Source organism: Bradyrhizobium tropiciagri (assembly GCF_001189845.1).
Classification (GTDB): domain Bacteria; phylum Pseudomonadota; class Alphaproteobacteria; order Rhizobiales; family Xanthobacteraceae; genus Bradyrhizobium; species Bradyrhizobium tropiciagri.
Window position 1 is genome coordinate 57672 of the sequence record NZ_LFLZ01000014.1, and the last position, 91538, is coordinate 149209.

The 91538-nt window shown below is 58.5% G+C and carries 61 protein-coding genes and 2 pseudogenes (1 of these 63 only partly in view); 28 read left to right on the forward strand and 35 right to left on the reverse strand.

Translation table 11 applies throughout. The features are described from left to right. From AKN84_RS14155 to nodD1, 7 genes and pseudogenes are all read right to left on the reverse strand, one after another. Nucleotides 1–56 carry the 5' end (the start) of an LLM class flavin-dependent oxidoreductase gene (locus AKN84_RS14155; protein WP_050421371.1) on the reverse strand. It extends 973 nt beyond the left edge of the window, so the window shows 56 of its 1029 coding nt (coding positions 1–56); the start codon lies at nt 54–56; the stop codon falls past the left edge of the window. Nucleotides 57–220: 164 nt separating this feature from the next. After that, nucleotides 221–478: pseudogene (locus AKN84_RS14160) on the reverse strand (transposase); the annotation flags it as partial. 883 nt (nt 479–1361) lie between these two features. Continuing rightward, entirely contained in the window at nt 1362–2369 is a 1008-nt protein-coding gene (locus AKN84_RS14165) for a branched-chain amino acid ABC transporter substrate-binding protein (protein ID WP_244485094.1), read from the reverse strand. A 444-nt stretch (nt 2370–2813) separates the two neighbouring features. Further along, on the reverse strand, nt 2814–3527 hold the full coding sequence (locus AKN84_RS14170; protein WP_193399655.1) for a MerR family transcriptional regulator: 714 nt from the start codon (nt 3525–3527) through the stop codon (nt 2814–2816). 121 nt (nt 3528–3648) lie between these two features. Further along, on the reverse strand, nt 3649–3858 hold the full coding sequence (locus AKN84_RS45265) for a hypothetical protein (RefSeq protein ID WP_128970782.1): 210 nt from the start codon (nt 3856–3858) through the stop codon (nt 3649–3651). Nucleotides 3859–4456: 598 nt separating this feature from the next. Continuing rightward, nucleotides 4457–5452 (reverse strand): LysR family transcriptional regulator, encoded by a 996-nt coding sequence (locus AKN84_RS14175; protein WP_050421315.1) that lies wholly within the window; start codon nt 5450–5452, stop codon nt 4457–4459. Between the two features lie 636 nt (nt 5453–6088). Beyond that, a complete protein-coding gene (gene nodD1, locus AKN84_RS14180) occupies nt 6089–7033 on the reverse strand; it encodes a transcriptional regulator NodD1 (protein WP_050421316.1) in 945 nt (314 codons plus the stop codon). A gap of 443 nt (nt 7034–7476) precedes the next feature. On the opposite strand from nodD1, the gene AKN84_RS45270 reads away from it, so the two are divergent. The 13 genes from AKN84_RS45270 to AKN84_RS14245 all read left to right on the forward strand — a co-directional run bounded on the left by AKN84_RS45270 (nt 7477) and on the right by AKN84_RS14245 (nt 23313). Beyond that, nucleotides 7477–7812: a hypothetical protein gene (locus tag AKN84_RS45270; protein ID WP_128970783.1), complete on the forward strand. Its 336-nt coding sequence runs from the start codon at nt 7477–7479 to the stop codon at nt 7810–7812. A 55-nt stretch (nt 7813–7867) separates the two neighbouring features. Continuing rightward, nucleotides 7868–8500 carry a NodA family N-acyltransferase gene (locus AKN84_RS14185; protein ID WP_050421317.1) on the forward strand — a complete coding sequence of 211 codons (633 nt, stop codon included), beginning with the start codon at nt 7868–7870 and terminating at the stop codon, nt 8498–8500. Continuing rightward, complete coding sequence (nodB, locus tag AKN84_RS14190; RefSeq protein WP_050421318.1) at nt 8497–9156, forward strand: chitooligosaccharide deacetylase NodB; 660 nt, start codon at nt 8497–8499, stop codon at nt 9154–9156. The genes AKN84_RS14185 and nodB overlap by 4 nt, the downstream gene beginning before the upstream one ends. A gap of 17 nt (nt 9157–9173) precedes the next feature. Next, nucleotides 9174–10550, forward strand: a complete 1377-nt coding sequence (gene nodC / locus AKN84_RS14195; RefSeq protein ID WP_128970784.1) for a chitooligosaccharide synthase NodC — start codon at nt 9174–9176, stop codon at nt 10548–10550. A 12-nt stretch (nt 10551–10562) separates the two neighbouring features. Further along, a complete protein-coding gene (gene nodS / locus AKN84_RS14200; protein ID WP_050421319.1) occupies nt 10563–11192 on the forward strand; it encodes a nodulation methyltransferase NodS in 630 nt (209 codons plus the stop codon). A 13-nt stretch (nt 11193–11205) separates the two neighbouring features. After that, nucleotides 11206–12915: a nodulation protein NodU gene (nodU, locus tag AKN84_RS14205; RefSeq protein ID WP_050421320.1), complete on the forward strand. Its 1710-nt coding sequence runs from the start codon at nt 11206–11208 to the stop codon at nt 12913–12915. Nucleotide 12916: 1 nt separating this feature from the next. After that, a complete protein-coding gene (gene nodI / locus AKN84_RS14210) occupies nt 12917–13837 on the forward strand; it encodes a nodulation factor ABC transporter ATP-binding protein NodI (RefSeq protein ID WP_128970785.1) in 921 nt (306 codons plus the stop codon). 3 nt (nt 13838–13840) lie between these two features. Continuing rightward, entirely contained in the window at nt 13841–14629 is a 789-nt protein-coding gene (locus AKN84_RS14215; RefSeq protein WP_050421373.1) for an ABC transporter permease, read from the forward strand. A gap of 311 nt (nt 14630–14940) precedes the next feature. Next, entirely contained in the window at nt 14941–16956 is a 2016-nt protein-coding gene (locus AKN84_RS14220; protein WP_050421374.1) for a carbamoyltransferase family protein, read from the forward strand. Nucleotides 16957–17138: 182 nt separating this feature from the next. Next, the gene (locus AKN84_RS14225) at nt 17139–18245 is read left to right on the forward strand and encodes a nodulation protein NodZ (protein WP_128970786.1); all 1107 of its coding nucleotides are present in this window, start codon (nt 17139–17141) and stop codon (nt 18243–18245) included. A gap of 1167 nt (nt 18246–19412) precedes the next feature. Beyond that, nucleotides 19413–20249, forward strand: a complete 837-nt coding sequence (locus tag AKN84_RS14235) for an SDR family NAD(P)-dependent oxidoreductase (protein ID WP_050421322.1) — start codon at nt 19413–19415, stop codon at nt 20247–20249. Between the two features lie 176 nt (nt 20250–20425). Then, nucleotides 20426–22252, forward strand: a complete 1827-nt coding sequence (gene nifA, locus AKN84_RS14240; protein ID WP_050421323.1) for a nif-specific transcriptional activator NifA — start codon at nt 20426–20428, stop codon at nt 22250–22252. A 218-nt stretch (nt 22253–22470) separates the two neighbouring features. Beyond that, nucleotides 22471–23313: an electron transfer flavoprotein subunit beta/FixA family protein gene (locus tag AKN84_RS14245; protein ID WP_050421324.1), complete on the forward strand. Its 843-nt coding sequence runs from the start codon at nt 22471–22473 to the stop codon at nt 23311–23313. Between the two features lie 94 nt (nt 23314–23407). On the opposite strand, the gene tcuC is transcribed toward AKN84_RS14245, so the two are convergent. Then, nucleotides 23408–24760: an MFS transporter gene (gene tcuC, locus AKN84_RS14250; RefSeq protein WP_050421376.1), complete on the reverse strand. Its 1353-nt coding sequence runs from the start codon at nt 24758–24760 to the stop codon at nt 23408–23410. Nucleotides 24761–25845: 1085 nt separating this feature from the next. Between tcuC and AKN84_RS48340 the strand changes: the two genes are divergently transcribed. The 5 genes from AKN84_RS48340 (at nt 25846) to AKN84_RS14280 (ending at nt 32835) form a co-directional block, all read left to right on the forward strand. Next, the gene (locus AKN84_RS48340) at nt 25846–27069 is read left to right on the forward strand and encodes a GFA family protein (protein WP_244485096.1); all 1224 of its coding nucleotides are present in this window, start codon (nt 25846–25848) and stop codon (nt 27067–27069) included. Between the two features lie 5 nt (nt 27070–27074). Beyond that, nucleotides 27075–27761, forward strand: a complete 687-nt coding sequence (locus tag AKN84_RS14265; RefSeq protein WP_050421326.1) for a 2OG-Fe(II) oxygenase — start codon at nt 27075–27077, stop codon at nt 27759–27761. A gap of 849 nt (nt 27762–28610) precedes the next feature. Next, complete coding sequence (locus AKN84_RS14270) at nt 28611–31211, forward strand: hypothetical protein (RefSeq protein ID WP_050421327.1); 2601 nt, start codon at nt 28611–28613, stop codon at nt 31209–31211. A 142-nt stretch (nt 31212–31353) separates the two neighbouring features. Further along, nucleotides 31354–31533, forward strand: coding sequence for a hypothetical protein (locus tag AKN84_RS14275; RefSeq protein WP_050421328.1), 180 nt, complete (start codon nt 31354–31356; stop codon nt 31531–31533). Nucleotides 31534–31896: 363 nt separating this feature from the next. Further along, nucleotides 31897–32835, forward strand: coding sequence for a hypothetical protein (locus tag AKN84_RS14280; protein ID WP_050421329.1), 939 nt, complete (start codon nt 31897–31899; stop codon nt 32833–32835). A gap of 21 nt (nt 32836–32856) precedes the next feature. On the opposite strand, the gene AKN84_RS47320 is transcribed toward AKN84_RS14280, so the two are convergent. The 9 genes from AKN84_RS47320 to AKN84_RS14320 form a co-directional block, all read right to left on the reverse strand. Beyond that, nucleotides 32857–34155, reverse strand: coding sequence for a preATP grasp domain-containing protein (locus AKN84_RS47320; protein ID WP_244485097.1), 1299 nt, complete (start codon nt 34153–34155; stop codon nt 32857–32859). 185 nt (nt 34156–34340) lie between these two features. Beyond that, nucleotides 34341–35876 (reverse strand): class I adenylate-forming enzyme family protein, encoded by a 1536-nt coding sequence (locus AKN84_RS14290; RefSeq protein ID WP_050421331.1) that lies wholly within the window; start codon nt 35874–35876, stop codon nt 34341–34343. 128 nt (nt 35877–36004) lie between these two features. Then, a complete protein-coding gene (locus AKN84_RS45285; protein WP_128970787.1) occupies nt 36005–36280 on the reverse strand; it encodes a hypothetical protein in 276 nt (91 codons plus the stop codon). 679 nt (nt 36281–36959) lie between these two features. After that, complete coding sequence (locus AKN84_RS14295) at nt 36960–38084, reverse strand: M20 family metallopeptidase (protein ID WP_050421332.1); 1125 nt, start codon at nt 38082–38084, stop codon at nt 36960–36962. 359 nt (nt 38085–38443) lie between these two features. After that, nucleotides 38444–38956 carry a flavin reductase family protein gene (locus AKN84_RS14300; protein WP_050421333.1) on the reverse strand — a complete coding sequence of 171 codons (513 nt, stop codon included), beginning with the start codon at nt 38954–38956 and terminating at the stop codon, nt 38444–38446. A 647-nt stretch (nt 38957–39603) separates the two neighbouring features. Then, nucleotides 39604–40617, reverse strand: coding sequence for an anthranilate phosphoribosyltransferase (gene trpD / locus AKN84_RS14305; RefSeq protein ID WP_050421334.1), 1014 nt, complete (start codon nt 40615–40617; stop codon nt 39604–39606). A gap of 561 nt (nt 40618–41178) precedes the next feature. Then, complete coding sequence (locus AKN84_RS14310) at nt 41179–42786, reverse strand: acyl-CoA carboxylase subunit beta (protein ID WP_050421335.1); 1608 nt, start codon at nt 42784–42786, stop codon at nt 41179–41181. Nucleotide 42787: 1 nt separating this feature from the next. Beyond that, nucleotides 42788–43291 carry an acyl-CoA carboxylase biotin carboxyl carrier protein subunit gene (locus AKN84_RS45295; protein ID WP_128970788.1) on the reverse strand — a complete coding sequence of 168 codons (504 nt, stop codon included), beginning with the start codon at nt 43289–43291 and terminating at the stop codon, nt 42788–42790. Nucleotide 43292: 1 nt separating this feature from the next. Further along, complete coding sequence (locus tag AKN84_RS14320; RefSeq protein ID WP_050421336.1) at nt 43293–44762, reverse strand: acetyl-CoA carboxylase biotin carboxylase subunit; 1470 nt, start codon at nt 44760–44762, stop codon at nt 43293–43295. A gap of 3435 nt (nt 44763–48197) precedes the next feature. Between AKN84_RS14320 and AKN84_RS50680 the strand changes: the two genes are divergently transcribed. After that, a complete protein-coding gene (locus AKN84_RS50680; protein WP_430649906.1) occupies nt 48198–48533 on the forward strand; it encodes a DUF7694 domain-containing protein in 336 nt (111 codons plus the stop codon). A gap of 527 nt (nt 48534–49060) precedes the next feature. On the opposite strand, the gene AKN84_RS14335 is transcribed toward AKN84_RS50680, so the two are convergent. From AKN84_RS14335 to AKN84_RS14350, 4 genes and pseudogenes are all read right to left on the reverse strand, one after another. Further along, on the reverse strand, nt 49061–49585 hold the full coding sequence (locus AKN84_RS14335; protein WP_488226062.1) for an SGNH/GDSL hydrolase family protein: 525 nt from the start codon (nt 49583–49585) through the stop codon (nt 49061–49063). Nucleotides 49586–50154: 569 nt separating this feature from the next. After that, nucleotides 50155–50700 (reverse strand): YopT-type cysteine protease domain-containing protein, encoded by a 546-nt coding sequence (locus AKN84_RS14340; RefSeq protein ID WP_244485098.1) that lies wholly within the window; start codon nt 50698–50700, stop codon nt 50155–50157. A gap of 443 nt (nt 50701–51143) precedes the next feature. Next, a pseudogene (locus tag AKN84_RS45315) lies at nt 51144–51353 on the reverse strand (IS21 family transposase); the annotation flags it as partial. Nucleotides 51354–52064: 711 nt separating this feature from the next. Further along, nucleotides 52065–52745, reverse strand: coding sequence for a hypothetical protein (locus tag AKN84_RS14350; RefSeq protein WP_128970790.1), 681 nt, complete (start codon nt 52743–52745; stop codon nt 52065–52067). Between the two features lie 1029 nt (nt 52746–53774). On the opposite strand from AKN84_RS14350, the gene AKN84_RS45325 reads away from it, so the two are divergent. Genes AKN84_RS45325 through AKN84_RS14385 form a run of 7 tightly spaced genes read left to right on the forward strand, consistent with a single transcriptional unit; the run spans nt 53775 to nt 61358 of the window. Continuing rightward, nucleotides 53775–55436 carry a class I tRNA ligase family protein gene (locus AKN84_RS45325; RefSeq protein WP_128970791.1) on the forward strand — a complete coding sequence of 554 codons (1662 nt, stop codon included), beginning with the start codon at nt 53775–53777 and terminating at the stop codon, nt 55434–55436. Continuing rightward, nucleotides 55433–56650, forward strand: coding sequence for an MFS transporter (locus tag AKN84_RS14360; protein WP_050421343.1), 1218 nt, complete (start codon nt 55433–55435; stop codon nt 56648–56650). The genes AKN84_RS45325 and AKN84_RS14360 overlap by 4 nt, the downstream gene beginning before the upstream one ends. Before the next feature lie 24 nt (nt 56651–56674). Next, a complete protein-coding gene (locus AKN84_RS14365) occupies nt 56675–57985 on the forward strand; it encodes a lysine N(6)-hydroxylase/L-ornithine N(5)-oxygenase family protein (RefSeq protein ID WP_050421380.1) in 1311 nt (436 codons plus the stop codon). 53 nt (nt 57986–58038) lie between these two features. Next, on the forward strand, nt 58039–58380 hold the full coding sequence (locus AKN84_RS45330; RefSeq protein ID WP_128970792.1) for a cupin domain-containing protein: 342 nt from the start codon (nt 58039–58041) through the stop codon (nt 58378–58380). Then, nucleotides 58377–59465, forward strand: a complete 1089-nt coding sequence (locus tag AKN84_RS14375) for an NAD(P)/FAD-dependent oxidoreductase (protein ID WP_050421345.1) — start codon at nt 58377–58379, stop codon at nt 59463–59465. Before AKN84_RS45330 ends, AKN84_RS14375 begins: the two co-directional genes overlap by 4 nt. A gap of 10 nt (nt 59466–59475) precedes the next feature. After that, complete coding sequence (alr, locus tag AKN84_RS14380) at nt 59476–60651, forward strand: alanine racemase (RefSeq protein ID WP_050421346.1); 1176 nt, start codon at nt 59476–59478, stop codon at nt 60649–60651. A gap of 26 nt (nt 60652–60677) precedes the next feature. Beyond that, complete coding sequence (locus AKN84_RS14385; RefSeq protein WP_244485100.1) at nt 60678–61358, forward strand: hypothetical protein; 681 nt, start codon at nt 60678–60680, stop codon at nt 61356–61358. Between the two features lie 466 nt (nt 61359–61824). Here AKN84_RS14385 and AKN84_RS45335 read toward each other — a convergent pair whose 3' ends face one another. The 3 genes from AKN84_RS45335 to groES form a co-directional block, all read right to left on the reverse strand. Next, on the reverse strand, nt 61825–63624 hold the full coding sequence (locus tag AKN84_RS45335) for an acyl-CoA dehydrogenase family protein (RefSeq protein WP_128970793.1): 1800 nt from the start codon (nt 63622–63624) through the stop codon (nt 61825–61827). A gap of 2518 nt (nt 63625–66142) precedes the next feature. Next, nucleotides 66143–67783, reverse strand: a complete 1641-nt coding sequence (gene groL, locus AKN84_RS14410; protein WP_050421351.1) for a chaperonin GroEL — start codon at nt 67781–67783, stop codon at nt 66143–66145. 81 nt (nt 67784–67864) lie between these two features. Continuing rightward, nucleotides 67865–68179: a co-chaperone GroES gene (gene groES / locus AKN84_RS14415; RefSeq protein WP_050421352.1), complete on the reverse strand. Its 315-nt coding sequence runs from the start codon at nt 68177–68179 to the stop codon at nt 67865–67867. A gap of 1062 nt (nt 68180–69241) precedes the next feature. Here groES and AKN84_RS14420 point away from each other — a divergent pair. Beyond that, nucleotides 69242–69889, forward strand: coding sequence for an FkbM family methyltransferase (locus AKN84_RS14420; protein WP_050421353.1), 648 nt, complete (start codon nt 69242–69244; stop codon nt 69887–69889). 669 nt (nt 69890–70558) lie between these two features. Here the strand turns inward: AKN84_RS14420 and AKN84_RS14425 are convergent. The 11 genes from AKN84_RS14425 to AKN84_RS14485 form a co-directional block, all read right to left on the reverse strand. Further along, a complete protein-coding gene (locus AKN84_RS14425) occupies nt 70559–71917 on the reverse strand; it encodes a condensation domain-containing protein (RefSeq protein ID WP_050421354.1) in 1359 nt (452 codons plus the stop codon). A gap of 18 nt (nt 71918–71935) precedes the next feature. Then, nucleotides 71936–73183 (reverse strand): MFS transporter, encoded by a 1248-nt coding sequence (locus tag AKN84_RS14430; RefSeq protein ID WP_283805518.1) that lies wholly within the window; start codon nt 73181–73183, stop codon nt 71936–71938. Next, on the reverse strand, nt 73180–74118 hold the full coding sequence (locus AKN84_RS14435) for a sulfotransferase family protein (RefSeq protein ID WP_050421356.1): 939 nt from the start codon (nt 74116–74118) through the stop codon (nt 73180–73182). The genes AKN84_RS14430 and AKN84_RS14435 overlap by 4 nt, the downstream gene beginning before the upstream one ends. Nucleotides 74119–74149: 31 nt before the next feature. Beyond that, entirely contained in the window at nt 74150–75457 is a 1308-nt protein-coding gene (locus AKN84_RS14440; RefSeq protein WP_128970795.1) for an aminotransferase class III-fold pyridoxal phosphate-dependent enzyme, read from the reverse strand. 21 nt (nt 75458–75478) lie between these two features. Further along, nucleotides 75479–76990: an FAD-dependent oxidoreductase gene (locus AKN84_RS14445; RefSeq protein ID WP_050421358.1), complete on the reverse strand. Its 1512-nt coding sequence runs from the start codon at nt 76988–76990 to the stop codon at nt 75479–75481. Nucleotides 76991–78218: 1228 nt separating this feature from the next. After that, nucleotides 78219–78614: a hypothetical protein gene (locus tag AKN84_RS48985; protein WP_162240876.1), complete on the reverse strand. Its 396-nt coding sequence runs from the start codon at nt 78612–78614 to the stop codon at nt 78219–78221. After that, nucleotides 78547–79233, reverse strand: a complete 687-nt coding sequence (locus AKN84_RS50365; protein WP_347337331.1) for a Crp/Fnr family transcriptional regulator — start codon at nt 79231–79233, stop codon at nt 78547–78549. The genes AKN84_RS48985 and AKN84_RS50365 overlap by 68 nt, the downstream gene beginning before the upstream one ends. Before the next feature lie 1416 nt (nt 79234–80649). Further along, the gene (locus tag AKN84_RS14470; protein WP_050421362.1) at nt 80650–80880 is read right to left on the reverse strand and encodes a hypothetical protein; all 231 of its coding nucleotides are present in this window, start codon (nt 80878–80880) and stop codon (nt 80650–80652) included. A gap of 52 nt (nt 80881–80932) precedes the next feature. Further along, nucleotides 80933–82051, reverse strand: coding sequence for a branched-chain amino acid ABC transporter substrate-binding protein (locus tag AKN84_RS14475; RefSeq protein WP_050421363.1), 1119 nt, complete (start codon nt 82049–82051; stop codon nt 80933–80935). Nucleotides 82052–83278: 1227 nt separating this feature from the next. Beyond that, complete coding sequence (locus AKN84_RS14480; protein ID WP_050421364.1) at nt 83279–84991, reverse strand: MFS transporter; 1713 nt, start codon at nt 84989–84991, stop codon at nt 83279–83281. 754 nt (nt 84992–85745) lie between these two features. Beyond that, entirely contained in the window at nt 85746–86912 is a 1167-nt protein-coding gene (locus AKN84_RS14485) for an acyl-CoA dehydrogenase family protein (protein ID WP_050421365.1), read from the reverse strand. Nucleotides 86913–89499: 2587 nt separating this feature from the next. Here AKN84_RS14485 and AKN84_RS14490 point away from each other — a divergent pair. Beyond that, nucleotides 89500–90651 carry an 8-amino-7-oxononanoate synthase gene (locus AKN84_RS14490; protein WP_050421366.1) on the forward strand — a complete coding sequence of 384 codons (1152 nt, stop codon included), beginning with the start codon at nt 89500–89502 and terminating at the stop codon, nt 90649–90651. Nucleotides 90652–91538: the final 887 nt, after the last annotated feature.

Below are 91538 nucleotides of genomic sequence, written 5' to 3' on the forward strand. Positions count from 1 at the left end.
TCGTCCAAGTGGTCAAAGATTGCGCATGTCAGTCTTGAGGGAAGGCCGCTTTTCACTCGATCATCTCCGATTCTGGAATGGGAGTCCTGGTTGCTTTGTGCCTTCGGCCTCAAAGACGTGGCGCGCATCACTTGGCTGATCTGGCTATTCTGCGGGAGCTAACGCTCTGGGCTTGCGCCATGCAGCGTGGGCGTGAGAACCTGCATATTGGTTGCGACTACTTTGATAGGAGTTCGCGAAGTGCATCCACGCCAAGCATGTGCTCGACCAGAAGCTTCTTTAGCTTCGCGTTTTCCTCTTCCAGCGCGTTCAACCGCTTGGCGGCCGAAACGTCCATGCCGCCGAACTTGGCCTTCCAGTCGTAGATCGTCGCTTCAGAGAGCTTGTGTCTGTGAGCTAGATCAGCCGGTTTCGCACCAGCCCCATGCTCGTTCAGTATCGCGATAATTTGCTCTTCTGTGAATCTCGGTCGTTTCATCTGTCCGTTCCGTTTTGCACAGCACTTGCACTCGAAGTGCAGACAATATGCAATGTGACATCATCTGGCGCCCTTACGAAGCTTGGCTCAAAACACGCAGTAAATATTCCGAGTATCCGCGATGTCAGTTGGCGCGTTCCATCCTTCATGCCAAATGGATCGGCGGCTGTGCCCGAAAGTAGAACAACGTCCAGGGATGGGCAGTCCGATAGGAGAGCTGATCGAAGTCATGTCGATGTCAATGTTGTAACTCTGCCCGATTGTCGAGGCGCCATGCCTGAATTGCCGGCTGCCGGAATCAATGTGAGGTTGTTATCGACAATTCGCTTCACAACGAGCGGTGTCGCATCAAACTGGCCGGTGGTGGGATCGCGTTCGCAACGACCTTAAGTCTGACGTAAGTCGCTTGGGAGCGGTCGAGGCGCTGGCAGAATTGACGGGGAACGCGCTGGCGAAACAGCGATTGGATAGCAATCGCGTTTCGCGCAATGTGAGGTAGCCGGAAGTTGCGAAGTACAGTTGCATTTGTCAGCATGCGCGGTCGGCGGAGAGATTGCCGTGGCGGTTTGGTTGTCATGGCTGTTGTCGCTTGAGCGGAACGGCCGGAACTGCGCGGCATTCCCGATCAGACTGTTGTGGATATCTGACAGTGAAGCGTCGCAAGAACTGGCCTTAATCGGAATGCTATTTGTCTACCATCGGACGTAGCTCCTCCTCTACGTCGACGTCTGGTAATTCTGCGAGCGCTGCAGCGAGGGCGATAAGCGCTCCGAAAGCCGCGAGCACAAGAGAGCTCGCGAGTATAACGGCAGCAAGGTCCTGATGTCGTTTCATCATCTGTGTCGTGGCTGGGTTGGCGGAGAACGGCTGTGGATCGCGTCGATCAGTTCTGGTCGAGCACTTCAACACGCCCGTCGAGCCAGCGGTAAACCACAAAGCCTGGGCCTGCATTGTCTCCCTTGGTATTGAACCTGACCGGACCAACGGCTGTTTCGATCGGTCGTGAACGGAGTTCGGTTGCGACCCGCGCAGCATTGAGGGAACCGGCCCGCTTCACCGCCTCTGCCCACGCCTGAACTGCGGCATAGGCGTAAAGTGTGTAGCCTTCGGACGACAACTCGGAAGCCTTGAGTTTGGCCACGGCGTCGGCCGCATTGGCATTCGTTGCTATGTCGGGCATGAACGTAAATAGCGTGCCGTTTCCCGCGCTGCTGGTGATGCCCCAGAATTCGGAGGTCATCAACGGGTCGTTGGCCATGACGGTAAGGCCGGCCTCTGCTTCTGATGCCTGACGGATGATCAGCCCAATCTCGGTGTGATAACCGCCGATATAGGCGAGGCGTACCCCGTCCTTCTTCAATCTAGAGATCAGCGCCGTATAATCCTTTTCACCGGCTATATAGCTCTGCCGAATGACGTGTTCGCCGAATCCCTGAAGCTGTGCCTCAACCGCGTCGGCGATACCGTTGCCGGCGGTGCTCTTGTCGTCGAGCACTGCGATCTTGTCGCTATGGTAATGTCGGTGAATGTATTCAGCCGCAACGGTGCCCTGCTGGTCGTCGCGGCCGCAGATCCGAAACACGGTCTGGATGTTGCGTTCCGTTAGCTGAGGATTTGTCGAACCAGGTGATAATTGGATGATACCTGCTTCGGCATAGACGTCGGAGGCTGGGATGGACGAAGACGAGCAAAAATGACCGACGACCAGACGCACCTGAGCCATTGCGAGCTTATTTGCAACGGCGACCGCTTGCTTCGGGTCGCAGGCGTCATCAGCGACACTCAGTATCACCTTGGTGTCGGGAAGCAGGCCCGAAGCGTTCAACGCCTCGACAGCCGCGGCGGCGCCGTTGCGCATCTGCGCGCCGAACGCCGCGCTGCTTCCGCTCATTGGGCCGGCCACGGCAATATGAACGTCCGAAGCCCGCGCAGTCGAGGCGAGGGCACAGAAAAGGAAGGCTGCACCTGCAGCTGGAGTGTAAAACCTATTCAACACTGCAGAACTCCTAGTGCTCACCTCGATCTAAAGCCCAACTGTCTGCGGCCAGCGCGGGCCCGCAGGTAAGGATCGCCAAGCGAAGCATGCGTCAGCTCGGGCAACGACCATGGCGGAGCTTACAATTTGACGTTACGTGCGATTCAAGTCTTCCTTGATCGGGAGCTTCGCTCAATGCATCAGAGAAAGCGGCGGATCGCCGAGACCCTCGCAGAAAATCTGACCGGTGATTGGTAAAGCTGCCGCCGTGCATCAAAGCCGGCGGATCACGCCGAACCGCCATGACGATCGAGCCGGCCAAGCGGACTGGTCAAGCCGTCCGAAGCCGCCTTAGTGATCTCAGTATGGCTGATCCTCCAGGCCGGAGAGGGCAAGATCGAGATATTGCATGAGGCAGGGATCCCAACCAGCCAAACTGCGTGGGGCGCTTAGGCGTGCGAGGACCTTCAGGATCGTCGAAACCCGAGAATCCGCTCCAGCGATTTCGCCGATCAGCAGGCGCGCGGCAATCGCGACGGCTTTCGCGCGCTCGCCGCAAGGGTGTTCGCCTCTATCCATACAATCGCGGAGGTCGTCCCGAATGCGTCGCCATCGCTCCTCGCGCTCTGCAGCCAACTTGCATGTGCATCGGGATGTTTGACTACGTGTCTCAACCCGCGACATGGCGTCCAAGGCGGCAGGTAGCTCATCCACGCTGACCTGAACGTCACTGTCGGTCGTCATGTTGCGCAATCGATCTCGCAGCAGCGTTGCTCGAGCAACTTGAAGCTCTATACGCTCCAAATGCTTGCGCAATAGGTCGGTCAGTGAAGTCGTTCCCTCCATAGCTTTACGGATCTCGTAAAGGGAGAAGCCGAGCTCACGTAGCGCCCGGATCTGATGAACCCGCTGGATGCTTTCGCGGTCGTACATCCGATGGCCGCCGTCCGTGCGCTCTGAAGCGGCTAACAGGCCGGTATGTTCATAATGATGCAGCGTGCGTACCGTCACTCCGGTCGCTTCCGCAAGTTCGCCAATGCGCCATCGACGCCGTCTTGGTGTAGCTTTGCTCATGTTGTTCAATTTCAAAGCCTACAACCTGACGTCACGTTGGATTCAAGCCATTTCAAAGCTCTAGCTGGATCGTTTTCCATTCCAGCGCAGGAGTGGTGACTATCCTTAGAACGGCGCGCGATCAACCCTGAGGGGAAATGGTGATCAACAGGTTCGTTAAGCATGCCAGCTGAGCGTCGCTGGCCGCTGTGCGCTCCAGGATGAGTTTGGCGATCGCCGTTCGATTTTCCGGAGTTCGCATTGATGGCGGCAGCGCGGAGACTGCCCTGTCAAAAAGATTTCCTAAGACAGAAAGCTCTTCGGGATCGAATACTCCACTGTATTGCTCCAACGTACGGCTCCTTGTTCGTCATTGCGTCGGCATAGCGCACCTCGTCAAGACGTTTGGCCGAGGTGCGGCCAAAAGAAGTCAGACCGGCGGCGCAGAGGGACGAAGATGCGATGCGCTCTCGGGTGATGCGACAGAGCAACACGCGCGTGCGATGCCTTGCTTCGACGGAGCGAGTCCAACATTCATATGCACAATCAATTGGCGCTGCGTTCGCTGTGGTGCTGGGTCTCCGACGAGTCCGGATCGTCCGCTCATTATTGCGAGCGCCACGACCGATTCGCCGCGTTGATGTGATTAGCCGCCGAGCCGATCCTGCCGTCTCGAGAGCGGCGCGGCCGCAAGCCGGGCTTGCAATGCGCCAGCATAGCTTTGGCGCGAGCACGTAGCGACCTCTCTGTCTCTCAAAGCCGGGCTAATGCTCGAGCGACCGCTTTACGTCGAGCCCGTCGCCGGTGCGAGAAGGACGGCCTCGGGCTTGTGAGGGTCGTCAACTATGAGGGGCTTTGACGAGAGACAATGAGTTCGAGCGAGACGATCCGAAATTGCACGCGTTGGGACACGGTCCGGGGGCCGGGTTCGCTCACCTTTGCTAACGTCCTTACGCTAACGGCGAGACCGATCGTGCGAAGGGGCCGGCATCATCCGCTTGTTCCGAAGCGCTAATGCTGAATGCCTCTTCACGCGCAGTTGCTATGCGAGCTGCTTCCTGCAGCAATATCTCTCTCAGCCAGATGCTTTCTGGACTGCTGTTATTAAGGACTGGCCATTGGACTGCCTCGGTGAAGGTGGGGAATGGCTGGGGAAGCGTGGCAATCCGAAGCGGCGCGGTTCTTTGAAAATGCTTTGCGAGCCTTAAGGGCATGGTCCCTATGCGGCCTGTGCCCACTAGCAGGGGTGGGATCATGCTGAAGCTCTGCACAAGAATATCGATGCGCCGATTGAGGCCGAGATCGAGTAACAAGGAATCCTCGACGAAGGTCTTGCGTGCGCCTCCGAGCTTGACCGCAACGTGGCCCATCGACATATACCGATCAAATGTCAACCGCCTCAGTAGGTGACTATTCGTGTGGCAGCCCACGCAAACGAGACTCTCCTCGAACAAGGCCGCTCTGGGGTGTGTATCGGACATGAATAGTTCCGGCAGGATGACAAAATCGACCTCGCCGCGCCGAAGTAGCTCATCGTGTTCATCGGTGAGCGTCACCAGCTCGAACCTGACATTGGGTGCTTCTCGCGCGACGCGCTCCACGACGTGGCGGAAGAATACGACGGTTATGAAATCTGACAGGCAGATCCTGAACCGCCGGGTCGATCGGGCAGGGTCGAAGGCCTCCCGCGCGATAATCGAGTGCTGAATGTGCATCAGCGCCTCACGAACCGGAGCGGCGAGTCCCTCCGCGCGTGGGGTCAGGACAAGTTCTCGTCCTCTCATTACAAACAACTCGTCACCAAAATAGGAGCGCAGGCGGGCGACAGCTGCACTCATAGCGGGCTGGCTAAGGCTGATCTTACGTGCCGCCGCAGTCAGGCTGCGCTCGGTCATTAGAGCATCGAGCGCGACGAGAAGATTGAGATCCAGTCCTTTGAAACGCATATCTTCTTGTCCGGCGCAAACGTGCTTGCGGTGTATAAACGACCGGCCGCGGCCACGTCTGGGGCGGTCTCACCGGCTGGTCCGAATCGGTTTCGTCCGACCTTGCGATCGCGAGAGGAAGGTCGCGGAATCATCGCAACAATGGACAGTTCGGCCGTTGGCGGACATCAGAGGCCGGAAACCGTTACAAGCCCGTAGCTAATAGGCTCGCCGCTCCCGCGCGCGTCGTAACAAGACCCGGTCTTAACTATTGGCACCAGTCCAAGTTGTTCCGCCAAAGCCGTGAGTTCGGCTGTGCGCCCGGTCGACCGCCGCTTAACGCAGCGCGAGCCAAGGCGCGCAGCCTACAACCTCACGCAGCGTGGGATTCAAGCGAATAATTGAACGGGCCGGACATTTGCACACCAATAAGGATTATGTACCGCAGTAACGCTGGGTGTCCGTCGACCTGTATCGCCGGTATCCCAACCTCAGCCGGAACATTATTACGCGCTCGACCTGCCAAGCCCTCGGAGCGCTTGGTCATCGAACGTCAGGCGTCTGCAACATCGCGCGTCGAGAAATGGAAAGCGTCGGCGGAGAATTAATGGCGTGCCGCAATACTCGAGACACGGCCGGAATCGCCTTATGCTGAACTTAACATCGCCTGCGAGTAGATGTCTCGAGATGCCCCGATGCGATGTTGGATGCCTCTTCCAACAATATTCGCCTCATCCAAACACTCGCTGCGTCGGTGTTGTGGAACGCAGGCCATTGCAATGCTTCGGTGAATGTGGGCAGAGGCAAGGGTGGTGCGACAATCCGCACGGGCATCCGCTTTTCGAAGTGCCTAGCGAGTCGCAAAGGCATCGTGCCGATACGGCGGGTGTCCAATATTATGGGTGGGATAAGGCTAAAGCCTTGCACTACCACCTCGATCCGTCTCTTTAGGCCGTGTTCAAGCAAAAACCATTCTTCCAGGTTGGGCCTCAGCGCCCGTCCGAATTTGGCCGTAACGTGACCCATCGAAAGGTATTTTTCGAATGTCAGTTGTCGTGACAGCTGCTTGTTCGTGCGGCATCCCACGCATACGAGAGTCTCGTCGAACAGCGTCGCCTTGGGATGAGCGCTCGACATAAACAACTCCGGCAGAATGAGAAAGTCGACCTCACCCCGGCGGAGCAACTCGTCGGGCTCATCCGAAAAGGGCAGCAATTCAAAGCGCACAGCCGGGGCTTCCTGTGCGATACGGTCCATAATTCGTCGAAAAAAGACGATTGTCATGAAATCGGAGAGAATGACCCTGAAGCGACGGCTGGACTGAGCAGGGTCGAACGAATCTCGCGAAATAATCGAAATTTGGATGTGCAAGAGGGCCTCGCGAACGGGACCCGCGAGCGTTTCCGCGCCCGGTGTCGGGACGAGCTCTCGACCGCGCATCGTGAAAAGTTCGTCGCCGAAGTAGGTGCGCAGCCGCGCGATTGCCGCGCTCATAGCGGGCTGGCTCAGGTTAATTTTACGCGCCGCGGCGGTGAGGTTGCGCTCGGTCATCAGAGCATCGAGCGCAACGAGCAGGTTTAGATCGAGTCCTTTGAATCGCATCTTTTGAGTCTATCCATCGTGTGGATGCATTCTATCGAAACAATCGATTTTACCAAACTGCGGGATGTTGGATAGCAAACATCAGTTTGGAAAATGGTCGGAACACCAGGATGGCTGTCGGTCGTGCGCGGACTCTGGACAACCCCTTGAACGCGAGCAGCTGCTGTCGGCTTCTTGGGCGGTTATTCAACGCGAAGGCGTACGAGTGGCGTCGGTCTTGACCAGCGCAACCCGCGTATCCGTTGCAACGCGAAGCGCTCGGTAAACCTTCGTATGTGTATTCCAACCCTTTCCATATCGGCGGTTTACCCGCGTACACTTGAGGGCCGGATCAGCATCGCCCTAGTGTCACGATACAGCGGCAGGCGCAGATTGCGGATGCCAAATAGATCTGGCGACAGTCCATTGGCTCGACTGTCAATCGCATTCGGGGCGTGTCGAAGATGCATGAGAACCAAGTTGATCTGGTGTCACTGGGACACTCCCTCAACGAGGTGGTCCGCATCGATGGTCAGGTCACTAGCGGCAAAGCGCCGATGGCCGTCATAGACGAGGCAGAAGGGCTCCATGGTGCAGATAACATCTGCACGATCAAATCGCCCCGTCCGTACGCCTTCGGCACAGCATTCGGTCGGAATGACAAGCCTCAATGGAGCGATCAGCTGATCGCACACAAAGGCGCCACCCCAAGCGATCTGCTCCGGCGCCGGGCGCGCAAAGGAGAACCGGCATCCAACAAAACGCGACGGCGCATTTCTCGATCGATCTGCGTCCGGTGAGTGAGTTTGTGTGACAGACCCCGCTCTTGAGATTATTCGCGTAGGAAATCCTGCCATGAACATTGTCGCATCTCGGGCCACGGAAGCTCCTTCCGCGCGTACTCAAGTTCATTGGAGCGTTCGCTGGGAAAACGAGCTGCGGCTTACCGAGCATGCCGAGCTCGCCGAATTTTTTCGCAAGAGTTACGGGCCGACCGGTGCTTTCAATGCGCAGCCATTTGAAGGCAACAGAAGTTGGGCCGGCGCTAGGCCTGAGGTCCGCGTGATTGGTCGCGACGCCCATGGCGTAGCTGCTCACGTCGGGCTACTGCGCCGCTTCATCAAGATTGGTGCAGTCGATCTACTCGTGGCAGAACTTGGGCTGTATGCCGTGCGGCCGGATCTCGAGGGACAGGGAATCAGCCACGCGCTGCGGGTGATGTATCCTATACTGCACGAACTTGGAGTCCCGTTCGGCTTCGGGACGGTCCGGCCGGCGCTTGAGAAGCATCTTACCCGACTCGTGCAAAGGCAGGGCCTCGCCACCCTCATGTCGGGCCTGCGCGTCCGCTCTACGCTTCCGGATGTCTATCCAAATTTGTCGCCGATCCGCATCGAAGAGGTGATCGTGGTGGTATTCCCGGTTCAAAGCGCGATCAGCGAGTGGCCCGCCGGCGCAATGATCGATCGGAACGGGCCCGAGCTGTGAAGGAGCTTGTCCCGGTGTCTGCCGTTCCTTGCGACTACGCTGATGTGAGCGGAAGCTTTCCTGTCTATTTGACCTTTGACGATGGGCCAAATCCATTCTGCACGCCAGAGGTTCTCGATGTGTTGACGCAACATCGGGTGCCAGCGACGTTCTTCGTGATCGGCACCTACGCAGCCGAGCAGCCCGAGCTCATTCGACGGATGATCGCGCAAGGCCACGAGGTGGCGAACCACACGATGACGCATCCGGATCTGTCCAGATGTGGGCCGGCCGAGGTGCGTGGTGAGGTGCTAATGGCTAGCGAGGCAATTCGTGCGGCATGTCCGCAAGCCGCGCCCAGGCACATGCGGGCGCCCTACGGTAAATGGACCGAAGAGGTGCTCGCTACGTCGGCGCAGGCTGGCCTTACGGCTGTGCACTGGTCGGTCGATCCGAGGGATTGGTCCCAGCCCGGGGTGGACAGAATTGTGACTTCGGTGCTCCGAGCCGTTCGACCGGGTTCGATTGTTCTCCTGCACGACGGATATCCTCCTGATGAGGACGGGTCGTGCGCTGATGCAACTCGGCGGGATCAGACGGTTAGAGCGCTCTCTTACATGGTTCCAGCACTACAACGCCGCGGCTTCGTGATCCGCCCGCTCCCTCAGCTTCACTGAACAACAATCGGCACCCTATGGACCTGCTCGCTACAACCAGCGCCGTCGCGGTTTCGTCTTACGCGCTGCTCTCGACCATCTACAAAAGCGCGCAGGCGCTGTATGCGCAGCGGGGGAATACCCCATCGTTCCGGAGCGATCTGGGACAATCTGCGTTGGCTCTGCCAAGTGTGGATATTATCGTGCCTTGCTTCAACGAGAAGCCGGACACGCTCGCCCAGTGTTTGGATTCGCTCGCCAAGCAAGACTACGAAGGAGAGCTGCGGGTCTATGTGGTCGACGATGGCTCGGCAAATCGCGACGTTGTGGGGCCTGTACATAAGATCTATGCCAACGATGCGCGCTTCAGCATCATCTTGCTTGCCAGGAATGTTGGCAAGCGCAAAGCGCAGATCGCCGCAATACGCGGCTCGTCCGGTGACTTGGTGCTTAACGTCGATTCGGACACGATACTGGCCGCTGACGTGGTCACCAAGCTTGCGGCGAAGATGCGGGACCCCGACATTGGTGCCGCGATGGGCCAGTTGGTAGCGAGCAATCGCAACGATACATGGCTGACCAGTCTGATCGACATGGAGTACTGGTTGGCGTGCAACGAAGAGCGCGCGGCGCAAGCTCGCTTCGGTGCGGTCATGTGCTGCTGCGGTCCATGTGCGATGTATCGTCGCTCTGCTCTTGCCCTGCTGCTTGATCAGTACGAAACGCAGTTCTTTCGCGGCAAGCCGAGTGATTTCGGCGAGGATCGGCATCTAACGATTCTCATGCTCAAGGCGGGTTTTCGAACTGAGTATGTCCCGGACGCGATCGCAGCAACAGTCGTCCCTGACACTCTCGGGCCATACCTGCGTCAGCAGCTGCGCTGGGCGCGCAGCACCTTTCGCGATACGTTTCTCGCATTGCGTCTGCTGCCGGAACTCGATGGCTACCTCACACTGGACGTTGTCGGGCAGAATCTTGGCCCACTGCTACTCGCCCTTTCAGCACTGGCTGCGCTTGCCGAGCTTGCAGTCGGCGGATCTGTACCCTGGTGGACGGGCCTGACCATCGCGGCGATGACGATGGTTCGGTGCAGTGTAGCTGCACTTCGGGCGGGGGAATTGCGATTTCTCGGCTTCTCGCTCCACACACCGATAAACATCTTTCTTTTACTGCCACTCAAAGCGTATGCCCTTTGTACATTGAGCAACAGCGATTGGCTGTCGCGCACGATCGTCAGCGAGCCGACTGAAGGAGATGAGCGGGCGGTCCTGCCGGCGCCGAACAGTGCAGCAGGTCCTGTGGCTACAGGGGGGGCTTCTGGCACAATTCCGAAGCCGGTGGTTCCTCACCGTCCATCGCGCTTGGCGGCGCCGCAGAGTATTTGCGGTCGGAAACGATCGAGCGGGTATAAGTAGGTCGATCGGCGCATGACTGTGTACAAGAACCATCAATTACTGGAACGCGAGCTCGCTGTGGATGATCCATGGCATCTCGACAGCAGTGCGTTCGAGCAGGAACGGTACGCGCAAATACTCCGGATGTCGTCTTGCAATGGGGGTGTCGAGCATGCCCTCGAGGTCGGATGCGCAGCCGGGGCATTCACGGAAATGCTTGCACCGCGTTGCCAACGCCTAACGGTGGTCGATGTCATGCCGCAGGCGATCGAACGGGCGCGCCTGCGGACCGGGCATCGGTCACATATAAATTGGATAACCTGCAATATTCAGCAGTTTTCGACCACAGAGAAGTTCGATCTGATCGTCGTCGCCGAGGTTCTCTACTATCTCAATGACGTTTCCGAGATGCACGCGGCGGTCCGCAACCTGGTGAGCATGCTTGCCCCAGACGGCGCTCTGGTGTTCGGGTCCGCGCGTGATGCCACCTGTCGACACTGGGGTCATGCCGCTGGTGCCGAGACGGTGATCTCTCTCTTCAAGGAGAGCTTGTTGGAGGTGGAGCGTCTGCACTGCCAAACCACATCGGTCAACGAAGACTGCTTGCTCGTCCTGTTCCGGAAGTCGGGGCAGTCGTTAAAACACTCAATTGTCGGTCATTAGATCAGGGGGTCGTATGCGCATCTGCGGCATCAAATTAACACATGACGGCGCAATTGCTCTCGTCGAGGACGGGCGGCTCGTCTTTTGCACCGAGCAGGAAAAGCGCGGTAACAACGCACGCTATCAATCCATCGACAACCTCGATGATGTCGTGCGTGTGTTGGCGGAGCATGGTCTTGATCCGCGAGACATTGATCAGTTCGTCATCGATGGCTGGGATGGAGAGATCGAGTCGCGGTTCCAGATCCTTAGTGGAGCGGTGCCGATCACGCTGAAAGGGGGGCCATATGTCGAGCGTCATGCTGAGGGCCTTCTTGATTCCGTCGAAGGCTTTGGCCTGATCCTCGGCGACAAGGTCTTTCCCTATAAAAGTTACCCGCACGTCACGGGCCACGTTGCGTCAGCCTATAGCACCAGCCCCTTTGCCAGTACCGGAAAACCCGCGTTCTGTCTGGTATGGGACGGCTCCATCTTTCCCCGCCTTTATTATGTCGAACCTCGCGGCGCGCGGCTCGTGGGATCCCTGTTTCCCATGATTGGTCAGGCCTATGCTGCCGCCGGCCTTCACTTCGGGCCTTACAGGCAGCCGAGCCGCACCAGTTGGGATTTGGGCATCGCCGGCAAGCTGATGGCGTACATCGCGCTTGGCTCTGTCGACGAAGGCGTTGTCGCAGTGTTTCAAGAACTCTACGAGAAGCGCTTTGCCGCGGACACGGAGCAGGCTCGTCGCTACCGCGCAGACATCCACAATCCGGAAGCATTACTTTCGGCCACGCACGAGTTTTTCGAGGCAAGCGCATTGCGCCTTACGGGCAAACGAGCGGAGGACATCCTTGCCTCGTTCCATACGTTCCTGGAACGTCTTCTGGTTCGGGAAATCGCGATGGTTCTGTTGCAGCACTCATCTCTTCCGGGCGCGCGAAATCTATGTGTGGCAGGAGGGTGCGGTCTCAACATCAAGTGGAATAGTGCGCTTCGCGCGACGGGCCTGTTCGATGAGGTGTGGGTACCGCCTTTCCCGAATGACAGCGGCTCGGCAATAGGTGCTGCTTGCGCGGCGATGGCGGCGCGAAATGGGTTTGGACCGTTGGAATGGTCGGTTTACAGCGGTCCCGCTCTGCAGGCCACCGAGGGGGTCTCGGAATGGGAGGCCGAGCCGTGCAGTCTGCGTGAGCTTGCCGCCATTCTCGCCGACAACAAGCCGGTAGTGTTCCTGTCCGGGCGCGCCGAGCTGGGTCCGCGCGCGTTGGGCGGCAGAAGTATTCTGGCGGCTCCGACGTCACCGGCTATGAAGGATCATCTCAACGACATTAAGTGTCGTGAGCACTTCCGACCGGTGGCGCCGATCTGCTTGGAGGATCGCGCGCCAGACATATTCAACCCAGGTACGCCGGACCCCTACATGCTGTTCGATCATCAGACCAGGGCGGAATGGTGCGACAAGATTCCCGCTGTCATCCATCTGGACGGTTCGGCGCGACTGCAGACAATCTCCCGCAGCTCTCCACACAAAGTCGCTGAGCTTCTCGTCGAATTCGAGCGCCTTACAGGGCTTCCGTTGCTCTGCAACACGAGCGCGAACTTGAACGGGCGTGGATTCTTTCCGGACGCCGCGGCGGCCTGTCAATGGGGGCGCGTTGAGCATGTGTGGTGTGACGGCCAGCTTTGGACTAAGCCGGTCATAAGGAAGCAACCGCCGGCCAAACGGCTCCAGTCGGCCTAAGATGAGCATGTCCACGGTAGCAATCGACCTTGCCGGCGTCAGAAAGTCATTTGGCGGCAGAACTATCGTCGATGAACTGTCGTTCTCGGTTGCCCGCGGAGAGTGCTTTGGTCTACTCGGGCCAAATGGAGCCGGCAAGAGCACGATCGCCCGTATGCTCCTCGGCATGATCTCGCCGGACGCAGGCAAGATAATGGTACTCAATGAACCTGTACCGGCGCGCGCTCGTGTCGCACGCATGCGGATCGGTGTCGTACCGCAGTTCGACAACCTTGAGCTTGAGTTTACCGTACGCGAGAATCTTCTGGTGTTTGGTCGCTATTTTGGCATGAGCGCCCGCAAGATCGAGGCCGTCGTACCGTCGCTGCTCGAGTTCGCGCGGCTCGAAACCAAGGCGAACGCACGGGTCTCAGAACTGTCGGGTGGCATGAAGCGGCGACTGACCTTGGCACGCGCGCTAATAAATGACCCGCATCTGCTCGTGATGGACGAGCCGACGACTGGTTTGGATCCGCACGCCCGCCACCTGATTTGGGAGCGTCTGCGAGTTCTACTGGCGCGGGGCAAGACGATTCTCTTGACCACTCACTTTATGGAAGAGGCCGAACGCCTCTGCGATCGGCTGTGTGTCCTCGAGGGTGGACGCAAGATCGCCGAAGGCAAGCCAGATGTGCTAATCGACGAGCATATTGGCTGCAACGTGGTCGAAATCTATGGAGGTGATCCACATCAGCTCCGCGAGCTGATCAGGCCCCATGCGCGGCACATCGAAGTGAGTGGAGAGACGCTCTTCTGTTATGCGCCATATCCGGAGCAGGTCCGCGTGCAACTGCGGGGACGAGCGGGACTTCGTGTTCTGCAGCGCTCCCCAAATCTCGAAGACGTGTTTTTGCGGTTGACCGGGCGCGAGATGGAGAAGTGAGTGATGGGTGAAAGTTATGCGGCGGTGATGCCCACTAACGCGTACAACTGGATCGCGGTATGGCGCCGGAACTTCCTAGCATGGAAGAAAGTGGCGCTTGCATCGATTCTCGGCAACCTCGCAGATCCCTTGACCAATCTGTTTGGCCTCGGCTTTGGCCTTGGGCTGATCGTGGGGCGCGTTGAGGGGACGTCGTACATCGCGTTCCTGGCGGCAGGCATGGTCGCGACCAGTGCCATGACGTCCGCGACCTTTGAAACCTTGTATGCAGCCTTTGCACGCATGGACGCCAAGCGTACCTGGGAAGCAATCCTCTCCACTGAGCTCACGCTTGGCGATATCGTTTTGGGTGAACTGGTGTGGGCGGCCAGTAAGTCCGTTCTGGCCGGAACAGCGATCGGGATCGTCGCTGTCACGCTGGGTTATGCATCATGGCTATCCATTCTATATACGATGCCAACAATCGCCCTTACTGGCCTTGTCTTCGCCAGCCTGGCCATGGTCGTCATATCTCTCGCGCCAAGTTACGATTACTTCGTGTTTTACCAGACACTTGTTCTTAGTCCTATGGTGTTCTTGTGTGGCGTGGTCTTTCCGACGAGCCAACTGCCCGGCTCATTTCAGCATTTCGTCGGCTTGTTACCTCTCGCACATTCGGTCGACCTTATTCGCCCAGCGATGCTTGAACGCGGTGTCGACAGTGCTGTCCTGCATGTTGCTGCGCTCTGCGTTTACACGGTCTTGCCCTTTTTTGCGTCGATAGCAGTATTTCGGCGCCGTCTGCTGCGTTGACGTGAGTTCAGCGAGAATGGAGAAATTCACAGTCAGATGCGTCGTGCGGTAGCTCGGGATGACCTGGTCTGTCGCAGCGGCCGGTGCAATGGACTTGAGAGGCCGCGATCGAGCAAGGTCTCTGGCCGTCTGTTCGGTCGATCGGTGCTGACGGCTGCACCGCTACATTCTGAGCGCCTGTCGCTAAGCGCCGAGACGGATTTGCAAAGTTGTATTGTGTTGTCTGGCCCGCGCACCCGACGGAGCGTGATCGCACAGATTGGATAGGTGGAACGCAGTTGTCGTTCCGCCATGATCAAATGGAGAGCTGGATGTTGTGCCTAGGAATAAGTGGTGGTCTTGACAGAATCTATGAAAGCTCGCCGGAGCTGCCGAGTACATTTCTTCACGATGGCGCTGCGGTTCTTGTGCAGGATGGCCGCGTGATTGCTGCCGTCGAAGAGGAGCGCCTCAACCGCGTCAAGCACTCCAACAAGTTGCCGAGCAACTCCATCCGATACTGCCTTTCTACCGCAGGAGTTGAGCTCGGCGAGATCGACCGTATCGCGTTCTACGCGACTGAAGCCTACTGCAATACAATGCTCGAGCGTCTTTCTGTTTCCAAGCCCGTTCCGTTGGACGCCAAACTGTTGATGCGCCAGCTGCTGGCACGGGAGTTCGACGCCGAGATCGATCCGTCGCGGCTTTCCTTCGTAAATCACCATGAAGCGCATGCCGTGAGCGCGTTTGCCATGTCGGGGTTCGAACAAAGTCTCATTTTTACGATCGACGGTAGTGGCGATTTTCTCTCCGGCTTATTGGCGGTGGGGTCTGGCATCGAAATTGCGCAACTTGCAAGCTTCCCGGAACGTAACTCCCTGGGGCTGTTCTATCTCGAGACGATCCGATATCTCGGCTACGGGTTGTTCGACGAGTACAAAGTGATGGGGCTTGCCCCGTATGGTGATCCCGCTCCCTATCGCGAACTCTTCGCGCAGTTCTACGAGTTGTTGGACAAGGGTGGCTATCGCGTTCACCTGGATCGGATCGCTCCGGCCCTGGTCCGCCACATCGAGGTTCGGCGAAAAGGAATGCCATTCACCCAACAACATCGAGATGTCAGCGCTTCGTTGCAGGAGGCGCTGGAGCGGATCGTGTTTCACATCCTGCGGCACCATCGTGAAGCGACAGGCATAGCACGCTTGTGCCTGGCTGGAGGGGTAGCCCATAATTGCACGCTGAACGGTAAGCTGCTTTATTCCGGGCTATTTGACGACATCTTTGTTCAACCCGCGGCGCACGACGCCGGTTGCGCGCTCGGCGCTGCATTGATCGTGTCAAATGAGCTGGGCAGGCCGGCGCCGCGCGAGCGACTGCCGGACGTTTATTGGGGGCCCGATCTCGGCAATGAGCAAGCCGTGGAGCGTGAGCTCAACGCATGGTCAGGCCACCTCGACATTCAACGAAGTGATGACATAGCATCCAGTGCGGCAGACTGGATGGCAAATGGCGCTGTAATCGGCTGGGTTCAGGGCCGCTCTGAGTTCGGCCCACGTGCGCTTGGTAACCGCAGCATTCTTGCGGACCCGCGGCCAGCCGATAACAAGAACCGAATTAACGAGATGGTCAAAAAGCGCGAGAGTTATCGTCCGTTTGCGCCGTCTGTACTGGTAGAGCATGCGAGCGAGTTCTTCGAGCTTCCAGGCGGCACGAGGGAGCTGCCGTTCATGAACTTTGTGGTTCGCGTGCGTGAAGCCCAGCGTAGCGTGCTCGGTGCGATCACGCACGTTGACGGGACCGCTCGGCTGCAAACGGTGTCGCGCGAGACAAACCCCGCTTATTGGGATTTAATCAACGAGTTCAAGAAGCGAACTGGAATACCGATTCTTCTAAACACGTCGTTTAACAACAATGCCGAGCCGATCGTTGATTCGGTGTCAGACGCGATCGTTACGTTCTTGACGACCGATTTGGACGGACTTGTGGTCGGGCCGTTCCTGGTCAAGAAGCGGACGGCAACATTGCAGGATTGGAGCGCACTGGGCGTTTCATTGCCACCCTATGCATCGCTTCATCGTGTCCGCTCTCACGTAGCGGTAGATCGTCAGGAGACGGTCTGCGAGATCCGCACGGGACATTCCGCCTACGATAGTATGCGCATCTCACATGAGCTTTTCGAGATGTTGATGCGGGTCGAGGGCGAGGCGTCGCTCGGCTGTCTGCTCGACGCAACCATGCTGGGCCAGGACAAGCGTGAAGATCTCGTGAAGGAATTGCGGCTCGTGTGGGAGCTGCGAGGCATTCGTCTGCATCCGCCGCGCGCGGCCTGCGACCGCAATAAAGTGTAAAGCAAAACATAGCCGTAACTCATGAGCATGGCCATGCCTATGCCTGCATGTGAGGAGGCCAGGCCGTCCGACGCACGGAGGGGGCATCGGCCATCCGGCTGAAATCGGCACGTCGCCGCAACACCGCTCAAGAAAAGACGGAAAGTGTTGCGAGATCTCGGCGCATCACGGATAGCACTGATATGAAGTTCTACCGACGCAGCTCGCCGGCACCGCAATTTCAGACCGCGACGTCGGACGAGATGATACATGAGACGTCTGCAATGGCGTCTTTTGTCCAACCAGGAGCCCGGGAAGAGGCCATGCAGAGCGGTTCGAAGAATGATAGGTTCGTAGTGTCCCGACGACGTACGGGATTCGGCGACTGCCTGTGGTCGCTGGCGGCTGCTTGGCGTTTTGCACAGCGGACCGGGCGGAACCTGGTCATCGATTGGCGGGGGTCTTGTTATCTCGACCAGCCGTTCATCAATGCCTTTCCAGTGTTCTTTGAACCGGTTCAGGACATTGCCGGCGTACGGGTGATTTGCGACGACCAGATCAATCAGCGCTCGTTTCCAGGACCATTCTTTCCGAGTTGGTGGAATAAGCCATCGATCGACTGCGTCTATCGGCCGGACGAGCAAATTTTCCGAGAGCGCGACGAACTCGATCAACTGTTTCAAAGCCAGCAAGACAGCGATGCGAACACTGTCGTTTGTGACGCCTGCCTGATGTGGCGCTGCGATCAAGAAGCAGAACGAGAAATCTTTCGGAGCATCAAACCACGCCCTGAGAGTCAGGCCCGGATTGATGCCATTTATCGCGAGCACTTTGAGCCATACAGTATGATCGGCATTCATGTTCGACACGGCAACGGCGAGGACATTATGGGGCATGCTCCGTATTGGACCGATCCGGAGCGCGCCCTGCGACAGGTCTGTAATGCGATTGAAAGGGCCAAGGCGTTGCCGCACACAAAGCCCGTGAGGGCGTTCCTGTGCACGGACAGCGCGCACGTCCTCGAGCAGGTTTCGGCGATATTTCCTGATGTTTTCACGATTCCCAAGCGCTTCAAGCCGCCTCAGGCCGGACCGTTGCACAGCGGGGCGCTCGGAGCCGAGGGCGGCTTTGCCGCCCTTACCGAAATGTATCTCCTCGCGCGGTGCGACACTGCAATCCGTTTTCCTCCGACAAGCGCTTTCACACGCTATGCACGCCTGTTTGTGCCACGCGTCATAGAGTTCGACCTAAACGATCCGGGCCGACTAATCTTGATTGAAGAATCCTCCCAAGAGGTCGTGACGGCATGAACGTCGTAGCTTGCCTCATTGATTTGATGGCCGCTCTTTGCATCAAAAAGTGCTATCACGTGTTTTCCGGGCGTAAAATCGTTGGCGAAGTGGCCGCTGGCAGCGAGGTTACCCTGGAGGACGCTAACCCTCGGGAGTGCGAAGCGCGACATCGATCAACAATTGCCCCGCCGCGCTAAAAAGGTGCGCGCCAATCTCCGTCTTCGCCTCGCGCGAACCTTGGGAATTTGGCTGGTCCTGACGTCGGACAAGGCTGCGCTCCCATATCACCGCGGCCGACGTTAGAGGGGATGGTATGCATTGATGCTTGCTCCTTGGGAGGTCGAGCAGCGCCATGCTCTGAAAAATGAGCCAACAGTGCCTCCTTTCCAGGACCTCGAAGGCGCGGGTGTGGCTTGAGACAGTCTGATGCCAGGAGCGTTCCGCCGTTGGCAGCTGAAGTGTAGGACGTAGAAGATGCTGGGCCCGCTGAGCGCGCATCTTCGTCTTCCGCGGTCGCCGGAGCGATCTTGTGAAGGTGGCACGCGTGGCGGGGAGTATACTTGTTCACCAAAAGGCTAGGGAGAAGGAAGAATCATCGGGTCATCGGTCGCGGGTGAACCGTAAACGATGTCTCCGGCGTAGCTGAACTATCTGCTGGCCAGGATCGATTGGCGCAACAGCCCTCAAGGCCGTCTGCCGCTCGCTCGCCCAACTGACGCAGGCGCGACCGGGGACGCCGTTCAGACAATCAGCGCACCGGCTCACGATGCGCGAAAGGAATTCGCGGCGATATGCGACTGCCAGTGCGTGTCAGGTCGGGCAGCTGTAGGGAAATCGGACGTGCCAGGATGATAACGTCAGTTTCGGATCGCTGAACGGCGCGGCTAACAGGCCCGACCGTACCGACCGATCGTTGCTCCGCGACAAATGCTGCCCAGCTGTCGGATTCGCGGTTGCGCAAGCAGGAAAGAGCGCGCGCTTCCAGGCCCGTATCCATCCAGGCGAGCGCGTGGTTCCGACATTTTTGTTGCTAACATGCCATTGTTGTCGCAAAGCGAATGCGCCGTTGCGAACCTGCCAAGCGTTCTGCGACACCAGGCCGCAAAGCCGGAGCGGCGTTGCCTCGGTTATGGTGGCCCAATTCCTGCTTGGAGTGCGCGAGCACGCAACAGGAGAGGGGGTGGCGTGGGTCTCGATTTGCCAAATGACGATCTGATCCCGAGCCCGCTGCTGGCGATGCACTCGACTTGTCCGTTTCATGCCGATAAAGCCGGCGTGCATCGAGGAGAAGGGAAGACGATGCTTCTAACCGGCGCATCGCGCGGAATTGGTCACGCTACTGCCAAGCTGTTTTCAGAAGCCGGCTGGCGTATCATTTCTTGCGCGCGCCAGCCGTTCGACGGCGAGCGCTGCCCGTGGGAATCAGGGAACGAGGATCATGTCCAGATCGACCTCAGCGACCATCGAATGCTGCCGCGCGCGGTGAGCGAGGTGAAGAAACGGTTGAGCGGCGGAGTGTTGCACGCCCTGGTGAATAATGCCGGGATTTCGCCGAAAACACCTAATGGGGACCGGCTAACGTCTTTGACGACGTCCATCGAGACTTGGATGAGGGTCTTCCATCTCAATCTCGTGGCTCCGATCCTGCTGGCGCAGGGTTTGTTTGACGAGCTGAGAGCTGGGTCAGGATCGATCGTCAATGTGACTTCGATCGCCGGATCGAAGGTGCATCCGTTTGCTGGAAGTGCCTATGCGACGTCGAAGGCGGCGCTTGCAAGTCTCACACGCGAAATGGCACATGATTACGCGCCGCACGGCATTCGTGTGAATGCGATCGCTCCCGGCGAAATCGCGACGGACATGTTGTCGCCCGAAACCGAAGCGCGTCTTGTGCCCACTATCCCGCTGCGCAGAGTGGGAACGCCCGATGAGGTGGCCAAGGTCATCTTCTTCCTGTGCTCAGATGCTGCGAGCTACGTCACGGGAGCCGAGCTGCCGATCAACGGTGGGCAACATCTGTGATCGGCCTCGCCTTGCGAGGCAGCTGACTTGAGCTGCAGCAGTGGAACGTGCGTTCTACGCTGACGTCGGGCATCCATTCCGCAAAAGAAACGCACTGAAAGTTTATCGTCGTGCCACGAAAAGCTGTTACGCTTCTACGGCGTCTCGTCAACACTTGGCCCTAGATCGAGAATGACATGCCTAACGAAGCTCGCAAACCGGAACAAGTCGCCAGGGAGGATGATCAAAACAACGGAGACCGCCTCATGCTGCATATCGCTTCCGCACGCGAAAGACCTGCCTCAGAAGTGGAGCCGCAACGCGAGTTCTCCGTCGAGCCATTGCGCGAGAGCGCACTGACCGGCATCTTCGAAATATCGAAGATACTGACCGCTCCTTGCCGGCTTGAAGTCACCTTGGCCCACGTTCTCGAGCTTCTGCAATCGTTTGTGCAGATGCGACACGGCATCGTCTCACTGTTCGACGATGACGGGATGCCAGACATCACCGTGGGCGACGGCTGGAGCGAAGGCAGCGACGAACGGTACCGGATGCGCTTGCCCCGGAAGGCGATCAACCAAATCGTCGCGGAGGACCGGCCTCTTGTCGCCGAGGATGTGGCAGCCGAGCCGGCATTCAGCGCTGCCGACCTCGAGGTGCTGGGCGCCTCGGATAATACACCCGTCTCGTTCATCGGAGTGCCAATTCGCATCGACTCCAAGGTCGTTGGTACGCTGACAGTCGACCGTATCCGCGACGAAAGGTCGAGTCTCCGGCTCGATTACGACACACGGCTGCTTGCCATGATCGCCAATTTGGTGGGACAGACAGTGAAGCTGCACCGCTTGTTCGCCTGCGACCGCGAACGGCTGATGGTGGAGAAGGACCGGCTACAAAAGCAATTGTTTGAGCTTAGGCAACCTGCACGGGATCGTAAGAAGGTCCACGTTCATGGCATCATTGGCGACAGCCCGGCGCTCCGTGGGCTTCTCGAGAAGATCGCGATCGTAGCCAAATCGAACAGCACGGTTCTACTGCGCGGTGAATCCGGGACCGGAAAGGAACTGGTAGCCAAAGCCATTCACGAGTCGTCATCTCGAGCCAAGCGGCCCTTCGTCAAACTGAATTGCGCGGCGCTGCCTGAGACGGTCCTGGAGTCCGAATTGTTTGGCCATGAAAAAGGTGCCTTCACCGGCGCGTTCAGCTCGCGCAAGGGGCGCTTCGAGCTTGCTGACAAAGGGACACTATTTCTAGACGAGATCGGCGAGATTTCGGCGCCGTTCCAGGCGAAATTGCTGCGAGTTCTGCAAGAGCAGGAGTTCGAGCGCGTCGGCAGCAACCAGACCATCAAGGTCGATGTTCGTGTCATAGCAGCGACCAACAGGAACCTGGAAGAGGCCGTAGCAAAGAGCGAATTTCGCGCAGACCTTTACTATCGGATCAGCGTCGTTCCTTTGCTCCTGCCGCCGCTGCGTGAGCGGCGCAGCGATATTCCGCTGCTGGCCAGCGAGTTTCTCAGGAACTTCAATAACGAGAACGGGCGTACGCTGACCTTGGATGCGAGCGCGATTGATGTGCTGATGAATTGCGGCTTTCCCGGGAATGTCCGAGAGCTCGAAAACTGCATTCAGCGCACGGCGACGCTGTCCGCCGGGCCAGCGATCGTGAGAAATGATTTCGCTTGTTGCCACGGTCAATGTCTTTCCGCCATGCTGTGGAAAAGTACATCGGAGGAGATGATCATGCCGGCGGTCCCGAGCGCGCCGGTACTGGCTAAGTCGATCACTCCGCTACCTGAAGCGACCGCGCCGGCTCCGCCAGGCGGCAGCGAGTTGGCCTCGCTGGCTGCTCCTCCCGGCACAGTCCTCGTAAGTGGCGCGAAGATCGCCGATCGCGAGCGAGTCATTGCAGCCATGGAAAAATCTGGATGGGTGCAGGCAAAAGCAGCGCGCTTGCTGGGGCTAACGCCGCGTCAGATTGGTTACGCGTTGAGGAAATACGGAATCGAGATCAAGCGGTTTTGAGCGCAAGGATCTTGGCGTCACTTACCTAACGTTTCCGGCGGCGGCACGGCGCTGTCGCGGCTTCGACGCATGTCGGTATTCGTCCCTCACAAAACCGGGCCAGGTCGCTCGATCGGCTCCGTCCAGGCCTTTGTAATGGCGAGCACAGTCCAAGGAGAGTCGTTGTGGTACGAGACTTGCTGTTCTCTTCGCGGTGTCGTAACTTCTGGAGCAACTCCGTGCACAATGTCGTCTGCATCAAACAGGTTCCCGACTCTGCACAGATTCGCGTGCACCCCGTTACCAATACGATCATGCGTCAGGGTGTGCCGACCATCATCAACCCATATGACCTCTTTGCGCTTGAGGCCGCGCTGGAACTGCGCGATCGGTTTGGCGGCGAAATAACCGTGCTTACAATGGGCCCGCCGTCGGCGGAAGACTCTTTGAGGAAGGCGCTGACCTATGGCGCCGATCGCGCCGTACTGCTCACCGATCGATGCTTTGCGGGCTCCGACACCCTTGCCACGACGTATGCACTGGCAACAGCCATCCGAAAGATCGGCAAGGAATATGGCCCGGTAAACCTCATCTTCACGGGCAAGCAGACCATCGACGGCGATACCGCGCAGGTTGGGCCCGGCATCGCAAAGCGCCTGGGCGTGCTGCAGCTTACCTACGTCGCCAAGGTCAGATCCCTGGATCTCGCCGCACACACAATCGAAGCGGAACGACGTTCCGAAGGTGGTATCCAGGTCCTGCACACGAGGCTGCCCTGTCTCGTCACCATGCTGGAGGCGACAAACCAGATTCGGCGCGGCGCGATGGCGGATGCCTTACGTGCCGCACGGGCGCCGATCGTGAAATGGAGCGCGCACGACGCAGGCGTTGAGGACATCTCCAAATGCGGTCTCAAGGGCTCACCGACCGTCGTCAAGCGAGTGTTCGCCCCCTCTGCACGCGCCGAGAAGGCGGCCTTGGTTGAGGCCACGGAGCAACCCGCGCAGGCGCTGATAGACGCTATTTTCAAGTATCAACCCAAGCTCGAAGCCGATCTTGCGGTATCAGCCCGTGATGCTTGATCTGGATAGAAGGTCAGTCAGACCAAAACACAAGTCCAGCTTCGAGATGGCGGTGACGACGAGGCGAAACCTGTCTGCATCCGGGAGCACCATGCTAGGGCGATGCCGTTTGCACGCCCAAGGTGTTATCATTTGGTTCAGGGTGTGAACGGTCCGCGGTTCTCGACGGTTTGGCGGTGCCCCGATAGATGGTCAGTGCCGCGATGATGCCGAGCGTGGCTGAAAACATCAGCCAATACGCCGGTGAAGCCTTGTCGTTGGTCCGCTCAATGAGCCAGGTCGAGGCCAACGGCGTAAAGGTCCCAAACAAGGCGGCCGCGAGTGCGAAGGCCAGGGAAAAGCAAGTTGTGCGCACATGCGCGGGCACGATCTCAACGAGCGCGCCCAACATAGTTCCGCTGTAGGTGCCAAAATAGAACGAGAACATCATCGCGACCGCCAACATCTTGCCGAAGGTGGGAGCGCTTACCAGCCAGTTCAAAGCCGGATACGCGCTCATCAATGCAAGGCCGGCAATGGCGAGCAGAACTGGCTTTCGGCCGATACGGTCGGAGACGGCGCCGCCAATTGGATTCCAGATGAAATTGGTCATGGCGACCAGGAGCGTCACCAGGAGAGCATCCTGAGCGGACAGCTTCAAGACTGTCTTGCCGAAAGTGGGCGTGTAAACGGTGACGAAATAGAAGGTCGTTGTGCTCAGGATCGCCATCATCATTCCGAGAACGACTATGCGCCAGCCGACCAGCGCCGAGGCAAAGATCTCGCGGGCTTTCGGATGCTTCTTCATCGCCAGAAATTCCGGCGTTTCCTCCAGTGTTCGACGAAGAAGGAAAATAAGCGGGATGATAAGGCAGCCGAGAAAAAACGGAATGCGCCACCCCCAGGAGGCGACGGTTTCGGCCGGCATCGACTCGTTCAGCAGGTAGCCCACGCTCGCCGCGACAAAGATCGCGACCTGCTGGCTAGAGGATTGAAAGGATGTATAGAAGCCGCGATTGCCTGGGGTTGCGATCTCCGCCAGGTAGACTGAAACGCCGCCGACCTCGACGCCGGCGGAAAAACCCTGCAGCAGCCGTCCAGCCAAAACGATAATCGGGGCTGCAATGCCAATGGTCGCGTAACTGGGACAGAAAGCGATAATGACAGTGCCGATCGCCATGATCGATAGTGTGATGATCAGGCCTTTTCGACGGCCGATCTGATCGATATAGGCGCCGAGGACGATTGCGCCTACTGGACGCATTAAGGCACCCAACCAGAACACGCCGAAAGTGTTGACCAACGAGGCTGTTTCACTTTCGGATGGGAAGAAGGCTCGTCCGATAGCGCTGGCGTAAAAGCCAAACAGGAAAAAGTCGAATTGCTCCAGGAAATTGCCGCTGGTTGCACGCAGGATCGCATTGACGCGCGATTTAACCGTCCCGTGCTGAATAAGTGTCTGTGACAAGCGAGTTTCCTTCCCGTCAAAAATGGCCGGTTCGGAAAACCTCACGCCAGCCCAATTGCATCAGGCCGTGACTTCGTCATTGGTGACATTACCGGCCGAGCGGAAGGCGCCTGATCTTTCCGGCGTATTTTCGGCGATAATTAGATTAGTGCACATATTTCAGCGCCAGTTCGCGGAGCACCAGCAGATCTCAACGCCAATTGCCGCAAGCGCACTTCACCTCAAACTAGAATTGACGAATACCTGAGGCGATTCGTTTGCCGGCTCACGGCAGCTATGATGCTTGTTCGGGGGATTCTGGCGGTCAAGGACGTATGCCCCTCGTGGCCAGAGGCTGGCACTTATTCGCCGCTCGATTTCCGACAGCCATGCAAACCGTGTCAGACTCAGGACACCTGTCCTGACGAGCCGGCATGAACGTTTTACCAAACTATTCCGAAACTTATGGCGCGAGACCAGGGTTGGCACGGCGATTGCTAGAAACGTGCAAGACCACAGGAGCGGACGAGTGCAGGCGGAACGGGTAAGAGCAGCGGCGGTGTTTTCTCAGACGCTCGTGGGGGCGAGCTGCCGACATCTCGCGCAGATCGCGGCGGAAGCTCCTAAGAGCGCGGTAGACACGCCTCCTTCTAGAAGCGCTGTCCCAAGCGCGTAGCCAGTCAAAAATGAGCAATGAGCAGAAACCGCGGGATTTCCATGCATCTTGCGACCGACGTCAAGCGAGGCTCGATCGCGCAAACAGAGCCCCCTCCTGTGACGCAAAATCCCGATGCTTTTGGGCGGGCCAATAACTCACCATGAATCGGCGCGTGATGCCTGGAGGCGCCAACCATGCGCGGGATTGGACTGATCTGGATCGTAATCCGACAGAATTATCGCCGCTTCAATCAAAGGGCGTGCTCCATGTGTGAACAGGATTGGGCTCGAGACGCCCGGCTAAGGGGGCCGCGAGGATGCAAAGAGTAGAGTTCGCCTCGGAGGCGACGGCGATCATGAGCGCCATCGCGCCAACTAGCTCGTCTGTCTCGACTGGCCAATAGCTGGTCCCGACGAGAATTCGCTTCTTCAGGGCTCGTTCTCCCCTCATGGCTATCGTCCAAATGACGTCTTCTCAAGCTTCTCGATTTTCGCCGGATCAGCCTCCGCAGAGTTTTTGCGCGCATTTGACTGAGCGTGCGCGAGCTCTGTTTGGCGCGCATCCCTTTGCTGAGGAGCTGTCCGAAGAGCAGGTTGCTAGCCTGCTGCCTGAATACCTGGCGATGTCACAGGCGTTTCCCTACCTGCAGGCAGGGTCGCAAAAAGATCTCATATTCGATGCAATGCATCATAATCGGGATCTTCCCAGGGATATTGAACTGACCAGCGTCGTCGCAAATTTCATTTGTTGGGATGAGACGGGCGGCTACGGCCGAGTTCTCCAGGGTGGCAAAGCGGCGCTACCCGATATTCTGCTCACCGACAATTTTCACTCAAACCTATTTAGAAGGGATGCATCGCGACTGCTCGGCAGAGCAATACGCCCCAACTATAGCGCCACGACGAACCGGTACCTGCATTCTCTCTATGATGGGTTGTCAGCGAAAGACCCCGTGGTGCGTTGCGCCTACATGGTCGCCTTTGAGTTGCATGCTGCGGAGATGATCCAGGCGCTGTGGACCACCACGGTCAAAACCTTTGATGCGAGCCCCGACGATCTTGAGTACTTCCGGAGCCACGTCGGTGGAAAAGATCCAGCCGAGCAGTATCACGGAGAAATGACATGCCGCCTCATTGGCGAACTTGTTCCGGCTGATCGCAACGGTTTCTTTTTGGACGAGTTCGATCGAGCCTATCGACTGAACTTACAGTGGTGTCACGATCTGCATCGGATTGTCTCACTTGAGAAAAACGACCGATCTGAAATCGAACACCGCGGCCATTGTCATTGTGGTTCTGTCAAATTCCGCGTCCGGGCGCCGCGGCAGCTCTCTGCAGTTCGATGCAATTGCTCGATCTGCCGGATGTCTGGATTTATGCACTTGCTGGTACCTGGCGACAGGCTCACGATTGAATGCGGCGAAGAGTTCCTCACCACTTACCAGTTCAACAAGAACATCGCCCGGCACACGTTTTGTCGGGTTTGCGGCGTCAAGCCATTCTATCGGCCGCGGTCGAACCCCTCCGGGTTCAGCGTCAATGTTCGATGCCTGGATAAAAGAACGATCGAGGGCATCAAAATAGACGAGTTCGATGGCGAACATTGGGAACAAGCATTCGGCTCGATGCAACCAGGACCCAGGCTCTGCATCGAAGAACCAACCCCGGAGTGAACTCAATGGCGCGTTCAGCACATGACAAAAAGGGCCTACTTTCAGAAGAGGCTCTGACGAAATTCCGCGTAGAGCTCTTGGTGAAGGGTACGATCGTGATCGGCTCCCAGACGTTATTTACACAGGATGAACTGGCGAGGATCAATCAGCTGCAGGCTGAGATTCCCGAAGAAGAGGTGCGGTTGGGAGATGCCGGCGACTCGCACAACGTCTTTGTCAAACGCGTGAGGGTGGACCCGCCCGGCCGCAGTCCCAGCAATGTGGATGGCGCAGCGCCGAGGCAAATCATCGATCTGCTTGAAAGGAAAGATCGCGGATTCGCATTAAAAACGATCCTGGGAGCATCGTCAGATTATGTGATTCGCAGATGCCAGTTGCATCGTATGCCTCCCGGTTCGTTTGTTGGCATCCATTTGGATGCCGAGAGCGATCCAGACTTTGAGTACTCCGTAATTGTGCAGCTCGCGCAAGATTTTGAGGGTGGCGAATTCGTCGTATATCCGAGCCCGTACGAGCAGCAGGTATTTCGACCACCATTTGGTGCGGTGCTTGTCACAACATGTAGGCTGCGGCATGAGGTGAAGCCTGTATCCGCCGGGGAGCGCCGGTCGCTGGTCTACTTCTGTTCGAAGCGCAGCGGCACAAACCGACGCGTCATCGAAAGCTCTACCAGTGGCCATGAAGCAAGTTAGCTCGAGTACCTGCGAGTAAGTTGAGTGGCGCGGAGGTCTCACGCTGAGTTCGGCAGATCGCACCCATCTTGCAGAAGATCTGTCCTGCGAAGCGGTTTGTCGCTGCGGAACGCGCTGTCAAATCGGATCCGCCGAAGACCGTCGGCGAGAGCCATTCGGAAAGGAATGACGTGGTGACCCGCCCGCAGCGAGCTCGCGCGCACAAAGGGGGCGTCGGTCGTTCCAGATTCCACCGGAACGAGGTGACGAAGACGTTGGTCAAAGTAGGAACCGGGCGCTTCGAGCAGTGAACACGTTTTTGCTGGGTCTATCTGTTTTGGAGGGCCAGCGCGGAGATGCGTTCGTTGGGCGCCGATCGTCAGCTGATCCGCCCGCTGCAATGAGCGTGGCGATAGATGGTGGAATTCAGCGACCGAAATTGCTCTGGCTTAAGGGAGTCGGCGCAAACACCCGCGCGGACAGGCTGCTCCTCGCCCAGGCTGCCAAAATGCTGAGCGGAGCCATGGAAGAAGCCACGATCGCACAACTTGCTTCATAAGAATACTGGGGCAACATCGCGGCACGACCTCGTCACTGTTTTCGAACTGCGGGTGTTCCGGCACGTGCTCGACCGTGTTGTCGCGCCGCTCGTAGAAAGCTGCGGGCTCGTCAGGTTCTCGACAGCTATCCGGCCTAGCAAAACAGGCGGATGCTGGGACCATTTGGGACGGTGTGTGCGAAACCAGAGTTTAGTGCAAGGGGCAGGCGAAGAAAAGCGGTTAGCTGATGCTCTAATCGCACTCGCTCGATTGCCCGATTGTCCATGCGGCAGCCGAGACCCAGATATTTCACCGTCGAAAGTGACAGCGAATGAACTTTCCCTCTCCTGGTCGCGCGCTTCAGCAGTCGGGCAGCGTGGGCGCGCAAGACAACTCGTCGGTCTCCCCCTCGGCGGACGCGGCGGCGTTCGAACAACAGCTGGGAGAGATCGCCGATGCGGGTAGTGGCGTGCCGGAGCAGACCTCCGCCCGGCTGGTCGGCGCATGGCGAAGCGAGGGGCTGCCCCTTACGGATACCGATGAGCACGAATATTCGACGCTATCGCATGGCGGAAGCTCTCGGGCGATGCTGGTGCCCTCCGTGCAGCAGCCGAGTCAGGCAGTGTGGGCTTTTGCAGGCCGTAGCAGCGAGCCCCTTTATTTTGAAGATGTGCCTCTCGTCGAGGGACTAAGAGCGGCACTCATCAAGCGCGGATTCAAGGAGCGTACGGCGAAGGGGCACGTCGATTCTCTTCTCAGATTTGGACGCTGGCTCGTTCAACACAGCAAGCAGGGAATTGCCGAGCGTCTTCACGACAGTACGCTGAACAGCGATGCAGCGGCTTTCAAAGAGAGTGGCGAGCGGGGTATCCTCACTGCGCTCGCCCATCTGCGGACCTCTCAGGTGGCGGGCGGAGTGGAGTTGATCCCGTCGCGGGCTAGCCCCTTTGCTCAGGACGCCGAGCTCATCAAGGAGTACAAGTCGACTGTCATTAACGAGCGTAAGAAGGAAGCAGCGACGGCATACAGGTATGGAACTGCCCTAGGCAGATTCAGTAAGTACCTGCGTAACAATGCCAAGTCCGCCATCGCTGCCCGGCTTCACGACAATTCGCTGGATGAAGACCTCATGCGCTATGAGGCCACCCCTGGTTATCACCCGAAGGTTCGAGCTGCACTGACCGACTTGCGAAAGACACTGGCTGGCGATGACGCGGTCGAGCTTGATGGCGGTATTCGTCCCGACTCGGAAGCCGCGGCCGTAACGGGTGAAATGTGGCCGGCAGACGCCGTTGCGCCCGACAGCGTGTGGCAGCGAACGGTCGGCTGGCCAGAGATGCTGCCTGCGCAAGGTCACGAGCAGGATGCGCCCTCGAGCGTCATGGATCAACCGAGCCCCTCGGGCTATCTTGCGCCGCGAGCAGGCCAGGTCGGGCGCAGCGCCGATCTCCTTTATTCCGAGGATATTCCCCTCATTCTCGGGCTTAGGGAGGCGCTCCTCAGGGGCGGGGCCGCCGAGAGCACAGCCAGGAGCAATGTCGATTATCTTTTAGGCTTCGACCGCTGGCTCTTTGGCAACGACAGGCCGGCAATGGCGGAACGGCTTGACCGCGAGATGCTGGATGAAGAGATCGAGGAATTCATAGCAAAGGGCGGTGCCACGAACGTGCGTACGGCACTGGCTCATTTGCGGACCTCTCAAGCAGCGGGCGGAGTTGCGCCGGTCGCAGGCCAACCTGACCTAAAGGCCTATCCGGACGACGCGGCACGCATCAAGCAGTACAAGGAAGACGCGGCGGCCGCCGGCACATCAAAGATTGCCAGGACCTATGCAAGCGTTATGACCGATTTCAGTCACTACCTGCGCGAAAACAACAGGCAGAGCATTGCCGCTCGCCTCGACGAGGATGGGCTGGATAAGGATCAGTCGCTCATCGAAGATATGGATCTCTATCGGCAATCCGGTGGCTCCAGGGCGATCCGTGCCGCGCTAAAGCATTTGCGGACCGGTGCGAGAAAACCCGCATCTCTGCATGCTGAGGATGCAACGCTCATTTCCGGCCTCGAGAACGCACTCATTAAGGCGAACTTCGAGAAGATCACCGCCCAGACCAATGTGCGGATTCTCCGAAGATTCAGCCGATGGCTTGTTGCAAACGAAAAGCTGGCCATTGCTGCCAGGCTTTACGATAAGTCGCTGGATAAGGATGCAGCAGCTTTTGACAAGAGCGGCAAACGGCGCGCTCTCACGGCACTGGCACATCTGCGGGCCTCACAGTCGGCAGACGGAATTGCACCCAATGCAAGTCGCGCCAAAACAGTCGCGAACCTCTTCCATCCCGAAGACGCGCAGCTTGTTTCGGCGCTTGAGAAGGCACTCGTCGCAGCCAGATACGAAGAGGCAAGCGCCCAGGCGATCGCCCGTCATATTCGCAAATTGAGCCAGTGGCTGTTAGCAAATAACAAACCGGCGATTGCCGCCCGGACCGGAGAGGAGTCGCTTGATAAAGATGCCGCGTCATTTAAGGCGAATGGGGGCGAGCAGCAGATCACGGTGTCACTGGCTCATCTGCGGGCCTCTCAGTCGGCTGCCGGGATTGCGCCAAGGAAGCCCCGTGCTGAGCTCAGCCCTTATCCCGAAGATGCGGACCTGATCAAAGACTACAAAGCCGCAGAATCCCGGCCGACTGCCAGAAACTATGCACCTTTCCTTATCGGTTTCAGTAATTACTTGCGCCAAAACCACAAGCAGAGCATTGCCGCCCGACTATCCGACGAGTCGCTGGATGAGGATGTCGAGACCTACAAGAGGTCCGGCGGTCATGCAAAGACCAGTGCCGCACTGGCACATCTGGCCAAATCGGCCGCAGGTGTTCACGCCGTGGACCTCAGGCGCACGGCTGATAAGCTGCGCCGGACAATGCACCACTAGGAGCCGCCAATTCGCCTGTGGAGTTGCCACGGAAGAGTACGACCATCTCTCGGCGGTACCGCCTGCAGCCAGCACCCTCTCGCCGCTCGCGCGGATTCCGTACCCTCACGAGGCTCCAGATCCCGGTGAGCACGTAGACCCCTTGAGCGAGAACTACGAGAATGCGATTGCCGCAGACGGGCTGATCAATGCACCTGATTGGGGCGATTTCCTCTCCACCGAGCACGTTTTTGGCGATGATGAGCACGAGGCGGCGGGCGCTAGACCGGCGAAGAGGCAAAGGATCGACAATGCTCCGCAAAACGGCGCGTTCGAGCGGTAGTCGAGCCAGATCAGCGTTTCAATAGCCGAAGCGTTGGCGCAGCCTCCAGCCAATCAGCCGGATGCTTCTGTTTCACAGGAACAGAGTGGACAAGGCTACGGGACGCCGCCGCAAGCTGCCTCGGGGGACGTTGTGGACGCCGCTTCGCAGCAAGGACCGCCGCAGGGACCTGTCAGCTGGCCATTGCTTCTGCCGACGGCTTACGATCAGGATCAGCTCTGGGGGGCGTTGGAAGACCTTCCGGCGTGGTCCGGGTTAGCCAGCCCCGAGCGCGCGCCGGAGGCAGAGCAAGTAGCACGGACGGCAACGGCTGGATCCACCTCGAGCTAGTCGCTGCCGACGTCGCCCGACTTTGATTGGAGCATGCTGCCGGCAACGCCATCCTCTGTCGAGACGCGTTCGTCTGATGTCGAGCGGGGTGTCGAGGCCCTGATTGATTTGCTGTCTCAAGAATTGCGTGATGAAGGCCAGCTTGCGCCATCACGCACGCCAACTGATGCCGGGACCGAAGGCGTGACTCCCACAACCTCGGTGGATGGGCACAGCGGACAGCGGCTTGGCCTGACCGAATGGTTGCAGGACGAACATATCGCCGCCGATTACGCCCCGGTTGAAGAGGAGTTGTATTGGAACAATCCAGATCTTGCTCGCCAGACCGGATTCGCACAGCCGGCGCAAGCCCAGCTATTGCGCCTGGTTCCGAGTAAGAGCGACCGCCTGCAGATCCTGCTGCAGATCTTCAATGAGGATGATACAGATGTCGCCAACTTCTTGTTCGTTCCGGTGAATGATGCTGGAGTTGGGGGCGGCGGATCGCATTGGTCGCTGCTGCTGGTTGTTTGGCGCGTGCCGACAGCAGCGATTGCCTATCACTATGACTCGCCGGGCTTTGCAACAGTGCCGTTGCAGAATAGCTCGCAGCACGTCTCGGCTCCCGCTTTCAAGCGGGACGGATGGCCCAGCAGCAGAACGGCTATGAATGCCGAGTCTTCGTGGTGGACGCGACGCGAGCGCCGGTCGGACGATTGGCGCAAGGAGAGCGGCCGGACCGTGAGCCGCTGCACCTCGATCGCCTCATCGCCGATCGACCGGCACTTCGGGATCGCCTCAGGACTGATCGCGGCTCGCGCTGACGGACTCCATCGGACCGCCGGTTTTCGCTCGGATCAGTCTCCGGTTGAACAGCGCAGCCGGCAACGGATATCCGCATCATGCGAGACGGACGCGGATTTCGGGGCACCTCCCAGATACCGTTCTCCAGCACGCTACCGGAAGCAGGGGCAAGTTCGAGTGCCAGGATAGATGTGGCTACTGTGATTCCAATCAAACCAGTATGAGGAGCCGTTGTTTCAGATCGCCGGCGGCGGCCCGGTCGTACGCAATCACGAGGCACTCCACCGTGCCAGCGTCCTCGTCAACGGCAAGCGGGATCACGCCCTGCTTGCGTGTGCCATCGAATAGAAAACCCTCCTTGGCGAAACGTTCATGTGCAGTCCGGAGCGAACTCGATCGAACGTTCCTCACGGATGAAATAACGTAGGAGCCGGAGTAGTCGAAGCCCAGGAGCCGGACGGCAATGCTGTGCAACACCGAGCCGCCACCCCAGCGGCCGTTCGCTTCATTGAATAGCAGCCGTCCGTCGTTCGCGAAAATTGCGTCAATATTAATTGGTCCGCGATATCCTAGATTGCGGACAAGGGATACGAATCGGTAGGCATGCGCCTGCGCAGTCAACCATTGCTCATTCCCCAGATCGCTTGGAAGCTCAAGTCCTGTCCAGATCAGAGCCCGTTCAGATCGATCGGTGCTCCGGCGTAGTCGAATATTCCCACTGTTGATGAAAGTGATGGAGCCATCACGCTCGATTTCATACTCGAGATAGAACAGAGTTCGCGCCAAGTGGTACGATTCGACCACCAGCGTCTTGCATGACGCAGTTGTCATCTCAGACCAAAGTACGTCCGGATCGAACGACGGCCAGGCAATCTGTCGGGTCTCTCTCGCCCCGGGTAGCGGACCGTCTTCATTGCTGCTCAGAATGACATTTCCGACCCCGCCGGCCCCATTGTCCAGCTTCACAATCACCCTGCCGGTTTCGTGCCGGAGCGAGTTGACCGCTCGGAACAGTTCGTTCGAATTCGTCGTTATGGAACCATTGGGCAACGGAAGTGCGACACTTGTCGCCAGTTGACGGAAGTGGCTCTTGCGGTTCAATAGATCAGGCCCACGCTGTAGAGCGAATTCGTCGCCAGTCTGCTGTATACCCAGCACGGACGCCAGCCGCGCCACGCCTTCGCTGGAGTAGCAGGGATACATGCTCCAGGATGATTTCTGACGAATATGCCTGTTGATTTGCTCAACCATGCTGTTGGACAGCAGTGCGTAATCGTTGAGAATCGGCGCTTCGCGGCCGCCTCCAGGTACAAGCAATGAAAGACTGGAGGCGTCGAAATTAAGCGTCGCGCCAACGTAGGAGAGCAGATCCGTCGGGATAGATAGGGGGGACACTATCAGATCGCCCTCCTGAGCAAACCACGCCGAACGGTAAACCGAGTTGCCGGCAAGCGAAAGTTGAGCTGCTACCAGATCGGAGCCCGACATTTGCGCCGTGCCGGCATTCATGATTATGATCCGCGGCATCAGTGACCTTTGCGCATTGGGATGTGATCAGAGCGAGAGACGGTCAACAGTGGCGAAGTCGCTGCAGCACAGCCTGTAGATGCCCAGGCGGAAAAGCTCATTTTGCGCCGTCACGATGTCACCTGCGGGGTCGCTGAGAAGTACAGCTAGCGTGCAATCCGCTGAACTCAATTGCCATTTGCTTTGTAACTTGATCTCGCGTCAGCCTTCTTCAGCATGAAATGCTGGGCCTTGCCCAACGCAGTTTTCGGTAGCTCTGGCGTGAAAATGATCTCGTGCGGTACCTTGAAACGGGCGAGCTGCGACCGGACATGCGCGATCAGCGCTTCTGCTTCGATCCGGGCGCCCGGTCGCCTGATTACATAAGCGACCGGTACTTCTTCCCAACGAGGATGCGGTCGACCGATGACGGCGCAATCTGCAACATCCGGATGACCAACAAGCACACGTTCAACTTCGGCCGGATAGATGTTCTCTCCACCGGAAATGATCAGGTTCTTCTTGCGGTCATGCACCCAAAAATACCCGTCGGCGTCGCGACTACCAATGTCGCCGGTGCGATACCAGCCACCGTCCAGAGCCTTGCGGGTTGTCTCTTGATCCTCCCAGTATCCGCAGAAGACGTTGGGCCCGCGTACTGCGATCTCGCCTGCGCCACCGGCCGGCAGCGTGTGCCCAGCATCATCTATGATCGCAGCTTCGCAACACAGACCTGCGAGGCCGCTCGATCCCTCGGGCACGAGACCCCCGCCGAGCTTAGTATACACAGCGATCGGGCAGGTCTCCGTCGAACCGTAAACCTGCAGGACCGGCACGCCGCGCGCGACAAAGAGCTCGACAAGATCGTGGGGCACCATAGTAGATCCGGTACAGATTGCCCTGAGCGCGGAGAGGTCGGTGCTATCCCATCGGGCATTCTCGGTCAGGGCTCGCATCATGGCTGGCACCAAAACTGCCAGAGTGGGTCGATCGCGCTCGAACGCATCGAGAGTGGTCTCCGGTGTAAAGCGGCTGTGAATAGTAACCGTCGCGCCGTGATGCAAACTGGGCGTCGTCTGGATGTTTAGTCCACCGACGTGGAACAGTGGCAGGACAGTCAAGGCGTGATCGGCCGAGGTGAGGTCATGCATGTGCTGACTCATGACGCCGTTCCAGAGCAGCGCTTCCTGACGCAGTACGGCACCTTTCGGTCGTCCTGTCGTGCCCGAAGTGTAGACGATCAAAAGCGGGCAAGACAGCTCCGCACCCGGATTGCGTCCGTCACCACAGTCTGCGTCCAGAAGATCGTCCAGTTTGTTTCCGCCGATAGGTACGAAGTCTAGCCCGACAACAGAAACAGAAGGCAGTTGCGTCGCGACAATAGGCAAGACTGCGTCGAAGGACCGCTCAACTAGCAACACGTTTGCTCCTGAGTCGGACAGAATGAACAGCTGCTCGACGGGCGCGAGGCGCCAATTTAAAGGTACGAGAATTGCGCCGAGCCGCGCGCACGCATACAGCAGCACGAGATAGTCTGGTCGGTTCAGGCTAAGGATCGCGATCCGGTCTCCTCGCTCTACCCCGAACTGGCTCTTGAGGGCGCAAGCCGCCCGCCCTATCAGGCGATTGAGGCTCGCGTAGCTTAGAGTCTGCTCCTCGAAACGGATGGCGGCTTTATCAGGAGCATACGCTGCGTTGCGTTCAACTAATGTGCAGAGGTCCAACTAAATCTCCATATGATCCAGCTCCGCGCAACGGTTCGGACAGGCCTCGCAATGCGCTTGCGAGGCCCACCACATGGTTCGGTGCCCGTTGCACAAGCGACAATCACACCCTTCGGCAGGACAAGCAGCTATTGATTGTTGTCACTGTTGCAATCAACGGATATTGCCGGGCGAATCGCAGGCGACTGATTACTCATTCTGTTCGGCTCGGCGGCGGTCGTGTGCATCTGCCGGTAGTGGTAGGCGCACCATGACGACTGTTTCTTGCCCGGTCTTTGACAGACGGGCTCGCCGCACATATAGGCAGCTCTGGTATCTCCATCCTTAAAGCCGACGACAGCCCGGCATTGGCCTTCAATATGGTCGATCAACAAGACCTTGTTGACGCCGTCAGGCTCTTTCAACTTGCTGCTCCAGGATACCGGGCAATCTCTTCGGTGCCGTTCCGGTCACGCCGAGTGACACTTGCAGCTGGGGCCCTTTGAAAGCCTCTGGAGGCTCACGGCCTGTCGCACATCTGCGCGACGAGAATGCGCCGGCAGGCCGGCATGAGCGGAGCGAAGAGCCGGTTCGACGGACTGCTTCTGGGGTCGTGCGGCAACCACAGTGTAGCGGTTCTGAAACGCCCAACCATTTGCAACTAGCCGCGAGCCGTAAGGCTGCGGTCAAGACGCGCTGCGTCACTGTTTCGACCGAAAGGCCGTCAGGGATGAAGATCATGACCAACCAGTGCGGGGTTGTTCTGACCAGCTCAGACATTCGTCAATCCTTCCAGTCGCGCGGCGGCGGATGAAGATGCGTGCCAACCGTGAGATCGTACAACTTAACGTTACGTCCGATTCAAGCCCTTTCTGACAACCTCGCATGAACATGCCAAAGGTATGTCGGGACGGACCTCCGGGACGGGTAGAGAGCTTCTAGCGCGCGATCTGCGTCAGAAAGTTGCGCTCCCATAAGAATGGTTCTGCGGCTGGCAGGGCCCTTGTCGAAAAGGCTTCCCACGTCCAGCGATCGAGTGCTCGCTACCAGGAGCCGATTGCGCGACACCTTCCGCTTAAGTTCGCTCGCCTACCGATGCGTGGATTATCGCAGTGTCTGATAGAGGCGATACAGCAGCCGCGCGCGAGGTTCGATCGATGAAATATAGAGTTGCTCATGATGCGTGTGCGCGCCCTTGCCGTCTACGCCGAGGCCATCGAGGGTTGCGGTATGCGGCGCGGTGAAATTGGCGTCGGAGCCGCCGCCGCTAAACGCGTCGAGCAACTCGAAGCCAATCTCAGCGGCTAGTTGCCTGGCGTGTTCGTAGAGCGTGGCGCCGGCCTTGCTCTTCTCATAGGGAGGACGGTTCAAGCCGCCCGATACTTTCAGGCGAACGCCATCGGTGCGCGAGGTGATTCGGAGAATTCTCGGCACCAACTCGTCTGCATGTGCCATAGTCGGCACGCGCAGGTCGACTTCCGCATGGGCCTGTTCGGCAATTACGTTCGGCTTGGTGCCGCCGCGGACGACGCCAACGTTGACGGTGATGCCGCGCGAAAGATCGTTCATCGCCTCGAGCGTCTGGATCACATTGGCTAGCTCCCGGATCGCGCTACGGCCGTCTTCGGGGCGTTCGCCGGCGTGCGCCGGCGCGCCCTTGATGAACACATCGAAGCGGCCAACACCCTTCCGCCCGGTGACGATCTTGCCGCCGTCGCGCGCTGGTTCGGTAACCAGCACATATATTGCCTTGCGGCCCTCGGCCTCGATCAGCGCCCGCGAGGTCGGACTGCCGATCTCCTCATCCGACACGTAGAGGTGGGTGATGCCGAGCGGCGGGCGCGCGTCGTCGGCGCAGATCTGCCGAAATGCATGATAGGCTAGATAGGCGCCGCCCTTCATGTCGTAGGTACCCGGGCCGAACGCGCTGTCACCGTTGATCTTGAACGGTAGTCGTCTTATGAATCCCATCGGATGAACCGTGTCGAGATGGCTCAACACCAGAATGCCCGGCACGCCCTGTCCCCAGGACGAGCGCGTGATCAGGTGATCGCCGCAACCTTCACGTCCCGCAATGCGCTCGATGGTAGCCGGCAGGTCGCGATAGCCGGCCGCGACGACGTCAGCCAGCTTGTTGAGCTGATCCGGCCGTTCCGTCGGGGACTCGATCTCGACCCAGCGACGGATGCCATCGAGGATCGCGGAAGTTTCAAACGGGTAACTGGACATAGTTGTCGGATGCCCCTCGAATCTCGACTTTCATCACTCGCGCAAGCCCATGGTACGATCCGCTTGCTCGCTTCAGGATCGAGCATGAAGATTGTGACGCAGTATGCCTCTAAACCATGATCCTGCCGCGACACTGATGCTACGCGCCTACCGAGGAGAACTGAGCTACCAAAGCTGGTAGTTTACGTCGGGGCTATGCCGGTCCAGCGTGCGGTCGGATGGTTTAATCAGTCGTGAGGTACGCGCGCTTTTCAACGCGAGGTGAGCCTGTAAGAACCAAAATCGTCCACGAGTTGCCCGGATGATTGTTCGATAAGGATCGCTCCAGTACCAGTTGTCCGGTCAACGCGTATTCCATTCTAACGGCATTCTGCGCAGAACTTGGCAACGGGCAAGGTTCGAAGCGCGCCCTGGAAGTTGATCAATGGATTGCCATGGCCAGCCCGAGCTGCGACAATTCGTCCGATAAAGATCCTATGTGTGCCAATGATCTTGTGGTCATACAAAACGCATTCGAGCGCGCAAAGTGCGTTGGACAATAGCGGCACGTCGACCACGCCCTGAGTCCAGGAAGCCGTGCCGAAGCGATGAACACCTTTTACTCCCTCCTGACCGCCAAAACGCAGGGCCAGGTCCTCCTGGTCAATGTGGAGAAGATTGATTGCAAAACTGCCGCTAGCGAGGATCGCGTCATGCGCTTCAGATTGGGCGTTGATGCCAACGAGTAAGCACGGCGGTTCCATGCAGATGGACGTCACAGAACTCACCGTCAGTCCACGTCGTCCGCCGGCCGTTCCGGTCGTCACGATGGCGACACCGCTTGCCAGATATCGCATAGCCTGACGGAAATCTGCCGGCTGGATAGACGGCATGTTCCCAACCACGGGGGATGACCAGTGCGTCATGATCTGCCTTTAAAGTTATACCCCACTCTGATGCTCCGTTAAGCTTGGGCAGGCTCGGATTCATCTCGCGGCCGCAATTGGGCGCGCAGGCTCGGAAAACCGCGTGTCTAGAGGGCAACGATGCCGAACATGACATTGATGTCCTCCGCGCGCCGACCAGAGTGCCCCCCAAGGTTAGCGCTCAATGTACGCGTAAGAGAACACGCTTTTTTGCATCTAGAAGGTGCACATCGAGCGTCGCGTGCAGCGAACCCCGCAGTTCGGGCGGGATCGAGCAATCCGTGTCGATCAATTCACGAAACTTTCGAATGATGTGTTCTATCATTGCGATGGATCCGAGTGCCTCCAACTTCTGTGATGACATCATCTGACTATCTCCTTTGGAACGCAGCGCATGCCGCGGGTCTGTATCTCGGCAATAGGGGCTGGAGCAGACTCTCGCCGATGAACAGGGATGGCTCTCGTACCGCGTCCTTAACGCGGATTGCTTTGAACAGCGCGCGCAGGCGGCACATGCTCATCGAAATTTCGAAGGAATAGGCGCACAGTCGCAGCTGCTATTGCATAGCCGCTTTGTCAGAATCGGCTCCGTCGGGACCATGTTCCAACCCCTGTTACGTGTTGGACACTGCAATCAAGCGTTTCAGTCGATCGGCTGCGGCGCCACCGTCAAGCGCGAGTTGTGCGAGTGCGATACCCTCCTGCAGCGTCTCGACGCGGCCGGCCACGATCAATGCCGCCGCCGCATTGAAAAGTGCAGCGTCGCGAAATCGACCTGGAACGCCGTCGAGCACGTTTTGCAAGGCGACGGCATTGGCCTTGATGTCGCCGCTCTCGAGCGTCTCCTTGTCGCAGCGGGCAAGGCCGGCTTGTTCCGGTGTTACTTCGAAGGTGCGCACCGTGCCGGCCTCAAGCGCGGCAACAAAGGTTGGCCCCGTGAGGGTAACCTCGCCAAGCCCGTTAGAGCCATGAACCACCCAAACCGATTCGGAGCCGAGGTTCTTTAACACGTAAGCCAGAGGCTGAACCCATTCGCGAGCGAATATTCCGACGATCTGCCGCTTGACCCTGGCCGGATTGGACAGTGGCGCGATGAGGTTAAGGATGGTGTGGGTCCCAAGTGCGGTGCGGATCTGGCCAACGCGCTGCATCGCCGGATAATGGGCTGACGCGAATGAGAAACCGATTCCGGCTTCGTGCACACAGCGCGCAACGGCCTCAGGCTTGAGGTCGACGTTGACACCGAGATGCGCCAATAGGTCGGCAGTGTTTGCACCTGAATATCTATCGCTGTTGGCGTGCCTGGCAACAGGAACGTCGGTTCCGGCCACGATAAAAGAGGCGCACGTCATCACGTTGGACGAGCGCGTGGCGGTATCGCTCGTACTAGCGATACCGATGGGATCGCATGCCACCTCGACCCGCGGCATTCGCTCGCGTACCGCGGAGACCGCACCGGTGACTTCTTCGATCGTCTCGCCCCTGACTCGCAAACCCATCAACAAGCCGCCGATCTGCGACGGAGTCGCATGACCCGACATCAGGCCGTCGAATGCTGACGCAGCTTCGTCACGAGTCAGAGTGGCGCCGGTGGCAACTTTACCGATAATTGATTTCAGCGCTTCCATCGACTTTACACGTTCATTTGTCCGAATCTGAAACGTCCCGCTTCAACGGAGGCTTTTGTTGAAGAGACGTGGCACCGGCTGTCTTGATGAAGCTGTCCAGCCCATCGTCGGCACGGCCGAACGTCACCGTTTGAGTGATCTGTTGGGTTGCGCACCGCCATTTCGGCAAGGCTACAACCTGACGCTACGTGAGGGTCAAGCTCTCCATGTCTTGATGCCGTCAAGAGATCGCCGACCGATGAGGGCAGTGCAGTTGCCGCGCCAGCAAAGATGGTGAGGTCTACTGCCGCGCATGTACCTTAGCGGCGGCTTCTTGATCACGATGAGGCAGCCGAAGTGCCCGGAAACTCGGAAAATCTTGCGGCTTGTCGGCACCGCTGTCCTGTCGGTTGAAGTCGCCTCTCACGTGCTTTGGGCGGAGCAGCGCTGATCTGCCTCTGCAAACCATCGCGCCAGACCGCAAATCAAGGTGCACTAGGCGAAACCGGAAGCCATCATACCGCAACGGAGAGCTCCCGGTCGGCTTACGTCAGGGTCTAAGTGGTCGGGCTCGGTCCTGCCTTACAGTCGGAACACGCCGTACTGCGGCGCGTCGATCGGTGCGTTGAGTGAAGCACTCAACGCGATTGCAAGGGCGGTCCTGGTATCGACAGGATCAAGAATGCCATCGTCCCAGAGTTCGGACGTTGCATAGTAGGCGCTTGATCGCTCGCGATATTCTTCAAGAACCGGTTCGCGAATGCCTGCCAGTTCCTGCCCAGAGAGCCGCCCTCCGGTGCGGGCCAATTGTCTCGCCTTGACGTGGGTGAGAACGCCGGCGGCCTGCTCGGCGCCCATCGCGGAAATCTGAGAGTTCGGCCAGCTGAACACAAACCGAGGATCAAACGCTCGTCCCGACATGGCGTAAGTGCCTGCGCCATGAGAGCTGTTGCAAATGATCGTAAACTTCGGGACAGACGCGCCGGACACAGTCATGATCAGCTTTGCGCCGTCCTTGGTGATCCCACGGCGCTCATATTCGCGGCCAACCATAAAGCCTGTGACGTTCTGCAGGAAGAGCAGGGGCGTTCGGTTCTTGTCGCATATTTGAATGAAATGAGCACCCTTTAGCGCGCTGTCGCCGAACAAAACGCCGTTATTGGCAACGATCCCGACTTGATATCCATAGAGCCGGGCAAAGCCGCACACGAGTGATGTCGCATAACGCGGCTGGTACTCATCAAATCGACTGCCATCGACCAGACGAGCGATGATCTCCCGCATGTCGAACTGCGCTCGCGCGTCCTTTGGAATGATGCCGTAGAGTTCGGATGCATCATAGGCGGGCGGCTCGGGCGCTACGCGATCGATGCAGGTTTTCGCCGGTTGGTGGAAGCGCGCGACAACGTTGCGCGCAATCGCGATTGCGTGAAGCTCGGAAGTTGCGAAATAGTCACTGGTGCCCGACACGCTCGTATGCATGAGGGCACCGCCGAGCTCTTGGGCGGAGACTTGTTCGCCAGTGGCAGCCTTCACGACCGGAGGGCCGCCAAGAAAAATTGCTCCCGTGCCTTCGACCACAATGTTGTATTCGCTAAGCGCCGGGACATAGGCCCCTGCCGCGGTGCAGTGGCCCATGACGATGGCGACCTGCGGTACTCCCACCTTCGAGAGTATCGACTGATTGCGCAGAATTCGACCCGCATGGTATCGATCAGCAAAGAACTCCGCCTGCAAAGGCAGAAAACCGCCGGCGCAGTCGCATAGATGAACCACCGGCAGACGGTTTTCGATGGCTATGTCTAAGGCCCGCACGATCTTCTTGACCGAGAGTGGATACCATGCGCCGCTCTTCACGCTGGAATCGTCAGCGTGAACAATCACTTCTCGACCCGCAACGATGCCGATGCCGACCACCTGCGCGGCACCCGGAACCTCTCCGTTGTAGGCCTTGTTGGCGGCCAGCGTGGAAAGCTCCAGGAAAGGAGTTTCCGGATCCAGCAAGGCTGCGATGCGGTTGCGAACAAACAACTTGTTCTGCCGACGCAGGCGCTCGAAGTCTTTCTCAGGTCTGTCGAACCGGGCCAAGCGTTGGCGCTCCTTCAATTCGGCAGCCAGTTGTCTGTTGTGGAGGTCGTTGCGACGAAACTCCTGCGAATCCACATCCGCCGCAGAACCGATCCGCTGCATTTCAGAACCCTTCTTTAGACAGCGTTACGAGTACGGCGTCGTGCTCGAAGCTCTCGTTCTCCTTGACGTGAATCCGCTCGACGATGCCGTCCTGGGGTGATCGTATGATCGTTTCCAGCTTCATGCTTTCAATCATCATTAGCGCAGTCCCCGCCGAGACTGAGTCACCAGGCGAAACTGTAATCGCGACAACCATCCCAGGCATTGGCGCTCGGGCTACGAGCGGACAAGTCCCGTTATTCCCAGCAGCGTGGGTCCGTAGCGGATCGATGTAGCGCAAAGTACGTGTCCTGCCGCGGATATGGAGGTGAATGAGCTCCCCGTCGATCACGAACCTGACGGGTTCGCTCTGCCCGGCAATGGTCAGGATACCGCTGCTGTCGCTGCGCTGGGTGAATGCGACGGGGGCAATCACCTCGTCTCGCAAATGAAGGCGGTAGCCATGCCGGCTGGCCGAAAGCCACAATGTATGATCTACGCCGTCAACCTCGAACGAGTGATACACTTCAGTTTCTCCAATTGCCGAGCGCTGAATGAAGCTCTGGCACGGCATCTGCCGAGTCGCGGACCGGCCTCGTCAGGAGAGCGGCGGATGCGAGGAACGCAGACATTCCGGCAGCAAAATTGCCCGCTGCGAGATGCGGGTTTTGTTCAAGGTATCCGACATGGAAGTGACCGCCGAGAAATGCCTCGTCGGAAACGATCCGGGCGAGCAAGTTCGCATTGGTCTCGCACCCCAGTAAAACCAATTCGCGAACTGCACGATGGGCTTTCAGAGCAGATTCCATGCGGCTTGGTGAATGCACAATGATCTTGGCGAGCATCGGATCGAACGCCGGCGTGATGTGCTGGCCTTGCATGATGCCGCTGTCGATCCGTACGTCATTGGGATACTCGAGAAGAAGCACTTTTCCGGTGGTCGGAGCGTATCCGCGTTCAGGAGCCTCCGCGTACAGCCGGAGCTCGATTGCATGGCCGTTCGAAACGATATCGGACTGGGAGAATGCAAGTTCGCGGCCCGCTGCCGCATAGATCTGTTCCGCCACCAGATCGACGCCAGTAATCATCTCGGTGACCGGATGCTCGACCTGAAGTCGTGTATTCATTTCAAGGAAGTAGAAATCGTCTCCGCTGAAGAGGAATTCGACCGTTCCTGCATTCCGGTAGTTCGCTGCACGAGCGATGCGAACCGCTGTATCGCAAATTCGAGCCCGCAATTCTTGGGATAGCGCAGGCGAGGGCGTTTCCTCGATAATCTTCTGGAACCGGCGCTGCACGGAACACTCGCGCTCGAACAGATGCACGAGGTTTCCTAAGCAATCACCGAGCACCTGTACTTCGATGTGTCGCGGGTATTCGAGATGTCGTTCGGCATAGAGTCGGGCATCTCCAAAGTAGCGGCTCGCTTCACTGCGCGCCTGCTCGATGGCTGCCTCCAAGGTATTAAGGTCGCGTACAATCCGCATGCCCTTACCGCCGCCACCAGCCGATGGCTTCACGAGCAGAGGAGCTCCCATGGCCTGCGCTCTGGAGGCAAATGTCGCCGGATCATCTTCTTCGATGACGCAGGGGGCGACCGGAAAACCATTGGACTGAACGAAATTGCGTGCGCGGATCTTGTCCCCCATCAGTTCGATAGTGTCAGGAAGAGGACCGATGAACGCAATGCCGGCGTCTGTCACGGCTCTGGCGAACTCCGCATTTTCGGAAAGCAGCCCATAACCGGGATGCAGCGCGCCGGCGCGCGCCTGGTCGGCGGCCGCGATGATCTGCCTAGTATCGAGATAACTTGCGATCGGCGTGCTGCCGCTGATCTGAATGGCCAGGTCGGCCATGGAGACGGCGGGTGTTCTCGCGTCTATTTCGTGGTAGGCAATTGCAGAACGGAGTCCAAGTTTACGTAACGTTTTGACGATGCGGGCGGCTATCTCGCCCCTGTTGGCGATCAGCACGGTATCGAAGGGCAATTGTGGCATTTGCCTATCCAAATAAGCATGAAGGGACCAAACCGTCTTGAGTGGCCGGGCTTGTTGCCTCCAGCCGACGTCGCGTGAACGTCCTGCGTGCTAGGTGGGCTATCTCGGAATGTGATGCGGGCGAACAGACCACCCGACCCTTTACTTCGAGATGCCGCCGTTCTTGCCCGTATCTCGCGAGGAGATCACGTAACGGCATTGCTGGCTGAGGCTGGCGTGCTTGGATCTGAGGCAAGCAAGGATAGCGACGTGGCTCGGTATGTGATTGCTGCAAAGGCGGAACACGTCCTCCATACACGCCTGTCTCTCCTCGGGAGTCGGAGCTTGATCTCGCGCGTTGACCTGCCACGGGATTACAGCAGTCACTACGGCAGCTAGAGCGATGGCGCGGCAGGATTTGAGGAGCGAAGCCAAACCGGCCCCTTGGTCTTGAGTCATGTCATTCCTTAAGGTTGGTAGGTCTGCGATGTCTTGAGCGAAGCGCAAAATGGTCTGTCCGTCGGCCAATAGACGTGTAGCGCCAGGTGCAATGCCTGCGAGTTCCGTTTCGCCGACTCTGTTATGCCTGGATGTCCTGAAGTATTCGGCGTGGCACGTTGAGGTGTTTGAGCACAGCCTACCTCACGGCCAATAGTTGCTGCCACGGTCGGCGCGATACGAGATCGAACAAGACCTGCGGCCTGGTGCCGGCCTTATCGAGGCAGAGAGATGAGCAAAAGCCAGGTGCGCTCAAGTCATAGCTGATGACGCAATTGATCTTGCGTAACGAACCATGATGAGACGCCTCCAGGTCATCTTTAGTGTAGTCGGCCTGCGCTCCACATTAATGTGGAGACGGCGATCGGGATGAGAGCGCCTTCTGTAGAAATATCGAAGGGCTCGATCTCTTCCGCTGCTGGCCGAGGTAGCCTCGGATAACGTGTGAACAGGTACGTATCTGCAGAAGCGTATGATCCCAAGCGACTCTCGCCAGCTGAGTTTAGATGTTTGACACATTCGCTATTCTCATTGCCTGCAGGAAGCGTCTGGATTGTCGGAGGCGGTCCCGACCTGTCCAGGATCGTACAATCTGACGCTGCGTGCGATTCAAGTCCCTTCTTGGATCAAATCGACCGAGTATCCTCTTACGGTGGCAAATGGCGCTTTGGTGGCCGCCAGCCCTTAGGTGATTATACGGAGCGCCGGTGTCGCATTTCCTTGATGTCCAAATTGCATGCTCACGGCATGAATCCGAAAAGTAAACTCTACCAGCCCGACCACTGGCGAAGCCGCGCGGAAGCAACGCGAAAAAAGGCGGAAGGACTCGCTTATGGTAAACCCAGAGACAGGCTTCTTAACGTTGCGATGGAGTACGATAAGCTGGCTCGGCGTGCCCAAGAGTGGCAGACGCGCAGAAGTGAGGACGAAACATGGTCAGAGCGAGAGCTGTAGGGCTCTGCCGGGCCTCGATAAGCCGCGCCTCAGCTGGATGGCCGCAGCGCCGATCGCGGAGCAAATGTCACCCGGCAATCGGCGCATCCAAGCAAGTAGCGCTGGATTTGGCGTTTTGGTCCACGATAGGCCTTGCGGCTTCGAGGCACATTGAGTGGCCTCGAAGCTGGTTCGGCATGGTATGCTGGAGGCGTCTTGCTGCCTCTGTTGCGAATTCATATCTTGCTAGCCGCGCCGGGGCACAAAGCTGACCTGTGAAAGAAGTGTCCGCTTCCCACTGACGGCGGCATATTCCTGCCCTGAATCGGACCGCCGAGGTCGGGAGGTGCGCGCGCGTACCATCCGACGTAGCTTTACTTGTGATTTGTCAGCTCCGCGAGCTTCTTTGGCTCATAAGAAGGCCGCTGCGACGATCCAGAAAATGCTGGCCCAGAGCAGCGCACCGAGGAGGAGCGCGGCCAGCGGCCATAGATTCCATCGCCGTTGCGCCTGCAAACAACGGCAATCGGCACCGCAATGCCTGACAGTCGGGTCCTTTGGTGCGCGCCAGTGAGTCATTGACCACGTGCCGCACTGGTCCGCGGGGAACGGCTGGTTTCCGGATGCGTCGTATCGTTCATAAGTTCGTAGTCCTCCTTCATGGCTCGGGTTGTCAGCTTCTTGTTTGCAGCGCGACCTGCATCCAGGTGATGGCGTTCTCATGCAATGGGCGGTTAGAGAAGGTGCTACCAAAGCTAAGGGGCGCTGGGCAGCGCATCGCCCAGGACTAAACAAATAGCCAGATGAGTGACGCCTGGCCTGGACTCAACTGCAGCAATCAGCATGCCACGAGCGGACAGGTGCCGGCGCAGCCTTGATGCGAAGGAAGCCACACGAGCTCGCTGCCCTTGGTCGGAGTTGCGACCTTGATGTCCGGAAGGCGACATCGGCATCGAAAGAAGGCAAGAGCTCGCTAGCGACATTCGACAAAATAGGGGGTGGGAGTTGCATTGTAGGGACGCGGCAAAGGGGCATCCGGCGGCAGCGCGATTGCAGTCCCTCAAGATAGACTAATCAGCTTCTCTGACCATTAGCTTACGAGATCTCATCAACCCATGGATGTTATCGGTATGGGAACACGGTATACTTAACCGTCGCGGCGTGACGCGAGCCCGTTTCGATTTTGCTCCCGCACGTATCAATTGCGGTCACATAGATGACGCATTGGCACTGTTTCAGAGCCGGCGAGCAGAAAACAGCGAATGATCGCAGGACAGTTGGTGAGGCAGCAATATCGCCCTTGCGAAGCATTGAACGAGGATAGGCGAAATATGCTGTGGAATTGCGAGTGATAATGGAATGTAGATGTCAGGCCATTTCGGCGTGCATACCAAGCATTTGTCGATTCGCCGGCGATGAGGTGGTGGCCCTCGACGCCTCAGTAAGATCAAGCGCATCTCCGCGAAACCTCGACGCGGCGCACGCAACGAAACATTGTGCGTCAACCGCGAAAGCCCAAAGCCACATCGTATGCTGATGCGCGCGTTGTTCGGCGGTGTACGATGCAGTCAATGAGCAAGGCGCTCCGCATGGGCCTCGTGCGGTGATCGAGATGTCGGCTCCCATAGCCGCCGAGCTTCCCAGAGTGGCAATTCTCAACCTATGCGCCGGGTCATTATCGAGTGGATCTTGCACGGTTTGAATTCGGGCAAAAAAGGTCCTGCAAGGACTGGCAAGCGTCCTGGGCAGGGCGTCAGCGTCCAAAAAGACAGGAGAACAAGTGATGGACATCTGCGGCTTTCTCAGCAGGTGGTTCGCTGAAGAATGGTACTGGAGCGCCGTCCCAAAGAGGACGGAACATGCGCCAAGTTGTGAGTTGCAAAACAACAACGTCATCTACATCGACTTCAAGGCGGTCCACGAGGCAAAGGAGGGAACGTGCGGACGCAAGTAATAGAGAGGCTGGAGGCCGGTCGCGTACAATATGGCCAGTTTGCCAGCCTTCCAGGATCAGGTCCTTGCGGCATGTTCGTTGTACAGGGACCTTGCGGCTGTGAACTGACGATCAGCGGATTAATTCGTCCTGCCTGGGAGCATGTCGCTGTCTCAACGCCGCGACGTTGTCCGAATTGGGAAGAGATGTGCTTCGTCAAAGACCTGTTCTGGGATGAAGAGGAATGCGTGATGCAGCTGCATCCCCCACATTCGCAATATGTAAATAACAGTCGGTATTGCCTGCATCTGTGGAGGCCAACTCATCGGGACATCCCAATGCCCCCACCGGGCTTTGTAGGCGTCGTTGGGCTCGGCCCATCGGAGGCGGCAATGTGGTTTGCCCGCATGAGTGCGACCGCATTATGAGATAGCCTAAAGTTGTCTGCGTGACCGATCAAAAGCAGTGGTTCGGCGCTGTTGTCAGCCCACACCGCAACAGAGTGTGTCGGCTGTATGCCGACACACTAAGACCGGGCCGATGACGGTTTAAGAGTAGGGCGGTAGGCGTTCGACCAATTTTGCTACCGGTAGTTGTGATCGGGCCGTGACCGAAGACGAGGGAGACGCGGCCTTCCTCTCGGGAAACACGATTCTCGTCATCAACATCTGGAAGGTCATCAACGGCAAATCCGTCTTCGGCTGCTAGCGGACGCTCTTCACGCAGTCGAGCCACGGACCTGCTTCGCGCAGTCCGAGGCCCAGGAGCAGCTTCACCTGCCGGGACGCGTTCACGGTCAGCAGCCGGTCGGCGATAGAGCCCACGATCTGATGCCTCGTGGCGTTCCGCGCGAACGCCCCTTGCGGGAGCAGAAGGGCGACCAGGAGGGACAATGTTGCTGCAAGTCTCGATCAGATGCGGCGGTCCACGTTCGTTGGTCAGAATTGGTGAAACGTCAGGCCGGGCGGGCTGCGGCATTGACGATCGTGTCGGCGAGTGCTTCGGCCATTCGGCGCGCGCTCCAGTCGCTGTTATGCAGCCGGTCGCCGTCCCGCGGATCGACGATGCGATCGAAGGAGACGTGCTCCACGAGGTGCCAACGCCGCATTATGTCGTAGCGCCGGAATACGTTGACCGGGTAGCCCGCGGCTTCGGCGGCGGATTTGATCAGATCAACCATTCGCTCGCCGACTTCCTTCGTATCGGCCGGTGTAAGTAGCGCGGGCACGTATTGGGGATCCATCAGGATTACGTCCGCGCCGAGCTGCGAGAGCATCGCGAGGCCGTCGGAAATCGCTTCGGCAACTACGCCGAGGTCATATCCCTTCCACGCAGCATTCGTGCCGACCTGCCAGATGACGCCGATCGGCCGCTCGCCGATGACGTCCCTCTGCAACCGCTTCGCTTCATCGGGTGCCTCTTCGCCGCCGACGCCGCGATTGAGGACGTCGAAGACGTGGCCTTGGTACCTCTGGCGCAGGGCGCTCTCGAGACGTTGCGGGTAACGATGTCACCTTCGCCGGCGGTCGTGGACCAACCTATGGCCACGATCTTGATCGCGGCGGTGCCGGCCAAGCGCTCCGACAGAGCTAACATCCGGGGCTGGAAAGCCGTGGGTTTTACGGGAATGGCAGTCGTGGAGGGCGCTTCGGCCATGCGAGGACCTCGGAAATGTCACTCAGTCTGGAGGGCAAGTACGACAATAGGATTACGGATGCGAAATAGTTGTGAAGCGCTTCGAATGCTACCAGTGCTAGGGAGGCAAATCCAGTCCGTCATCGAGCCAAAATGCGGCCTCCCAAGACGCTCGTGGGAAATTCGCCGCTCGATCCGAAATGTCCGAAGCGTACCAAGCGAGCCGACGCTGACGCCTACCACGTCGACCCGCTCGTTACGTATTCGGCGCCCCCGCTTTCGATGCCAGCACACTCGCCAGCCAGTACGCAGCCGGCTATCCGCCGCAGATTTGGTCCCCGACACCGCGACCGCCGGCCGACGTATCCGTGCCTTCACAGAAGGCGCCAATCACCACCGGCATGAAGGCCCAACTCACTGCATCCTTTGCGTCGTGATTGTCGATAAATGCTGCCCGTTGGGGTTCCTGTAACGATTGGCGAGGCTTTGTAACAATGAAGCCATCTGGTCCGGATCTGATCGAACAGTAAATTCTCCATAGTTGGGGTCGAAAACCGTGGTCCTTCCATTCAAGGCCGACGTCGCGATCGTGTGTGCGCCGCCTTCGGCGAAATACAAGCTGAGCAAATGGTTCGATCCATCTTCGTTGATTTCGTTCACCATGCGCTTGATATTCGAAGACTTGCCGAATGCGAATCTCTTCTCTTCTCCAGCCGGTTCCAAGCCTGCGTCCTCCAAAATGGTATTTTGTGCCTGAAGGTCCGCCTGAGAAGATCCTGCTCCCCTGCTGCGCAACTGATCCTTGAGATTTTGATATTGCTGCTGCCGTTCAGCCGCTGAGGCGTGCGTTTGCGACCCGGGTGTGAGCGCACTCATTCGGGTTGATGGGCTGTTGTTAAGATTGCGGAACCACTCCGCAGTCAGCCCAACACAGATGCCGTCCACATTCGCATCACGCAAGTCGGCCGTTCTGTATTCAAACAAGGATGTGGCCGAACTCTCTGGAGAGGATGTACTGGGGTCGGAGGCGCTAGAAGTGTGAACGTTTGCATCCGAGGTATGTGGCTTGCTGCAGCAGGCCCCCCTCTTGTCAGGCAACTCCCCCGGTTGCGAGCTCCACCGAGGCGCGAGACCTGCAAGTGTTTCCGTAAAGCTGCCGCCATCCACCGACTGAGTCGGTTCGTCAGCTTGTCTAGTGTATGTGGATGAGCCACTGATTCGATCATACATGACGATTTACCTTTCTGTGCTGCGCTAGCCTGTTCGCATCAATTCGGGCTGCTTAGGCCCTGCTGCGAGGATACCCGGACAAGCTGATGGCGAGCTGACGGGCAGCTATTGTCCAGCTTAGAAAGCGTTCCTTTGTCGGACTTCTGACAATGTCTGATTCTGCGCGGCGTAGGGCTGAGGGCCTCCCGCGCGTCGGCAGCCGGATTCCGGAACGACATTGACAGGCCATCGCTACGATGCCCTCGCAGCACGCCGCCGAGCGCCCACTGGGCTTTCTGCAAGCCCTCGGCCAGAGCGACGAAGCTTTCGCCGCCGCGCACGACATGGGCATGCTCGAAGCTGGAGAACGCCAGCCGGAAGTGACAGAGCCGATGATCGAGCGGCCTCATACACGCATGCTGCACCGGGTAATGGCGGAAGAACACTTTCCCGCGCCTGCGGGCCGTGATCGAGGCCTTGGCGGCCTGCCAAGCATAGTTGCTCGGCTTTTGACAAGCGCTACAGAAGTTGGTCGATGTCGATGCTGCTTCCGATGATCCAGTTGCGGTCCCGAGCATTCGCGGGAAGTGGCGGATGCCGAAAGTTGCCAGCGGCTTAGAGTTTGGATCGCACACCAGGCATACGGCGCGACGTGCAGTTTGCCCTCGCGCCTCAGCCGCAAGACACTCCCATTACAACGGCCGAATAAATCAGAGCGGCGCCGAGCCGAAGCGGCAAGCGCATTCACATTTCGTTCAATGCTGGTTCACCGCCTGCAGTCTGCAGTCTCGATAGATGCCATCTTTGTGCGAATACTGCTTGGTCACAACCACCATGAATCATTGTTCGGTGGTTGGCAAATTGGTCATCTCCCGGAATCGAGGCCATTGTCCACGGTGAACAGAGTCACATAATCGGCTTCTTCAGCCAACTGGATCATGCAGCGATCATAATGCCCGGCTGGCCACGCAAAGTAAAGCACCGCTCGCCCGAGCCGTTCCGACAAAATCCGACGTGACTCCAACAGCTCCCAGCGAACATCATCGGGGCCCCCGGCCGGTGCTGCGCCCGTTCATCCAATCGAGGTAGCGTACTCCCGGGCTGCCAAAGATGCGTCATGCTGTGCGAGTAGACATCGTAGCGTGGATCACGCGCGATCGCTTCGATCTCGCTGTGCTCGGGAACAGCGCGTCAAGATAGATCGTGATCATCGGCGCGGTCGCACAGACCACACAGCCGAGCAAGATCACCGCGCCGTCAATGATGCTGTCCCTGTGAGTTGTCCGTTGCCTGACCCGCTGCGCAATTCCCATTGCCCAATCTCCGATGTGATCGGTGTGACCCGGCGAAGTGCGCTTGTCAGTTTGCCTGGAATAGGAGGGCATTCGTGCGGCTTCGAAATAGGCGGACGCCAGCAGATGGAGCCGCCGCGTCTCTTCCCTGCTGACAGCAGAGGTGCGAGTCGGATTGCTCAGCCATCGGGCTGCGTCGGCGGCTTCTCGCGCCAAAAGCGCCATCAGGAGTTCGTTCGCGCGGTCGCCGAGCAGGCGGAGGGCGTCCATGGCGCGATTGTATCGCGTCCACGGCATGCCATCGTAGCCCGAGCTCCGGAGCATCGAAATGGGACGCTCCAACCTCGATCTCTCGCGCGGCACCGGTCGGGTGACCCGGTCCGAGCCGAGAATGATCGCAATCAGAGAACGGACCGGCTCTTTCCTTGCCCTGCCTTGGGCATCCTGGTGCTCGAAGTCTGCCGGAAGCGTGATGTGGTCGGCCCCAAGACCAGGCGACAGCACTTGGCATCGCGATGAGCGTGGATCCTTCACGAACTCACCGTCGGAACTCCGACTGGCCCGCATCGAGCCGCGCGGCGTGCCATTGTCTCGAGGGCCAATCGCACAAGGGGCCGGATGCGCGAATTCGAGTGAGCCTCAACGCCACCATTAGCTGATTCTACGCGCGGGGGTTGCGTGTGAATCACTGGGCACTTCGCAGTAACTTCGACCAGCCGGAGGTCAGTCGGCGATCTCGGTCGCAGCGGTAGGCAGTGATTCGTTCTGCAACTCGGGAGTAAGCGCGTCAGCACAGCCGGCCGAGAACCGCGTCGTCGACTTCATCCTGACGCGCGGAAACGACCTGCTCCGAAGCGCAATCGGCTGGTCGGTAAGGTCCGTGTTTCGAAGCAAGCTATCGGATCTCGTCCAATGAGAGCGCATGCATCCCCTTCGCGCGGGCCTATTCGATCGCTGCGCGCTCGTCCGCTTGGGCGGCATCATCTCAAACCTTGCAATGGCCGGAATGGTGGCCCGGCGTAGATCGTGAGCTCGCAGCTGCCCAGGCCGGGTCGGTTGCCCATCCCACAGGTCGCCGTTGCTCGTGAGGGAGTAATGGGAAAGAGCCTGTGGCGGACTCTTGCCGGCCCTGCCGAGCCGCCTGTCAGGTTCGTGACCAAATGTTGGTAGTCGACCTAAATGCAGGCCGCGGCATGGCCAAAATCAAAGATCTTGAATTGGCGCGCCGCTTGCTTCTTCACGGCGTCATCTCGATCGCTCCAGGGGCGATCCGTGAGATTGACTAAGTAGAGGTGGAGAGGGTGGCCATGTTGCGAGCTGAGGTAAACCGACACGTGAAGCGTCCAGCTAGGAGCAGGTCTAGAGGTATTCAAATAGCGTGTGACACGCTTTGAACGCCCTGGCTCGAAATCCGCAACCCGATGGGATCCATAACCTGTCAAGCCGCGCGCGTATTCCCGTTGTCGTGGCGAATTATCTGGATGTCTATTCGGGTACTTTCAGGATCTGTTCCTGGATGTCACTTGTGCAGATATGAGAAAAAGCCCAATCATCACGCCGCTAAGCGTAGCGAATACGAATCCCGCCGACGTATATATCTCGCCCGTCAACTTGACAGCTAATGGCAGGGCACACCTTGGCCACGCTGCCGGGCCATTTCTCAGAATGGACGTCGTACAAAGGCACCTGAAGAGGGCAGGGCATCATGTTCGCTCCGGTCTGACGACCGACGGTTTCGAGAACCATGTTCTAGTCCGAGCAGCGCGCGAGAACATCGACCCGTCGGCCTTGGCTCATGGCTTCCATGTCGGGATTGCTCATGATCTCGCCTCATTAGGGATCGTTTTCGATCATTTCGATGATCCAGCCCATGGCAAAAATCTTCAGCGGTTCTCCAATGTCAGCAACGCGCTCATGGATGCGTTATCTGCAGCAGGATCGCTGGAGTTTCGCGCAGCGCGGCTACCCGTCGACGATGCGGGCTCTGCTCTGACGCCAACGGAAGAGCGTTTCTGCATTGGAGGCTGGTTTGGCGCAACCTGCCCCGTATGCGAAGCATCCGCAGGGAGCTTCTTCTGCGAACAGTGTGGACATCATTTCGAGCCAGATGAAGCACGAAATCCGGTGTCGAGGCGAGGACGGATTGTAGAATGGACAGATAACATTTCTGCCTTTCTCTCAATTGCACGAAAAGACCAACTCGTCCGAGCGTGGGACGATGCGTCTATCGAACCTAGCTTTGTGGAGATAGGGAAGCGGTATATCGCACGCAAAGGGCAGCAAATGCGGTTGACCGTTCCCGGCCTGCATGGATTGTCCTGGAATTCGCAGCAGTTCAACACACGTCAGATCCTGTTTAGCTACTCCTCGTTGCTCTATGCTCATTCCCTCTATTGCGGGCATAAAGATGCGGAGACATCCGGCACGCCAAGTGCCTTCGCGCGCAATTCCAATACTTTCCTGGTCGGCGCGACTGGCATCGACAATACAATTCCGATGCTCGTGGGAGTTACCGGATGCGCATTGGGCCAGGAGTCATTTCGTCAATTTGACCGAATTTTCTTTAATCATTTCCTTCGGTTGAACGGATCGAAGTTCTCCACTAGCCGCGGCCACGTGATTTGGGCGGGTGAAATCGCTCAGGTGCCGGATATATCTATCGATATTCTCAGAGTATGCCTGTCGGAAATCTGCCCCGAAGAAGCGGAAACCGATCTGATCCCAAAACAATTGATTGGCCGCTACAATGCAATTCTCGACAAGAGCGCTGGGGTCATCAACCGTTGTACGGACATCATCAGCGCGATGCCGGCCATCGCCGCGTGTCACGTAGATGATGCAATGATGATCACGCTGGACCGGCTGTACGACCAGCAGTGCTCCGCTCTCTCGCTAGATCACCTGCGCGTATCGCACGCGTCCAGATCGGTGACCGAATGGCTCGATTGTCTTGATTCCAATCCGAACCATCAGATCGCTTACACATGGCTGATGGGCTTCAGCGTACTGGGTTGGCCGCTGATGCCGAGGATAACAGAAGCTCTGTGGCACTGGCTCGGCCATGAAGGACATCCCCTCGCAGCCCGCGCGGCGAGACCCTCATCCGAACGAAGCGGAAGCGTACCAAGAATCGATCGGCGCAGCTTGACGGCCGCAGACATAGATCGGTGCCTTCCGGGAAAAGTTGCACAATGAGCGCCGCAGCGAACATTATCGCCGCCGAGAAATTGCCCGATGAAATGCCGCTCGAGGTCTCGATTCCATTCATGCTTGGTAGCATCAACGTGGCCGCGTCGTATGGGTCGAGCTTCTTTCTCGTGGATGCTCTGCGGTCGGCTCCACAGAGCGCATCCATAGCAGGAACAGTTATTTCGACCGGTACGGTCGCGACAATACTATGTTCGCTTGTAGCTGGCCGGATCGCCGATCTATTTGGGGTGATGCGAACGATCACCCTTGCTGCCGCGGTGATGGCAATTGCAATGATCTGCTTTGCAGCGGCGCCGGCTTTTATGTTCCTCGCTTATCTCGGCGGGCTCTCGCTCGGCATTGGATGGTCAATCTTCTATATGCTGGCGCCGCTTCAAATCCTGGAACGCGTGCGGCCAGCGGCTCGTGTCAAATATCTCACCTTGCTTTCCGGATCCCAGATGCTGGGGATCGGACTTGCTGTTCCCCTGGCGCGCACGGTCGTGGAGATTTGCGGATCATATATCGCAGCGTACTCTCTATTCGCGGCTGCATGTCTCGTTGGCGCCATGCTGCTGGAGTTGGCCGGCAGGGCACTGGCGCAGGCTCCTCAGATCAAAATGGCGGCTGTTCGACTCACGTTTGAGGGCGTGCGAGAGGCCTTCAAGTCGAATACGCGTTATCCGATCGTCATGATCGGCATCGGCGCATGCGTGTTTTCCGGTCTGTCCACGTTCCAGACGCTTTACGCTTCATCGCGGGGGCAATCCGCCGATACATTCTTTATAGTCTTCACGTTGACGGCTGTTTTCTTGCGCTTCGCGGCGGCGCCGGTCATCGGAAAGGTCCGGCTTGAGTGGGTCGCGGCGTTCCTCGTCGGGTGCACCATGGCGGGACTATTCTTGCTTTTAATCAATGCAAGGAGTGCGGAGATCTACATCCTCGGTACAGCGATGTTCGCCCTTGGATACGGACTTAGCTATTCGACTTTGAACGGTATGGTTGTCTTCATCGCAGGTACAGACGGGACATCTTTGGCGGTTGCGTCTCAGGTCTTCACGCTTTCCTACTTCGTTGGTCTATTCGGATTTCCATATATCGCCGGGCAGATCGTGAGCGCCCACAGCTTCGATGATCTGCTGATCAGCATGATGATGCTTGTCGCTAGCAATGGCATCGTTCTCGCAGTTCAAGTGTTTTCAACCAGCCGGGAGCGTTAAATGGCTCGTCTTGCGGATAGTGTGATGTCGAAGCAGGGCGGCGGCCATCAGGTAACGGCAATCGGAGCAGGCCCGGCGAATCTGAGCCTGGCAGCGCTCGCGGCCCCGATTCCGGAAATTTCCTTACACATCCTGGAAAGATCGGAGGCGCTAAATTGGCATCCAGGGTTGCTTCTAGATGGGGCTCTTATGCAAACCAGCCCCTTAAAGGACCTGGTAACACCAGCAGATCCGACCAGTGCATATAGCTTTCTCGCCTACCTGCACGAGAAAAGACGGCTTTATCAAGCCATTGTTCGAGGAATCGCTTCGGTTGGCCGGAGCGAATTTGAAGATTATTTGAAATGGGCAGCAGAAAAGCTAGCGAACGTTCAATTCGGCGAACAGGTTATTGCAGTCGAATTACGCGGTGATGCGTTCAGTATCGCTACCAATCGCCGAAATTATCAGACCCGTACGACAGTGGTCGGCGTAGGCCGGGTGCCCTCTGTTCCTGACTGGAGCAGAAATGCACCGGAGAATCAGGTGTTTCACGCGAGTACTTTTCTCCTGCGACGCCGCGAGTTCCCCAACAAGCGTGTTGTTGTGGTAGGTGGGGGGCAAAGCGGAGCAGAAATATTTCTTCATCTGCTAACCGGTGCATGCGGCGCGCTGGGAGCCTTGGCCTGGGTCACGCGCCGCGCAAGCATATTTGCCCTCGAAGATAGTCCCTTCGTCAATGAGTGGTTCTTTCCACAGTTTGGCGCATGGTTCCTTGAGCAAAGCGACGCCGCCAGAAAGCAAACCCTTGAACGGCAGGTTTTGGCGAGTGATGGCGTCAACCCAGCGACACTACGCGCGATCTACAACGCACTTTACGATCGCGAGGTTGGTAGAGGTTCGTATCCCGCTCAGGTCGAAATACGCGTCGACACCATGGCTGAGGAGCTGCGTGCCACATCTCCATTTCGCCTGGGGGTGCGTCAGCAGGCCACCGGCGTTCGCGCAGAACATGTCGCCGACATTATCGTGCTGGCCACGGGCTACCGTACCGAGATCCCTCCCTTTCTGGAGCCGGTCGCAAACCGGCTTTCGATTGTGAGTGCGCCTGGCGGCTCTCGGGAGATCGTGGTCGGCAAGGAGTTCCGGGCCCGGCTTGATGGCCCCGAAAGCTGCCGCTTATACGTCCAGAATGGCGCACGATTTCAACATGGCATCGCCGACACAAATCTGAGTTTGGTTCCTTGGCGCGCCTCAATGGTGCTCAATTCGATCATTGGTCGGGTAGCTTACGATTGCGGGCCTGCAACAGGAGCTCTCAAGTGGCATGGTGCGGTGCCTGAGAGCGCCCGCTGAGGATCGGCAATGGGCAGCATGTCGCGATCGAGCTGCATGATTGGAGATACACCGTGAAGAATGCTCAGCTGATGACTTTAGGGGACGTAACGGTCTATAGCCCCGGCGTTCTGGTACAGGACGTCAAAGGGATAAATGATCCGGAGATCACCGTTCCGGTTGAATTCATCGAATTCCGCCTCGATCCACTCGCGGTGTCGACGCCTCATTCTCATCCTTCCTCCGAGATCTGGCGGATCACGAGCGGGCGCGGTCAGGTAGTGACCGACGATGGTGAGTTGGCCGTGAAGGCCGGCGATCTGGTGTTTCTGCGACCAAATCAGACCCATCATTTGCGGAATAGTGGCAGCGAAGTGCTGAGCGCCTTCTCCATCTCCTGGAAACAAACTCAATGACTGACAAGATCTATGACCTCGCAGTCGTCGGGGCTGGCATTATGGGCCTCAGTGCTGCCTTCATCGCAGCGAGCGATGGCCCGGGAAAAAGAATAATCATCGCCGAACGAGATATCGTTGGATCTGGTACTAGCGGGTTTGCGCCTGGGATCCAGATCAACATCTGTCGTAACCAGAAGGAAAGGAGCCTCATCGACTGTGGTTCGAAATTCTGGCGCGGGATCTATCCCGACGGACAATGGCCCAAGGGACGAGACTGTGATGTGTTTTGGTTGACGCGCAATCCCAGCGAACTCGCGAAACAGAGCAGCGCGGGCCACCTGGCCCCATCAACATCCTTCGGTCTGGCCGTGAGGCTATTATCGCTGCAGCAGTTCGTGGTTCCCGGCGATGTGTCCGTCGTGTTAGATCGGGGTTCGTACTGTCAAGTCGATTCCATTGTTCAGGATCTGACTCAAAGGCTCAAGATCAAGGGAGTTTCGATAAGCGAGCGTACATCGATTACAAGAATACGGAAGGGGCCGCGCAATATTCTTCTCCAGACCTCTGATAACAGCGAACTCGCGACGAAGCGGGCCATTCTTGCGATCGGGCCCTGGTTACCAGGGTCACCGTTGCGCCGGCATCTAACAGACGAATCGGGATTGCGCGTTAAGAAGGTAGTCGCGCTCCATTTGGCCGCACGGCCCACGCCGAACTGTCCAATGATCGGGCTATTCGATGACTACGCGTTCCTCATTCCCATGATCGAGCAAGGATACTGGCTGTTTAGCTTTACCTCGCAGGAATGGGATGTGAAGCCGGTCTCCGATGAACTGCGGCTCAGTTCGGATGATCTCGCGCGTGCCACCGCAATTCTGGCCAAGTGGTTTTCCTCCGAAGTGCCAGCGGTGACGTCAGCACGTGTGTTTTGCGACTGTTATTCGGCGGATGGCGTCCCGTTTTCCCGTTCTGCGAAAGATATCGCAGGTTTGCATGTGATTGGCGGTGGTTCAGGTAATGGGTTTCGCTTTGGGCCAGCATGTGCGCAAGAGGCGGTACGATCCCTATATTCTGCGGATAGACACGCCATTACGGCGACATGAGGGAAGGCATATGCCGGATGTGATTGGTCTCAATTCCAATCTCTCTGATAATCCGTCAGATGCCGGCTATGCCAACACATCGAGATCGACCATGGTTGTTGATCTCGGCGCGATAGAATCTAACTACCGGAAGTTTCGGATGCTGGCGCCCCAAAGCGCTTGCGGCGCAGTTCTCAAGGCAGACGCCTACGGCCTTGGCGCGCTGCGCATAGCGCCGTTTCTTGCGCGGCTTGGCTGCGGGCATTTCTTCGTGGCCGATGTGGAAGAAGGCGCGGCCTTGCGCAAGGTACTGCCACTATCTGCGAAGATCTACCTGCTTCACGGAGCTATGCCTGGTTTGGAGGCGGCTATTGAGCACCATGATTTGCTGCCGATCCTGAACAGCAGGGAACAGCTGGACGCATGGCTTCGGCATTGCCGCCTTCGCAACCGGCTGTTACCCGCAGGTATCCATGTCGACACGGGCTTGTCTCGACTGGGGTTTCCCATAGATGAACTGCAAAAAGCCGCCGAGAATGAAAAGGTGCTGTCGGATCTGCCTGTCGTGCTGTTCATGAGCCAACTCGCTTGCGCGGAGTGGCGCAACGAAATCAGTCGGCAACAATTGTATCAGTTCCGTAAACTCACCTATCTGTTTCCCAAAGCCATCCTTTCGCTGTCGAACTCCGCGGGACTATTTGCGGGATGTGAATTTCATTTCGACCTGATACGGTCGGGCGGAGGAATTCTCGGCCTTTCCATATCCGGTGATCCCGACTTCAGGCCATCGCAAGTCGTCCGCCTGCGAACACGAATCATTCAATGTCGCAGGGTAAAGGTCGGGGAAGCGATCGGATACCACAGGTCGTACCCAGTGAAGAGACGGATGCGTGTCGCGACCGCCTCTATTGGTTATGCAGATGGGTTCCCGCGTAGCCTCGGCAATCGAGGTCATGTCTTCATATGTGGTGCTCGCGCGCCAATCGTCGGCTTCGTTTCGATGGATCTCATCAGCATCGATGTGACGGATCTGCCCGAGAGTTCGACCGCGCCGGGTACAATGGTTGACCTGATCTGCCCCGAGCAGACGGTCGCAGATGTGGCTTTGGCCGCGAATATGCTGAGCGATGAACTGACCACAGCGATCGGACGCCGATGTCGCAGACTTTATGTTTCGGGCAAGCGGAATGAGATGAGGCGCCAGTGAACTCCTCTGCATTTCGATATCGCCAAGTGAATCGAGCGATCTATCTGGGCGACGAAGGCATACGTCTCATGCGTCCGGGCTACTTCACCGCTCGGGTGCGTCAGTTCCATGAACGTGAGAGAGCCTTCTGTCTTGAGCTCCTGCGTTCGACCACATACCGGTTAATTATTGAGGTCGGTTGCAGTTGCTACCGCCTTATCGGCGTCAAGAATGATGACAGTGATTACCTTGGTATCGATATCAATCCACCTCGTGGACGAAGATTGAAGGAGGACAACGGGGCTGTCGTCCGCTGCGAGGCCAACAAATTCTTTAAAAGAAGGCGTCTGGTCAGTGAGATCATGCGGCGATATGACGGAAGAGTGCTTTGCATTCTGCCGTTCAATTTTCTTGGCACCATGGATCGTCCAATGGAATTTCTCACGCTAATGTGCCAGACGCCCTTTGATCTCGCGTTGTCGCTCTTTTCAACCAGCGAGACAGCGACCGCGGCGCGACTAGAATATTATGATCTTTGCGGGATAAACGTTCAGGCTGTCGTGCGGACAGATGACTACGTCCGATTAGATTGCTCTAACGGCTTCCAGGCTTTTGCTTTCGATCCATCTGTTCTGACGAGCCGAATATCGGCATTTGGATTCCGCTTGAATGAGGCAAAGTACTTTGACGTCTGTAACTTCCTTCATTTCAGTAACGAGCGGGTGTGAAGGTTATTCGCGTTCGCCTTACGAGACATGCAGAAGGGACAGCAGGGGAGCGACGCTTGCTTCGTCGTAGACATCAACAGAAAAGATGGAATGCAAGTCGATTTTGAGCATCGATACAGTGAAGTAGGGATTGTTACGCGGGTACGAGCCTTAGCAAGCGTATGCCGTTCAACGTCGTCTCAAATGCGGACGCCGAGAGCAAGCAACGGTCCAGAGCGAAAATGCTGCAGGAGCCATCCGATCGTTTTCAACGGAAAGTCCCCCGCCGCGCGATCGTGGATCCTTCGTCCGGCGGGGCGGTGATGGAGCATCTCAAGGCTGACGCGATGCGCCATCATGAACCGGCAGCTTTGCGTGGTCAGCGGCTTGTTGTCCCTGACAAGGGCAGGTCATGGTCGAGGTGAGACTCGGCGCATCCGCAATGCCTGCGTGGCAGATCGCCTTCGCTCCACCTCGTAGCTGGACGTTAGACATATTGTACCAATTTAAGGTAATCGTCTGTGAGAACAGGGGAACGGATGGAGCAGGCCGCGTCTTGAAGAAAATTGGCCAGCGTCTGACTGGCGCGACTGCGGCGCTCGACACTTAGCCGTGTCGGCGCGCGAGCACGCACAGCAGCTAGTTCGGTGCTGACCAAATCGGCCGCTGCTGTGGCGCAGTCCGCTGCAGTGAAAGTACCAGCAGTCATGACAGCTTGTGCTAATCCCAATGTGGTGAGCCAACCTGCATAGATTAGCACGGCACCGTCTGTCTCATCGAGGCCGCGGAGCTCCTCAACGGCGTCCGCATGGACTGACGCCGCACGCAGAGAGGCAAAAAGAGCGGCTATTTCGTCGCGTGTGGCTCGGGAAAGAAGACAGCGGCCAAGATGGGATAAGAGCGTCTCCGTCGGACCTTCGAAGATCCGGAGAATACGAGCGTCACGATAGATTTTAGCTAAGGGCGTTCCTTCGTCGTACCCTCGGCCACCCAACAGTTGGACACATTGATCGGCGACCAGACCGCACCATTCGGACGACAATACCTTCGTTGCCGACGCAAGGTGGATATTGGGAGAGCCCTGCGCTGAGACGAGTTGGCAGGATGCCGCAAGCATCGCCTTCACGACTTCGCGGCGAAGTACCATCTGCCCAAACAGCTGCTCGATATAGCTGTTCTCGATCATGCGCAGTTTACCTAGGCGACGATAATTTGCATATGAAGCCGCGACCTGGATCGCGCGCTCAAGGGCGCCAAGGCCCATCGCAGCCACACCTATTCGGCCGCGGTTCATACTGGATGCCGCTGCGCCCCAACCGTCTTGGTCGCGAGAAAGCACGTAAGCACGTGGCACCTCGACATCCTGGAACTCGAGAGTATTCTGTATAATTCCACGCAAACCGAGGGTGCGATGCTCGTGCGTGACTTTAAGGCCGGGAGCCTGCCTATCAACCAGTACACCAACGAGGCGACCTTTGGCATCATGACCGGAAGCTCGCGCAAAACAAACGATCCACCGGGCCCAGTCAGCGAGGCCAATCCAAATTTTACGGCCGCAGATGCGAACCTTATCTTCATGCATGAAAGCCGAAGCTTCTATGTGCCTCGGGGCAGAACCTGCTCCAGGCTCCGTCAAAGCGAAAGCGCAAAGATCGCCGCGTGTTGCACCCCGTATGACCTGCTCTTGGTTGGGGAGATGCGGTGCCGCTTCGATACAGGGCAAGGCCAGGAAGTTATGGATGACGAGGGTAGAGGCAGCGGAGACATCGAAAGATGCAGCGGCAGAGATGAGCTCGATGGCCTTTTGCAAGGAAAGAGCCAATCCGCCGCGATCTGCCGGTATGGTGAGCCCGAACAGTCCATGCCTTGCCAGCATGCTATGGAGGGTCGGAGGGAATGCTCGACGATCATCCGCGTCTGCGAAATTCAACTGACTGAGGTCATCGATCAGACTGGAGTATAAGCTGAAAGCACGAACTCCAGCTGAACGTTCCGGCGCCTCCTCGAAAAGGGCGCAAACTTGAGGGGACATAGCCATGCGACCAGAATGAATGGCCTTGCGCTTTATGCCAATTATCCCTGCGGCTGGCCCGAATACACATTGGTATAGCTCGCTCGCCTGCGCTCCAATTTGGGCGGGGACGCTCGTCAACGGGACGCCCGCGTAATTGCCGACCGGGGCGCGTCCGCCGATTCTGAGGACCCCTGCGCTCCGCATTAGAAGGTGACGCATGACGTTATCGTTTTTCCGGATGAGTGAACGATGTGCAGCGGGCTCGTGGCACATGTCTCTCAGTAGAGTCTGCGAACCGGAAGAGCGTTGATCAAACTGACTATGCTGGCTACGGAAAATCACTGGCCCGGCTGTTTTCCACTCTCAGCGCACTCCCACGTGGCGACCTGGACCATCCCGCCGACTGGCGCCGGCGATTCTCGCGCCGAGCTTTACGAAGTCCGGCCCGATCGATATCGCGGAACGATTATGAACAAAGAGGCAGCGCCGAGCTCGCGATACAGGCGGTTCCCAGCGTTCAGAAGCGAGTCAACCGGCGCTCTGGTGGAATAAAATATTGGCGCCTATCCAGTTCAGGCAAGGGGGCTACGTTTCCTACGATCACTTCTCACTTGGGAAAGGTGGCCGAGATTCACGTATGCTAATTACCCAGTTTGACCCGCTCTTCATTATCAAGCCGCCCGTCTCTTATCCCCGAGTCAGGCAAAAATGGCGGCCCCAGTACCGGCCCTTGGCCCCCCCCCAGAGGTGCTGGGGCCGTTTCCAGCCGTCGTCAAAAGGTTGGTCGGCAAGCTGCTTGAAGACCCCGAAGCCTTCCTCTCGCTCACGACTTGCAGGTTTACTGCCGCAGCATGGTGAGCAATTTGAAGACCGACGTGGAAATTGAACTCCCTCGATGTCCGTGCACGGGATTCTCTCGGCGACGTGGTTAGTTGACGCTCGCCGCTGCGTCGCCGTGAGACGACGGGTCAAGCGTGACCCATTCGCGGAGCCAAGCGGGCTCATGTGACTTTCTCGTGACTGTGTCGTCAAAGTCACCAAACTGCTTGAGCGTCGGCCTATGTTCGTCGGGAGCGAGGATTTCCATGTACGATATCTACGTGAACGAACGGAACGACCTTCTCGTCGTTCCTCGGGGCGATTCCATTCCGCTCCATTCCAACAAGAAGTGGCGGAAGAAACGCACCGTGCGGTCGGTCAGCGAGCAAATTCGCGAAGACATCCGGACGCACGGCTACCATCGGCGAAATGTTACCGCCAAGCCGCGTGTTCGGCGAGGTTGCGATTCCTCTCAGCCACACGCTGAAAACGCTAGCTGACAAGGTGGCTTGATCTGCAAAATATGAGTTTATCCGCATCTTAGGTGCAAACGGTCATAGGTTTCATTTGCGAACCTCGGCTCTAGTGGAGAGTAGACGAAGGCGCCGCGTGGTCGAGAGCAGAGCTGTTCGCCGTTACCAGCAATGCTCGCCCGGCGCGGTCCTCAATGCGTTTACGTTCCAGCAGTTCGATTTCGACGCAAGCGAGATTCGGAAGTGTTGCCGCCCTTTGGTGTGCAGCAGGCCAACGGAACAACTTCATGTCTGGAAAGGATGCAATCGATCCTTTGATGCACTTGGCTCGTCCCGGCCTGCTCTGAGATCGAGAGTCGTTACCGCTAGGTCGGCATAGAACGAGCCTTGCATACTCCACGTTTCGAGCTGTTGCCAAATTTTCGATTGGTGGAGCGCCGGACGCTGACCATTGCTCGTCGCCTGGCGCTCGCCCACGTTGCTCATCCGCTGCATGGTCTCTTGCCCGCATCTCGTGAAATCAGACTTGCCGCGGTGCGCCGATGGGCCCGGCGCCGGCGAGACCGAGCTGTGTCTCCGGGCCGCCGATGAGCGAAATTGGCAGGTACCGCAGTTATAGATGTGACTCTCAACAGGGATTCACACCTGTTATTTTCGGAATCCGGATTCGTTCAGATCATACCTGGATGGGCAGGTAATTTTCATTTCGTATTTTTTCAGCCCAAAGTACGGCCGCTGATTTCCGCGACCAGCGCTTAGGCAACATCAATCTGGCCTCAGCGGAATTTCCTCGCTGGGGTCCTTTCTTTCGTGAAACAGATGCATCAGATTGGCGGTCTTGCGGCTGCGTTCAGTGCTTGGCCGGCTCTGTGGACTTTGGCCGTTGCTTGTCCAGCCTGGACAACTCGCCGCGCGAACGGCCCGCCTCTTGAGCAAGTTTTTGCTTCGTTGGAGTCCCGCGATGCCTGATCGAACACTCAACACCATCAATTACAATGCTGTTACGTCGCTGTAGGATCGATATGTCGATACAAGGAAGATGCGCCGCGGAATTGAGAGATCCGTCCGTCCTCTTGAACGCACTTCAAACCGACCCGATGGCGACGAGATGTCAGACCGAGGCCAGGAACGGTATCTGGCGCTTCAGACTGCGCATCAGAATTGGAATGTAGGCGGAGGGAGAAAGCCTAGCTTGGCACCGGGTATACGTCTGCTCAGATAAGATTCTTCGGAAGCTCGAATGAACAGAGGTGTCTTCGTCGGGCCGAATGGCCCGCAAGCCACAAGCTTGGCTCCTTTTTTATCTGCCGAGGCGCGGAGGACACGTCAGACAAAACGGCTCGGTCGGGCCAACCGCTGCTGACATGGACATGGATAACCGGCTCTCGATGCCGCCTGCCGATCAAGCTCAAATGGTGTCTAGATGGTTCGCCCGAAGCTGAAAAACCCTGGCATTGCTGCCAGGGCTCCGCATGTGTCGACCTCTTTGAGAGGCGCAGTCAGAAATCCATACCGCCCATGCCGGCGCCGGGAGGAATTGCGGGACCCGCCGCGGCCTTCTTCGGCAGTTCGGCGACCATCGCTTCTGTGGTGATCAGCAGAGCTGCCACGGAGGATGCGTTCTGGACCGCGATGCGCACGACCTTTGTCGGGTCGATGATGCCCTTGGTGACGAGATTGCTGTACTCGCCCGTCTGGGCATCGAAGCCGAAAGAATATCGCTCGTTCTCGAGGACTTTGCCGACCACGATCGAGCCGTCTTCGCCAGCGTTGATCGCGATCTGGCGGGCCGGCCAGGACAGCGCCTTGCGCACGATCTCGACGCCGGTCTTCTGGTCGTCGTTCTTGGTGCGCAGGCCCTTGAGCTGCTCGGAGGCACGGAGCAGGGCGACGCCGCCGCCCGGCAGGACACCTTCCTCGACAGCCGCACGGGTCGCATGCATCGCGTCATCAACGCGATCCTTACGCTCCTTCACCTCGACCTCGGTCGAGCCGCCGACGCGGATCACCGCGACGCCGCCCGCGAGCTTGGCGAGACGCTCCTGCAGCTTCTCACGGTCGTAGTCCGAGGTGGTCTCCTCGATCTGCGCCTTGATCTGGGCAACGCGAGCGTCGATGTCGGCCTTCTTGCCGGCGCCGTTGACGATCGTGGTGTTTTCCTTGTCGATCATCACCTTCTTGGCGCGACCGAGCATCTGCAGCGTGACGTTCTCGAGCTTGATGCCGAGGTCTTCCGAGATGGCCTGGCCGCCGGTCAGGATCGCGATGTCCTGCAGCATGGCCTTGCGACGATCGCCGAAGCCCGGAGCCTTGACGGCCGCTACCTTCAGGCCGCCACGCAGGCGGTTGACGACGAGGGTGGCGAGCGCTTCGCCTTCGACGTCTTCAGCGACGATGACCAGCGGCTTGCCGGTCTGCACCACGGCCTCGAGCAGCGGCAGCAACTCGTTCAGCGAGGAGAGCTTCTTCTCGTTGATGAGGATGTAGGCGTCGTCCATCTCAACGCGCATCTTGTCGGCGTTGGTGACGAAGTAGGGCGAGATGTAGCCGCGGTCGAACTGCATGCCCTCGACGACGTCGAGTTCGGTCTCGAGCGACTTGGCTTCCTCGACCGTGATCACGCCCTCGTTGCCAACCTTCTTCATGGCGTCGGCGAGGAACTTGCCGATCTCGGCATCGCCGTTGGCCGAAATGGTGCCGACCTGGGCGATCTCCTCGTTCGAGGTGACCTTCTTCGAGTTCTTCTGGAGGTCGGCCACGACGGCTTCGACCGCGAGGTCGATACCGCGCTTCAGGTCCATCGGGTTCATGCCGGCGGCGACCGACTTGGCGCCTTCGCGCACGATTGCGGCTGCAAGCACGGTGGCGGTGGTGGTGCCGTCGCCAGCCGCGTCAGCAGCCTTGGAGGCGACTTCGCGCACCATCTGGGCGCCCATGTTCTCGAACTTCTCCTCCAGCTCGACTTCCTTGGCGACGGCGACGCCGTCCTTGGTGATGCGCGGAGCGCCGAACGACTTCTCGAGCACCACGTTGCGGCCCTTCGGGCCGAGCGTAACCTGTACCGCGTTGGCGAGGATGTCCACACCACGCAGCATGCGGTCGCGCGCGTCTACTCCGAATTTGACTTCCTTGGCTGACATAAACAATTCCTTCGGTTGATTCTCTCATCCTTCGGTGCGCCTGGCAGACGCCCGCCGGGGTGAGGTGTGCGCGTAGCCGGGTCAGGCGGCCTTCTTCTTGGAAAACACATCGGTGAGAACGCCCATGATGTCGCTTTCCTTCATGATCAGCAGGTCTTCGCCGTCGATCTTGACCTCGGTGCCCGACCACTTGCCGAACAGAACGCGGTCGCCGACCTGGACGTCGATCGGAATCAGCTTGCCGGTCTCGTCGCGGCCGCCCTGGCCAACGGCGATGACTTCTCCTTGCGAGGGCTTTTCCTTGGCTGTGTCCGGAATGATGATGCCGCCAGCGGTCTTCTCTTCGGCGTCGATGCGCTTGACCACGACGCGGTCGTGAAGCGGACGGAAATTCATACGGGCCTCCTGAGCGTTTGAACGAGTTGGCGTTTCGCCACATTGCAACAGTATCGTTGATAGCAAGAGCCAGGCCAACGAGGAGGAGCGCCTTTTGCCTGCAGTTCTGCTGAAGCGCGCGCCTGGACTGCGCGTGTTAGGTCGGAAGCAGACGCCATCATGTCTAGAGACAGTCAAGCTGTTGCGAACATGACATTGCGTTTCGTCAACACCACCATATTCCCCCTATACCCTTATCTTGCGGTCTCGGGTGCACACCGCGGGTCCTGCGAAGTGAGGGGTAGCGGAACGTAGCGTGACCAGCGGTCGACGGCCCGAATTGGCGTAGCCTTCCGGAACCGAGCCGATTCGTCGGGGGCGACCAATTGGCTCTGGGGCCCGACGACCTGGGAGGCCGCGTGCCCCGTCGGATTGGCCGTGATCGATGCCCCTTGGGAGTTCGGGCCGCACCAATGCTGTTTTCTCCGAGCGCCCGTACAGGGATCGGCGAACGTTGCGGTGAGTTCTGCGACCATCATTCAGCGGCGGTCAGCCTGACCTGGGGCACCTCAGCAACGCTCGGCGTGATCGCGCTCCTTCAGGCCAAACAGCCTAAAAGTTGTGAGCCGAAGGATCGTGAGTGTGCGAATCTGGAACGCCGATTGTCAGATGGCAGGGCGACATTGGCTGGGCTGCAACTGCGATCGAGGGTGATTGGTCTTCGTTGCGCAGAAGCGGTCATTCTGTCCTCGACCGCTCCATCGAGAGCCGCCGACGGGTAATGCGCCGGCACGACGATGTTTAGACGTAGATGATCTTTAATCTAGAGGGCGAGGCACCGCACACCGGCATAGCTATCCGATTCTTGTGCACGTCTCCCGATCTACGTTCGCCCGGCTGTGGCCCTAAGACAATCGCTACGGCTCCCGCCGCGACAGACGCCCCTTTAGTATCACAGTCCAGATGGCCTTGGATAAAGGGGGACGGGCATATGAATTATATACGTTGATATGCATTGTGCGGGGGCGTCTGGCATGTGATTGCGGCTTCGAGCAGGAAATTTCAACTATTGGGGAAAGACCGGTGTCTTCTGTGGAAATACATCAGCACATAGTTTCCCTTCTTCAGAAGTCGGATCCGGTGATCTTGGATATCGGATGCAACGACGGGACCGACACACAACACTTTCTCAACCTGTGCCCGCACGCGCAGCTCTACTGCTTCGAGCCTGACCCCAGAGCGATCGCGCGCTTCAAGAAGAAGCTGGGTCCATCTCTCCACAAGGTGAAGTTGCTTGAAATCGCGATCAGCGATCGAAACGGACTGATCGAATTCCATCCAAGCAATGCAGATGGTGATGCGAAGGAATGGGACCTTTCCGGCTCGATACGCCGCCCGAAAAATCATCTGACTGAGTATGATTGGGTTCGTTTCGACCGTCCCGTCCCGGTTCAAACGCGGCGGCTTGACGATTGGTGCAACGAAGCCGGGCTGAACAGGGTCGATTTCATCTGGATGGATGTCCAGGGAGCCGAAGCCGACGTCATCGCCGGCGGCATGCAGACCGTCAGCAACACGCGCTTCATCTACACGGAATACAGCGACCGCGAGCTCTACGAAGGGCAGCTGTCCCTCCAGGCCATTCTTGGCCTGTTGCCGTCGTTCGAAGTGGCGGCGCATTATCCGCGCGACGTGGAAGGCGATGTATTGCTTAGAAATACGCGCTTCTAGCGGCTACTTGAATACGACGCTCATTCGTAGCTGGAAGACTGATTTGCGCAATTTATGCCGCCCAAAGCTGCAAAACCAGTAATCAATAGGGCGAACAAACATTAGCTGGTCGGACAGGCTGGCGAGCGTCATTTTTGTTCGCGGCTGTTTGGTGAGAGTGTGACAATCACCGGCTTAGCGAGCCCGCACCACCAGCGAGTTTGCGGTCAGTCGCCCGAGCCGTTTCAGATGCTTGAATCAGCACTACCAGCCGGCGCTCCAAGCGTTTAAGCGTCTGAACGGCTGCTGTATGTTCTGGGCCTCTTGGAAGCTGGTGCACTCGTTCGAACAAATGCCAAAGCAATTGCATGAGTTCGCGTAGCTCCTTGAGTTGGCCGGATTTCGTCACGCACTAGGCGCCGCTATTGTGTTTCATGCCGTGAGTTGATGCTCACGCCGTCCCTAGCCTCTTCCCTCTTCGAATGGGTCTGCATCTGGGGACAACTTGGTAGTAGCAGGCGTCATTGAAGCTCCCTTTATCCATGCGAGCATAGCTGTTGCAGCCGATCATCCCGCGGGGTCTCCTCGGTCGTTCCGGGACGAATTAATCTCACGGCCAGGGCTTGGCAAGGACTGTGCCATCGCCAGCCCCGTTCAAAAAGGCATGTGAGGATGCTGCTTGCCTTTTGGTCAGTTCGAAAGTCGCGGCAGCGGACGAGCACGACTGATGAAATGAGCGTGCGCCGCCACTTCAGCGAGATAGTCATCCACCGCGGTTCGCGCGAGGGAGCTGCCGGGGTGACGGAAGTGCACGGAAATTCCGTCCTGCCAGCGACTGATCCACAGGTATGTCTCGCAAGCATCAGAACTGCGACTGATCAGAAATCGTGTCCGCCACTGTGGCCACAGGTCTGACCCGGGCACAGTGCGATTGTCCATATAAGAGACCATGAAACGGTCGCGCAGCGCGGTGCCGAGCAACTCCATCGCTTTTGGAAATGGCACCTGAGCGGTTTTCTTGGCTCGCTTGAGCTCGAGCCGCGCGGCGTGCAGGAGTTCCGGCAACGTGCCGGTCAGGCGGAAACGCACCGGGCTCATCCCGACATACCATCCAACCGAGCGCATCGAGCGCAGATCGTACCGCGTGTGAAAGGGGGCAACGGCGAGGAATTCTTGTTGGTCTGCCAGTGTCTTTCCGGCGAGCCCCAGACAGGCGAATAATCCCGTCGTAGCGTTTCCGCCCTGGGACCTGCAGCCGCGATCGAACTCAGATGCTTGTGCCGCATCGAGCAGCCACATTCGTCCTGTGCGTTGTAAGGTCTCCTCCGGCGCACCGAGTGGTAGCGGAAAATCCGGCAATTGACCGCCGTTTGCGGCGATCAGTTCGCGCCAGTGAGCTATAGCAGGATGATCATCGGTCAAATCGCCCAGTCGCTCTCGTTCGGATTCAGCGTGGTCCAGATAGCTGCTCACCGGTGCCAGCTCGGGCGCCACTCCGAGGATTGCGGCTGTGTACAGCTCGCGGATTTCGTATGGCACCAAAGCGATGGAGTAGGCATCGCTGACGGAGTGGTCGCAGGCCAAGAGGAGGCTTGTCGATGTCGGCCGGGTGATCGTCACGAAGACATATGCCGGCCAGGACACCGGCCTGGTCTCTGCGTCAAACAGCTCTTCCAGCAATTGAGCTATTTCATCGGGATCGGCGCAGTCACCCACCACGGCTTTTTCAAGCACTGCCGCGCCTGGACCAATCGTGACACGACGAATTGCCGATCCATCCTTGACCAACCGGCTGCGTAGCGCCTCGTGCCGGTCGACCCAGCCAAGGATCGATTTGGTCAGCGCAGCGTTGTTGAACTCGCCCGGCAAGTCGAAGGCGGTGCCGAGCCAGCCGGGCCGGCCATCGTGCGCAAAGCGAAGGTGGTCTTCCTGAACATGGGACGGACGGCGCAGGTCGGGCCGCCAGCTGACCGGGTCCGGAACGCTGACCCGCCACACCATCAGCCGACCCGCCTGCCGATCAGTATCGCAAAATTGCTTGATGTCCATGAAGGGCCGTCGCGATGGTTACAGGTGCAAGCTGTGCATGCGGCGCAGCGGCGAGCGCCAGATCCAGAGTATCGAGGCAGTGCCAAGCACACTGCTCGCCAGCAACATGGTGCGCAGGCTCGTTGCAGCAGCGGCCGCGCCGCCGACCAGTGCGCCCAACGAGCCCAGCCCCCACACGACGCTGCGGATGCTCGCATTGACCCGTCCTTGCAGGTGCTGCGGGACCAACGCATATCGAATTGGAACTTGCTGCACGTGGTAGAGTCCCTGGCCGATCCACAGAATGAATTGGGAGAGCGCCACGCATGCCACTGCTGCCCACCAGGGCCCGGTGAGCAGGCCTGCAAGGCTCATGCCTGCCGCGCTCACCGCCAAACCGGTCATTAATACGGGACCAAGCCCAATTGTCCGGCCGGCCCACGGTGAGCCCGCCGCGCCCACCACACCGCCGAGAGCGCCGATACCGAGCACCATGCCGACGATTTGGCTGTCGAACTCGAGATGCCTGGTCAGATGCAGGAGAAAAGCCGCAGAATACGCGTTGTGCCAAAAGATGAATGTGCCGGTGGCCAGGGTAACGGCCCTTAAAACTGGATCGCCGAACACACTCGCCAACCCTTCTGCCATTTGGACGAGCACAGTGCTCGAGGGGGCCGCCGAGCATGAGGCGGCACGCATCGGCACCAGCGAGAGCAACGCGGCGGCAAGCAGAAATGAGACGGAGTCGGCCAGGATTGCGGTTGGAGCGGAGAAGGCGTTGATGAGCCAGCCGGCCAGGAACGGACCTGCGGCCATCGCGGTCGCTTGGCTGAACTCCAATGAGCTCTGCGCCCGAACCAGCTGAGATCGATCCAGGACTGTGGGTATGCACGCCAGATAAGCCACGTCGGCGATCACCGCGGCTACCCCAACCAGCACGGTTGTCACGTACAGCTGAACCATTCCCAGATGTCCAAGGCTGGCGCACAACGGAATGGTGGCAAGCGTTACCGCCATCATCACATTGGCCGTCAGAAGGATTTGTCGGTGCGGGAGACGGTCGACGATGACCCCGGCGAACAGGCTCACGAAAAGGCACGGTGTCCGACCGCAGGCCAGCAAGAGCCCCGCCTGCGCCGGTCCGGCATCCAGCAGGGTAATTGCAGTCAGCGGCAGCGCCAGCATGGTTACGTTGGAGCCCAGCAAGGAAATGGTCTGGCCGACGAGCAGCGCAAGGTAGCTGCTTGGCAGCCGGTGAGGCGCATCAGATCGGCGCCGGCGGCTCACGCGTCGCCAGACGGCGTTGAGGCGGACAGATAGCCTAGTCGGGCCAGTTCACTTCCGGCGATCTCCTCGAACTCCGAAATCTGAGCTGGCGTCAAATCCTGGACGTGGCGACCGATCCGCCCCTGATGCAGCGGCTTTCCCGCAGCCTCGGCTGCCGGATGGTCGTGCGGTTGTTCGAACAACGCGTGTTCGTATTCAGCGTGACGCAGCACGGCCTCGTCCCAAGGCAAGCCGAGGTGATCCAAAATCGCCGCCAGAGTAGTGCGTGGACTGCTGACGAGGTCCTCGTAACGCACCTCGAGGTAACGGCCAGGCGGCGCGATTCTGTGCGGCCGGGACACCACTTCAAACCAACCCTGCGCGGCATCGGCAATTGTTAGGTATCCCCAGTCAGGAACTGTCCTCAGATGAGAGGCGGCAACGTCGCGGCCGTCCCGCACGATATGCACGAAATGTGCACGCGGCCACAGGCGGGCGAAGTCGTCGACCCGGGTGATCTTCCGCTGCAGTTTCAATCCCCAGCGTTGCGCTCCGCTGTGCGTCCGGCGCAACTCGCCGATCTCGTTAATGAGGTGGCATCGGTCGGCGAACGAAACAATGTCATTGCCGGTGACGACCATGACCTTGCTGACAAGTTCGCGCACGTCATCGAAGTCGAGACCGAAGCGGCGGCACTGCACCACAAAATGCGTCCCATCATACCAGAACGGATCGATTGTGTTCTTGCTTGCGCCCATGAGCCGTGAATCGGCCGAAAGCAGATCGATGGCACCAAGAATGTGCGGCCCGAGGTTGGGCGGTTCGAGGAAGTCGATCTCTGGCCCGGCTACCAGATCCAGATGCGAGTCGAGCACGATACTCAGCAGGGTGGTGCCCGACCGGTTGTCACCGCCGAGCAGCACCGGCGATGTAGAAAATGGATCCGGCTGCGACATGGCCCTGCTCTCTGTTCGACATGCGTGCTTGTCAGTGGACGGGCGCATTGAACCAGCGCCGAACCGCTCCCGGGGTGGCAACGAAATGATCTCTGGCGAACCGTACTGCAGCTGCGACCGGATCCGGGTCGCGAGCCGGGTTCTCCATGCGGGACAGCGCTGCCGGAAGGGCCTCTCCAGCTGCTTCGACGGCGGCCTGCACATCGGTGTCGGACACTGCCGCCGATGGCATGAAACGCCCGCCATACTGCATCAGGAAGCCCCGACCCCACATTTCCTGGAAGAAGGCATGGCCAAGCTCGGCGTCAGCAAATACGACGTCGAACATGGTGGGCCAGGCAAACGCCCATGCCGCGACCTGCTGTTTTGTGAAGACGCCGTTGAGCCCCTTGATCAATTGCTCGCCGACCTCGCGCATCCGGGCCAGCGCGGTCCCGTCGCGCAGGGCGTGCAGGGTGCTCAATGCAGCGGCGAACGGGGTGACTTCGCGCTGGTAGGTGTTTCCCATGTATGTCTTTTCGGCCGCGGCGAGTACGTCCGCCCGGCCCGCGACTGCCGACAGCGCCATTCCGTTCGCCAGTCCCTTGCTCAGTGTAATCAAATCGGGCGTGAGGCCGACCGCCATGTGGTACCCGCCAAGGGCGTAGCGGAATCCGGTCATCACCTCGTCAAGGACAAGCAGGGCGCCGTGCCGATGCACCAGCCTCTGCAGTTCCTGATGATATTCTGGCGGGAAGAAGTTGACCTCCGGGGTGATGATCACCGCGGCGACGCGCTGGACACTTGCCAGTTGATCGAGCAAGTCGAGGTTGTAGCGGAAGTCCACGCTGTCGCGGTCCCGATTGGGCAGCCCCATCTCGGGGCGGTCCTGCAACTGCCAGTCATGCCAGCCGTGATATCCGCTGGTCAGTACATGGTTGATGCCCGTGAACGCGCGGGCAAGGCGCACGGCTGCGGTGGTAGCGCAAGATCCGGTGCGGAAAAACATTGAGCGTTCCGCGACGGGGAAGATCTCCGCCAGCCGTTCGGCCAATTCGACCCGGTGCGCGGACAGCGGTCCGGGCAGAATCCCGCCGGTGCGGCGCATCTCAGCGGCTGCGTGCGCCACGACCGGCTCGTATCCGGCCCCAAGCGGTGCGGCACCGCTACAGGAAGTGAAATCGACGTATTGCTTTCCATTGATGTCCCATGCATGCGCGCCTGACGCGCGCGTCATCACGATCGGAAAACGCCTGTTGAGATCCCACTTCTGCGAAGCGGTGACGCGCAGGGCGCGTCGCAGTGCCGATCCTTGCCCGTCGGTCGCGGTCACGGCGGCAGTAGGCGTGCTGATCGACAAAACCCGTCTCCGTTGCGCTCGTTACGTCAGCTGCGTGACTATTCTTCGAGCGATCCGCAGCGCGTTCGCCTGAATGGTGAAGGTCGGGTTGACGCCTCCGGCATAGGGGAAGAAGCCGCCATCCGCGACATAGAGATTGTCGATGTCATGCACGCGGCCCCAGCGGTCAACCACCGATTGTGTCGGATCGATTCCCGCCCGACAGCCGCCATGCAGGTGGCCGCTGCCGAACTGATAGTTCGAATCTTGATAATCGATCTGTTTTACCCCAGCTTCGGCCAGCAAGTTCGACGCGTGTCGGGACAAGTAGCCTAGTCGGCGCTTGTCGAGGGGATGGGTCCGGTAATCGAGAATGATCTTGGGCAAACCCAGCCCGTCCCGGCTGGTGGCCAGCCGGACCGCATTGTTGCGCATGGGCTGATCGGCCGCCAAAAAATGCAGCCGTAGCCTTATCTCGCCGGAATCCGTGCGTTCGGGCTGACTTGCTTCGTAGATCATTCCGCCGAGCCCCGAAGGCGCCTCGTCGTCCAGGTAGTGATCGGACACCGCGACAGTGGAGAAGGGGTGGCCGGACTGGGGCGTGGTCGGCGGATTCAACGTGGTCCTACCGGTCACGTAGCCGCTGATCTTAAACGAGATGCCACTGCCTACCATGCCAGACGCGTTGCCGATGCCGTTGGGCGCTGCCTGTTGCGCCGACCGTAGAAGCAGGGCGGCAGACTGCACCGCGTTGCCCGCGAGTACAACGCAGCGGGCGCGGACCCGAGCGCGTTGTCGGTTGAGAGTGTCTACCCATTCCACCGCATCGGCGCGACTGACGTTGCCGAGCTCGATGCGGACGGCCTTGCTGCCAAGCGCAATCGTCAGCGCGCCCGGCGGCAGGGCGATACCCCTGAACGGCGAGCGTGCGTCGGCCCTCGCGCCGCTCGGGCACAGATGTTCGTTGCATGGTCCCTCGCAGCGACAGGCTGGCCGGCCGCGATATGGGATCGAGTTGATTGCCAATGGAGTGGGGAACGGCAGCCGGCCCAGGCGTGCCCCGGCATCGGCGATCAACTGGCCCTGCACACTGTATTTGTGCGGTGGCAGAACGGGGGGATCGCTCGGAGGCTCGAGCGGGTCCGCTCCAGCCAGGCGGGCCACTCCCACGCGCCGTTCCAGCTCATCATAGAATGGGCGTAGTTCGGTGTAGTCGATCGGCCAGCTCGGGTCGAGCGCGTCCCTGGCCACATGCGCACGTGCGTCAAAATCGATGGCGCGACAGCGGAAGGCTATTCCGGCATATAGAGTCATTCCTCCGCCGAGCGCGCAGACGGTCCACGGACGCCCGAACGGCGTCAACGTCCCTGCCGCAGACTGCACCAGGGCGCTATCCATGCCATTTTGGACGCTCGCCAGCGAAGCGCCGGGAGGAAGTGCTCGACCTTCCTCGAGAAGGAGCACGCGCAATCCGCGTTGCGCGATCTCGTGAGCGACCGTCGAGCCGCTGGCGCCACTCCCGATTACGCATACATCAACAATATCGGCCGTCATTATCCCATCTTCTGGCAACAAATATCGCCGATGCACAATCGCGCCGTATTCATTAGAAAGAAGGTGCCATCAAACAAGTCTCATCGCGAGTGCTGAACGCGCGGCCGATCCATGCGATCGCCCCGGACTATGCGGTTCGGCTTCGCTCGTTTGCCAAGGACCATCGCCGCAAGGACCATCGCCGCAAGATCGTACAATATGACGCCGCGTGCGATTCAAGCCCTTCGAGGCGGCAAATGCATGAGCAAGCGACTTTTCCGGAATGCAATTTTTGATAGATCTAAGAGCTCTCAAAGCAAATTGACCCACCCGTGCTCCTGTTGTGGGAACCAAACATATATTTTCGTGATCGAGAAGGCGCTCGCAAGTTCAGCTTCGAGACGCCATGCGGGGAGCTTTTAAGGCCGCACACGCTGGAATGCGTCAATCGGTCACTGCTCTCATATATCATTGTGCGAATTGTACCCGGTTTGATCGCGAGAGGCTCAGCCGGTCCGATGGACCACCAGCAATTCAATTTCTTTTACAACTCTCCGCAAGCATCAGCCGCTGGGTAGAGCGATTCAAGCTGTGCCCTTCATAGACGACAAAAAAAGGCCCGGCCTGATCGATGGCCGGGCGTGAGTCAGTCTGGGGAGCGAGGCTGCTAAGCGTCGCGCCAACTTCCGTCGACAGAGGGAGGACTGTCGGCGGCATTTGCGGCAAAACTTTCACCGCAAATTCAAATTGCGAAAGGATCAATGTCGGACAGACCTGGCGTCGATTTTTCCTCCTTTGCGTAATCTCATGGACAATGATGATTGGAACAGTGGCATTGCTCTTTGCTGTACACACCCCGACCGCATCGGCGTCATCATCTCATCACGGCAGCAACAGTAAGTCCCGTCGGGCATCCTCGTTAGCTGCTCTGAGATGGTACAACGTGACGCCGCGTGCGGTTCAAGCTCTTTGAGCTGACCCGCATGCAATTCAAGCTGATGGGCTTTCACAAGCAGCTAAGTGGTCCGAGGAGGGCAGACGTACGCGTTGCATTCGCTTTTTTGATAGTCGTGGACCACGCCGCCATCGAGGCGCGTTGCGCGTCATGTTTTCCATGTGATCTCATGCCTGTTGGCCTTTACAGAATCTGACGTGTTCTCTGATTGGCGGCCGACAATCTTCAGCGCACCATTTGAGCGTCTTGTTAGCCAGCCGAATGATACGGTCGGCGTCGCGGGGCGCAGCTCATTTAGCGCGCATCACAGAAGGCCCAGAGCTGTGCTGGCAACAGGGAAATAGCTCTGTGGCCCGCAAGCTCCTCGGCGATTGACGATGCAGATTTCCTGAAGCTTGCTGGCGTTCCGCGAAATCCGATCGGCGACACCTGTTCGTTCGGCGGGATCGCGGCGGGGCGCCGGCCGGGTGGGCGAATTGCCCTGGATTTTGTCCACGAGCAGTGCATTCGCTTTAAAGCCAATTGCAACTGGCGCTTGGTCTTGCCGGTCGAATGGCGAGCACCGCCTGAGATGTCTAGACAAAGCTGCGCAGGCAGCAACGGCCGAAAGCAATTCAGCGCATCAGATGGGCGGGACGGAATTCTGCAAGCAATTCGAGCGCCGATCTCGCTGAAGAAGATCAACAGCATGTCCGTTCCATTCAATGAGCTTCCTGCGCCGAAGCTCCTGGATTGTCCGATTCGCGTGTACCGTCGAAAGGCCGCATGCATCGGCGATGTCTTGCTGTGTGAATGGAACATGGAAGCGACCATTGTTCAGAAGCCCGACGAGCTCAAGCCGCGCGGCGATCTCGCAAAGAAGATGAGCAAGCCGGGGCAGCGCTTCCCGGGAGCCAAGATTTTCGATCCATTCGCGATAGATCGCCGTGTGAATCAACGTCTCCCGCCAAAACGCATGGGCGAGCGCGGCGGACTTCGCGAGGAGATCCCTGAGGTAGGAGTGGGGTACAAGGGCAATGATGCTCGTGCCGATGCTGCGGAGATCGCGATCCATTTCCGGAAAGTGAAGGGTGTGCAGGTCGGGGATGTCCCCAGGTATATAGAAGGACGTTATCTGGGTTCGATCCGATGCCACTCTTTCGCGAGACAGAAAGCCGCCCATCACGACTGCACAGCTCACAGGCCGATCCCCCTGGCGCGCCAGGCACTCGCCAGGAGCAAACCGTTTGATGGTGTGAGGCATGCTTTCGAGCTTAGCTTGGTCTTGCTCGGACAAGCCCGTGACGCTCCGCAGACGCGCAATGAGCATTTGGTGCGGCAAGCAACCCCCGTTCTATCGCCGGGGTACGCCGATATCGACACCTATCCCCACCAGCCATGGCCGCGGCCATTCTGCACGGTTCCCCTTGATGTTCAACGTTTCTCCTACTCTCCTATTCGAGCTTTGCGCGATCTCGAGGGGAGACGCCGGATAGCCCACAAACGTACCGGACGATGACGTTCTGGCTATCCCTGAAAGCTCGACGATAAACCACTTACTTCTGGAGAACGACGAAACATGGCGCGCGATCGCGTGGACCGCCGAGCTGCGGTACCCTCCAACCGGCGTCAAGGCTCACGAGCGTGCAGCGAACGTCGGCTCGACACTGACGCCTTCCGCACCGTACCTTGGCGGCAGCCAAGAAAAGCAATTCCGGAGCCGGGGCGGCTCATCTGGCTGCGCAAGAATGCATCTAGTTTGCGGTCGATCATGAGTGAGGGCGGACGCCGTCGAACGGGCGGCGGGATCTGAAGCCCCTGAAACACGATCGGCAGACCTTCTCAGCAGGAACGGCGATCGCCTCGTCAGCCTGCGATAGGTTTCGGGGGGCGGTGCGCTCTGTCGTCAACGTGACGTGCAAATCAGGCTGGCAATAGAAATCCGAAGTGATTATTCGTTCCGGCTCCAAGAGGACAAAGCTCGACCTCCTGGCGCGTCATGCCAGCGAGTTTATGTAAGTACGAAACGGACCGATCTGTAGCGCGGATAACACATTGATCGGCTCGGTGAGACAGTTGGATCGCTGCGTACAGTGTTTCGTGGCGTCGAAAGGCCGATGTGCCCGTACAATTACGAGGCGATAGGATGTGCTTGAATTGTCGTTCGCGGTTATTTGGTCGGATAGAGGGTCAAATGAATCATGCGGTTGGGAGCCGCCATGAATTGTCGACTACGACAGATGAAGAGCGGGAATTGGTGCGCTGCAGAGAGGAGATAGCACGTCTCAAATTGCTGGTCGTGCAGCTTTCTGAACTTGTCTTGCGCAATGTCACGCAGAATGCAGAGGGCCAAAAGTCGCAATCCGGCTGACGCGTTCGGCCGTATACCGAATGGTCAATCCGCAGATGATGGACGTTAGACAATAGCCATTATGATCCGCAGCGCGGCGGCCCCCGGGGGAGGGGAGCGGCCCCGCCCTTGTTCTTCATGGGGCGGGGCCGCATAATTTCCGGTCGAGCCGCTTCATGGATCGATAGACATGAGTGCGTATCGCGCGGAAAAATGTGGGTCTGCAGGCTCTCGATCAGCCGTTTCATCTTGTCGATCGCTCGCTCATAGACCTGCGCTATGCAGGTCTAACAAGCTCCATTGCCTCCAACCCGGTGGAGGCGTTGAACCTGGAGAGCGCGCCGTGCGTCGATCGGGTAAAGGTCAACGATCAGCGTTTTGCAGGCGGTGCTGGCTTTATGCCGATGGTGATTTACGGATACCAAGCTGCTCCACAGCGAGCTTTGATATCTGGATCGCCAACCCCCTTGCGCCGGTCTCGATAACCTTCTTTGCGACGATTTCGGCGATAGGGTCGTCACGATCAACCAAGCAAAGCGCATGCAGTGTCCGTGCATAGGCCAAGCTCAGACATTCAATTTCGTTCGGCCGTAGCTTACTGCCCTGGAGCAATCGATCAATCGGCATTGATCATCGCTCCAGGAGACACGCCAGCTTTGATGCGTCGGCCTAAGATGCGTCAAAACGCGCTCGGGTTGGTCTCGCTATAGCCGCCCTTGTCGTCCCACCTGTAAACGACATAGTCGATCTGCTTGATGTCACCCTTGGCATCGTATTCCAGCTTGCCGATCACCGTGTCCCAAGAGCCCGCCTTGATCACGTCCATCACCTTCCTCGGATCCGTTGTGCCGACTTTGATTGCGGCCTGGGTCCAGACCTGCACTGCAGCGTAGGTGTAGAGGGTGTACCCTTCGGGATCGACATTCCTGGCTTTGAACTTACTGACGATGGCAGCCGCCGCCGGCTTGTTGCGTGGGTCTGGCCCGAAAGTGAAAAGCGTGCCCGCTCCAGCTACGCCGGTGACCGAGGCAAATTCCTTGTCAGCCAGGGCATCACCCGACATTAGTACGGTCTTCAGGCCCTGATCACGCATCTGGCGCAGGATGAGACCTGCTTCCTGGTGATAGCCGCCGACATAGACGAGATCGATATTGTCTCGCTTCAGGCGCGAGACAATCGCATTGAAATCCTTGTCGCCCTTGTTATAGGACTCGTAAATCTTCTCGATGACGCCTGCCTTGTTGAGGGCCCTCTTCGTCTCGTCGGCAAGCCCCCTGCCATAGGTGGTCTTGTCGTTGAGAATGCCGATGTTCTTGCCCTTGAAATGCTTGGCGATATAATCGGCAGCGACCTGGCCCTGCTGGTCGTCGCGGCCGCAGACGCGCGCCACGTTCCATAGCTTGCGCTCGGTGAACAGGGGGTTGGTCGAGGCGGGCGTGATCTGCAGTACGTTGCCGTCCGCGTAGGCTTCCGAAGCCGGGATCGACGACGAAGAGCAAAAGTGCCCGGCAACGAATGGAATCTTGGCGGCAGCGATCTTCTCCGCGACCGATCGCGCCTGCTTGGGATCGCAGGCATCGTCCTCGATGTCGAGGGCGAGCCTCTTGCCGAGTACGCCGCCGGACGCGTTGATCTGCTCCACCGCCATCTCCGCGCCGTTCTTCATTTGCCGCCCGAAGGCGGACTCGCCCCCAGTTATCGGTCCGGCGACGGCGATGGTGATGTCCTCTGCCAATGCCTCGGTGGACAGCGCAATAAGTGCTCCAAGCGCAAAGCCAATCAGCTTGAGTGATGTCATGGATGGTCCTCACAAGGTAAATGCAGCGGCGAGTAAGTCGAGCAAAGCAAAGCGAACCCGGCGACGGCCAGCGCCTAAAAAGCAGCCGGACATAAAGTCATGGTCGCGCATCGAACCCCTTCGAGTGCACTGCCATGATGGAGCGACAGCCCACCTTGAGCCGGTGGAGAAACAGTTCCGTCTCGCCGAACCATATAAAGGTTCGAGGAACTATCGGCAGGCAGCTCATCGCCCGAAAGCAGTACAAGGACATTTTCCGATGCGGTTCCAGCAGAGTGATAGGCCGGGGCGCGTGCGCAAGGGTAGAGCTAGATCAACGAGCAACGTTAACGTACAAATCGTCCCGTCTCATTCTCGCAACGCGTTGTCCATTTCATATTGCCCGCCGCTCGTTCAACGCACGGGCTGCCTTGGACGAACACTAGCGGAATCATGCAGCCAGGAAAGTGATAGCTCGGTCCGCAACGTACAGAGCCCGCCGCGTCAGCAATGCGTATGCGAGAGGCGGGCTGTCCGGAGGGGGAGGGATGAGGCGATCCTTCACACCGTCCCCCGTATGAAAACAATCAACATGTGTCACCGATATCGATGGAGGCGGACATAAGCCAGCGCAGAGCTGTTTTCGCTGTCCTAGCTGCTGGCACGAGGGCATCGCGATGCTCTCGGCGTTAGCCGAGCCGCGACTAGGTCAGAATCCTTGTCGGTCCTTAGAGGTCGTCGAACCCTGGATACTTGATAGCGAGGCCAGCCTTCATAAGGCGACAAGGCAACCGGCGCCCGTTTCAAATGAAAGCAAAGACGAGCAGGCTTGAGCAGAGGAGTGCGAAGCTGGTTGCGGTCAGCGCGAGAAGACCACCGGAGACAAGGTCATGATTGCGCATGAATCACCCTCGATTGAACCTATAAGGAGGCACAGAGAAGCAGTTCGCCAAGGTGAATTCTTGGCGATTCTTGTTGCATTGTTCCTGCTTTCGCTGCGTGATGGTGCATATTTGCAGCGTTGTTGCGCCGTAACTCGTTGAAGCGCGGCGTAACAAGAGCGGATGGAGTTCGAAGCCTGTCAGAAGTGCATCAGTGCTCGAGTGACGCGGCCGGCCTTGGTCATAAGCTCGGATTCGCTGGCGGGCCGCTCGCACTTTGGACTAGCCGTACAGCCTGCCCGAAACTCGGCATTCTGCATATTCAAGCACATCCGTTCGCGAAGGTTCCGGGCTTTGGCAAACCGGGTTACTTGGTCGGCCCAAGCGGCCGGCTATGTGCGTTTGCCGCGCTTGCCATCTCGGGCCGCATTTCCGCCCTCGCGTGCTCGGGTGTGTCGTCCTTCCAGCGTACCGAGCCGAATGGCCTTTCCAGCATGCGGCGAACACGTACCGGTGCAGGACCGATGTGGAAGTGAATGGCCCGCCGCTCCAGCGCTCGTTCCGATTGGGTCGGGCGGTTGCGCCAGCGCAAATAATCGAGCCAGGTCGGAAAGTGATAACGTTCGGTCCACAATTCGGGATCGGCGATGTCGCGCGCGATCGACCAGCCATAGGCGCCGTTGCGCTGGCGGGACAATTGCACGTCTTGCATGACGTTGTGAAACGCGCGGGCATTCTCTTGTGCAATCCGGTATTCGATCTCGACGACGAGCGGCCCGCTACGTCCAGTCAAGGCGAGCCGTACTTCGGGATCGGCGAGCAGCTCGGGCTCTTCGCCGCGCGCGCCGACACGGGGCATGGGTAGCCAACGGCCGATGAGTGGTGAGGCGAGCATCAGCGCGGCCGACACCAGCAGCGCGGTTTCAACGCCGGCCGCGTCCGTCAGGTGGCCCCAACCCCAGCTGCCGACGGCAATCCCGCCTGAACTTGCCGCCTGATAGGCCGCGAGCGAGCGACCGGTCACCCAGCGCGGCGCCGACAGCTGAACTCCGATGTTGAACACCGCCCATGTCAGCATCCACACGGCACCTGCCAGGACCAGCGCGGCCGCGGTCAATACCGGCTGGCGGCTCAGCGCCACGGCAGCCATCGCCGCGCCCATGGACAATGCACAGGCGCGAATCGCAGCTTCGCCGCTCATCTGCCTGCGGATCTCGGCAATGTTCAACGCGCCGACCACGGCCCCCACGCCAAAAGCACCAAGCATGATGCCGTAGGTCTGGGCGTCGCCATGCAACACATCCCGCACCACCAGAGGCATCAGCGCTGTAATCGCGCCGGCTCCAACACCGGTTACAAGGGTGCGAAGCAATACGACCTTGATCGATGGCGAATTGCTGATGTAGCGCACGCCAGATACCATTGCGCGGCTCAATCTTTCAGGCGGCAGGCGTGAGGGGGCGCGGACGCGCTTCCAAAGGAACAACGCGGCCATCAGCGGGAGATAGAGCAGCGCGTTGAGCGCGAATGCGGCCACTGCACCGGCGCTAGCTACCACCACGCCGCCGATCGCTGGGCCGACGCTCCGTGCGATATTGTAGCTGATGCCATTCAGCGCAATGGCCGCAGGTAGCTGCGCTTCCAACGGCACTTGTTCGCTTACGGATGATTGCCAGGCCGGTCCCATAAGCGCCATGCCGCTGCCGACCACGAAGCAGAGTACGAGCAAGACGTTCGGTGTGGCCAGGCCAAGCCAGGCGGCCACCGTAAGGCCAGTTGCGCCGGCGAGCGCGATGCCAAGCGAAACCAGTGCCACGATGCGGCGATCGTACATATCAGCGATTGCGCCCGCTGGTATTGAAATCAGCATCACTGGCAGCAACAGCGCGGTCTGCACCAACGCCACCTTGTCAGCTGATGACGTCATCTGCGTCATCGCCCAGGCTGCACCTACACCTTGTATCAAGCTGCCGACATTGGACAGGAGACTCGCAATCCAGATGCGACGGAAGGTCGCGTGCCGCAGAGGCGCCGTGATACTTTCGGCGCTACGCGACGGGACTTTGGCTGAATCGCTCATGTTAGATCGTGATGATCTATCATGATTTGATTCTGGCGCGGATCACAAGGATGTTCCCGGCCTGATATCGCAGCGAAATAAGACGTGTCAATCAGATGACGATGTTCCGCTGACTGCCTGTCTTCCATTCCAGTAAGCGCTGTTCATTGGTGGCTATATGCTGCATCCAGCGCATCGCTTACATGGACACGTAGAACAGATGCTGCATCGCTCGCGTGCAAAAATTTGTACGAAACGTACAAATGGCGGAGTCGACGAGTGCGGAATCGCTTGTCGGTGGGTAGAGTGAACTGCGACCCTCTTTGCTAACAAGCCGAAGGCCCATGTCACAGCACTATCCATAGTGCACGGGCTTCGCAGTGTTTGATGGACCTTGTTGTCTCTCGGGGCGAGTGGTTGCAACCCAGAATAGGGTAGGCGGCCTCTCCTATCCCGCACGACCGAGACCGCGGCGAAGGATCTCCATCTAGAACACAATAGGATGCAACAGATCGAGCTATCCCGGCTCGGCCCGAGAGTTTTTACCCAATGGCTGCAAGTTTGTCGCAGCTCGGATGAATTGTGAGCTGCGACATCGGCTCCGTGAACACGCGGATTGTTCCCGTAGCCTGATTCAAGGCTTTCCGCTTGGCAATCTAGTCGCTCGCATAAGCGTCTCACACTTCCGGACGAGTTCCCGGGCGAGCGAGCATGACGCGGGATTCGGCAATCCGTTGTTGCGGGTCGTGCGGAGTTGCTCGTGGATGACCGGTCTTCATGGAAACCCTGCCGGTGCTGAACGTCCGAGCAGGAGACGACCTGCACTTTGAAGTGTTCCTTCGTTCAAGGCTGCGTGCTGGGCAACCGCGAAACTGTCGCACATCGCGCGCGCAAGATTGCTCGTCGTATAGAGTGATTGCGTTCCTGCGAGACCGCTTGCGATCTTGCAGACTTCGGCGCTCTGTCGGGCGGCGTTGGTCGCGGCAAGCCGCATCAGGGTCGTAGTAGTCGACTGGACCGTATCCTGCAACGCTTCCTTCCATAGCTCCTCGGTGGCTTCATAGAAGAAGGAGCGTGCGGAGCGCAGCATGGCTTCGGCTCTGGCGACCTCCAGCTGGATATAGCCGCGCTCTGCCATCACCGGCGCTCCAGTAATCGAGGCGCGGCCCCGGCTCATGGCAATCACCTCGTCTAGCGCGGAGCGCGCAATGCCGATGCCCACAATCGCATGCGCCTGCGCAGCGAAAGTCACCGAAGGATAACGATGGAGGGGTCCGTCGAAAGCCGGTGGACCGCCGCGGATCAGTGTCCATTCCTCTGGCACAATAACATTGTCGACAACGATGTCATGACTGCCGGTGCCTTGCAGGCCGATGACGTCCCAATTGGGACGGATCGCTACCTTGTCGGCCGGCATCACGGCTATGCGTGCAAGTCCACTTGTTGGATCATCGTCTAAAGTGATTCCAACGCCAATTAGCTCCGCGCCCGGTGATCCGCTGGCGAAAGGCCACACGCCGTTCACAACAAACCCGTCGGGACTGCGTTGAGCGGGCTGGAGCGGGAAAACTGCACCCGCGTACACCACGTCAGGTCCATTGGCATATACGCGGCAAAGCGTGTCTTCAGGGAGAGCGGAGAGGTAGCGAGCCCCGTCGCCGAAGCTGGCGACCCAGCCGGCTGATCCGTCCGCTTCGGAAATGCGCTCGATCAGGCGACAAAAATCGGCAGGCGTTCTCTCGTCGCCGCCGAAACGTTTGGCGGCCAGAGCCCGGTAGACGCCAATGCGTTTGAATGCCTGAATAACGTCGTCTGGAACCTTCTGCGCGCGGGCGAACTCGTTTCGGCGCGCGCGGATATCGGCCAGCAGCGGCGACAGATCATCACTCGTTGTAGCCGAAACATCCGTTTCTGGTGCGATCATTCCTGGCGGAGCGTTCATGTTTGCCCTCGGTGGTGAGACGACCAGCGGTGTAGCCGGTCATTGATGGAGATTGCGAGCGCATGGCAGAGCCGGCCGTATTGAGTGAGGCCGGAGAAGATCTCCCATTGCCGCAGTTGATCTCGATCGTGACCAGCCTGCAGGCTCCTTCCTCTCCAAACCGCTTGCCGAACGGATCAGGTCAAAAACACTGTCTTGAGAGGCCGGAAGGCCGAGCAAGACGTGGCCATCGGCGCTGCCCTTGAGGTTGGACCGGTAAGCAAACGACTGCGGCGGCGACATCCGTCCTCATCTGTTTGATCATGACTGCGAGAGTTGACGATAGCGCTTGCTTGTCATCTCTTCTCAGGCTGGGAGTTGCGAGGCCTCACGAACCTATGGATCCGTTTATCGTCTCGCCAGCAATCGATGTGCCATCAAACAGGGCCTGTCAGCTGTGTTTCCGCGGAAGTAAATCGCATGGCACGAGCCGAGTCAGCGGGATGTGAGCGTCATCTGTGTCTCGTTCCAGCCACATCGTGTCATCAAGCGGACAGGGTGCGAGGTGAATGACCTGACATGGACCTCGACCGCGGACGAGCCCGCCTCGGCTATTTGCCGTCACTGCGACTTGGCGATATGGCGTATCCTGCAAGGCACCCGACATGCAGGGCAGAGCATGCAGTGCTTCTCTACTTTGTACCAGGGTTGACGCGGCTCGACCGTGCCGCTTGCGCCCTGGTAAGAGGCGAGGGCGGACGCACGCCGCGTTGCAAACGCGAGGGACCGGCTGCAGACGCTTCCTTCGCATTGCCAAGTCCTGCCTGGGTGCTGCGGTCCTCAGCTTATGCAAGCGGCTACAGAGAGCTTCCAGCGGCTTTTGAAGACTTTCGAGCCTGCCAGCAAGCGACCCGCTGTTCATATTCCGCCGTGTCGGACACAAGGCAGTCGCGCAGTCTCTTGGCTCGGTTCACTCTTTCGAAGGCCGCTGGCGGCTTTTCTTCGACGAATTTTAACTGCCTCGGATCCCAACTAAACTTATGCAGCTCATCCAGCAACAGCGTTGTCATCGTCTGCCGGTCCCTGTTGGTGAGATCAGTGCAATACGACAGCTCAGATAGCGATCGATGTTGGCGCGCGCGGGTGCCTGCATATGTCGCCGCTCCCTGTTGTAAGGAACGCTCCGGGCAAAGTTTGTTACCGCCCAATGCCAGCACGTGCCGGCACTTGTCGCTGTTTACCCTTGGCAGCCAGCCGGAAGAACGACCTAACTCCCGTGCCTCCTCACTGCACGCGCACGGGACCTGATCAGAGCTCGCAGGTGCCCGATGGAAAATGATACCACGAGCTGGCCAGGCGAGCAGACCTTCACGCCTCACCATCGGTCAAAACCTTGTACCGTCCAAACGTCCGAACCCACGTACCGTGCCAACCATTGCACATGCGGCGAGCTGTTCCTTTGCGGTTTCCGGAAGCGTTATGAGTTCGGAAGGAGTGGATGCCTTCCGGATTAGCGCGACACATCGGCGGGTTAGGTCTGCCAAGTTGGATCATTCGACCTGTCGCAGCGAAGCGTTGCGAGTTCCGGTCTGTCGTCGAAACTCGCTTGGACTGAACTCATTCGTGTCAGTGAACAAACCATGTCACGAATCGTGAGACATCCAAGCTCGCGACCCAAACCGGTCAGAACGCTATCGTGGCATTGGCTGCACCGCGACGCTGCTCCGGTTGCCGTGATGCGCGCCACAAGATCATCAGGGCGGCGGGCGCTAGAATCGGCAATGGCGTTGGAAACGGTTCGTGCGTATCGAACAATTATGATGCAATTAGATCGCACTCACTGCCGTGGTGCGCGTTCGTCCGGTTCGTGCCGAGGTTGCGCGCGAATGGCGAACAGTAATCTGCCAACATGACTATCCGCGAGTGAAAGAGTGCGCAGCGCAAGGCTCGTCCTCTCATCGGGCCCTCTCGGTCAAGCGTTTTTTGGGTGCAAGGGATTAGTGGCGCAGGTGTTTCCGTGCGATGTCGACGATTCAGCCGCGGCAGCAGCGCCGGAGCGGGCGAGTGTGTGGAGATCAGGCTAGGAATGCCAGTTCTACTTGACTGTTGGGGGCTGTGGCTCGCCTTGAGAGCGGTCATTTGGGAACGCCCTTGAGACGTTCGAGTGCGCTGGTGGTCGTGATGGCCCAAATCGAAAGGCGCCTCAGCAACGCTTCTGTTCATCGCGTCTACCGACCCGACGGAAGGTATCGCGGTGGTTTGCCGCTCTGCCCAGCATGCCGTAGAACGTCCCGCAAATGCGTCGCGCTCCAGTGGCCCGAGCCAGATTGTTGGACAAAGACTTGATCGATTGCGCGGCCGCGTGGCCGGGATAGCCGTTTGAGCGGACAAGATGTAACTTATAGAAGCCGAAACGACGACGGCCATCTACGTGATCGAAGCGTTCCGAAATCGGGACTGGCGCCTCCGATTGACAGGCTGCAGCCATGGGACGGCGCAAAGGTCGCGCGGCGCTCTGCTTGAGGGCAGACAGCTGCGTTCTAACAGGATCAAAGACTGCGCGGCGTTCCCTCGTCTTCCCTTTCGATGGCATAGGCTGGATCTAGCAATGAACTTAACTCAACCAAGCAAGCTTGAGCGCCATGCCGCGGCCGTGGAAGCTATGAGAGAAGAGGGCCGGCGGCGCGGCCTCAAGGCACGCGCAGGTGTTGATTTTGCTTCCAGCGATTATCTGGCACTGGCGAGCGCGCCACGCATGAAGGAGGCTCTGTTCGCTGCGCTCAAGGCTGGAACGCCCATCGGAGCTGGCGGGTCACGGCTCCTGCGCGGCAATTGCGAGGAACACGAAGCTCTCGAAACGGAAGCGGCGCGGTTCTTTCGGGTGGAGGCAGCGCTGTTCTTCGGTAGCGGTTACATCGCAAACTTCGCTGTTCTGACAACGCTGCCGCAGCGAGGCGATCTGCTCGTTCTCGATTCGCTCGTGCACGCCAGCATTCATGAAGGCGCGCGCGCGGGCCGAGCGGAGTTCCGGATAGCAGCCCATAATGATCCTCAATCTGTTGAAGACACGATTGGCGATTGGCGCGCCAAAGGCGGCGTAGGGCGCGTCTGGATCTTGGTCGAGAGCCTCTACAGTATGGACGGTGACTTCGCGCCGCTTGCAGATCTGGTTGAAATTGCTGAACGGTACGAGGCGTTCCTGGTTGTGGATGAGGCCCATGCCACAGGCATTTACGGCGAGCAGGGGCGGGGGCTCACAGCGCCATACCAGGGACGCGAATATATTCTGGTGGTCCACACCTGCGGGAAGGCTCTGGGCGCGGCCGGTGCTCTTGTCACTGCATCCAGCGTATTGCGCGATTTCATGGTCAATCGGTGTCGTCCATTTATTTTCGCTACCGCGCCATCGCCCCTGATGGCAGTCGCTGTTCGGCAGGCGCTTTTGATTGTACAGGAGGAGCCTGAGCGGCGGCGACGCCTGATCGATCTTATCGATTTTGCACACCGTCAGCTCGCCATCTGCGGCCGCCCGACCCCTTCGAGCTCACAGATCGTTCCTTTCAGGGTCGGTGACAACGCCCGCACGATGCGGCTGGCCGCTGCACTGCAGGCGCGCGGTTTTGATGTCCGAGCAATACGACCGCCAGTGCCCCCGGGCAGGGCAAGATTGCGGATTTCGTTAACGCTTAATGTCGAGCAAGATGATGTATCCGAGATGATCGATGCGTTGGTCGAAGAGACCTGGGGTAAGGTACGGTGAGGTCCCACAATCGTGATGCTGGTCGGTATTCGGATCGATCAACGATCTTCCAAGGAATGCGCCGGGGCGCGCAAATCCTTCCGCCGATCGGTGATTACGACGTCCTGCGCTCATTAGTTCCGCTTTATGCTGCGCAAACATAAACTCGACATAAATTCGACGAGGTTGCTCTTTCCGACACTGGCGGCCGCTTCGTTGGCTGCCGAAGGAGAAAAAGCCCGATGTCGACACGAGTAGCACTTTTCATATCATCGGTTGGCTGGACAGCCATCTTCGTCGCAATTCTTCTGTATGTAATCTTTAGTCCTGCTTGATAGCCATGGTCGGACGGTACGCATCGTACAGGTTCTGAACCTGTTCGATATTGAAGGCGTACTGAAATCAGCATACCCAACCGATCGCCGGATCGTACCCATGTCGCGCGGTCAGCAATCACTTTCACGACCGTCGATGGAGCAGCGTCGCTGGAATGCCCCCTGTTAAGCGCAAGTCATCATGCTGCGAAGAACAGCCAAGCTCGACAGATGGTTATCATCTGACGATGGATATGGAAAGCAACCTTCCGAAGGGATGGCAGGTGCCGGTCACACTCGAGTTCGAATAGGCCGGTTAGACGATGGTCTCGCTGGATATTGATGTTGTCCGGGATCCGGATCAAAGCTCCCGTCAACGGGAGCGATTGGGAGGACGGTTTAGGATCGCACCCCGGCCCTTTCTCGATGTCGGCTTAAGGTCGATTTGATTGTAGGTCGCTTGCTTGACCTATCGACCTGAGCTCGAGCCTGGACCGAGACATCACCTTTTCTGTGAACCACGACCGCCGCATGTGACGGTCCGCTCGTCTCCCCGAAACTCGTCAGCTTCTCGAAAGCCAAGCCTCTTAGCAT

Bases quoted from the DNA above. Each gene is read 5' to 3' on its own strand.
- AKN84_RS14165 (WP_244485094.1), bottom strand. From the start codon at position 2,369: ATGAGCGGAAGCAGCGCGGCGTTCGGCGCGCAGATGCGCAACGGCGCC.
- AKN84_RS14170 (WP_193399655.1), bottom strand. From the start codon at position 3,527: ATGAGCAAAGCTACACCAAGACGGCGTCGATGGCGCATTGGCGAACTT.
- AKN84_RS14175 (WP_050421315.1), bottom strand. From the start codon at position 5,452: ATGCGTTTCAAAGGACTGGATCTCAATCTTCTCGTCGCGCTCGATGCT.
- nodD1 (WP_050421316.1), bottom strand. From the start codon at position 7,033: ATGCGATTCAAAGGACTCGATCTAAACCTGCTCGTTGCGCTCGATGCT.
- AKN84_RS45270 (WP_128970783.1), top strand. From the start codon at position 7,477: ATGCATGAGAACCAAGTTGATCTGGTGTCACTGGGACACTCCCTCAAC.
- AKN84_RS14185 (WP_050421317.1), top strand. From the start codon at position 7,868: ATGAACATTGTCGCATCTCGGGCCACGGAAGCTCCTTCCGCGCGTACT.
- nodC (WP_128970784.1), top strand. From the start codon at position 9,174: ATGGACCTGCTCGCTACAACCAGCGCCGTCGCGGTTTCGTCTTACGCG.
- nodS (WP_050421319.1), top strand. From the start codon at position 10,563: ATGACTGTGTACAAGAACCATCAATTACTGGAACGCGAGCTCGCTGTG.
- nodU (WP_050421320.1), top strand. From the start codon at position 11,206: ATGCGCATCTGCGGCATCAAATTAACACATGACGGCGCAATTGCTCTC.
- nodI (WP_128970785.1), top strand. From the start codon at position 12,917: ATGAGCATGTCCACGGTAGCAATCGACCTTGCCGGCGTCAGAAAGTCA.
- AKN84_RS14215 (WP_050421373.1), top strand. From the start codon at position 13,841: ATGGGTGAAAGTTATGCGGCGGTGATGCCCACTAACGCGTACAACTGG.
- AKN84_RS14220 (WP_050421374.1), top strand. From the start codon at position 14,941: ATGTTGTGCCTAGGAATAAGTGGTGGTCTTGACAGAATCTATGAAAGC.
- AKN84_RS14225 (WP_128970786.1), top strand. From the start codon at position 17,139: ATGAAGTTCTACCGACGCAGCTCGCCGGCACCGCAATTTCAGACCGCG.
- nifA (WP_050421323.1), top strand. From the start codon at position 20,426: ATGCCTAACGAAGCTCGCAAACCGGAACAAGTCGCCAGGGAGGATGAT.
- AKN84_RS48340 (WP_244485096.1), top strand. From the start codon at position 25,846: ATGGCTATCGTCCAAATGACGTCTTCTCAAGCTTCTCGATTTTCGCCG.
- AKN84_RS14265 (WP_050421326.1), top strand. From the start codon at position 27,075: ATGGCGCGTTCAGCACATGACAAAAAGGGCCTACTTTCAGAAGAGGCT.
- AKN84_RS14270 (WP_050421327.1), top strand. From the start codon at position 28,611: ATGAACTTTCCCTCTCCTGGTCGCGCGCTTCAGCAGTCGGGCAGCGTG.
- AKN84_RS14280 (WP_050421329.1), top strand. From the start codon at position 31,897: ATGCTGCCGGCAACGCCATCCTCTGTCGAGACGCGTTCGTCTGATGTC.
- AKN84_RS47320 (WP_244485097.1), bottom strand. From the start codon at position 34,155: ATGAATGCCGGCACGGCGCAAATGTCGGGCTCCGATCTGGTAGCAGCT.
- AKN84_RS14295 (WP_050421332.1), bottom strand. From the start codon at position 38,084: ATGTCCAGTTACCCGTTTGAAACTTCCGCGATCCTCGATGGCATCCGT.
- AKN84_RS14300 (WP_050421333.1), bottom strand. From the start codon at position 38,956: ATGCCGTCTATCCAGCCGGCAGATTTCCGTCAGGCTATGCGATATCTG.
- trpD (WP_050421334.1), bottom strand. From the start codon at position 40,617: ATGGAAGCGCTGAAATCAATTATCGGTAAAGTTGCCACCGGCGCCACT.
- AKN84_RS14310 (WP_050421335.1), bottom strand. From the start codon at position 42,786: ATGCAGCGGATCGGTTCTGCGGCGGATGTGGATTCGCAGGAGTTTCGT.
- AKN84_RS14320 (WP_050421336.1), bottom strand. From the start codon at position 44,762: ATGCCACAATTGCCCTTCGATACCGTGCTGATCGCCAACAGGGGCGAG.
- AKN84_RS50680 (WP_430649906.1), top strand. From the start codon at position 48,198: ATGTTCGTTGTACAGGGACCTTGCGGCTGTGAACTGACGATCAGCGGA.
- AKN84_RS45325 (WP_128970791.1), top strand. From the start codon at position 53,775: ATGAGAAAAAGCCCAATCATCACGCCGCTAAGCGTAGCGAATACGAAT.
- AKN84_RS14360 (WP_050421343.1), top strand. From the start codon at position 55,433: ATGAGCGCCGCAGCGAACATTATCGCCGCCGAGAAATTGCCCGATGAA.
- AKN84_RS14365 (WP_050421380.1), top strand. From the start codon at position 56,675: ATGTCGAAGCAGGGCGGCGGCCATCAGGTAACGGCAATCGGAGCAGGC.
- AKN84_RS14375 (WP_050421345.1), top strand. From the start codon at position 58,377: ATGACTGACAAGATCTATGACCTCGCAGTCGTCGGGGCTGGCATTATG.
- alr (WP_050421346.1), top strand. From the start codon at position 59,476: ATGCCGGATGTGATTGGTCTCAATTCCAATCTCTCTGATAATCCGTCA.
- AKN84_RS45335 (WP_128970793.1), bottom strand. From the start codon at position 63,624: ATGTGCCACGAGCCCGCTGCACATCGTTCACTCATCCGGAAAAACGAT.
- groL (WP_050421351.1), bottom strand. From the start codon at position 67,783: ATGTCAGCCAAGGAAGTCAAATTCGGAGTAGACGCGCGCGACCGCATG.
- groES (WP_050421352.1), bottom strand. From the start codon at position 68,179: ATGAATTTCCGTCCGCTTCACGACCGCGTCGTGGTCAAGCGCATCGAC.
- AKN84_RS14425 (WP_050421354.1), bottom strand. From the start codon at position 71,917: ATGGACATCAAGCAATTTTGCGATACTGATCGGCAGGCGGGTCGGCTG.
- AKN84_RS14435 (WP_050421356.1), bottom strand. From the start codon at position 74,118: ATGTCGCAGCCGGATCCATTTTCTACATCGCCGGTGCTGCTCGGCGGT.
- AKN84_RS14445 (WP_050421358.1), bottom strand. From the start codon at position 76,990: ATGACGGCCGATATTGTTGATGTATGCGTAATCGGGAGTGGCGCCAGC.
- AKN84_RS48985 (WP_162240876.1), bottom strand. From the start codon at position 78,614: ATGCTGTTGATCTTCTTCAGCGAGATCGGCGCTCGAATTGCTTGCAGA.
- AKN84_RS50365 (WP_347337331.1), bottom strand. From the start codon at position 79,233: ATGCTCATTGCGCGTCTGCGGAGCGTCACGGGCTTGTCCGAGCAAGAC.
- AKN84_RS14470 (WP_050421362.1), bottom strand. From the start codon at position 80,880: ATGCCGATTGATCGATTGCTCCAGGGCAGTAAGCTACGGCCGAACGAA.
- AKN84_RS14475 (WP_050421363.1), bottom strand. From the start codon at position 82,051: ATGACATCACTCAAGCTGATTGGCTTTGCGCTTGGAGCACTTATTGCG.
- AKN84_RS14480 (WP_050421364.1), bottom strand. From the start codon at position 84,991: ATGAGCGATTCAGCCAAAGTCCCGTCGCGTAGCGCCGAAAGTATCACG.
- AKN84_RS14485 (WP_050421365.1), bottom strand. From the start codon at position 86,912: ATGAACGCTCCGCCAGGAATGATCGCACCAGAAACGGATGTTTCGGCT.
- AKN84_RS14490 (WP_050421366.1), top strand. From the start codon at position 89,500: ATGAACTTAACTCAACCAAGCAAGCTTGAGCGCCATGCCGCGGCCGTG.